Source organism: Pseudoxanthomonas fibrivorans (genome assembly GCF_041464125.1).
Classification (GTDB): domain Bacteria; phylum Pseudomonadota; class Gammaproteobacteria; order Xanthomonadales; family Xanthomonadaceae; genus Pseudoxanthomonas.
The window spans coordinates 2,123,509-2,232,824 of sequence record NZ_JBGNUG010000001.1; the positions used below are offsets into that span (position 1 = coordinate 2,123,509).

At 71.8% G+C, this 109,316-nt stretch carries 114 protein-coding genes (1 of these 114 running past the window's edge); 44 read left to right on the forward strand and 70 right to left on the reverse strand.

The features are described 5' to 3' along the window. The 6 genes from ACA089_RS09765 to ACA089_RS09790 form a co-directional block, all read left to right on the forward strand. On the forward strand, positions 1–120 hold the final stretch of the coding sequence (locus ACA089_RS09765) for an efflux transporter outer membrane subunit (protein ID WP_372016284.1). The gene continues 1,344 nt to the left of window position 1, outside the view; the window shows 120 of its 1,464 coding nt (coding positions 1,345–1,464); its start codon lies off the left edge, out of view; the stop codon is at positions 118–120. Between the two features lie 22 nt (positions 121–142). Next, the gene (locus ACA089_RS09770; protein ID WP_372016287.1) at positions 143–967 is read left to right on the forward strand and encodes a hypothetical protein; all 825 of its coding nucleotides are present in this window, start codon (positions 143–145) and stop codon (positions 965–967) included. A 284-nt stretch (positions 968–1,251) separates the two neighbouring features. Then, complete coding sequence (locus tag ACA089_RS09775; RefSeq protein WP_372016290.1) at positions 1,252–3,993, forward strand: hypothetical protein; 2,742 nt, start codon at positions 1,252–1,254, stop codon at positions 3,991–3,993. Positions 3,994–4,020: 27 nt separating this feature from the next. Continuing rightward, positions 4,021–5,721, forward strand: a complete 1,701-nt coding sequence (locus ACA089_RS09780; RefSeq protein ID WP_372016293.1) for an aspartate:alanine exchanger family transporter — start codon at positions 4,021–4,023, stop codon at positions 5,719–5,721. Between the two features lie 23 nt (positions 5,722–5,744). Beyond that, positions 5,745–7,148: an OprD family outer membrane porin gene (locus ACA089_RS09785; protein ID WP_372016295.1), complete on the forward strand. Its 1,404-nt coding sequence runs from the start codon at positions 5,745–5,747 to the stop codon at positions 7,146–7,148. 43 nt (positions 7,149–7,191) lie between these two features. Next, positions 7,192–8,871, forward strand: a complete 1,680-nt coding sequence (locus tag ACA089_RS09790; protein ID WP_372016298.1) for an aspartate-alanine antiporter-like transporter — start codon at positions 7,192–7,194, stop codon at positions 8,869–8,871. A gap of 37 nt (positions 8,872–8,908) precedes the next feature. On the opposite strand, the gene ACA089_RS09795 is transcribed toward ACA089_RS09790, so the two are convergent. From ACA089_RS09795 to ACA089_RS09845, 11 genes are all read right to left on the reverse strand, one after another. Further along, complete coding sequence (locus ACA089_RS09795) at positions 8,909–11,080, reverse strand: catalase (protein WP_372016301.1); 2,172 nt, start codon at positions 11,078–11,080, stop codon at positions 8,909–8,911. Between the two features lie 132 nt (positions 11,081–11,212). Continuing rightward, a complete protein-coding gene (locus ACA089_RS09800; protein WP_372016303.1) occupies positions 11,213–11,776 on the reverse strand; it encodes a hypothetical protein in 564 nt (187 codons plus the stop codon). Between the two features lie 143 nt (positions 11,777–11,919). After that, positions 11,920–12,378 carry a hypothetical protein gene (locus ACA089_RS09805; protein WP_372016306.1) on the reverse strand — a complete coding sequence of 153 codons (459 nt, stop codon included), beginning with the start codon at positions 12,376–12,378 and terminating at the stop codon, positions 11,920–11,922. A 109-nt stretch (positions 12,379–12,487) separates the two neighbouring features. After that, positions 12,488–13,216: an HAD family hydrolase gene (locus ACA089_RS09810; RefSeq protein WP_372016309.1), complete on the reverse strand. Its 729-nt coding sequence runs from the start codon at positions 13,214–13,216 to the stop codon at positions 12,488–12,490. 142 nt (positions 13,217–13,358) lie between these two features. After that, on the reverse strand, positions 13,359–13,706 hold the full coding sequence (locus ACA089_RS09815; RefSeq protein WP_372016312.1) for an EF-hand domain-containing protein: 348 nt from the start codon (positions 13,704–13,706) through the stop codon (positions 13,359–13,361). Between the two features lie 188 nt (positions 13,707–13,894). Next, complete coding sequence (locus ACA089_RS09820) at positions 13,895–14,308, reverse strand: hypothetical protein (protein ID WP_372016315.1); 414 nt, start codon at positions 14,306–14,308, stop codon at positions 13,895–13,897. A gap of 57 nt (positions 14,309–14,365) precedes the next feature. Further along, positions 14,366–14,557, reverse strand: coding sequence for a CPXCG motif-containing cysteine-rich protein (locus ACA089_RS09825; protein ID WP_372016318.1), 192 nt, complete (start codon positions 14,555–14,557; stop codon positions 14,366–14,368). Then, positions 14,557–15,246 (reverse strand): M15 family metallopeptidase, encoded by a 690-nt coding sequence (locus ACA089_RS09830; RefSeq protein WP_372017745.1) that lies wholly within the window; start codon positions 15,244–15,246, stop codon positions 14,557–14,559. Before ACA089_RS09830 ends, ACA089_RS09825 begins: the two co-directional genes overlap by 1 nt. Positions 15,247–15,304: 58 nt before the next feature. Continuing rightward, on the reverse strand, positions 15,305–16,879 hold the full coding sequence (locus ACA089_RS09835; protein ID WP_372016321.1) for a serine hydrolase domain-containing protein: 1,575 nt from the start codon (positions 16,877–16,879) through the stop codon (positions 15,305–15,307). A gap of 69 nt (positions 16,880–16,948) precedes the next feature. Then, positions 16,949–19,969, reverse strand: a complete 3,021-nt coding sequence (locus ACA089_RS09840; RefSeq protein WP_372016324.1) for a TonB-dependent receptor — start codon at positions 19,967–19,969, stop codon at positions 16,949–16,951. Then, positions 19,966–21,498 (reverse strand): transglutaminase-like domain-containing protein, encoded by a 1,533-nt coding sequence (locus ACA089_RS09845; protein ID WP_372016327.1) that lies wholly within the window; start codon positions 21,496–21,498, stop codon positions 19,966–19,968. Before ACA089_RS09845 ends, ACA089_RS09840 begins: the two co-directional genes overlap by 4 nt. 169 nt (positions 21,499–21,667) lie before the next feature. Here ACA089_RS09845 and ACA089_RS09850 point away from each other — a divergent pair, with 169 nt between their 5' ends. The 7 genes from ACA089_RS09850 (at position 21,668) to ACA089_RS09880 (ending at position 28,227) form a co-directional block, all read left to right on the forward strand. Next, entirely contained in the window at positions 21,668–23,122 is a 1,455-nt protein-coding gene (locus ACA089_RS09850; RefSeq protein WP_372016330.1) for a C40 family peptidase, read from the forward strand. Further along, complete coding sequence (locus ACA089_RS09855; RefSeq protein ID WP_372016333.1) at positions 23,119–24,216, forward strand: dipeptide epimerase; 1,098 nt, start codon at positions 23,119–23,121, stop codon at positions 24,214–24,216. The genes ACA089_RS09850 and ACA089_RS09855 overlap by 4 nt, the downstream gene beginning before the upstream one ends. Before the next feature lie 43 nt (positions 24,217–24,259). Continuing rightward, positions 24,260–25,108, forward strand: a complete 849-nt coding sequence (locus ACA089_RS09860; protein WP_372017747.1) for a MurR/RpiR family transcriptional regulator — start codon at positions 24,260–24,262, stop codon at positions 25,106–25,108. A gap of 21 nt (positions 25,109–25,129) precedes the next feature. After that, positions 25,130–25,981 (forward strand): L,D-transpeptidase family protein, encoded by an 852-nt coding sequence (locus tag ACA089_RS09865; RefSeq protein ID WP_372016335.1) that lies wholly within the window; start codon positions 25,130–25,132, stop codon positions 25,979–25,981. Continuing rightward, a complete protein-coding gene (locus ACA089_RS09870) occupies positions 25,978–27,240 on the forward strand; it encodes a dicarboxylate/amino acid:cation symporter (protein WP_372016336.1) in 1,263 nt (420 codons plus the stop codon). Before ACA089_RS09865 ends, ACA089_RS09870 begins: the two co-directional genes overlap by 4 nt. Before the next feature lie 79 nt (positions 27,241–27,319). Further along, on the forward strand, positions 27,320–27,820 hold the full coding sequence (locus ACA089_RS09875) for a hypothetical protein (RefSeq protein ID WP_372016338.1): 501 nt from the start codon (positions 27,320–27,322) through the stop codon (positions 27,818–27,820). A 95-nt stretch (positions 27,821–27,915) separates the two neighbouring features. Then, on the forward strand, positions 27,916–28,227 hold the full coding sequence (locus tag ACA089_RS09880) for a hypothetical protein (protein ID WP_372016340.1): 312 nt from the start codon (positions 27,916–27,918) through the stop codon (positions 28,225–28,227). A gap of 30 nt (positions 28,228–28,257) precedes the next feature. Here the strand turns inward: ACA089_RS09880 and bglX are convergent, their stop codons facing one another. Beyond that, the gene (bglX, locus tag ACA089_RS09885) at positions 28,258–30,447 is read right to left on the reverse strand and encodes a beta-glucosidase BglX (RefSeq protein WP_372016342.1); all 2,190 of its coding nucleotides are present in this window, start codon (positions 30,445–30,447) and stop codon (positions 28,258–28,260) included. A 228-nt stretch (positions 30,448–30,675) separates the two neighbouring features. Then, positions 30,676–31,026 carry a BON domain-containing protein gene (locus tag ACA089_RS09890; protein WP_372016343.1) on the reverse strand — a complete coding sequence of 117 codons (351 nt, stop codon included), beginning with the start codon at positions 31,024–31,026 and terminating at the stop codon, positions 30,676–30,678. A 199-nt stretch (positions 31,027–31,225) separates the two neighbouring features. On the opposite strand from ACA089_RS09890, the gene ACA089_RS09895 reads away from it, so the two are divergent. Next, positions 31,226–32,275: an oxidoreductase gene (locus ACA089_RS09895; protein ID WP_372016345.1), complete on the forward strand. Its 1,050-nt coding sequence runs from the start codon at positions 31,226–31,228 to the stop codon at positions 32,273–32,275. Here ACA089_RS09895 and ACA089_RS09900 read toward each other — a convergent pair. The 5 genes from ACA089_RS09900 to ACA089_RS09920 form a co-directional block, all read right to left on the reverse strand. Further along, positions 32,262–33,587 (reverse strand): hypothetical protein, encoded by a 1,326-nt coding sequence (locus ACA089_RS09900; protein WP_372016347.1) that lies wholly within the window; start codon positions 33,585–33,587, stop codon positions 32,262–32,264. The genes ACA089_RS09895 and ACA089_RS09900 overlap by 14 nt on opposite strands. 41 nt (positions 33,588–33,628) lie before the next feature. Continuing rightward, positions 33,629–34,537, reverse strand: a complete 909-nt coding sequence (gene gnd / locus ACA089_RS09905) for a phosphogluconate dehydrogenase (NAD(+)-dependent, decarboxylating) (RefSeq protein WP_372016348.1) — start codon at positions 34,535–34,537, stop codon at positions 33,629–33,631. Between the two features lie 64 nt (positions 34,538–34,601). Next, entirely contained in the window at positions 34,602–35,264 is a 663-nt protein-coding gene (locus ACA089_RS09910; RefSeq protein WP_372016349.1) for a hypothetical protein, read from the reverse strand. A gap of 58 nt (positions 35,265–35,322) precedes the next feature. Continuing rightward, positions 35,323–35,835: a DUF1993 domain-containing protein gene (locus tag ACA089_RS09915; protein WP_372016351.1), complete on the reverse strand. Its 513-nt coding sequence runs from the start codon at positions 35,833–35,835 to the stop codon at positions 35,323–35,325. 58 nt (positions 35,836–35,893) lie between these two features. Then, the gene (locus tag ACA089_RS09920) at positions 35,894–36,331 is read right to left on the reverse strand and encodes a hypothetical protein (RefSeq protein WP_372016353.1); all 438 of its coding nucleotides are present in this window, start codon (positions 36,329–36,331) and stop codon (positions 35,894–35,896) included. A gap of 163 nt (positions 36,332–36,494) precedes the next feature. Between ACA089_RS09920 and ACA089_RS09925 the strand changes: the two genes are divergently transcribed. Continuing rightward, positions 36,495–37,949, forward strand: coding sequence for a GGDEF domain-containing protein (locus ACA089_RS09925; protein ID WP_372016355.1), 1,455 nt, complete (start codon positions 36,495–36,497; stop codon positions 37,947–37,949). A gap of 9 nt (positions 37,950–37,958) precedes the next feature. Here ACA089_RS09925 and ACA089_RS09930 read toward each other — a convergent pair whose 3' ends face one another. Together ACA089_RS09930 and ACA089_RS09935 are read right to left on the reverse strand one after the other, a co-directional pair. Beyond that, positions 37,959–38,312, reverse strand: a complete 354-nt coding sequence (locus ACA089_RS09930) for a cupin domain-containing protein (protein ID WP_372016357.1) — start codon at positions 38,310–38,312, stop codon at positions 37,959–37,961. Between the two features lie 199 nt (positions 38,313–38,511). After that, a complete protein-coding gene (locus ACA089_RS09935; RefSeq protein WP_372016358.1) occupies positions 38,512–39,162 on the reverse strand; it encodes a DUF4136 domain-containing protein in 651 nt (216 codons plus the stop codon). Between the two features lie 170 nt (positions 39,163–39,332). On the opposite strand from ACA089_RS09935, the gene ACA089_RS09940 reads away from it, so the two are divergent. Continuing rightward, positions 39,333–39,767, forward strand: coding sequence for a VOC family protein (locus tag ACA089_RS09940; RefSeq protein ID WP_372016360.1), 435 nt, complete (start codon positions 39,333–39,335; stop codon positions 39,765–39,767). Between the two features lie 42 nt (positions 39,768–39,809). Beyond that, entirely contained in the window at positions 39,810–40,364 is a 555-nt protein-coding gene (locus tag ACA089_RS09945; RefSeq protein ID WP_372016362.1) for a phasin family protein, read from the forward strand. 37 nt (positions 40,365–40,401) lie between these two features. Here ACA089_RS09945 and ACA089_RS09950 read toward each other — a convergent pair whose 3' ends face one another. The 3 genes from ACA089_RS09950 to ACA089_RS09960 form a co-directional block, all read right to left on the reverse strand. Further along, the gene (locus tag ACA089_RS09950) at positions 40,402–41,298 is read right to left on the reverse strand and encodes a DUF2950 domain-containing protein (RefSeq protein WP_372016364.1); all 897 of its coding nucleotides are present in this window, start codon (positions 41,296–41,298) and stop codon (positions 40,402–40,404) included. 14 nt (positions 41,299–41,312) lie between these two features. After that, a complete protein-coding gene (locus ACA089_RS09955) occupies positions 41,313–42,680 on the reverse strand; it encodes a DUF3300 domain-containing protein (RefSeq protein WP_372016366.1) in 1,368 nt (455 codons plus the stop codon). Positions 42,681–42,751: 71 nt separating this feature from the next. Next, a complete protein-coding gene (locus ACA089_RS09960) occupies positions 42,752–43,519 on the reverse strand; it encodes an OmpA family protein (protein WP_372016367.1) in 768 nt (255 codons plus the stop codon). Between the two features lie 305 nt (positions 43,520–43,824). Between ACA089_RS09960 and ACA089_RS09965 the strand changes: the two genes are divergently transcribed. Beyond that, complete coding sequence (locus ACA089_RS09965) at positions 43,825–44,166, forward strand: VOC family protein (RefSeq protein ID WP_372016369.1); 342 nt, start codon at positions 43,825–43,827, stop codon at positions 44,164–44,166. A 9-nt stretch (positions 44,167–44,175) separates the two neighbouring features. On the opposite strand, the gene ACA089_RS09970 is transcribed toward ACA089_RS09965, so the two are convergent. Then, positions 44,176–45,009, reverse strand: coding sequence for a polysaccharide deacetylase family protein (locus ACA089_RS09970; protein WP_372016371.1), 834 nt, complete (start codon positions 45,007–45,009; stop codon positions 44,176–44,178). A gap of 95 nt (positions 45,010–45,104) precedes the next feature. Between ACA089_RS09970 and chrA the strand changes: the two genes are divergently transcribed. After that, complete coding sequence (chrA, locus tag ACA089_RS09975; RefSeq protein ID WP_372016373.1) at positions 45,105–46,322, forward strand: chromate efflux transporter; 1,218 nt, start codon at positions 45,105–45,107, stop codon at positions 46,320–46,322. 12 nt (positions 46,323–46,334) lie between these two features. On the opposite strand, the gene ACA089_RS09980 is transcribed toward chrA, so the two are convergent. Both ACA089_RS09980 and ACA089_RS09985 read right to left on the reverse strand, forming a co-directional pair. Then, on the reverse strand, positions 46,335–46,775 hold the full coding sequence (locus ACA089_RS09980) for a YqaA family protein (protein ID WP_372016375.1): 441 nt from the start codon (positions 46,773–46,775) through the stop codon (positions 46,335–46,337). Positions 46,776–46,782: 7 nt separating this feature from the next. Next, on the reverse strand, positions 46,783–48,039 hold the full coding sequence (locus ACA089_RS09985) for an FAD-dependent oxidoreductase (RefSeq protein ID WP_372016376.1): 1,257 nt from the start codon (positions 48,037–48,039) through the stop codon (positions 46,783–46,785). Positions 48,040–48,202: 163 nt separating this feature from the next. Between ACA089_RS09985 and ACA089_RS09990 the strand changes: the two genes are divergently transcribed. After that, positions 48,203–49,102, forward strand: coding sequence for an SMP-30/gluconolactonase/LRE family protein (locus ACA089_RS09990; protein WP_372016378.1), 900 nt, complete (start codon positions 48,203–48,205; stop codon positions 49,100–49,102). 28 nt (positions 49,103–49,130) lie between these two features. On the opposite strand, the gene ACA089_RS09995 is transcribed toward ACA089_RS09990, so the two are convergent. Further along, entirely contained in the window at positions 49,131–50,000 is an 870-nt protein-coding gene (locus ACA089_RS09995; RefSeq protein WP_372016380.1) for a DUF1349 domain-containing protein, read from the reverse strand. Between the two features lie 163 nt (positions 50,001–50,163). Here ACA089_RS09995 and ACA089_RS10000 point away from each other — a divergent pair, with 163 nt between their 5' ends. Continuing rightward, positions 50,164–51,468: an APC family permease gene (locus ACA089_RS10000; RefSeq protein WP_372016382.1), complete on the forward strand. Its 1,305-nt coding sequence runs from the start codon at positions 50,164–50,166 to the stop codon at positions 51,466–51,468. Between the two features lie 18 nt (positions 51,469–51,486). On the opposite strand, the gene ACA089_RS10005 is transcribed toward ACA089_RS10000, so the two are convergent. Together ACA089_RS10005 and cax are read right to left on the reverse strand one after the other, a co-directional pair. Beyond that, entirely contained in the window at positions 51,487–52,173 is a 687-nt protein-coding gene (locus tag ACA089_RS10005; protein WP_372016383.1) for a potassium channel family protein, read from the reverse strand. A gap of 7 nt (positions 52,174–52,180) precedes the next feature. After that, a complete protein-coding gene (gene cax, locus ACA089_RS10010) occupies positions 52,181–53,251 on the reverse strand; it encodes a calcium/proton exchanger (protein ID WP_372016385.1) in 1,071 nt (356 codons plus the stop codon). A 153-nt stretch (positions 53,252–53,404) separates the two neighbouring features. On the opposite strand from cax, the gene ACA089_RS10015 reads away from it, so the two are divergent. Beyond that, positions 53,405–53,794: an ArsR/SmtB family transcription factor gene (locus tag ACA089_RS10015; protein ID WP_372016387.1), complete on the forward strand. Its 390-nt coding sequence runs from the start codon at positions 53,405–53,407 to the stop codon at positions 53,792–53,794. Next, entirely contained in the window at positions 53,791–54,324 is a 534-nt protein-coding gene (locus ACA089_RS10020; protein ID WP_372016389.1) for an SRPBCC family protein, read from the forward strand. Before ACA089_RS10015 ends, ACA089_RS10020 begins: the two co-directional genes overlap by 4 nt. A 20-nt stretch (positions 54,325–54,344) precedes the next feature. On the opposite strand, the gene ACA089_RS10025 is transcribed toward ACA089_RS10020, so the two are convergent. From ACA089_RS10025 to ACA089_RS10035, 3 genes are all read right to left on the reverse strand, one after another. Continuing rightward, positions 54,345–54,767: a hypothetical protein gene (locus ACA089_RS10025; RefSeq protein WP_372016390.1), complete on the reverse strand. Its 423-nt coding sequence runs from the start codon at positions 54,765–54,767 to the stop codon at positions 54,345–54,347. 111 nt (positions 54,768–54,878) lie between these two features. After that, complete coding sequence (locus ACA089_RS10030) at positions 54,879–55,835, reverse strand: DUF1684 domain-containing protein (RefSeq protein WP_372016392.1); 957 nt, start codon at positions 55,833–55,835, stop codon at positions 54,879–54,881. Between the two features lie 135 nt (positions 55,836–55,970). Continuing rightward, complete coding sequence (locus tag ACA089_RS10035; protein WP_372016394.1) at positions 55,971–56,378, reverse strand: VOC family protein; 408 nt, start codon at positions 56,376–56,378, stop codon at positions 55,971–55,973. A 307-nt stretch (positions 56,379–56,685) separates the two neighbouring features. Here ACA089_RS10035 and ACA089_RS10040 point away from each other — a divergent pair, with 307 nt between their 5' ends. After that, a complete protein-coding gene (locus tag ACA089_RS10040; protein ID WP_372016395.1) occupies positions 56,686–56,856 on the forward strand; it encodes a hypothetical protein in 171 nt (56 codons plus the stop codon). Positions 56,857–56,959: 103 nt separating this feature from the next. Here ACA089_RS10040 and ACA089_RS10045 read toward each other — a convergent pair whose 3' ends face one another. The 3 genes from ACA089_RS10045 to ACA089_RS10055 all read right to left on the reverse strand — a co-directional run bounded on the left by ACA089_RS10045 (position 56,960) and on the right by ACA089_RS10055 (position 58,612). Continuing rightward, a complete protein-coding gene (locus ACA089_RS10045) occupies positions 56,960–57,742 on the reverse strand; it encodes a hypothetical protein (RefSeq protein WP_372016397.1) in 783 nt (260 codons plus the stop codon). Between the two features lie 188 nt (positions 57,743–57,930). Next, a complete protein-coding gene (locus ACA089_RS10050) occupies positions 57,931–58,383 on the reverse strand; it encodes a nuclear transport factor 2 family protein (protein WP_372016399.1) in 453 nt (150 codons plus the stop codon). A 43-nt stretch (positions 58,384–58,426) separates the two neighbouring features. Beyond that, the gene (locus tag ACA089_RS10055; RefSeq protein ID WP_372016401.1) at positions 58,427–58,612 is read right to left on the reverse strand and encodes a hypothetical protein; all 186 of its coding nucleotides are present in this window, start codon (positions 58,610–58,612) and stop codon (positions 58,427–58,429) included. Between the two features lie 127 nt (positions 58,613–58,739). Between ACA089_RS10055 and ACA089_RS10060 the strand changes: the two genes are divergently transcribed. Beyond that, positions 58,740–59,213, forward strand: coding sequence for a YehS family protein (locus ACA089_RS10060; RefSeq protein WP_372016403.1), 474 nt, complete (start codon positions 58,740–58,742; stop codon positions 59,211–59,213). A gap of 70 nt (positions 59,214–59,283) precedes the next feature. On the opposite strand, the gene ACA089_RS10065 is transcribed toward ACA089_RS10060, so the two are convergent. Next, the gene (locus ACA089_RS10065; RefSeq protein WP_372016404.1) at positions 59,284–60,006 is read right to left on the reverse strand and encodes a hypothetical protein; all 723 of its coding nucleotides are present in this window, start codon (positions 60,004–60,006) and stop codon (positions 59,284–59,286) included. Between the two features lie 245 nt (positions 60,007–60,251). Continuing rightward, positions 60,252–61,532, reverse strand: a complete 1,281-nt coding sequence (locus ACA089_RS10070) for an MFS transporter (protein WP_372016406.1) — start codon at positions 61,530–61,532, stop codon at positions 60,252–60,254. Between the two features lie 130 nt (positions 61,533–61,662). Here ACA089_RS10070 and ACA089_RS10075 point away from each other — a divergent pair, with 130 nt between their 5' ends. Then, a complete protein-coding gene (locus ACA089_RS10075) occupies positions 61,663–62,229 on the forward strand; it encodes a hypothetical protein (protein WP_372016408.1) in 567 nt (188 codons plus the stop codon). Between the two features lie 160 nt (positions 62,230–62,389). Here the strand turns inward: ACA089_RS10075 and ACA089_RS10080 are convergent, their stop codons facing one another. Both ACA089_RS10080 and ACA089_RS10085 read right to left on the reverse strand, forming a co-directional pair. Further along, the gene (locus tag ACA089_RS10080; protein ID WP_372016410.1) at positions 62,390–62,758 is read right to left on the reverse strand and encodes a polyhydroxyalkanoate granule-associated phasin; all 369 of its coding nucleotides are present in this window, start codon (positions 62,756–62,758) and stop codon (positions 62,390–62,392) included. Positions 62,759–62,883: 125 nt separating this feature from the next. Next, on the reverse strand, positions 62,884–63,171 hold the full coding sequence (locus ACA089_RS10085) for a hypothetical protein (protein ID WP_372016412.1): 288 nt from the start codon (positions 63,169–63,171) through the stop codon (positions 62,884–62,886). Between the two features lie 202 nt (positions 63,172–63,373). Between ACA089_RS10085 and ACA089_RS10090 the strand changes: the two genes are divergently transcribed. Further along, entirely contained in the window at positions 63,374–63,982 is a 609-nt protein-coding gene (locus tag ACA089_RS10090; protein WP_372016414.1) for a DNA-3-methyladenine glycosylase, read from the forward strand. A gap of 189 nt (positions 63,983–64,171) precedes the next feature. Here ACA089_RS10090 and ACA089_RS10095 read toward each other — a convergent pair whose 3' ends face one another. After that, positions 64,172–64,615, reverse strand: a complete 444-nt coding sequence (locus ACA089_RS10095) for a hypothetical protein (RefSeq protein ID WP_372016416.1) — start codon at positions 64,613–64,615, stop codon at positions 64,172–64,174. 118 nt (positions 64,616–64,733) lie between these two features. Beyond that, on the reverse strand, positions 64,734–65,285 hold the full coding sequence (locus ACA089_RS10100; RefSeq protein ID WP_372016417.1) for a DUF2058 domain-containing protein: 552 nt from the start codon (positions 65,283–65,285) through the stop codon (positions 64,734–64,736). 244 nt (positions 65,286–65,529) lie between these two features. Here ACA089_RS10100 and ACA089_RS10105 point away from each other — a divergent pair, with 244 nt between their 5' ends. Next, complete coding sequence (locus ACA089_RS10105; RefSeq protein ID WP_372016419.1) at positions 65,530–65,832, forward strand: hypothetical protein; 303 nt, start codon at positions 65,530–65,532, stop codon at positions 65,830–65,832. Between the two features lie 112 nt (positions 65,833–65,944). Here ACA089_RS10105 and ACA089_RS10110 read toward each other — a convergent pair whose 3' ends face one another. The 7 genes from ACA089_RS10110 to ACA089_RS10140 all read right to left on the reverse strand — a co-directional run bounded on the left by ACA089_RS10110 (position 65,945) and on the right by ACA089_RS10140 (position 70,741). Continuing rightward, entirely contained in the window at positions 65,945–67,264 is a 1,320-nt protein-coding gene (locus tag ACA089_RS10110; protein ID WP_372016421.1) for a glycoside hydrolase family 2 TIM barrel-domain containing protein, read from the reverse strand. Positions 67,265–67,368: 104 nt separating this feature from the next. Then, entirely contained in the window at positions 67,369–67,998 is a 630-nt protein-coding gene (locus ACA089_RS10115) for a hypothetical protein (RefSeq protein ID WP_372016423.1), read from the reverse strand. A gap of 183 nt (positions 67,999–68,181) precedes the next feature. Then, the gene (locus tag ACA089_RS10120; RefSeq protein WP_372016425.1) at positions 68,182–68,898 is read right to left on the reverse strand and encodes a hypothetical protein; all 717 of its coding nucleotides are present in this window, start codon (positions 68,896–68,898) and stop codon (positions 68,182–68,184) included. A 1-nt stretch (position 68,899) separates the two neighbouring features. Further along, the gene (locus tag ACA089_RS10125) at positions 68,900–69,157 is read right to left on the reverse strand and encodes a hypothetical protein (protein ID WP_372016427.1); all 258 of its coding nucleotides are present in this window, start codon (positions 69,155–69,157) and stop codon (positions 68,900–68,902) included. 73 nt (positions 69,158–69,230) lie between these two features. Further along, entirely contained in the window at positions 69,231–69,539 is a 309-nt protein-coding gene (locus tag ACA089_RS10130; RefSeq protein WP_372016429.1) for a hypothetical protein, read from the reverse strand. Between the two features lie 151 nt (positions 69,540–69,690). Further along, positions 69,691–70,257: a hypothetical protein gene (locus tag ACA089_RS10135; protein WP_372016431.1), complete on the reverse strand. Its 567-nt coding sequence runs from the start codon at positions 70,255–70,257 to the stop codon at positions 69,691–69,693. A 130-nt stretch (positions 70,258–70,387) separates the two neighbouring features. Continuing rightward, positions 70,388–70,741, reverse strand: coding sequence for an FKBP-type peptidyl-prolyl cis-trans isomerase (locus ACA089_RS10140; RefSeq protein ID WP_372016433.1), 354 nt, complete (start codon positions 70,739–70,741; stop codon positions 70,388–70,390). Positions 70,742–71,385: 644 nt separating this feature from the next. On the opposite strand from ACA089_RS10140, the gene ACA089_RS10145 reads away from it, so the two are divergent. Beyond that, on the forward strand, positions 71,386–72,969 hold the full coding sequence (locus ACA089_RS10145) for an arylsulfatase (protein ID WP_372016434.1): 1,584 nt from the start codon (positions 71,386–71,388) through the stop codon (positions 72,967–72,969). A 225-nt stretch (positions 72,970–73,194) separates the two neighbouring features. Here the strand turns inward: ACA089_RS10145 and ACA089_RS10150 are convergent, their stop codons facing one another. Continuing rightward, positions 73,195–73,974 (reverse strand): DUF3011 domain-containing protein, encoded by a 780-nt coding sequence (locus ACA089_RS10150; protein WP_372016436.1) that lies wholly within the window; start codon positions 73,972–73,974, stop codon positions 73,195–73,197. A gap of 349 nt (positions 73,975–74,323) precedes the next feature. Here ACA089_RS10150 and ACA089_RS10155 point away from each other — a divergent pair, with 349 nt between their 5' ends. Then, the gene (locus tag ACA089_RS10155; RefSeq protein WP_372016437.1) at positions 74,324–74,905 is read left to right on the forward strand and encodes an SCE4755 family polysaccharide monooxygenase-like protein; all 582 of its coding nucleotides are present in this window, start codon (positions 74,324–74,326) and stop codon (positions 74,903–74,905) included. Positions 74,906–75,697: 792 nt separating this feature from the next. Here the strand turns inward: ACA089_RS10155 and ACA089_RS10160 are convergent. From ACA089_RS10160 to ACA089_RS10220, 13 genes are all read right to left on the reverse strand, one after another. Continuing rightward, entirely contained in the window at positions 75,698–76,675 is a 978-nt protein-coding gene (locus ACA089_RS10160; RefSeq protein WP_372016439.1) for a hypothetical protein, read from the reverse strand. Positions 76,676–76,838: 163 nt separating this feature from the next. Beyond that, positions 76,839–77,177, reverse strand: coding sequence for a hypothetical protein (locus tag ACA089_RS10165; protein WP_372016441.1), 339 nt, complete (start codon positions 77,175–77,177; stop codon positions 76,839–76,841). Between the two features lie 770 nt (positions 77,178–77,947). Further along, a complete protein-coding gene (locus ACA089_RS10170) occupies positions 77,948–78,091 on the reverse strand; it encodes a hypothetical protein (protein WP_372016443.1) in 144 nt (47 codons plus the stop codon). Positions 78,092–78,208: 117 nt separating this feature from the next. Further along, positions 78,209–78,439 carry a hypothetical protein gene (locus ACA089_RS10175; protein WP_372016445.1) on the reverse strand — a complete coding sequence of 77 codons (231 nt, stop codon included), beginning with the start codon at positions 78,437–78,439 and terminating at the stop codon, positions 78,209–78,211. Next, on the reverse strand, positions 78,436–78,846 hold the full coding sequence (locus tag ACA089_RS10180; protein ID WP_372016447.1) for a VOC family protein: 411 nt from the start codon (positions 78,844–78,846) through the stop codon (positions 78,436–78,438). Before ACA089_RS10180 ends, ACA089_RS10175 begins: the two co-directional genes overlap by 4 nt. Beyond that, positions 78,846–79,325 (reverse strand): helix-turn-helix transcriptional regulator, encoded by a 480-nt coding sequence (locus ACA089_RS10185; RefSeq protein WP_372016449.1) that lies wholly within the window; start codon positions 79,323–79,325, stop codon positions 78,846–78,848. The genes ACA089_RS10180 and ACA089_RS10185 overlap by 1 nt, the downstream gene beginning before the upstream one ends. A gap of 112 nt (positions 79,326–79,437) precedes the next feature. Next, positions 79,438–80,148: an NYN domain-containing protein gene (locus tag ACA089_RS10190; protein WP_372016451.1), complete on the reverse strand. Its 711-nt coding sequence runs from the start codon at positions 80,146–80,148 to the stop codon at positions 79,438–79,440. Between the two features lie 49 nt (positions 80,149–80,197). Then, positions 80,198–80,626, reverse strand: a complete 429-nt coding sequence (locus ACA089_RS10195; RefSeq protein WP_372016452.1) for a hypothetical protein — start codon at positions 80,624–80,626, stop codon at positions 80,198–80,200. Positions 80,627–80,679: 53 nt separating this feature from the next. Continuing rightward, positions 80,680–81,621, reverse strand: coding sequence for a hypothetical protein (locus tag ACA089_RS10200; protein ID WP_372016454.1), 942 nt, complete (start codon positions 81,619–81,621; stop codon positions 80,680–80,682). A 209-nt stretch (positions 81,622–81,830) separates the two neighbouring features. Further along, on the reverse strand, positions 81,831–83,399 hold the full coding sequence (locus ACA089_RS10205) for a TIGR04141 family sporadically distributed protein (protein WP_372016456.1): 1,569 nt from the start codon (positions 83,397–83,399) through the stop codon (positions 81,831–81,833). A gap of 111 nt (positions 83,400–83,510) precedes the next feature. Further along, complete coding sequence (locus ACA089_RS10210) at positions 83,511–84,296, reverse strand: TSCPD domain-containing protein (protein WP_372016457.1); 786 nt, start codon at positions 84,294–84,296, stop codon at positions 83,511–83,513. Between the two features lie 90 nt (positions 84,297–84,386). Next, a complete protein-coding gene (locus ACA089_RS10215; protein WP_372016459.1) occupies positions 84,387–85,085 on the reverse strand; it encodes a hypothetical protein in 699 nt (232 codons plus the stop codon). Positions 85,086–85,225: 140 nt separating this feature from the next. Next, entirely contained in the window at positions 85,226–87,382 is a 2,157-nt protein-coding gene (locus ACA089_RS10220; RefSeq protein WP_372016461.1) for an adenosylcobalamin-dependent ribonucleoside-diphosphate reductase, read from the reverse strand. A gap of 503 nt (positions 87,383–87,885) precedes the next feature. Between ACA089_RS10220 and ACA089_RS10225 the strand changes: the two genes are divergently transcribed. From ACA089_RS10225 to ACA089_RS10255, 7 genes are all read left to right on the forward strand, one after another. Continuing rightward, complete coding sequence (locus ACA089_RS10225; RefSeq protein ID WP_372016463.1) at positions 87,886–89,343, forward strand: Do family serine endopeptidase; 1,458 nt, start codon at positions 87,886–87,888, stop codon at positions 89,341–89,343. Between the two features lie 127 nt (positions 89,344–89,470). Continuing rightward, complete coding sequence (locus ACA089_RS10230; protein WP_372016465.1) at positions 89,471–89,830, forward strand: hypothetical protein; 360 nt, start codon at positions 89,471–89,473, stop codon at positions 89,828–89,830. Between the two features lie 16 nt (positions 89,831–89,846). Beyond that, the gene (locus tag ACA089_RS10235) at positions 89,847–90,425 is read left to right on the forward strand and encodes a phage holin family protein (protein ID WP_372016467.1); all 579 of its coding nucleotides are present in this window, start codon (positions 89,847–89,849) and stop codon (positions 90,423–90,425) included. Continuing rightward, a complete protein-coding gene (locus ACA089_RS10240; protein ID WP_372016469.1) occupies positions 90,422–90,880 on the forward strand; it encodes a protein sip-5 in 459 nt (152 codons plus the stop codon). The genes ACA089_RS10235 and ACA089_RS10240 overlap by 4 nt, the downstream gene beginning before the upstream one ends. A 55-nt stretch (positions 90,881–90,935) precedes the next feature. Next, a complete protein-coding gene (locus ACA089_RS10245) occupies positions 90,936–92,048 on the forward strand; it encodes an AI-2E family transporter (protein ID WP_372016471.1) in 1,113 nt (370 codons plus the stop codon). 47 nt (positions 92,049–92,095) lie between these two features. Beyond that, a complete protein-coding gene (locus tag ACA089_RS10250; protein ID WP_372016473.1) occupies positions 92,096–92,836 on the forward strand; it encodes an HAD family hydrolase in 741 nt (246 codons plus the stop codon). Continuing rightward, positions 92,833–94,218 carry a leucyl aminopeptidase family protein gene (locus ACA089_RS10255; RefSeq protein WP_372016474.1) on the forward strand — a complete coding sequence of 462 codons (1,386 nt, stop codon included), beginning with the start codon at positions 92,833–92,835 and terminating at the stop codon, positions 94,216–94,218. The genes ACA089_RS10250 and ACA089_RS10255 overlap by 4 nt, the downstream gene beginning before the upstream one ends. A gap of 48 nt (positions 94,219–94,266) precedes the next feature. Here ACA089_RS10255 and ACA089_RS10260 read toward each other — a convergent pair whose 3' ends face one another. The 5 genes from ACA089_RS10260 to ACA089_RS10280 form a co-directional block, all read right to left on the reverse strand. Then, the gene (locus ACA089_RS10260) at positions 94,267–95,967 is read right to left on the reverse strand and encodes a diguanylate cyclase (RefSeq protein WP_372016476.1); all 1,701 of its coding nucleotides are present in this window, start codon (positions 95,965–95,967) and stop codon (positions 94,267–94,269) included. 156 nt (positions 95,968–96,123) lie between these two features. Beyond that, positions 96,124–96,726 carry a response regulator transcription factor gene (locus ACA089_RS10265; RefSeq protein ID WP_372016478.1) on the reverse strand — a complete coding sequence of 201 codons (603 nt, stop codon included), beginning with the start codon at positions 96,724–96,726 and terminating at the stop codon, positions 96,124–96,126. A gap of 126 nt (positions 96,727–96,852) precedes the next feature. Then, entirely contained in the window at positions 96,853–98,040 is a 1,188-nt protein-coding gene (locus tag ACA089_RS10270; protein WP_372016480.1) for a sensor histidine kinase, read from the reverse strand. Positions 98,041–98,070: 30 nt separating this feature from the next. After that, positions 98,071–98,835 carry an ABC transporter permease gene (locus ACA089_RS10275; RefSeq protein ID WP_372016482.1) on the reverse strand — a complete coding sequence of 255 codons (765 nt, stop codon included), beginning with the start codon at positions 98,833–98,835 and terminating at the stop codon, positions 98,071–98,073. Continuing rightward, entirely contained in the window at positions 98,835–99,776 is a 942-nt protein-coding gene (locus ACA089_RS10280; protein WP_372016483.1) for an ABC transporter ATP-binding protein, read from the reverse strand. Before ACA089_RS10280 ends, ACA089_RS10275 begins: the two co-directional genes overlap by 1 nt. Before the next feature lie 283 nt (positions 99,777–100,059). Here ACA089_RS10280 and ACA089_RS10285 point away from each other — a divergent pair, with 283 nt between their 5' ends. The 6 genes from ACA089_RS10285 to ACA089_RS10310 all read left to right on the forward strand — a co-directional run bounded on the left by ACA089_RS10285 (position 100,060) and on the right by ACA089_RS10310 (position 106,278). After that, positions 100,060–101,322 (forward strand): efflux RND transporter periplasmic adaptor subunit, encoded by a 1,263-nt coding sequence (locus ACA089_RS10285; RefSeq protein ID WP_372016485.1) that lies wholly within the window; start codon positions 100,060–100,062, stop codon positions 101,320–101,322. Between the two features lie 43 nt (positions 101,323–101,365). Next, a complete protein-coding gene (locus ACA089_RS10290; RefSeq protein ID WP_372016486.1) occupies positions 101,366–101,659 on the forward strand; it encodes a hypothetical protein in 294 nt (97 codons plus the stop codon). A 130-nt stretch (positions 101,660–101,789) separates the two neighbouring features. Beyond that, positions 101,790–102,479, forward strand: coding sequence for an ABC transporter ATP-binding protein (locus ACA089_RS10295; protein WP_372016488.1), 690 nt, complete (start codon positions 101,790–101,792; stop codon positions 102,477–102,479). Between the two features lie 15 nt (positions 102,480–102,494). Next, positions 102,495–103,652, forward strand: a complete 1,158-nt coding sequence (locus tag ACA089_RS10300; RefSeq protein WP_372016490.1) for an ABC transporter permease — start codon at positions 102,495–102,497, stop codon at positions 103,650–103,652. 12 nt (positions 103,653–103,664) lie between these two features. Then, positions 103,665–104,975, forward strand: a complete 1,311-nt coding sequence (locus ACA089_RS10305; RefSeq protein WP_372016492.1) for an ABC transporter permease — start codon at positions 103,665–103,667, stop codon at positions 104,973–104,975. Between the two features lie 127 nt (positions 104,976–105,102). Further along, entirely contained in the window at positions 105,103–106,278 is a 1,176-nt protein-coding gene (locus ACA089_RS10310; RefSeq protein ID WP_372016494.1) for an alpha/beta fold hydrolase, read from the forward strand. Between the two features lie 31 nt (positions 106,279–106,309). Here ACA089_RS10310 and rarD read toward each other — a convergent pair whose 3' ends face one another. Beyond that, positions 106,310–107,215, reverse strand: coding sequence for an EamA family transporter RarD (rarD, locus tag ACA089_RS10315; RefSeq protein ID WP_372016496.1), 906 nt, complete (start codon positions 107,213–107,215; stop codon positions 106,310–106,312). Continuing rightward, on the reverse strand, positions 107,212–108,111 hold the full coding sequence (gene yedA / locus ACA089_RS10320; protein WP_372016497.1) for a drug/metabolite exporter YedA: 900 nt from the start codon (positions 108,109–108,111) through the stop codon (positions 107,212–107,214). The genes rarD and yedA overlap by 4 nt, the downstream gene beginning before the upstream one ends. Before the next feature lie 183 nt (positions 108,112–108,294). Here yedA and ACA089_RS10325 point away from each other — a divergent pair, with 183 nt between their 5' ends. Beyond that, positions 108,295–108,867, forward strand: a complete 573-nt coding sequence (locus tag ACA089_RS10325; protein WP_372016499.1) for a DUF3016 domain-containing protein — start codon at positions 108,295–108,297, stop codon at positions 108,865–108,867. Position 108,868: 1 nt separating this feature from the next. Here ACA089_RS10325 and ACA089_RS10330 read toward each other — a convergent pair whose 3' ends face one another. Next, positions 108,869–109,273: a baeRF12 domain-containing protein gene (locus ACA089_RS10330; protein WP_372016501.1), complete on the reverse strand. Its 405-nt coding sequence runs from the start codon at positions 109,271–109,273 to the stop codon at positions 108,869–108,871. Positions 109,274–109,316: the final 43 nt, after the last annotated feature.

Consider the following 109,316-nt stretch of genomic DNA (forward strand, 5'->3'; position numbering starts at 1 on the left):
CGCGAGCGGCTGGTCCGGCGCATCGACCTGCACCTGGCGCTGGGCGGCAGCTTCGGCGAAGCCCCGCTCGCCGCCTCCGGCCCCGTCCTCTCCGATCCGCAAGCCTCCTCCAACCACTGACCCCGGACCCAAGGGAGCCGCCATGAAGCCCCGCATCCTCGCCCCGCTCGCCGCCGCCCTGCTCGCCGCCACCGCGTTCGACTGCGCCGCGCTCGAACCGCTCGACACCTTCAGCTTCCGGGTGGGCGGCTACATCACCGAATTCGACACCAAGGTGCGCGCCGACGGCCAGACCGGCGACGGCACCAACATCGACCTGGAACGCGACCTGGGCATGAACCAGAGCAACACCGTCGCCTTCGTCGGCGCGACCTGGCGGCCGTGGGAGAAGCACGAGTTCGGCCTGTCCTACTACCAGGACGACGCTTCGGCGACCAAGCAGATCGACCGCGACATCGAGTTCGACGGCGAAACCTACGAGACCTCCAGCACGCTGCGCGCCGAACTGGACCTGGACGCCTACGAGGCCTACTACGTCTACTGGGCCGCCGACCGCGACACCTGGACGATGGGCCCGCGCCTGGGCCTGGTGTGGTACCGGATCGGCCTGGGCCTGTCGCTGGAAGTGGACGCCAATGGCAATCCGGTCGGCAGCGGCGGCATCAGCGGCAAGGTCGACGCCGACCTGCCGGCGCCGTCGATCGGTGGCAGCTGGCGCTGGGTCCCCGGCGGCAGCGACTGGCGCCTGTCGGCCGACCTCGGCTATTTCGCCGCCGACATCGACAGCATCGACGCGGATGTGACCTTCGGCCGCTTCGGCGTGGAGTGGTTCCCCTGGGACAACTGGGGCGCCTCGCTGGACTACACCATGCGCCGGATCGAGGCCGACGCCGAGAAGACCAGCTTCGACGGCAATTTCCGCTTCATCGACAACGGCCTGCGGCTCGGCGTGGTCTACCGCTTCTGAGCAAGGCTGCGGGACGCGTTCGCTGACCGCGACAGTTAACTGAATACGCCTTGGGTGGCCGTGCCGGGGCCGTTCTCATGCCTGGCGCAATGCCGGCAGGCCTTGTGCCGCCGACACCCGGTGGTGGCCACGCGACCGCGGCAGGCGGTGTCCCGTCCCGCCTGCCGCGTAGTGCCAAGAGCCAATACAAGCGCTGGGGGTGTCGTCCTAGCTTTCTGCTGGATTCCCCCCTTCACGCCGCGTGCACGCCCCGCGGCGCGTCGCCCATCCCAAGGAGCAGAGCCATGAGCCAGGATCCCACCCTTTCCAACGTACTGGTCGCAGCGTCGCTGCGCACCGACCAGTGGCGGCAGCTCAACGCCGCCGCCCGCGCCTGGGCCACGGCGGGCGATGCCGCGCGCGGTGCCGCGCGCGCCGAGTGCGCGAAGCAGTTCGACGCCGCGACCCGCCTCGAGTACTGCTGGGCCTACCCCGGCGAGCGCCTGCTGGCCGCGCTGCGCGACGCGCTCGATGCGTCCGACGCCGGCCTGTTCGCGCGGCTGGTGCAGAAGGTCTCCGGCGCGCTGCTGTCGGGCGACTACCGGCGCGACGAGGCGGCCTGGGACACCTCGGATGCCGCCGACCGCGCGGTGCTCGACGCGCTGCCGCCGGACGTCACCGGCACCGCGGACAAGCCCTACTTCGAAGTGCTGGTGGTCACCCCCAGCGACCCGTCGCAGTGGCTGCGGGCGAAGGAAGAGATGCGCCGGATGCAGCGCGCCGACGACGCCTTCCGCTACGCGGCGGTGCACGTGGGCAGCCTGGAGGACGCGCTGCTGGCGGTGATGGTCAACTTCGACCTGCAGGCGGTGGTGCTGATCGACGGCTTCGGCTTCGCCTCGCGCCACGACGTGCCCGACCTCAGGGCCTTCCTGGCCCGCCATTTCGAGGCCCGCCAGGGCGACATCGCGCCGGGCGCGCTGGCGACCGCGCTGGCCGGGAAGATCAAGGACTACCGGCCGGAGCTGGACCTGTACCTGCTCTCGGACCGCGCGCCGGAGCAGCTGGCCGGCAGCGAGGACGCCGCGCCGATCCGGCGCATGTTCCACCACGTCGAAGAGCCGATGGAGATCCACCTGGCGATCCTGGACGGGCTCAAGGACCGCTACGAGACGCCGTACTTCGACAACCTGAAGAAGTACGCGCTGCGTCCGATCGGCACGTTCCACGCGCTGCCCATCGCGCGCGGCAAGTCGATCTTCGGATCCAACTGGATCCGCGACATGGGCGAGTTCTACGGCACCAACATCCTGTTCGCCGAGTCGTCGGCCACCACCGGCGGGCTGGACAGCCTGCTCGAGCCCACCGGCAACATCAAGCGCACGCAGGAGGCGGTCGCGCGCGCGTTCGGCGCCAAGCGCGCCTACCTGGGCACCAACGGCACCTCGACCTCCAACAAGATCATCGTGCAGGCGGTGTGCAAGCCGGGCGACATCGTCATCGTCGACCGCAACTGCCACAAGTCGCACCACTACGGCTTCGTGCTCAGCGGCGCGCAGCCGTACTACGTCGAAGCCTTCCCGCTGACCGAGTACTCGATGTACGGCGCGGTGCCGCTGCGCACGATCAAGCAGGCGCTGCTCGACTGCGCGGCCGCCGGGAAGCTGGACCGGGTCAAGGCGATCGACATGACCAACTGCACCTTCGACGGGCACATGTACAACCCGCGCAAGGTCATGGAGGAATGCCTGGCGATCAAGCCGGACCTGGTGTTCCTGTGGGACGAGGCCTGGTTCGGCTTCGCCCGCTTCAACCCGTTGCACCGGCGCCGCACCGCGATGGGCGCGGCCGCCGCGCTGACGCAGCGCTACCGCAGCGCGGCCTACCGCGCCGAGTACGAGGCCTGGGCCAAGGATGCGCCGGCGCTGGACCCGAAGGATCCGGGGGCGCTGGACGCGCGCCGGCTGCCCGACCCGGACAAGGTCCGCATCCGCGTCTACCAGACCAACTCGACCCACAAGTCGATGTCGGCCTTCCGCCAGGGCTCGATGATGCTGGTGTGGGACGACGACTTCCACAAGGTCCAGGGTCCGTTCCAGGAAGCGTTCCTGGCGCACACCTCGACCTCTCCGAACCTGCAGCTGATCGCCTCGCTGGACCTGGCGAGGCGGCAGATGGAGCTGGAGGGCTACGCGCTGACCCTGAAGATGACCGACCTGGCGCTGCGCCTGCGCCAGTCGATCAACACCCATCCGCTCATCTCGAAGTACTTCCGCGTGGCTACGCCCGAGGAAATGATCCCGGCCGAATTCCGTCCCTCCGGACTGAAGGACTACGGCCCGCCGAACGCGAGCTGGGCGCAGACGGCCGAGGCCTGGGACGAGGACGAGTTCGCGCTGGACCCGACCCGCCTGACCGTGGTCTGCGGCGCGGCCGGATTCGACGGCACCCAGTTCAAGGGCATGCTCGCCGAGCGCTTCGACATCCAGATCAACAAGACCTCGCGCAACAGCATCCTGGTCCAGACCAACATCAACAACACGCACAGTGATGCGGCTTTGCTGATCAAGGCGCTGGCCGACCTGTCGCGCGAGATAGACGCGCGCCTGTCGCAGGAGAGCCCGGCCGGCAAGCAGGTGTTCACGGACCGGGTCACCTCGCTGATGACCGACGTGCCCGACCTGCCCAACTTCAGCCGCTTCCACGACGCGTTCCGCGACGACCCGGCCGCCCCGAGCAACGAGGGCCACATGCGGCCGGCGTTCTTCATGGCCTACGACGAGGACAACTGCGAGTACGTCAAGCTGCATAGCGCCGACGTCGACGCGCGCCTTCGCGACGGACCGGAGATGGTGTCGGCCAATTTCGTCATCCCCTATCCGCCCGGCTTCCCGATCATGGTCCCCGGCCAGATCATCACCGCCGACACGATCACCTACATGCGCAAGCTCGACGTGAAGGAGATCCACGGCTACAACGCGGCGCAGGGCATCAAGCTGATCAAGCCGTCCGCACTCGCCGGACGCCGCGCCAATTCCCAGCAGTAACCACGCCTGACTTCCGGAGACGCTGTCATGCAGGCTTTCTTCCAGTTCCTGGCCGACAACCCGTACATCCTGCTGTTCTTCACGGTGGGCATGGCGGTGGTCGTCGGCAAGTTCGCGGTCAAGGGCTACGGCCTGGGCATGGTCGCCGCGGCGATCGTGGTCGGCGCCGGCCTGGCGACTTGGGCGTCGGTGTACGGCGTCAAGATGCAGCTCGACAACTTCGCCAAGTCGCTCTTCTACTACCTGTTCATGTACGGCGTCGGCCTGCGCGTGGGGCCGGCGTTCTTCAACGCGCTGAAGAAGGACGGCATCACCTTCACCATCCTCGCGGTGGTCTGTTCGTTCCTCGGCCTCGGCCTGGTGGTGCTGATGTCCGGCTGGCTGGACCTGCCCGCGGGCGCGGCCGGCGGCGTGCTGGCCGGTTCGCAGACCATGTCCGCCGCGATCGGCACGGCGGAAATGGCGGTTACCCAGGGCGCCTACAAGCTGCCCGAGGGCACCACCGCCGAACAAGTGTCGGGCATGATCGCGCTCGGCTACGGCGTGACGTACATCTGGGGCACGGTCGGCATCATCCTGGTATGCAAGTACCTGCCGCGCTGGTGGGGCGTGGATGCGCGCAAGGCGGCCAAGGAGTACGAGCTGGCCCACGGCGTCAAGAACGTCGACGACGCCGCACTGACCGGCTACCGCGGCGGCGGCCTGCGTGCCTACCGCCTGGAGAACCCGGCGACCGCCGGCCAGACGATCGGCCAGTTCCGCAGCAAGTATCCGCAGTACCGCATCGTCAACATCCGTCGCGGCGAGGAATCGCTGGGTGCCGACGCGGCGCTGCTGCTGCAGAGCGGCGACGTGATCGCGCTCGGCGGCCGCCTCGGTGACCTGACCGAGAACCTCGGCCTGATCGGTACCGAGGTGGACGATCCCAAGGCGCTGGCGGTGCCGCTGGACCAGGCCGAGATCGTGGTGACCGAGAAGAGCGCGGTCGGCAAGCCGCTGAGCGCCCTGGCCGCCGAAGGGTTCGCCGGCCAGCTGCAGGTCACCCGCATGGAGCGTTCCGGCGAGCCGTTCCCGGTCGGCCGCGACACCGAACTCAAGCGCTTCGACGTGCTGCACGTGACCGGCCTCAAGGGCGCGGTGGACAAGGCCGCCGGCCTGCTCGGCAAGATCGCGCGGCCGAGCACCTCCACCGACCTGCTGACCCTGTCCGGCGGCATGGTGCTGGGCCTGCTGATCGGCAAGATCAACGTGCCGGTGGGCGATTTCAGCGTGGGCCTGGGCAATGCCGGCGGCCTGCTGCTGTCGGGCATCTTCGTGTCCTCGCTGGTGTCGCGCCTGCGCTTCTTCGGCAGCACGCCGAACGCGGCGCGCAACATCCTCGAGGACCTGGGCCTGGTGACCTTCATCGCCATCGTCGGCATCAATGCCGGCGCCACCCTGCTGGAGCAGCTGACCGGCGCGATCGCGCTGAAGATCTTCCTGGCCGGGTTCGTCGCCAGCACGGTCCCGCCGTTCGTCACCTGGGCGGTCGGCTACCACATCTTCAAGATCAACCCCGCGGTGCTGATGGGCGGCGTGGCCGGTTCGCGCTCGCATTCCGGCCCGGCGCGCGAGGCGGCCAAGGAGATCGACAGCAGCGTGCCGTGGGTCGGGTTCCCGGTCGGCTATGCCATATCCGGGGTGCTGTACACGGTGTTCGGCTACTTCGCGATGGTGCTGTCGCAGTAGGCGACGGCCCGGAGGAGAACGACATGGACATCACGCTACCCCGTCACCGGCGCCGGAACGGAACGGCGCTCCTCGCCACGGCGGCCGGCTGCCTGCTCGCAGGCGGGCTGGCCCTGCCCCTGGCGGCGGCCGCGCAGGTCGCCACCCAGGCGCCCGAGCCCGAGGCGCTCGACGAACTGGAGGTCGACCTGGCCCCCAGTTCGGTCGAACAGGGCCAGACGCCGATGGACGAGAGCTTCGGCCCTTCCCGCCAGGAGTGGATCCGCGAGACCCGGCGCAAGGCGTTCGAGGACACCAAGTTCGACGTGCAGGCCCGCACCTTCTACCTGGACCGCGACAAGTACGACAACAGCGAGATGGAGGCCTGGGCGCTGGGCGGGTCGGCCGGCCTGAAGACCGGCTACTTCCGCGAGATCTTCGCCTTCGGCGCCACCGGCTACACCTCGCAGAAGCTGTACGGCCCGGACGACAAGGACGGCACCGGGCTGCTCGCACCCGGGCAGGAAGGCTACACCGTGCTCGGCGAGGTCTACGGCGAGTTCCTGCTCAACCAGGACACCCGCCTGACCCTGGGCCGGCGCGCGTTCGACACGCCGTACATCAACAAGAACGACGCGCGGATGACGCCCAACACCTTCCAGGCGGCGGTCGTGCAGGGCCTGTACGGCGACAGCAAGGACGGCGGCGAGTGGCGGGTCGGTGGCGGCTACTTCGACAAGATCAAGGAGCGCACCTCCGAGGACTTCGTGTCCATGGCCAAGGACGCGGGCGCACCGGCCGGCGTCGAGCGCGGGGTCTACACCCTCGGCGCCAACTATGCGCTGGGCGACCTGTCGGTCGGTGCGATCGGCTACTACAGCGACGACATCATCGGCATCTTCTACACCGAGGCCCGCTACGCGTTCGCCCTGTCCGACGACTGGAAGCTGCGCACCGCCCTGCAGTACAGCGACCAGTCGAGCAACGGCGACCAGCTGCTCAAGGGCACGCGCTTCGACTCCAACCAGTGGGGCGCCAAGGCCGAACTGGTGCACGGCGGCGCGCTGTTCACCGTGGCCTATACCGATGCCGGCGGCAACGCCAACATGCAGAACCCGTGGAGCGGCTACCCGGGCTATACCAGCGTGCAGGTGGAGGACTTCAACCGCGACGGCGAGTCGGCCTGGATGGCGCGCGCCGGCTACGACTTCAAGTCGGTGAAGGGCCTGGGCGTGTACGCGCTGTACGTGGACGGCAGCGATCCCAGCTCGCCGACCGACTACGCGCGCGAGGAAGCGGACTTCAACGTGCAGTGGAAGGCGGCCGAAGGCCCGCTCAAGGGACTGATGGTGCGCCTGCGCTACGCGCAGGTGTCCCAGGCCGACCCGGCCAGCGACGACCTGAAGGACCTGCGGATCATGGTCTTCTACGACCCGCCGTCGCTCTGACGACGGCCTGACGCCAGCAAGGGGAACCGCGCCCGTGGAGTGGATGAGCTCGCTGCTGTCCCGCTATCCGGAAATGGGCGTGTACCTGGCCCTGGCCATCGGCTACTGGGTCGGCACGCGCAAGGTGCGTGGCTTCACCCTCGGCGGCGTCACCGGCTCGCTGCTGGCCGGCATGCTGATCGGCGCGCTGTTCGAGGTGCCGGTCTCGGCCACGGCCAAGTCGGTGGTGTTCCTGCTGTTCCTGTTCGGCATCGGCTACGAGGTGGGGCCGCGCTTCGTCTCGGCGATGAAGGGCGACGGCTGGCGCCTGGCCGTGCTGGGCGCCTTCATGCCGGCGGTCGGCCTGCTGGTGGCCTGGGCGATCGCGGTCGCGCTCGACCTCAACCCCGGCATGGCCGCCGGGATGCTCTCCGGCGCGCTGACCGAGTCGCCCGCGATGGGCACCGCGGCCGAGGCGATCCGCGCCCTGCCGCTGGACGAGGCCACCCTGCGCATGTACGAGGCGCACATCGGCGTGGCCGACGCGGTGTGCTACGTGGCCGGGGCGCTGGGCGTGATCCTCACCTGCACCGTGATCGGCCCGGCCCTGCTGCGCGTGGACCTGGTGCAGGACTCGCTGGCCCTGGAGCGGCGCTACGGCATCATGCGCACGCGCAACGGCATCGCCTCGGCCTGGCAGCCGTTCGAGACGCGCGGCTACCGGGTCGCGGCGGCGGCGCCGATCGTCGGCCGCACCGTCGCCGAGGCCGAGCGCGTGGGCGACGGGATGCGGCTGTTCATCCATCGCATCCGTCGTGGCGACGACCTGCTCGAGCCCCTGCCCGGGATGCGGATCGAGCCCGGCGACCTGCTGGCGATCAGCGGACGCCGCGAGATCCTGGTCGGCTACATCGGCGAGCGGGCCGAGGAGGTCGACGACCGGGCCCTGCTCGACATTCCAACGGCCGCGCACGAGGTGTTCATCAGCAAGGGCGAATGGACGCGCCGGCCGCTGGAGGACATCGCGGGCCTGGACGAGGCCCGCGCGGTGTTCCTGCGCCGGGTCATGCGCCGCGGCCAGGAGATCCCGGTGGGCACGCGCACCGAGCTCGAGCGCGGCGACGTGGTCCTGCTGACCGGTCCGGAGGCGGCGGTGCTGCGCGCGACTTCGCGCCTGGGCGAACTGGTGCAACCCACCGACGCCACCGATTTCGTGGCGGTGGGGACCGCGATCTTCGCCGGCGCGGTGTTCGGCGCCGTGGTCGCCGTGCCGGTGGGCGGCATCACCATCACCATCGGCACCAGCGTCGGCGCGCTGCTGGCCGGCATCGTCACCGGCCACCTGCGCGTCCACCGCCCGCTGTTCGGCCGGGTGCCCGACAGCGCGGTCAAGTTCATGCAGTCCTTCGGCCTGGCCGGCTTCGTGGCGATGGTCGGGCTGGGCGCCGGACCCCACTTCCTGCCGGCGGTGCGCGAATCGGGACTGGGCCTGCTGCTGGGCGGCATGGTGGTGACCATGGTCCCGCTCATGAGCGGGCTGTGGTTCGGCCGCTACGTGCTGAAGATCGATCCGATCCTGCTGCTGGGCGCGATCTCCGGCGCGCAGACCTTCACGGCCGGCCTGGCCGCGCTGCAGGAAAAGAGCGGCAGCGCGATCGCGGTGATCGGCTATTCCGGATCGGTCGCGGTGGCCCACGTGTTCCTGACCACGTGGGGCAGCGTGATCGTGCTGCTGGTGAGCTGAGCGGCGCCGGGGTCCCCGGCGCACGTGCATCCGCCCGTCAGGCGAGCTGCCGCAGCTTCGGCTCGCGGTCCCACTGGCGCACCGCGGCGGCGGCCAGGAAACCACGCACGTCACCGGCATCCACGATTGCCGCGTCGGGTTCGACATTGGCCCTGGCCAGCAGGGGAGCGGCGCCCTCGTCGTGCGCGATCGCCTTGAGGTGGGCGAACGCGAAGGCGACGAAGTCCACCGCCGCGCTGTCCCTGGCCAGACGTGCGCCCGCCGCGGGCGACAGCACCACCGCGACCGCGTCGAACACCACCGATGGCGTCCCGGCGAGCTGGCCATCGGCCGGCTGCCGGCGGCCATCGGACAGCACCGCACCGCCGAGTTTCGGCGCGACCAGTTTCACCGTCGCACCGGCATCCCTGGCGGCGGCGGCGATCGCGCGGAGCGTGCGCGCGTCGGAACCTTCATCGAACAGGATGCCGATGCTGCGCCCTTCCAGCGTGGCGGTCGTGCGGCCTATGACGCGGACCTCCGGCGCGGGCGGCATCGGCTGCGCGGGCACCGCGCTCTGTGGCGCCGGCGGCAGGGTATCCAGGCCCAGGCCGTCCGCGACGCGACGCGCGAGGTCGGCATCGATGTGGCGCAGGTGGCCGACCATGCGCTCGCGCACCTTCGGCGTCTCGACCTTGGACAGCTCGAACACCAGCGCCGAGGCCAGGTGCGCCTGCTCGGGCGCTTCCAGGCTGGTGAAGAACATCCGCGCCTGGCTGTAGTGGTCGGCGAAACTCTCCGGGCGCACGCGGCCCTTGGCGCCGTCGTCCGGCGCGGTGGCGTGGTGGCGGAAGCCGCTGCGGCGGTCGGCGCGCGGGCTGTCTTCCTGGAGCGAACTGGGTTCGTAGTTGACCCGGCCCCGATGCACCTGCATCTGCATGTGGCCGTCGCGCTGGTGGTTGGCGAACGGGCAACGCGGCTGGTTGATCGGGATCTGCTGGAAGTTGGGGCCGCCCAGGCGGATCAGCTGGGTGTCCAGGTAGGAGAACAGCCTCCCCTGCAGCAGCGGGTCGTTGGAGAAGTCGATGCCGGGCACCAGGTTGGCGGGGCAGAACGCCACCTGCTCGGTCTCGGCGAAGAAGTTGTCCGGGCAGCGGTCCAGGACCATGCGGCCGATGATCTGCACCGGCACCAGCGCCTCGGGGACGATCTTGGTCGGGTCGAGGTGGTCGAACGGAAACTCCGCGGCCTGTTCCTCGGTGAACAGCTGCACGCCCAGCTCCCACTCCGGGTAGGCGCCGGCCTGGATCGCCTCGAACAGGTCGCGCCGGTGGTAGTCGTTGTCGGCGGCCTGCAGCTTCATCGCCTCGTCCCACACCGTCGACTGGAGGCCCAGCTTCGGCCGCCAGTGGAACTTCACGAAGGTGCTGTTGCCGGCCTTGTCCAGGAAGCGGAAGCTGTGCACGCCGAAGCCTTCCATCATCCTCAGCGAGCGCGGGATGGTGCGGTCGCTCATCGCCCACATGACCATGTGCATCGACTCGGGCGTCAGCGAGATGAAGTCCCAAAACGTGTCGTGGGCGGCGGTCGCCTGCGGGAAGCCGCGGTCGGGCTCCATCTTCACCGAGTGGACCAGGTCCGGGAACTTCATCGCGTCCTGGATGAAGAACACCGGCACGTTGTTGCCGACCAGGTCGTAGTTGCCCTGGTCGGTGTAGAACTTCACGGCGAAGCCGCGCACGTCGCGCGGGGTGTCGACCGAGCCGGCGCCGCCGGCCACGGTGGAGAAGCGCGCGAACACCGGGGTGCGCACGCCGACCTCGGTGAACAGCCGCGCGGTGGTGTAGCGCTTCAGCGAGCGGGTTAGCTCGAAGTAGCCGTGCGCGGCGCTGCCGCGGGCATGGACGATGCGCTCGGGAATGCGCTCGTGGTCGAAGTGGGTGATCTTCTCGCGGAGGATGAAATCCTCCAGCAGGGTCGGGCCGCGCGGCGTGGCGGTCAGCGAGTTCTGGTTGTCGGCGACCACCACGCCCTGGTTGGTGGTCAGTGGCGGATGGCTGCCGCCGGCCTGCTGCTGGAGCTCGTCGCCGGCGCCACGCGGACCGCCCGCATCCGGGTCGGCCGCGGCGCGCCGACCGGTGGTGCCGGGCGCCTTGGGCTTAGCGTCCGTGGGCGTGCGATCGGGCTGGCGCCCCGGAGCGGTGGCGGTGGGCGTCTTGCGGCTGGCCATTGGCGGAGTCCTTGCTGTAACGGATCAGGTCGATGATCCGTTCGGCCATGTCGTCCACGCGTGTGGCGTGCGTATGGCCAGCGTGAAACCGGTCGCCAACGCGCCCACGTGCGCGAACGTGGGCGCGGAACGTCAGCGCGCCGGATCCGCCTCGGCCCTGGACCGCTCGCGGCGCTCCAGTGCCCGCGACATCGCCGCGTCCGGTTGCAGCGGGATGGCCCAGCGACGGTAGCTGTCGGCCAGTGCCAGGCGCACGCGCGCATGGAGAGCGGATGCAGGATCCTCCTCCTGGAAGCCGGCGGCGACCTGCTCCCAGGTCGCGTCCGGGCCGGCGAGCGTGCGTGCGCGCACGACGCTGCGGCAGGTCGCCATCGCGGCCCGTGCCATGAAGCAGGCGAACCAGGCGTCTCCCCCTCCCCATCCGGGCTGCTCCAGCAGGCCCAGGACGTATGCGCGCGGCACGCCGGCGTAGCGCTCGAGTTCGTCGGCGAACGCGTCCGGGTGGCGGGTCGCATAGGCGTCGATGTCGGCGAGCCGGCGGTCAAGCCAGGCGTCGCCGGTCGCATGCGGACGGGGCGTGTCGCCCTCCGCGGCGGCTGGCGTCGTCTGGGCGAACGCGGTGGCACCCGCCAGCGCGAGGGCGAGCCCGAGCATGCCGCCAAAACCGTGCCGGAGCAGGGAGGATGCAGGGCGCATGCGGCGATTCTGCCGCAGCCCGCCGGCGCTGTCAGGCACGGGCGGTGGCCGGCGGGTCGGCCGCAGGCGTGCGGATGCGAGAACGCCGACCCCGGGCGGGGGTCGGCGTTCTCGCGGGGACACCTTGTCCGTCGATGCGCGGGTCAGTCGTCCCAGCCGCGGCCGCGATGGTGCTTGTCGTGGCCCTTGCCCTTCTTGCCGTGATGGCGGTGGCCGTCGTGCCGGTCGTAGCGGTCATACCGGTCGTCGTAGCTGACGCGATAGTGCGGCCGCGGCGCGGGGTGGTAGTGGCGCGGCGGCGCGTAGTAGCGCGGGGCCGGCCGGTAGACCACCACCGGACGCGGCTCGTAGCGGTAGTACACCGGGCGGCGCCAGCGGTCGTACTCGACCACCACCGGCTGGTAGTAGCCGTCGTCGTAGTAGTAGGGACGGCCGCTGCGGAAGATCAGGTCGGCGACATCGACCAGCACGCGGACCTGGACATCGGCGGCCTGGGCCTTCGGGGCGGGCAACAGGGCGGCGGCGCCGGCCAGCGCGGCAGCGAGCAGCGCACCGCGGGCCCAGCCGGTGCGTTCGGAGCGAAGGGAGGTGGTGACATTCATGGCAGCGCTCCGGTGTGGACGTTGCGATGACGTTGCGATTTTCGGAGTGAACCGCAATTTAACCCGGCCGCATGTAACCGTTACCGGATTCGCCGCACCGTGGAGACATTCAGCGAGCGTTTCGAACGCCGGTCACGATTTCACGGACCGCCGCCGGCAGCTGGCGGGGCGACTCGACCGAGCGCACGCGCGGATGCGCTTCGGCCAGTCCATGCTCGGCCTCGTGCGCCCAGGTGATCGCATAGGGGATGTGCACGCCCCAGCCACCGAGCCTGACGACCGGCTCGATGTCCGAGCGCAACGAGTTGCCGACCATCACGAACTGCGCCGCCTCGATCCCTAACTCGCCGAGCACCCGCGCGTAGGTCTGCGGATCCTTCTCCGACACGATCTCGATGCGGGGAAACAGGTCGGCCAGGCCCGAGCGGGCGATCTTCGCCTCCTGGTGGAACAGGTCGCCCTTGGTGATCAGCACGACCGGGAGCTCGGCGGCGATGTCCGCGACCGCGTCGCGGATGCCGTCCAGCAGTTCCACCGGGTGCTGCAGCGTGGCGCGGCCGATCTCCACCACCTGCTGCAGGTCGCGCGCACCGATCCGTCCCCCGGTCAGCTCGATGGCCGCCTCGATCATCGACAGGGTCATGCCCTTGACGCCGTAGCCGAACACCTTGAGGTTGCGGCGTTCGACTTCGAGCAGGTGGCGCAACGTGCCGGCGTCATGCAGGTCGATGTAGCGGCCGACGATGTCTTCGTACTGCTTCTCGGCGGTGCGGTAGTAGTCCTCGCTGCGCCACAGGGTGTCGTCGCCATCGAAGCCGACCAGGCGGATCTCGTGCATGGGAAAACCTGCTGCCGGGGGAGCGGCAGGATACCAGCGCACCACCGGCGCCCGTACGGCCCGCGGCCCGGTGGTGGGCGGTGGCCGGACAGCGCACGGGCGGGCCAGGGCCCGCCCGTGCGCCACGCGGCCGTGCGCGGGTTTACGGCGTGGTCGGCGTGGTGGCCTGGCGCTTCTGCACGAAGCCGCGGTACTCGTCGGCGGTCAGTTCGCCGTTGGCGTCGGCATCGGCATCGGCATAGACGTTGCTCAGGCCCGCATGCCGCTGGGCTTCCTGCTTGCTGAGGGTGCCGTTGCCGTCGGCGTCCAGGTCGGCCCAGCTCAGGCCCTGGCCGCCGGCCGTGGATTGCGCCGGTTGCTGCTCGGCGGCGCCGGTGGCCTGCGGGGACTCGGCCCGGGTCGCCGAGGTGTCCTGCTGGGCGAACGCCAGCGGCGCGGTGGCCATGCCAAGGATGAGAAGACCGGTGGTGAGTCGCTTCTGGGTATTCATGGCTTGCTCCTGCATCGGATGGGGGTACTCGTGAGATGCGCTCGGCAGTCACGATTACGACCCTGCTCCGCCCGCCATGAACCGCGCTTGCGCGGCGATCCGCGCATGCACGCGGCGTTAACCACGTCCACTCCGGCAGGCGCTACCGCGCTGGTTAGCCTGCCGTCTGCGGCAGGTGAGCGGACGGTTCAATCGACCGGTGTATCCGGTTTCGGCGGCTCCGGATGGCGCGCCGCCGCGTGCGCGCCGGCCAAGCGGTGGCTGAACAGCCACCAGCCCGCCACCGTGCCGGTCATCGCGCCGATGATCTGCAGCAGCACGCGCGTACCCAGGAAATCCGGATCGTGGATGCCGGCGAGCGCGAGCCGGGCGTACAGCGGCGACTCCAGGCGAGAGATGCCCAGGTAGAACAGGTTCCAGCTGTCCACGCCCGCCGCGACGGCGACCGCGATCGCCGCACCCCAGCCCACTGCATGGGCCACGGTGAGGCCGCTGCGGCGGCAGATCCATGCCCACAGCGCATAGACGGCCACGCCGATGAGGAACGCGATCAGTGCGGCTTCGAGGGCGCCGGGCAGGCCGGTGTGCAGCGGAAGGTTCATCGGGCGATGCGGCGTGGATGGACGGCCAGTCTAAACGGCGCCGGCGGCGTCGATGGCTCAGGCCTCGTCCTCGCGCCGCACGCGTGCGCGCACGCCGCCCGTGGCCTCGTCGACCCGGACGGCCACCGCGATGGGCCGGCAGCACACCTGGCAGTCCTCGATGTAGTCCTGGTCGCCGGCGCTGTCGTCCACCGCCAGCTCGATGGGCTCGCCGCAATAGGGGCAGTGCAGGTCCAGCCAGCGGGGCATCAGCGCACCGGGAAGTCGTAGGCCGTGTCCGGGTCGGGCTCCGGCCTGAGGGTGAAGTGCCACCATTCCATCGGATAGTTGGCCAGTCCCTGCGCGGCCATCGCCCCGCGCAGCCGGTCGCGGTTGGCGCGCTGGACCGCGGACACCCGGGGATCGTCGGTGTGGGCGAGCGGATCGAAGAAGTCGAAGCGCGTGCCCATGTCCAGCGGCGCGCAGCGTCCGTCCTGGCAGCGCACCAGGGTCAGGTCCACCGTCGCGCCGCGGCTGTGGCCCGAGGTCTCGGCGATGTAGCCGTCGGTCAGCCGGGCCTTGTCCACGTTCGGGTACCAGCGCGCCTTGAGCGCCGGGTCGTCCGGCACTCCGACCCAGCGCATGAAGCTGCGCACCGCGTGCGCCGGCCGGTAGCAGTCGTAGATGCGCAGGCCCAGGCCTTCGGCGCGCAGCGATGCCTGGACCCGGGCGACGGCGTCGGCGACCGGCGCGAGCAGGTAGCAGCGGTTGGCTTCGTACCCGGGCACCGGCGCGCCCGTGAAGTTGTCGCTGCCGGCATAGCGCAGGTCCACCTCGACGTCCGGGGCGAGCGTGCGGATGTCGACCATGCCGGCCGCCGCGGCGTCGGCCGCGGGAGAGAGGCGCGGTGGTCCTGCGGCATGCGCCGCCGCGGCCAGCAGCGCAAGCGCCGGCAGCAGCCACGTTGCCGCGGCGTGGCCGTTGCGCCGCTGGCGCCGGCCGTGCCGCGCCAGCGGCTCAGGGACAGTCACGCAGGCGGTGGAAGGCCAGGTCGGCATAGTCGTAGCTGAAGTCCGCCTCGGGATCGACGTGCGAGACCGTCAGGGTAGCGCCGTCGCCGGAACCGGGGGAAGGCGGGTGCAGCCAGGCCTCGGCATCGACGCTGTCTTCGTCCCAGTCGACCAGCCAGCGCCCGCCGACGCGCATCAGCCGCCCGCGCATCGAGGGCGAGCGCGCGGAGGCGAAGGAGACGCCGCGTCCGCGCGGGCAGATCGCGACCTCGCCGAACCACGGGTCGCGCCACACGCCGAGCAGCGCGGCGGCTTCTGCGGCGCCGGCGGCCCGGCGCGCCGAGGTGTCGGGCAGCGGCTCGGCGGCCTTGCGCAACGCGCGTTCCCGGTCGAGCAGCGCGGCGTAATGGGCCACGTCGTGGCCGGCGGCCGGATCGGTGTAATGCTCCAGCAGCACCTGGCCCAGCGCGGTGCGCGCGGCTTCGCCTTCGCCGTTGGCCAGGATGACGATGCCGGCGCGCCGGTCGGGCAACAGGATGACCGAGGAATACATCCCCGTCAGGGTGCCGGTATGGGCGACCTTCCATTCGCCATCCACGTCGGACAGGCGCCACCCGTAGCCATAGGCGGAAAAATGGCTGTTGTCCCACTGGCGCATGCGCTCGCTCACCGGCATCGGCATGTGCGCGGTCCACACCGCGCGGCGCTGGGCCGGCGACAGCCACGGATGGGCGGGATCCAGCCACATGCCGACCCACGTCAGCATGTCGTCCATGCCGCAGCGGATGCCGCCGGCGGCCATGGAGGTGATGTCGGGCACGACGCCGGCGGCGTCGACGCGCTCGCCGACCGGCAGGTTGCGGCCGTCCACGCGGCGGTGCGGCCTGGCGACGCTGCCGGCCTCGTCCAGGCGCCAGGCGCCTACCCGGCAGCCGTCCATGCCCAGCGGCCCGAACAGTTCGCGCCGCACCAGCTCGTCGTAGGGAATCCCGGCCGCCGCCGCGGCGACCTCGCCGGCGACCACGTACAGCAGGTTGTCGTAGGCGTACTCCGAGCGGAAGCTGCCGACCGGCTCGAGGTGCGCCAGGCCGGCGATGATGTCGTCGCGGGTGAACGTGTTCGGCTCCGGCCACAGCATCAGGTCGCCGGCGCCCAGGCCCAGCCCGCTGTTGTGGATCAGCAGGTCGCGCACCTGCATCTGGGCGGTCACCCACGGGTCATGCATGCGGAACCGCGGCAGGTGCCTGGTCACCGGATCGTCCCAGCGCAGCTTGCCCTGGTCGACCAGCCGCGCGAGCACCCCGGCGGTCATCGCCTTGCTGTTGGAGGCGATCTTGAACAGCGTGTCCGGCGTGATCGCCTGGCCACTGCCGGCGGACAGTTCGCCGCGTGTTTCCACCGCGACGATCCGGCCGTCCTCGACCACGCCGACCGCGATCCCCGGCAGGCCGTAGCGCTGGACGGTGTCGTCGACCGCGCGGGCGATCCGGGCGCGGTCGCCGTCCGACGCGCGCGCGGGCGTGCCGGCGCCGAAAAGAAATGCGGCCGACAGTGCGGCCGCCAAGAGGAGGGAACAACGCATGTCAGGCTCCGCGGTTGGCTGCCGGGCGCGCGCCGGGCCGAAGCCCGGCGCGCGTACGGCGCCAGCCGGTCAGAAGTTCCAGCTCACCACCAGCTGCGCGTAGCGCGGCGACTGCCAGCGGGTGCCGGTGCCGAAGTACGGGCGCGGCACGCCCGGGTTGGCCTCGTAGCGGCCGCGCACGTTGATCACCTCCTGCTCGTTGAGCAGGTTGTAGATCGAGAACCGCGCCTTCAGGTCGATGCCCTCCACCGGGAAGGTCCAGGTCACGCTGGTGCCGAGGTTGTAGGTCCACGGCATGCGGCCGAAGTCGCCGCGCGGGGTGTAGTCGTACACCCGGCCCTGCCAGGGCCCGGAGCAGTTCTGCACGCACAGCCAGCCGCTGCCGCCGCCGCTGCCCTCGCTGGTGAAGCTGGCGACGGCGAAGTTCTCGTCCGGCCAGGTCACGCCGAAGGCGGTGATCGGGCCGCCCGACAGCGCGGTGAAGGTGCCGCCGAAGGTCCACATCTCGTTGAGCTTGTAGCTGCCGCGGAGCTTGATCTGGTGCTCGTGGTCGTTGAACAGCACGCCGTAGCGTTCGTTGTTGGCCGGGTGGTCCCAGTGCTGGACCATGCCGGTGTCGCCGTAGTTGGTGTCGGAATTGACCGGGCCTTCGTGGTTGCCCTCGGACTTGGACCACAGGTAGGACGCGTTGAACGCCCACTTGTCGTCCCAGGCGCGGTCGATCTGCAGTTCGATCGCCTTGTAGGTCCGCTCCGGCTGCGAGTAACCGATGATGCGGTTGCTGCCGACGGTGATGTAACCCTCCTTGGCGGTGTCGATCGTCACCCAGCCGTCCTGGGCGCACCCCATCGCGGTGGTGCCCCACAGGGTCATCTCGTCGCCCGGGTTTGCGATCGGGAACAGGGTGCCGTGGCGCACGCCGCAGAGCGCGTTGATGCGGACGTCGTCCAGCGCGTTGTCCATCTTGCGGTAGGTGCCGTTGACGCCCCAGGACCAGGCCTGGTTGATCATCGCCTGGAAGCCGAGGATGAACTCGTCCTGGAACACCGCGTCCAGGTCGCGGTCCACGCTCTGGCGCAGGTCGCCGACGCTGATGTTCATGTCGTCGTCGACGGGGCCGATCTGGGCGCCCAGCACCGGCGCCATGTAGGACGACCCGGTGACCGGGTTGGTCGCCGGGCTCCAGCCGCTGAGCGCGTAGTAGGTGTACTCGTCGATCAGGCCGCCGGCGAAGGTGTAGTTGATGTTGTTGGTGACCGGCAGGTAGTAGCGGCCGGCGTTGCCGAACAGCTTCATGCGGCCGTCGCCCTGCACGTCCCAGGAGAAGCCCAGGCGCGGCGACACCAGGTCGTCCATCTTGATGAAGGCGTCGCCGGTGGCGGTCTTGTTCTCGAACGCGTCCACGCGCACGCCCAGGTTCAGCATCAGGCCGGGGGTGACGCTCCACACGTCCTCGATGTACCAGGCATTGGCGGTGGTCTCGAACACGCCGCCGTCGATGCGCCGGCGGCCCATCACGAAGGAGTTGACGCCGGGCGGCAGGACCGCGTCGTTGCCCAGCACCTGGTTGGCGCTGGTGCGGCCGTAGACGGTGTAGCGCTGCTGGGTCGGGCCGGGATAGAAGGTGCTGCGGTCGGTGGTCATGACCTCGCGGTCCAGGCCGAAGCGCAGCAGGTGGTCGCCCAGCGCCCACTCGAAGTCCAGGCGCCCCACTTCACGCTCGTCCTCGTGGTCGACCACCGAGGCGCTGGTGCTGGGATGGCAGCTCACCGGCGGCCGCCCCATGGCGGCGTAGGCCGCACCGTAGCTGGCGTTGTCGATGATCACCTGCGAGCAGGGGCCGTCGGACGCGGAGAAGACCTGGCTCTGGCTCTGGTTGATGCCGTACATGGCCTTGGCGGTGAAGTTCTCGCCGAACTGGCCGGTGTAGGTGATCGAGCCGCTGTTGCCGCCGGTCTGGTTGGTGTTGCTGCCGGTGTAGGAGGTGGCGACCGCGTTGGCCCAGTCGTAGGCGTAGGCGTCGCCCAGGGTTTCGGTGTCGTCGGAGAAGGCCAGCAGTTCCAGCCGGTGGTCGTCGGTGATCACCCAGTCCAGCTTGGCGCCCCAGAAGCCGTCGCTGTTCTCGGTGGTGGTCCAGGTGTTGCCCAAGGCGTTGGTGAAGCCGGCGTTGCCCTCGCGCTGTTCGTACATCGCGAACATGAACAGGCGGTCCCGGATGACCGGGCCGGATGCCCAGACATTGGCCTTCATGAAGCTGTCGCGATCATGGCTGGAACGCACGTTGATCACGCCGTCGTCGTAATAGTGGTCGTCGGCGCTGGCCTGCCAGGCGCTGGGCTCGAAGGTGAAGGTCACGCCGCCGTCGAACTCGTTGCTGCCCGAACGGGTCACCGCGTTGATCACGCCACCGGTGCTGCGGCCGAATTCCACCGAATAGCCGCCGGTCTTGACCTGGAACTCCTGGAAGAAGTCGAACGGCGCGGTGGAGAAGCTCTGCCGGCGGTAGAAATCGGTGACGTTGAGGCCGTTGATGAACACCGAGTTCTCGGCCACCGACGAACCGCCGAACGAGATGCCGCCGAAGGAGGAGTTGCCGCCGACCACGCCCGGCGCAAGCAGCGCCACCGAGGTCAGGCTCTGCTCGACCGGCAGCCGCTGCAGCTCCTCGCGGTTGATGTTGGTGGCGACCTCGGTGGAGAACACGTCCACCCGGTTGACCACGCGCGAACCCACCACCTCCACCGCGTCCAGGTTGACCAGGTTGCCCTCGGCGCCCAGGTTGACCGACGTGGTGCCGCCGACGGCGACGTTGACGGTCACCCCCTCGCCCACCGGCTGCCCGCCGCGCACGACCTGCAACCGGTAGTCGCCGATCGGCAGCTGGGTCAGGCGGTAGCCGCCGTCGCTGCCGACGGTGACCGTGCGGCTGGCGCCGGTGGCGTTGTTGGTGACGACGATCTGGTCACCGGCGCTGGCGCGGCCGGCGACCGCGCCGGTCGCGCTCTGGGCCATGGCCAGCGGCGCCATCGCGCCGATGCACGCACCCAGCGCCACGCAGAGCGCGGCCTTCCTGAAAGTCCTGCTGTTCATCCCCGTGTCTCTCCCACAGTGGTGTTGAAGTTGTCCGCGCCCGTGCTGGTGGCGTCATTGCCTGTTGGCAGCATCTGCCATTCGAACCGGTAGTCCCATTGGTCGAAATAGAGGTTCCCGCCGCGCCACTCCGCCTCGCCGCGCTGCGAATCCACGGTCTCGGAACGGAAGTGGCGCTTGGCTGGAACGAAGTCCCGCGAAAAATCGTCGTTGAACGCGATCCGGTAGGCGTCCAGCCCGCCGAGGTAGAACCAGCGCAGCGCCGGGTCGTCGCTGGCGAGCTGGCCGGTGGTCACGTCCATCGGCACCCAGCCGTACGGGGCCAGGTACAGCCAGCCCCAGTCGTGCATGTTGTCGTAGGCGATCGCGTCGTCGGAGAAGACCCAGCCGGACTGCCACCGCGCCGGGATGCCGTTGAGCCGCAGCAGCGCCATCAGCAGCAGGGTCTGCTGCCCGCAATCGGCGTGGCCGGCGCGCAGGGCGTAGTGGCTGATGTTGGAGATCGTCGAGTACTCGCGCGCGCCGGCCCACGGGATCCGGTCCACCGCCTCGAACAGCCGGCGCGCGACCTGGTACGGATGGGTCTCGCCGGCGACGACCTTGTCCGAGAACGCGCGCAGCTCCGGGGTGAACACGATGTGCGGCGGCTGCTCGCGCAGGTACGGCGCCAGCGCCGGGTCGTCCGGGGTCGCGGTGACCCGCTGCGGATCGATCGCGAAGTGGCGGGCGTGGACGGTGACGTCGTAACTGACCGAGAACTCGGTCGGCCGGCCCGCGACCGCGGTGCGCTCCATGTAGGCGGTGCGCTGCAGGGTGCCTTCCGGCGCCACCGTGCCGCCGGCGGGCACGGTCCCGAGCAGGCGGATGTCCTCCTGCTGGCCCTCGATCGCGCGCGGATACGGGATCCAGGCGCGCACGGTCTCGCCGGCGGGCACCGCATCGGCATCCACCACCAGCGACTGGGTCACCCGCAGGCGCCGCGGCGCCACGCTGGTGGCGCCCGCGCGCGCGGCGGCGACCACCTCGGCGTGGTGCGGGTTGAGGCGTTCGTTCGGGCCCTCGCTGAAGGGCTTCACCGGCGGCGCGCGACGCGCGGCCGCCTCCGGGCTGAGCCGGTACAGGTTGGAGACGGCGCGCTTGAAGTAGCGCGGCTCGCCATCGATGTCCATGCGCTCGACCAGGCCCGCCCGGTCCCACGCGTCGAATTCGGACTCCGCCAGGTCGGGGATCGACCGGCGCGCCTGCGCCAGTGCCGCGGCGCGGTCCAGGGTGAAGTCCAGGCGGATGCGGCGCATGCGCTCGCGTTCGAACAGGAACGCCTCGCGCTGCGCGTCGCGCAGGCCGGGCTCGGCCAGCGCGGCGGCGATCATGGTTTCGGCGCCGCGGAAGTTGCCGCTGTCGATCGCCGCGACGGTCTCCTCGATCGTCGGCGGCGGCAGGCTGGCCTGCGCGGCCGCCATCGACATCGCCAGCAGGCACAGCGCCGGCCACGCCACGCGCCGGCCGGGACGCGCGGGGCGCGGCGGCATGCGGCTGGCGGAAGGCTGGCAACGGCGGACATCCACGACGACACTTCCCGGGTGCGGTGGTGATGGCTGGTGTAACACGGGTCTGGTAGTGGGTCAATAATTTATTCTTGACTGCGCGGATATTCGGAATAACTATTCTTCGGCACGCCCACGGGGAGGACCGGCCGTCATGAGTGCCGTGAATGGATCACCGAGCGCAGGACGCCGGACATGCCGCCGCCTGCGCGCGCGCTGGTGCGCCGCGCCGCTGCTGGCGCTGCTGCTGCCGGCCGCGCTGGCGTGGGCGGGCCAGGCCGACGCCCCCACCGCGGTCGTCGACGTCCGCCAGGCGGACCTGGACCCGGACCACTGGATCGCCCTGCTGCCCGATCGCGACCGGGTGATCCTCGACCGCGCCGGCATCGCCGCGCAGAACGCGCGCATGCGCGGGCAGGACAAGGCGATCCACGACCTCGCCGCGCTGCCCGACCCGCTGCCCCGCGCGTTCGTGCGCGAGCAGGTCCAGGCGTTGTCCGCGCCGCCAGGGCGCGCCCTGTTCGACGTGCGCGGCGTGCCGGTGCCGCAGCGCGAGCTTGACGCGCTGCAGCGCGCGATCGCGCTGGATGCGATCCCGGACGGCCAGCCGCTGCGCTACGGGCTGGTCGTGCACCGCGCCGCGCTGCGCACCTTCCCGACGGCCCTGCGGGTGTTCAGCAGCGCCGGCGAGACCGACATCGACCGCTTCCAGGAATCGGCGCTGTTCCCGGGCGACGCCGTGGCGGTCCTGCACCGCAGCCAGGACGGGAAGTGGCTGTTCGTGGCGAGCGAGCGCTACGCCGCGTGGATCGAAGCGGCGCACGTGGCCGTCGGCCCGCGCGAGACCGTGCTCGGCTACGGCCGGCGCGCGCCATACGTGGTCGTCACCGGCGCCACCGTGCGGACCACCTACACGCCGGAAGAGCCGCGCGTGTCGGCGCTGCAGCTGGACATGGGCGTGCGCCTGCCGCTGCGCGCGGACTGGCCGCCGACGCAGGCGGTCAACGGCCAGCATCCCTATGCCTCGCACGTGGTCGACCTGCCGGTGCGCAACGCCGACGGCGGGCTGGCGCTGGTGCCGGCGCTGGTTCCGCGCGCGGCCGACGTCTCCACCGACTACCTGCCGCTGACCCCCGCCAACCTCGTGCGCCAGTCGTTCAAGTTCCTCGGCGAACGCTACGGCTGGGGCCACAGCTACGACGCCCGCGACTGCAGCGGCTTCGTCTCCGAGGTCTACCGCAGCTTCGGCATCCTGGTCCCGCGCAACACCCGCGACCAGGCGGTCAGCCCGGCGCTGGACCGGATCGCGTTCCAGCCCGGCGACAGCCGCGAACGGCGCATGGCGGCGGTGCGCGCGCTGCAGACCGGCGACCTGGTCTACATCCCCGGCCACGTGATGATGGCGCTCGGCCACCAGCGCGGCCTGGCCTTCATGATCCACGACACCAACGGCGGCAGCTGGCGCGGCGCGGACGGAAGCCGCGTGCGCGCCGGGCTCAACGGCGTGTCGGTCACGCCGCTGGAGCCGATGCTGTTCGGCGACACCGAGACCTACGTCGACCGCATCACGAACATCCAGAGGATCCGGCCGCGGGCCACGACCCCATGAAGATCACGGACATCGAACTGGGCATGCTGCGCGTGCCGCTGAAGACGCCGTTCAAGACCGCGCTGCGCACCGTCGACACCGTCGAGGACATCGTCGTGCTGGTGCGCACCGACACCGGCCACACCGGCTACGGCGAGGCGCCGGCCACCGCGGTGATCACCGGCGACACCCACGGCTCGATCATCGAGGCCATCGACCGCTTCATCAAGCCGCGCCTGATCGGCCAGGAGATCGCCAACCTCAACCGCATCTGCGGGCTGGTGCAGGGCGCGATGGAGCGCAACACCAGCGCCAAGGCCGCGGTGGAGATCGCCGTCTACGACCTGTGGGCCCAGCTCTACGGCGCGCCGCTGTACAAGATGCTCGGCGGTGGCGACCCGGTGATCACCACCGACATCACGATCTCGGTGGACCACATCGACAAGATGGTGGCCGACTCGATCGCCGCGGTCGAACGCGGCTTCGACTCGCTGAAGATCAAGGTCGGCAAGGACATCGGCCTGGACATCGAGCGGGTGAAGGCGATCCACGCCGCGGTCGAGGGCCGCGCGCTGCTGCGCCTGGACGCCAACCAGGGCTGGACCGCCAAGCAGGCGGTGTACGCCATGCATGCGCTGGAGGATGCCGGGGTCCTGCTGGAACTGCTCGAGCAGCCGGTCAAGGCCGCCGACATCGAGGGCCTGAAGTACGTCACCGAGCGCGTGCACACCCCGGTGATGGCCGACGAGAGCGTGTTCGGCCCCAGCCAGGTGTTCGACCTGATCGAGCGCCGCGCCGCGGACATCATCAACATCAAGCTGATGAAGACCGGCGGCCTGTCCAACGCGATCCGGATCGCCGACATCGCCTCGCTGTACGGCGTGCAGTGCATGATCGGCTGCATGATCGAGTCGGCGATCTCGGTGGCCGCGGCCGTGCACCTGGCGGTGGCCAAGGCCGACACCATCACCAAGGTCGACCTGGACGGCCCCTCGCTGGGCCAGTTCAACCCGGTCGAGGGCGGGGTGATCTTCGACGAGTCGGAGATCACCATCACCGACGCGCCCGGACTGGGCATCCGCGAGATCCGCGGGCTGGAACCGTTGCCGCGCTGACCACGGTTGCCAGGTGCGCCCGACCCGGATGAAGATCAGCCCCATGCCGCCGCTGGTGAAGATCCGCTCGGAACGCGACCACATGTCGGCGATCGAACGCCGCATCGCCGATTTCATCCTCGACAACGCCCACCTGCTGCGCGACTACTCCTCGCAGCAGCTGGCCAGCGCCCTGGGGATCAGCCAGTCGTCGGTGGTCAAGTTCAGCCAGAAGTTCGGCTTCCGCGGCTATCCGGACCTGAAGTACAGCATCGGCCAGGCGGTGGCGCGCAATGGCGCCGACGCGCCGGCGCTGGCCGCGCCGGTGGCCGAGGGCGACGAATACACGCGGCTGGAGGACAGCCTGCGCCGCAGCAAGGCGGCGGCCGAGGAGGAAACGCGGCTGCTCAACCCGCGCGAGGGCATCGAGCGGATCGTCGGGCTGGTCGATGGCGCCGGCAAGGTGTTCGTCTGCGGGCTGGGCGACGACGGGCTGTTCGCCCGCGAGTTCGGCATGCGCCTGTCGCTGCTGGGCGTGCTCACCGTGCACCACAACGATCCGATCCTGATGATGGCCAACCTGTCGGCGGCGCGGCCCGGCGACGTGCTGCTGCTGTTTTCCGAGTTCGGCCAGCTGCCGCAGCTGTCGCAGATCAGCCGCCAGTTCCACGCCTGCGAGGGCCAGGTGGTGTCGATCACCCGGCATACCGCCAACCCGCTGCGCGCGCATGCCGACGCCTCGCTGGTGGTGTCGGCGCACGATCCGTCGCCGCACGTGGAGGCGCTGCTGTACCGTTCCTCGCTGCAGTACCTGCTCGACTTCCTGTTCGTGCTGCTGTGCCAGGCCAACCCGGACCGGCACCGCCAGCTCGGCACCAACCTCGAACGCATCCGGCACCTGCTGGATACCTGACCGAAGGCGCCCGCCCCCCGCATGACCGCCCGCCCCTCCGCGCCACGCCGCGCCACCCGCTTCGCCTGGCCGCTGCTGGCAGCGCTGGGCCTGGCGTGCGCGGTCGCCGCCCTCGCCGGCCCCTCGACCGGCGCCACCCGCGCCACCCGCGCCGATCCGCTGCACGGTGCGCGTCAGCTGGTCCTGGTGACGGTCGCCGGCTGGGACGCGGGCCAGGGACGGCTGCGACGCTACGAGCGCGCCGGCGATGGGGCCGCCTGGCGCGAGCTGGCCGCGTTCCCGGTGAGCATCGGCCGGCATGGCAGCGCCTGGGGCACCGGCCTGCTCGCCCCCGCCGACCAGGGCGAGGGCCCCCGCAAGCGCGAGGGCGACGGACGCAGCCCGGCCGGCGTTTTCGCGCTGGGCCCGGCATTCGGATACGCGGAGGGCGTGGCCAGCGGACTGCCGTACCAGGCGATGGACGCGGGCGACTGGTGCATGGACGTGCCGGCTTCGCCGCATTACAACCGCATCGTCGACGCGCGTGAGGTCGGCCAGGCCGCGGTGAAGGGCTCCACCGAGCCGATGCGCCTGGACCTGCACCGTGACGGGGATCCGCGCTACCGGCTCGGCTTCGTCGTCGCGCACAATCCCGGCAACGAGCCCGGCGGCGGCAGCTGCATCTTCGCCCACCTCTGGCGCACGCCGGGCGAGCCGACCGCCGGCTGCACGGCGATGGCCGACGCGGACATGGAAGCACTGCTGGCCTGGCTCGACGCGGACCTGCAGCCGCGGTTCGTGCTGCTGCCGGAAGACGAATACGCCCGCCTGGCGGGGCGCTGGGGCTGGCCCGCGCCGTCGCCGCGCGCTCCCGGCGACGGAGCATCGCGATGAGATGGCCGGGCGCGACCACGCGCGTGCTGCTGGCCCTGGCCGCCGGCGCGGTCGCCGGCCTGGCGCTCGCGCACTGGGCGCCCGACGCGGCGGCCAGCGCCGCCGGCATCGCCCAGCCGATCGGCCGGCTCTGGCTCAGCGCGCTGCAGATGACGGTGGTGCCGCTGGTGCTGGCGCTGGTGATCCTCGGCGTGGCGACCGCGTCCGACGCGGCAGCCTCCGGCCGGGTCGCGCGCCGGGCCATGGTGGTGTTCATCGCGATGCTGTCGTTCTTCGCCGGATACGCGGCACTGGTGGCGCCCGCCCTGCTCTCGCTGGTGCCGCGCAGCCCCGCGCTGGCGGCGACGCTGCAGGCCTCGGCCACCCACGTCGATGCGGCTGCCGCCGCGCCGTCGCTGGCGCAATGGATCGGCAACGTCATCCCGTCCAACGCGATCATGGCCGCCGCGCAGGGCGCGATGCTGCCGCTGGTGGTGTTCGCGCTGTTCTTCGGCTTCGCCCTCACCCGGATCGACGCCGAGCGCCGCGTCCAGGTGATCGGCCTGTGCCATGGCATCGCCGACACCATGATCGTGATCGTGCGCTGGGTGCTGCTGGCCGCCCCTATCGGCGTGTTCGCGCTGATGCTGGCGGTCTGCGCCCAGGCCGGGCTCGGGGTGGTCGGCGCGCTGGCCGGCTACATCGTCCTGCAGTGCGCGATGTACCTCGGCGCCATCGCCATGTGCTACGCGCTGGTGATGGTGTTCGCGGGCCGCTCGCCGGCCGCGTTCGCCGGCGGCATCCTGCCCGCGCAGGTCGTGGCCGCCAGCACCCAGTCCTCGCTGGCCTCGCTGCCGGCGATGCTGGAGAGCGCACGCGACCGGCTGGGCCTGCCGCGCGCAGTGGCCGCACTGGTGCTGCCGATGGCGGTGACCCTGTTCCGCATCACCAGTCCCATCCAGTACGTGGTGGCCGCCGCGTTCGTGGCCTGGGCCTACGGCATCGACCTGACCGCGGTGCAGCTGGCCGCCGGCGCCGCGCTGGCGGTGGTGATCAGCCTCGGCTCGGTCGGCCTGCCCGGCCAGGTCAGCTTCATGGCGACGGTCATGCCGGTGACCCAGTCGATGGGCCTGCCGGTGGAACCGCTCGGCCTGCTGCTGGCCGTGGACACGATTCCCGACGTGTTCGCCACCACCGGCAACGTGACCGGCGACCTCACCGCCACCGCCATCGTCGCGCGGCGCAGCCCCGAGGCCGCCGAGCCGCCGGCCGCGGGCTGAATCGACGCGCGCGGCGATCACGTCCGGCTCACCGCACGCGGTCGACAGTGGCGGCCCCACCCGAGTCGCGGAGCGCGCCATGAAGACCCGACGCATCTACGCCACGCCCAACCTGGCGGCCGCGCAGGCCGCCCTCGCCGCCGCGCGCGATACCGGCATCGACCTGCACTCGCTGTCGCTGATCGCGCGCTCGGACATCGAGATGGAAGCGGTGCCCGACGAACTGCGCGAAGCGCACACCGACACGGTCCCGGCCGCGTTGCGCGGCGCGGCGGGCGGCGGCGCGGTGGGCCTGGTCGCCGGGCTGATCGCGGTCGCGGTGCCGCCGCTGGGCATCACCCTCGCCGGCGCCGGGCTGATGGCCGCGGTCGGCGCCCTCGTCGGCAGCTGGTCCTCGGCGCTGGTCGGGGCGAGCATCCCGGACCCCGTGCGCCGCCGCTTCGAGGAAACCATCGAAGCCGGGCAGATCCTGCTGGTGGTGGACGCGGAGGACGAGGCGGAGGCCACGCGTGCGGAAGCGGCGATCCTGCGCGCGGGCGGCACCGCGCTGCCGTACGAGTCCGCCACCGCGGTCAGCTGAGCGCGGCGCGGATAACCTCGCGCTCACGGCGCCGACCACGTGGATTAACCGGCGCACCGCTAGGTTCGGGGTTCACCCATGAACGAGGAACCGACATGAGCCCGCAGCCCGGCTACCAGATCCCCGGACGCGCACCGGTCGAACCGTTTCCGGATTCCAGCTACTGGAACCAGCAATTCAGCAGCGAGCCGTATTTCCTGGAAGGCGACAGCTACGACGACTACGACCCCGCCTACCGCCTCGGCTACGGCGCGCGGCGCCGCCATCCCGACCGCGATTTCGCCAGCCTCGAAGCCGACCTGCAGCGCGAATGGGACGCCAGCAAGGGCGCCTCGCGCCTGGACTGGGAACGGGCGCGCCGTGCCGTCCAGCGCGCGTGGGAGCGCGGCGAGCCCCACGGCATGTGACCCCCGGCGCCCCTCGGCGACGGCCCGTCGTCAGGCCAGGGTGAACCCGGCCGGCGTACCGGCCGTCGCCGAAGGCGCCACCCAGGCATCGAACCGTCCCGGCTCCACGCCGAAGCGCCCATCGGCGCGGGTAAAGGCCAGCTGGGCCGCCTGCAGATGGAAGCGGACTTCGCGCGATTCGCCGGGCTGCATCACGATCTTGCGGAAATCCTTCAGTTCGCGCACCGGCCGCACCCGGCTGCCGACGCGGTCGTGCACGTACAACTGGACGACTTCCTCCACCGCGCGGGTGCCACGGTTGCTCACCGTGGCCCACGCTTCCAGCACGCCGTCCGGCGCGATCACGGGCGCACTGACGACCGTGGGCCCGTATTCGACCGGGGCATAGCCCAGGCCGTGGCCGAACGGGTACAGCGCGGTGTTGGGGTATTCCCGCCACCGCGCCTTGAACTCGGACATGTCCGGTGTCTCCGGACGCCCGGTGCGCGGATGGTTGTAGAAGAACGGCTGCTGTCCCGAATCGTGCGGAAAGCTCACCGGCAGGCGCCCCGACGGGCTGTAGTCGCCGAACAGCACGTCGGCGACCGCATGTCCGGTCTGGCTGCCGAGGAACCAGGTCACGAGGATCGCCGCGGCGTCGCGGACCGCGCCTTCCAGCGCCAGCGCGCGGCCGTTGCGGAGCAGGACCACCAGCGGCGTGCCGGTGGCGGCCACCGCCTCGGCCAGTGCCTGCTGCACCGGCGGCAGGGTGATCCGCGTGCGCGACTGCGCCTCGCCGCTGTAGCGCTGCGGTTCGCCCAGCGCGAGCACGACCACCTCGGCCCGCCGCGCCGCCGCCACCGCCGCCTCGATCCCGCCGTCGATGGCCTCTTCCATCGAGCAGCCATCCACCACCTCGAGCGACGCCGTCGCGCCGGCCGGAAGCGCGGCGCGCAGCCCCGCTTCCAGGGCGACGTAGCGCGAGCGGTCGCCGAACAGGGTCCAGCAGCCCTCGATGTTGTCGGTGTCGCGCGCGAACGGACCGACCAGCGCGATGCGCGCGTCGCGGCGCAGCGGCAGCACGCCGCCTTCATTGCGCAGCAAGACGATCGAGCGGCGCGCCGCGTCGCGCGCCAGTGCCTCGTGCGCGGCCAGGTGCGAGGTATCGGATTCCCGCGCCGGATCGAGCGAGCGGTACGGGTCGTCGAACAGGCCGATCGCGGCCTTCACCGACAGCACCCGGCGCACCGCCTCGTCGAGCGCGGCCATCGGCACCTCGCCCGATTCGACCAACGCCGGCAGGTGGGCGGCATAGAAACCGCTCTGCATGCTCATGTCCATGCCCGCGCCGAAGGCGCGCCGCGTGGCGTCGCGGTCGTCCTCGGCATAGCCGTGCGCGACCAGTTCCATGTCCGCGGTGTAGTCGGACACCACCAGCCCGGGGAACTGCCACTGCTCGCGCAGCAGCCCGGTCAGCAGCGCGTGGTTGGCGCTGGCCGGCACGCCGTTGATGTCGTTGAACGCGGTCATCACCGCCAGCGCGCCGGCATCGAGCGCGGCCTTGAACGGCGGCAGGTGCACGTCGTGGAGCGTGCCTTCGGAGATCTCGACGTAGTTGTAGTCCATGCCGGCGGCGACCGCGCCGTAGGCGACGAAATGCTTGGGCGTGGCCAGCAGTGAATCGGCGGCGCGCAGGTCGCCGCCCTGGAAGCCGCGCACGCGCGCGGCGGCGAACGCGCTGCCGAGGACGGTGTCCTCGCCGGCGCCCTCCGCGCCGCGGCCCCAGCGCTGGTCGCGGGCGATGTCCACGGCGGGCGCGAAGGTCCAGTGCAGGCCGGCGGCGGTGGCCTCGACCGCGGTGGCGCGGGCGGTGCGCTCGGCCAGTGCCGGCTCGAAGCTGGCGGCCTCGCCCAGCGGGATCGGGAACACCGTGCGCATGCCGTGGATCACGTCGGCGGCCAGCAGCACCGGGATGCCGAGCCGGCTCTCTTCCACCGCCACGCGCTGGATCTCGCGGCCCTGCACCGCGCCCACGCCGTTGAACAGCGCACCCACGCGCCCGGCGCGCACCTGCTCCAGGACTTCGCCGGCGTTGCGCACGTTCGCTTCCGGGTTCACGTCCGGGGCGAACGGGCGCACCATGTCGGCGAACATGCCCAGCTGGCCGACCTTTTCTTCGACGGTCATGCGCGCGAGCAGGGTTTCGACTCGCGGGTCGGCGGGCTTCACGTCGTTCGGCATCGTGCGGGGGGCTTGCGGGGGGACGGGCCGATTCTAGCGGAGGCCTCCGCCCGTGCGGTCACCGCGCCGTGGTCCGGCCGCCGCGTCGCGTCGATGCCGCATGTAATGCCGGCTGTAACGGATCGCGCAGCCGGCGCACAAGAAAGCGGCGCGGAGCCCTGCTGGCCTCCGCGCCGCCGTGGCGCCCCGTCGTCACTCCGGGACGCCAGCAAACAGCCGCATGACCGGTCAGCCGCCGGCCGCGGGCGTGACCTTCAGCTTCGAGGTGTCGACCTTGCTCACGCCCTGGATGCCGGCGGCGACCTTCTTGGCCGCATCGACCTGGGCCTGGGTGGTGGCGGTGCCGGTCAGGTAGACCACGCCGTTGACGGTGTCCACATCGATCTTGGTACCGGCGACGGCGGTGTCGGCGAGCAGGCTGGACTTGACCTTGGTGGTGATCCAGGTGTCGTCGGCCGGCTGCGAGGACGGCGCCTCGGCGGCGGCCTTCTTGGCCGGCTTCTCTTCGTTGGCGACGGCGACGCCCGACGCGAAGATCGCGGCGAGGGCAGCGGCGAGGATCGTGGTGCTCTTGCGCATGGGTGACCTCCTTGGGCGGGGGATACCGCGGTGTGGGCGCAGTGTGTTTCCGCATGCGTACAGCGGCGGTGAAGCGCGGCGTGAAGGTTGTGCACGATTCAGCGCGGTGATCGCGGCTTGCACGCGCCGCTGGCATCCGCGTTAATGCGTGCGAACGCCGCCGCGCCGCCGGAGCAGGCGCCGCCACCCGGAGCGACCGATGGCCAACGATCTCAATGTCGCCCTGCTGGGCTACGGCCTGGCGGGGAGCGTCTTCCACGCGCCGCTGGTCGCGGCCACCCCGGGCCTGCGGCTGCACACGGTGGTCTCGCGCAATGCGGCCAAGGTCGCCCCGCGCCATCCGCATGCGCGGGTCGTGCCCGATCCGGCAGCGGCCTTCGCCGACCCGGCGGTGGACGTGGTCGTGGTGGCCACGCCGAACGACACCCACGCGCCGCTGGCGCTGGACGCCCTGGCCGCGGGCAAGCACGTGGTGGTCGACAAGCCGTTCGCGCTCGACATCGCCGAAGCCCGGGCCATGATCGCCGCCGCCGGCGCGGCCGGGCGCGTGCTCAGCGTGTTCCACAACCGGCGCTGGGATGCGGACTTCCTCGCGCTGCGCGCGCTGCTCGGACGCGGCGCGCTGGGCGAGGTCGCCGAGCTGCACTCGCATTTCGACCGCTTCCGGCCGCAGGTCCCCGACCGCTGGCGCGACCGCGAAGGCCCCGGCAGCGGGCTGTGGTACGACCTGGGCCCGCACCTGGTCGACCAGGTGCTGCAGCTGTTCGGTCCGCCACTGGCGGTGCAGGCCGACCTGGCGCTCCAGCGCGAAGGCGCGCAGGCGGTGGACTACTTCCACGTGCAACTGCGCTATCCGCGGCTGCGCGCGATCCTGCATGCCGGCGCGCTGGTACCGGGCCACGGGCTGCGCTTCGCCGTGCACGGCAGCGGCGGCAGCTGGCTCAAGCACGGGCTGGATCCGCAGGAGGACGCCCTGCGCGACGGCGCCGTGCCCGGCGGCGCGGGCTGGGGCCACGATCCGCGGCCCGGCACGCTGCTGCAGGTGCAGGCGTCCGGCGGCGTGGCCGAGGCCGGTTCGCCGGCGGTGGCCGGCGACTACCCGGCCTTCTACGCGCGCCTGCGCGATGCGGTCGCCACCGGCGCGCCGCCGCCGGTGGCGGCCACGGAAGCGCTGCAGGTGATGGAGGTCATCGAGGCCGGCCTCGCCAGTTCGCGGCAGCGACGCGAAATCCCGTTCAGCCCGGGCTAGCGGGAGAAGCCGGCGGCGCATGGGCGGTCCGCGCGCCGGCCTCGTCCCCGCACGCACGCAGGCGCTGCCCGATCCAGCGGCGATAGAGCGTGGTGTGCAGGTTGTGCAGGCCCAGCTCGATCGCGTACGGCGTGCGCGGGTTGCGGTCGAGCAGGCGCACGACGTGCCAGCCCACCGGGCGCACGCCCTTGTGGTGCACGTAGACCTCGAAGCCGCGGTAGAACGGATCGTCGAGCAGGGCTTCCATGCGCGCCAGCCCGGCGCGCTGCTGCGGATCCAGCGCCGCGCGCAGCTGCGGGTCCCGCTCCACCAGCAGGCGCTGGAAGTGGCGCACGCCACCGGCACGCAGCCCCCTCGCCAGTTCCCACAGCTGGCGGTTGACCCCGTCGTAGTGGCCCAGCCCGCCGTGGCGGGCGAGCGCCGCGGCGGCCGCCTCGTCGACATCGGCCACGACGAAGTTCTCGGCCTGGTTGTTGATGTCGTCGAGGTAGGACCGGTCGAACACGTGGAACACGAAACCGGGCACGCCCATGAACGCCTGGCGGCCCAGCCGCGAGGTACGCACCGCGTGCCCGTCGGCGAAGAACTCGCCGGCGTGCGCGCCGAGCAGGATGCTGTCGGTGCGATGCAGGGTCAGGAAGGTGCCGATCGACAGTTCGCCCGGGGCGAATTCGGCGTCGAAGGCCGCGTCACCGTAGAGCTCGCGCTGCGTGGCCAGCTGCGCCACCTGGCGGCCGACGCCGCATTCGGACCGGACCCGGCCGCGGTAGAACGCGTCCAGTGCGGTCGAGTTGCCGCCTGATGGCTGGTAGCCGCGGCCGAAGCTGCGGAAGCGCTCCCAGCCCTGCGCCCGTGCCCCGCCCGCACCGAAGCCGATCCAGCCGAGTTGCAGCGCGCTGAAGCGGTAGCCCGGGTTCCCGGCCAGCGCCGCGGTGGCGCGGCGGGTCGCGTCGCCGAGCACGAACATGTAGGCGCAGCGCGTGGCCTGGGTGTCGACCAGGCCGCGCAGCGCGGCCTCGCGCGCGCCGGCGTCCCAATGCGCGGGCAGCGTGACCCGCAGGTCGCCCGCGGCCCGGGCATCGGCCAGGTCCGCGCGCGTGCACGGCAGGCCCGGGTGCACCGCCATCTCCGCCACCGCCGCCGAACGGACCGTCCAGCCGAGTTCCGCCAGCAGGCGCTCGGGGCAGGACGCCGGCGGCGCCGACGCCGCGGCGAGGCCGGACAGGGGCGCGGCGAGCAGCGCGAGCGACGCCAGCCGGCGGCGCAGCGGCGGCGGTGTGGATCTCGGCGGAGGTCCCGGCGGATGGCGCATCGCGCGCACACTGCCGGGCCTGGCATCGTCGCGGCGTGAGCTCAGCCGCGCCTGACCCCGTGGCCGCCGAAGCGGTCGCGCAGTGCGGCCAGCATCTTGTCGGCGAACGAATCCCGGTCGCGCGAGCGCAGCCGCTCCAGCAGCGAAAGGGTGATCACCGGCGCGGCCACGTCCAGTTCGATCGCCTCGGCCACGGTCCAGCGGCCCTCGCCCGAATCGGCCACGTAGGGGGCGATGCCTTCCATCGACGGATTGTCCCGCAGCGCGTCGGCGGCCAGGTCCAGCAGCCACGAACGCACCACGCTGCCGTGCCGCCAGATCTCGGCCAGCTGCGGCAGGTCCAGGGCCAGCGATTCCTTGCGCTGCATGATCGCGAAGCCTTCGGCGTAGGCCTGCATCATTCCGTACTCGATGCCGTTGTGGACCATCTTGCTGAAATGGCCGGCGCCGCTCGGCCCGACCCGGCCCCAGCCGCGGTCGGGCGCCGGCGCCAGGGTTTCGAACAGTGGCCGCAGGCGCTCGCAGGCGCCGGCATCGCCGCCGACCATCAGGCTGTAGCCCTCGGCCAGGCCCCACACGCCGCCGCTGGTGCCGCAGTCGACGAAATGCACGCCGGCCTCGCGGCACTGCGCGGCGCGGCGCTGGCTGTCGGCGTAGTTGGAATTGCCGCCATCGACGACGATGTCGCCCGCCTCCAGCAACGGCCGCAGCGCCTCCAGCGTGGCATCGACCGGCGCGCCGGCCGGCACCATCAGCCACAGCGCGCGCGGCGCCGGCAGCGCCGCGACCAGTGCGGCCAGCGAATCGAAGGTCTCCAGTCCATGCGCCTGCTGCGCGGCCTGGCGCGCCGGCGCGCCCGGGTCGAAGCCGGCGACGCGGTGGCCGCCGCGCTTCAGGCGCGCGGCCATGTTCGCGCCCATCCTGCCCAGTCCGACCATGCCGATGTCCATTGCGGGTTCCTTGCGTGCGGGGCCCACAGCCTCGCACGGCCCCCGGCCGGCGGCCAGCGGCCGATCAGGTGAGCAGCAGGGCGAAGACCAGCACCACCAGCGCCGTGGTGAGCGCGAACGAGGCCAGGACCAGCGCGAGTGCGCGTCCCCAGCCGACCGGGTGCAGGGCACGGAAGGCGATGGTGCGCGCGGCGATGTACCAGGCCACCGCGGCGGCCATCAGCGGCACGCCGGCCGCGTGCAGGCCCGGCAGCTGGGCGAACTGCTCGCCCAGGGAGAACAGGACCACGAACGGGCAGGCCAGGAAGGCCTGGATCGAGAACGGCTCGCGCAGGGTCTCGCGGGTGATCTTCCGCCGCTGCTGGCGCAGGATGCCCACCGCCGCGCCCAGGGCGTACATCGAGAACACCGCCGAGCGGGTCAGCAGCAGCCACTGCTCGCTGCCGAACAGCAGCTGCGCCACCGGCGAGGCCAGCGCCGGCATCTTCACCTTCAGCGCCATCTCCACCACGTGGACCACCACCACCGACAGGATCAGCATCAGCACCGGGCTGATGGTTTCCTCGAACTGGCGCTCGGGCGGCTGCGCCAGTTCCTGGTGGGTGTAGCGGGCGATCGCGCCCGGATGCAGCAGCACCCGCCAGAGCGTGCGTGGATAGAAGACCAGCCAGCCGACGAGCTCGTAGAGGAACTCTTCCAGCGAGCGCAGCAGCCGCATCAGGTCCATGGGGTTCCCGGGGTCGAGGCCGGCGTGCAGGCTGCCCTGCGGCAGGCGCGTGGTGGGGTCAGCCGCGGCCGAGGTAATCCAGCTTCCCCAGCGCCACGCCGTTGTGGCGCAGGATCGCGTAGGCGATGCTGACGTGGAAGTAGAGGTTCGGCAGGGCGAAGCCGGTGAGGTAGCCGAGGCCTTCGAAATGGTGCTCGCCGCGCGGCGTCCTCAGCACGACCGGCCGGGCCTCGCTGCCGTCCACCTGCGCCGGGGTGATGGTGTCCAGGTAGGCGATGGCGCGGTCCAGCCGGGCGTACAGGCCGGCGAAGTCGGTTTCCTCGTCCGGGAACACCGGCGCCTCGACCCCGGCAAGCCGCGCGGCGCCGTTCTTGGCGGTGTCGGTCGCCATCTGCACCTGGTTCAACAGCGGGCGCATGTCCGGCGCGAGCCGGGCCTGCAGCAGCACGCCCGGCTCGAAGCCGCGCGCGAGCGCGTGGGCTTCGCCGAGTTCGAGCACGTGGCGCAGGTTGCGCAGGGCGCGCATGAAGGCCGGCAGGGAGGCGCCGTACATCGAGATCGTCGGGGTCATCGTCCGTTCCTGGGGAAAGGGATCCGCGCGCCGGCCCGGTCCGGCCGGCGCGCGGGTTTCAGCGCAGCCAGCCGCGCGCGCGGCAGCGCCCGGCGTAGATCCACAGGGCCGCGGCGATCACCAGCACCAGCACCGGCATCGCCAGCCCGGCGGGCCCGTAGGCCTGCCAGGCCGGGGTCAGCGCGTAGGAGCCGGCGAACTGCACCACCACCGCCAGCAGCGAGACCGCGAACATCGGCACCGCCCAGCGCCGGCGCGCCAGCAGGCCCACCGCGCCAAGCACCCCGCCGATGACGCCGGCCCCGAACAGCACCAGCAGCCACGGCGGCGTGGCCAGGTAGATCTGCCGGTCGGCTTCGGACAGCGTTGCCAGCCGCGCCTCGTCCATCGTCGCCTGGATCACGAACATCGCCAGCCCCAGCAGGTTCCAGACCAGCGCCAGCGCCGCCACCCACCCGTATGCCCAGGGCCGGATGGCCCCCGTCCGCATCTGCATGCTGCCTCCCCGGCGGCGCCCGTGCCGCGCGGTCGAGCGTACCCCTTCGCCCCCCGGCCCGGCAGTGCCGCGGCCCTAAACCCGCGGCGCGGCCGGCCGCTATTTCCTCGACCCCCACGACCTCGCCCGGCCGCCCGTGCGTGCCGATTCCCCCGGAGCTTCCATGTCCCTCGATCGCGCCTTCCCCGCTTCCGCCGGCGAACCGGCGTCCCCCGCCATCCCCACCGGGCCGCATGCGGTGCTGCCCGCGTTCGCCGACGGGATGGCGGCGCTGCCCGGCGAGCTGGGCGGGCTGGGGAAACGCCTGCAGTCCGCCGCCCGCGGCGAGGACTGGCGCAGCTTCCAGCGGCTGCTCCAGCAGTTCCTGGACAAGTACCTGCAGGACTTCGCCCGCAGCCTGGACGGCGGCGCGATGGCCGAATCGGACCAGCTGCGCGAACTGCTGCGGCAGGCCGTGGGCGTGGCCCTGGCCTCGCTGCTGCAGCCATTGCCCGCGCTGGCCGACGAGTCCAGCGCACTGGGATCCGAACTGAAGGCGTGGCGGCCGGGCAGCGAACTGGCACCGCTGGCGCGCCGGGTCCGCGAACTCTGCCACCAGGTCGGCGTGCACGCCGGCGAGACCGCCGAACAGCAGGCCCTGCTGCTGGGCCTGTTCGACCTGCTGCTGGAGAACCTGGTCGAACTGCTCGAGGACGGCAGCTGGCTGCACGGGCAGGTGGCCGTGGTCCGCGAGCTGCTCGCCGGCCATCCGGACCGGGAGACGCTGGAGGCCACCCGCCAGGGCCTGCGCGAGCTGGTCTACCAGCAGGGCCTGCTCAAGCAGGGCATCGCCGAGTCCAAGGAGGCGATGCGCACGATGATGGTCACCTTCGTCGAGCGGCTGGACGGCATGGCCGCCAGCACCGGCCAGTTCCAGAGCCGGATCGAGAACCACCTGGAGGCGATCCGCGGCTCGCGCAGCATCGTCGAACTGGGCAAGCGCCTGGACGACGTGCTCGAGGACACCGTCGGCCTGCAGCAGCAGGCCATGCGCGCCCGCGAACAGATGCTCGCCGCCCGCGCCGAGGTCGATGCCGCGGAAGCGCGCATCCGCGACCTGGAGTCGCAGCTGCGCGACGCCGGCGACATGATGCGCAGCGACCCGCTCACCGGTGCGCTCAACCGCCGCGGGTTCGAGGACGCCTACGAACGCGAAGCCGGGCGCGCCGAGCGCGAAGGGCGGCCGCTGTCGCTGGCGATGCTGGACCTGGACGGCTTCGGCCGCCTCAACGCCCGCCACGGCCACGCCGGCGGCGATGCGGTGCTGCGCCACCTGGTGGAGCTGGCGCGGGCGGGGCTGCGCACCGCCGACGTGATCTGCCGCCATGGCGGCGAGGAATTCGTGCTGCTGATGCCCGGCACGCCGCTGGCCGAAGCGCAGGCGGTGCTGCAGCGGCTGCAGCGCCAGCTGGCGGCGCAGCCGGCCATGCACGAGGGCCAGCGGATCGTGGCGACCTTCAGCGGCGGGGTGGCGGTGCGCCAGCTGGGCGAGGACCGCGAGCACCTGCTGCGGCGCGCCGACCGCGCGCTGTACCAGGCCAAGCAGGACGGTCGCAACCGGGTCGCCGTCGCCCACTGAGCCCACGGCTCAGCGGCGACGCGGCGCCCTTCCCGCCGGGCGTTCTTCGCCCTCCGCGGTGTACGCCGGCGGCGCGTAGAAGTTCAGCGTCTTCAGCGGCGTGCGGCCGGTGTTGCGGATCTCGTGGCCCTCGCCGCGCTCCACCAGCAGCAGGCTGCCCGCGGCCAGGCGCATGCGCCGGCCTTCCACCACCGCCACGCCGGTGCCCGACACCACGTACAGCCACTGCTCGGCGCCCCGGTGGCGGTTGTCGGGGCCTCCTTCGCTTCCGCCGGGCGCGATCACCATCTGCGCGGCCTGCACGCCGCGGCAGTCCAGCAGCACGCGGAAGCCGCGGCCGAAACGAAGTCGTCGATGCTGCATGCGTTCCCTCCCGGCGGTCGCCCGGACGATCGCCCCACCGGCGTGAACGCGTCGTATCAGCGCGTCGCGCGCGACGTGCGGACCTACTTGCATGCGCTGGCGGACCACCCCGCCCGCGCGCGGGCGCGGTACCGCGGCTCCATGCGACGACGCCCGGCATGGGCCGGGCGTCGCGTGCCGCGGGTGCCGCGTGCGGGATTCAGCGCGGGGCCGGCAGCTGCGCGAGGGTCTGCGTCGCCACCGCGTCCAGCCGCTCCTGCTGTCCGCCGCCCGGAACCACCGTGCCGGTGTTGAGCGCGCGCCAGATCACGCGGATCGAGCGCGGCTCGACCACTTCCACCAGCAGGCCGCCCTCGGTCCGCTCGCGACCGCTGAAGCGGACCACCGGGGCGCCGTCCTCGCTGCGCATGACCAGCTGCGAACAGCCGTCGCCGGTGCACTTCACGCCCGCCATGCGGGTGGTGCCGGGCGGCTCGATCTCCGTCGCCTGGATCTCGCGGAGGTCGCGCACGCCCACGCGCCAGGCGACCAGGAAATCGGCCTCGCCCATCGGCGCCGGACGGAAGCCCTTCGCCTGCAACGCGCCGTCCAGCGCCTGCTGCAACCGGGCGCGGAACTGCGCGTCCTGGACGCGTGCGTCCTGTTCCGGCGCGGTGGTCGCCGGCACCGGCACGAAGGCATAGCGGGACCCGGGCATCACCGAGGCGGGCATGAGCACCGTCACGTGCCCCGGCGCAGGGGTGCTGCGCGCGGCGGCCGGCGAGTACGAGCAGCCGGCGGCGGCGAGCAGGCCGCACAGCAGCAGCGGCGTGGCGAGGACGCGGGCGATGCGGAAGCGGGAAGTGCTCACGGGACGGATCCTTCGTTTCGTAAGGTCGTGCCAAGCATAGCCAATCGGCCGCGCCGCCATCAGCCGCGGCCGCGACGCGGCGCCTGCGTCGCCGATCCGCGCGTCCGCCCCGCTCACGCGCGCTTTACCTGCCGGGGGCAGACTGGCCCTCCGCCCCCAGGAGCCGACGCATGGAAACCCAGCAGCTGCACCGCGGACGCCTGATCGATCACATCCAGCTGGTGGTGCGCGACCTGCCGGCCAGCAAGGCCTTCTACAGCGCGGTGTTCGACGTGCTCGGGATCCCGATGGGCGGCACCGCCGACGACTATTTCTGGGCCGACGAGCTGTTCGTGTCCAGCGCCGACAGCGAGGCCGCGGCCGGTGCCCTCACCGGCCGCCACCACCTCGCCTTCCAGGCACGCGACCGGGCCACGGTCGAGGCCTTCCACACCGTGGCGCTGGCCACCGGCGGGCACGACAACGGCGCGCCGGGCGAACGCCCCTACCACCCCGGCTACTACGCCGCGTTCGTGCTGGACCCCGACGGCAACAACATCGAGGCCGTCTACCACGGCCAGGCCGAGCGCAGCGCCGACTCGGTGACGGTCACCTTCGAGGAATGACCCACGCGCCGCTGCCGGCGCGCCTTCCCCCGGGAGAGCCCCATGACCCCTTCCGCCGCATTGCCCCTCGCCCTGTACAGGGCCAACGTCGACCTGCAGGTCCGCATCGGCGAACTGGTCCAGGCCGGCAGCCGGCACTGGCTCGAGTTCGGCCAGCGCCTGGTCAGCGACGGCCTGGTCGAGAACGGCACCGGGCTGCAGGAGATCTTCCAGGCGCAGGACTGGCGCCGGCTGCTGGCGTTGCCCGCCGACGCGTTCTGGCGGCAGATGCAGCAGCGCTTCGGCGACCAGCAGGCGGCCGCGCAGCTGGCGGTCGCCACCCAGGCCGCCTTCGCCCGCGACCTGCAGGACGCGCTGGCGCGATGGCAGCGCGAAACGATCGAGGCGATGGACCAGGCCGGCCTCGGCCAGGCCGTGCCGGCCTTCGATGCCGACTGGATGGCGCTGTTCGGACAGGGCGCATCGGCCACGAGCCGGGCGGGCGCGGAGCGCCGGCCGGCGGACGCCGCTGCGACCGACGGGACCGGCGCCGCTGGCGGGCAGGCCACGCCAACGGCGGCCTCGCCCGGCAGCACCCGCCGCACGCGCAAGCGCTGAAGGCGCGGCGCCGCCGTGCGGCGCCCGCGCCTGGCGATCAGTCCGCGGCCGCGGTGCTGGTGTCCTTCACTTCCTGCCAGCTGCTGTCCGGGTCGAACGCCGGCATGGCCCGCGCCTCGGCGGCGCCATCGGGACCGAGGTCCTTCTCGAACACCTGCCCGTCGTGGCTGACGATGAAGGTCATCACCCCGCTGTCGCCGTAGCGCGCCGGCCAGGCGACCAAGCCGAAGCCGCGGCTCATGTTGTCGCCAAGCAGGTAGGGGTAGGCGCCGCGCGGCGCCGAGGCACCCTGCGCGTTGAGGATCCGGTAGTGGTAGCCGTGCCATGCGCCATCCGGGGTGTCGTCGCCGAACAGCGGACCCAGCGGACTCTCCCCGCCACCGTCGTCCTCCCAGTAGAGCCCGTCGTGGGCGCCATCGGTGGAGACGAAGCGCTGCGCGTACTCGAGCACGCCGTCGCCGTCGCGGTCCTCGCGCGCGTAGTCCTCCTGCGCGTCGAGGTAGGCGAGCGAGGCCTGGACCGCATCCAGCTCGTTGCGCCCGATCCGGCGCGCGCGCAGTTCGGGCTCGCCGGCCTTGAGGTCGAACGCCCAGCCCGCCGGCCCCTTCACCAGCGGCACCGGCAGGGTCCAGCCTTCCTTGCCGACCGACAGCACGGCATGGCTGGCGTCGGACTTCTCCAGCACGTGGCGTTCGCGATAGCGCGCGAGGAAGGCCTCGGTGTCCTCGCGATCGACATTGTCCAGCGGGATGTAGCGCGACCAGTCCTGGCCGAACAGCGCGGCCAGGCGCGCGGTGTCGGCGCGCTCGGTGCCCAGCGCGGCGACCAGCGCCTCGGCGGCGGCCTCCGGCGTCGGGTAGGCCTGCTGGGCCGCGACCGGGGCGGCGAGCAGGGACAGGCACAGGACCGGGAGCAGGCGCAGGGAAGTCTTCATGTCGGGTCTCCTGGTCAACGGCGGCGACCGCCGCCGCCGCCGCGGGGCGGGGCCGAGCGATGCACGGGGGCTCCACCGCTGCGCGCGCCGGCCGGCCGCTGCGAGGCGGAGTAGCTGTTGTGGCCGCGGCTGGAGGCCGCGCGCGAATGGGAGGGATTGCCGGCGCCGGAGAACGCGCTGCTGTTCTGCGTGGCCTGGCGCCCGGCGCTGGAGGTCGAACGCTGGCGCGCTTCCTGCTGGGCACGCGTATTGGAGGTGGATGGCCGCTGCGCGCCCTGGCCCTGCGACCGCGCGCGCTGTTCCGGCCCCATGTCGCGCGAGGCCTGGCTGGCGCGCTGGCGCGCTTCCTGGTTGCTGGCCGCCGGCGGCTGGATGCCGCTGCGCTCCATCGACTGCCGGGCACGCTCGCGGTCGGCGGTACGCGCCTGCGACGGGTCGCGGCCGCGGTAGGCATCGCGCTGGGCGGCGCCTTCGGTCTGGCGGCCGTAACGTTCGCGGCTGGCATTGTCGCGGTAGGGCACGCCGTCGCGGTTGGCGGCGTTGTGGTTCCACTTGTTGCTGCTGCGGTCGATCTGCCGGTTGCTGTTGATCTCGTTGTAGCGGTTGATGTCGATGTCGATGTCGCCGTGGCCCCAGTCCAGGTCGCCCCACAGCGCGCCGCCGACGGCCACGCCGATGCCGAAGCTCAGCAGCGCCCCGCCGGGGTAGTAGTACGGCGGCGGCGGGTAGTAGTACGGCGGATACGACGGATAGGCCCAGCTGCCGTAGACCACGCTCGGGTTGTAGCTGGGCACGTACACCACTTCCGGGTCCGCCGACTCGATGACGATGGTCTGCGTGGCGGGCTGGGCGCCCTGGGTGGACGCGGCCTGCGTGCTCACCTTCTGCTGCTCGTTCGACTTCAGGTTGCCGGCCTCCTCCGCCTGCCGGCGCAGGCGCTGCACCGACGCCATCACCGCGTCGGGCTGGGCGAGGAACGCATCGCCCATCTTCTGCACCCAGGCCGGATCCTGGCCGAGCACCGCGAGCAGCTGCGGGAAGGCGACCAGCGACTGCACGCTGGGATCCCAGGGCTGGTCGGCGACCTGCTTGACCGCCGCTTCGCCCTTGGCGTCCTTGTGCGCGGCCGACCACTTCACCGCGTCGGCGACATCGCCCGGATAGGTGGAGGCCATCAGCACCTGGGCCAGCAGCGAATCCGGATACAGCGCGATCGGCGCCATCATCTGGTCGAGCTGTTCGGTGCTGAACGTCGACGACGACGCCGGCTTGGCGGACGACGAGGCCGACTGCGGCGCGGCCCGGACCGTGCCGGGGATGGAGCCGCCAGCCACCGCGAGCACCACGGCGGCGGCGAGCAGTTGGGGCGCGGGAATGCGCATGGAGTCCTCCGGTCACGCGGCGGCGGGTCCGCGTGGGCCCGCCGGTTCGGATGCGGCCGAGGCCGCGGGTTCTACTTCGCCTTGCCGGCCTGCACGCCCTTGTCGACGACCAGCTTGACCACGACCTTGCGCGCGCCGGCATTGCTGCCGTCGCCCGCGTCCGGCGCCACGCCCATGCCGTCGCCCGCGCGCACGCGGCCGGGACCGAGGCCGGCCTGCTGCTGCAGGTAGTTGGCGACCGCGTTGGCGCGGCGCTCGCTCAGGCGCTGGTTGGCGGCGGCGTCGCCGGTGGAATCGGTGAAGCCCTGCAGCACGACCTGGTAGTCGGCGGTCTCCCTGGCCTTGGCCGCCAGCGCGTCCAGGTCCGCCTTGCCGGCCGCGGAGATCGCCGCGCTGCCGCTGTCGAACAGCACCTCGGCCGTGGCCAGCGCCTCGTACTTGCCGAAGTCGTCCATGCGCGCCGCGGTCGGCGCCAGACCGGCCTGGACCTGCTGGGCGACGCGGAAGTCCTCGGACTTGAAGCTCACCTCGGAGGCGGCGAAGCCGCTGCCGGCGGGCACGGCTTCGACCGTGACCGGCAGGCCGGGGATCAGCGCGCCCTGCCCGACCTTCTCGTGGATCGCGCCGGTCAGGCCCTTGGTCTTCTTGAAGACGGTGTCGGCCGAGACGGTGACGGTCTGTTCGACGTTGTCGCCATCCTTCACCGTGATCGTGTCGCCATTCACCGCGGTGACCAGGCCCTTGATCCTGGTCTTGTCGCCATCGGCCGCGGCGGCAGGCAGGGCCAGCAGCGCGAGCGCCAGCAGGGCGGCGCGCAGCAGGCCCCGGGAATGCGGCATCGTGTCCATCGGGCGTCCCTCCAGCAGGGTGGGCGGGGCCGTGTCCGTCGCGCCCGCGGAAGGCGTGGGGATCGGCCGGATTCCGGCGGGTGCGACAGGCGCACGGCAGGCGTCACCGGATCGGCCAGACGCTACGCGCCGCGCCGGAAACGGCTCAATTGGCCTTTGGCCCCACGCAAACGGCGGTCGTGCGTGACCCTGAATAGCGGACGGGCGGCTGGCGTGCGCGCGATCCGCGCGTGCACCACGTGCCGGCCTTGCGCTGCGCGTGGTTCAATCGGCCATCGGCCCCCGGAGCCCCTGCCATGCGCTGCATCGGACTGTTCGCCGTCGCCCCCGTCCAGGACCTGGCGGCCGCCCTCGACTGGTACGCGACGCTGTTCGGCCGCGCGGCGGACGACCGGCCGATCCCCGACCTGGCGCAGTGGTACCTGGACGGCTTCGGCTTCCAGGTGATGCGCGAGCCCGCGCGCGCGGGCAAGGGCATGGCCACGCTGGTGGTGTCCGACATCGAGGCCGAACGCGAACGGCTGGGCGCCGCCGGGATCCGCTTCGAGGAGACCCAGCGCGGCGACTTCGGCGCGATCGCGCGGCTCGACGACCCGGAAGGCAACCGCCTGATCCTGGCCGAACCGCCGAAGCGCTGAGCGGCCGCGTCAGCGCCCGCCGGGCGTGCCGGCACTGGCCTGCTGCGCGCGGACCCAGCGCATCTGTTCGAGGAAGGTCGCGGTCCAGTAGGTGTCGCGATGCGCGTCGAGGAAGGCGAGCAGCGCCTCGTGCGCGGCGGTCGACACGCTCAGGTGGTCGCCGCCGATGCCGTGGAAGGTGAAGTTGACCATGGTGCCGCGGCGGCCGGCCTCCTCGACCAGCGCGACCAACTCGGCGCCGCTGGCCCCGACCGGCACGTGCACCGGCACCGCCAGCGGGTCCAGCGCGAGCATGTCCGGCACGACCGTGCCGCCGACCAGCTTGATCCCCACGAACTGGTCGGCGACCGCGGCGATGTAGTTGTCGTCGCGCGCCTGCTGGTCGCCGCAGGGGGCGGTGTAGGTGCGCCCGTCGCTGCGCCCGTCGAGCGCCTGCAGGAAGGTGTTGGCGAGCGCGACCTGCTCGCGCACCTGGGCCACGCTGAGCGCGTCGAGGTCGCGTTCCGGCGCCACCCATTCGCGCCCGGCGCCGCGCGCCGAGCAGGGATGGAACAGGCTGTGGTTGCCCAGTTCGTGGCCATTGCGCGCGGCGGCGCGCCAGTCGTCCATGCGCGCGCGCACCGGCGCGTTGGCCGGCACGATGTAGAAGCTGCCCTTGAGCCGGTGCCGGTCCAGCGCGGGAATCGCATGGTCCAGCTGCGAGTCGAGCGCGTCGTCGTAGGCCAGGCTCACCGCGGCCCTGCGGCCGTCGGGCCAGGCGAACCGCGTCGCCGGCTCCGCCGCCGTGGCGACCGGGGCCAGGCAGGCGGCGCCCACGAGGCACCAGCCGATCATGCGCTTCATCGCATCGTTCCTTCGCAAGGGCGGGCGGCGCAGGGTACGCCGGCCGCGCGCACGGTGTCATCGCCGGGTCGCCGCGCGGCGCTATCCTGCCGCGCATGCGCCGCGCACGCCCCCCGCAGCGGACACCGCGGCCCGGCAGCGCCGGCGAGGTGTTCGCCGCCTTCCTCGCCCTCGGCACCCGCGCGTTCGGCGGACCCATCGCCCATGTCGGCCACATGCGGGAGGCCTTCGTCGTGCGCCGGCGCTGGCTGGACGAGGCCCGCTTCGCGCAGCTGGTCGTGGTGTGCCAGCTCCTGCCCGGGCCCGCCAGCAGCCAGCTCGGCTTCGCGATCGGGCTGCTGCGCGGCGGCTGGCGCGGCGCGCTGCTCGCCTTCCTCGGTTTCACCCTGCCGTCTGCGCTGCTGATGGTCGCCATCGCGCTGCTGTCGCCGCGCCTGGACACGGCCACCGCACGGGCCGCGTTGCACGGCCTGGCACTGGTCGCGGTGGCGGTGGTCGCGCACGGCGTGGGCGGCATGGCACGGCGGCTGGCCAACGACGTCCCGCGCGCCCTGGTCGCCGGCGCGGCCGCGGCGCTGGTGCTGGCCGGCGACGGCGCGTGGACGCAGCTGGCCGCGATCGCGGCCGGCGCGGTGCTCGGTGTCCTGGCGTGCCGCGACGAAGCCCCGCCGGCGGCCGCGGCGCTGGCCCTGCCCTACGGACGGCGCATCGCGCTGCCGTGCCTGGCGCTGTTCGGCTGCCTGCTCGGCCTGTCCATGCTGGCGTCCTCCGCGGCGGCTCCCTCGCCCGCGGGCCTGGCGGCCGCGTTCTACCGCAGCGGCGCGCTGGTGTTCGGCGGCGGCCACGTGGTCCTGCCGCTGCTGCAGGAAGCGGTGGTCGAACCGGGCTGGGTGGGACAGGACGCGTTCCTGGCGGGCTACGGCGCCGCCCAGGCCATGCCCGGGCCGATGTTCACCCTCGCCGCCTACCTCGGCGCGGTGGTGCCGCTGGGAACGCCAGCGTGGATCGGTGCGACAGTGGCCCTGCTGGCGATCTTCCTGCCGGGATTCCTCCTGCTGCTGGCGACGCTGCCGGCCTGGGGGCGCATCGCCGCGCACCGCGGTGCGCGACGCGCGCTGGCCGGGATCAACGCGTCGGTCGTCGGCCTGCTCGTGGCCGCGCTCTACGATCCGGTGTGGACCCACGCCATCCACGACGTCACGGACGTGGCCATCGCCCTGGCCGGACTGCTGATGCTGGCCAGCGGCCGGGTGCCGACGCTGGCGGTGGTCGCCGCCTGCGTCGCCGCGGCGATCGCGGTGGCCACGCCCTGAGCGCCTGACCGCTCAGTGCGCGTAATGGAGGGTGGCGACCGCCAGCACGACGTAACGGCCTGCCTTGGCCAGCGTCACCAGCGGCAGGAACACCCGCAGCGGTTCGCGCATCACCCCGGCGGCCAGGGTCAGCGGGTCGCCGACCACCGGCAGCCAGCTCAGCAGCAGCGACCAGCGGCCCCAGCGCCGGTAGCCGCGCTGCGCGCGCGCCAGCGCCGCCGGCGGCACCGGGAACCAGCGCCGGTCCTGGAAATGCAGCAGGCCGCGGCCGAGCCACCAGTTCAGCAGCGAGCCGAGCACGTTGCCGACGCTCGCCACGACCACCAGCGGCACCGGCGGCCATCCGCCCAGCAGCAACGCGACCAGCGCCGCTTCCGATTGCGCCGGCAGCAGGGTGGCGGCGAGGAACGCGGCCAGGAACAACCCGGCGTAGGCCGCCAGTTCGATGCCCATGCCGGGTTCAGTCCGCCGCGACCGGGACGCCGGCGGGCAGCGGCGGCCCCATCGCGTCGAGGAACGCCGGTTCCAGCCCCAGCGTGCCGAACAGGCCGCGCCGGGTGCCGGTGAGCACCCGCAGCATCTGCCCGCGGCCGCCGGGCATGCGTCCCAGCGGCAGCATCGCCACGTCGCGCAGCCGCGCCACCGCGTCGCGCTCGGACTGGAACAGCGGCGTCAGCCAGCGGCTCCAGCGCTGGTAGATCCACACGTGCGCGCGCCGCTCGCGCTCGTAGGCGGCCAGCGCCGGCGCCAGCGCGGGCGACGCGCGCAGCGACCGCGCCAGCGCCTCGGCATCGAGCAGGGCCATGTTCACGCCCTGCCCCAGCTGCGGGCTCATCGCATGCGCGGCGTCGCCGGCCATCACCACCCGGCCGTGGTGCCAGCGCCGCACGATCGTGTCGCGGTAGCGCGCCCGCGCCAGCTGCGCGGCGTCGGTGATGCCGGCGAACACCTCGCCGGCCTCGGGCCACAGCGCGCGCAGCTCGCGGTGCCAGTCGCGCAATCCGCGCGCATGCCAGTCGTCGAAGCCGTCGGTGCGCAGGCTCCAGAAAAAACTCAGCCGGCGCACGGGGTCGCCCGGGCAGCCGCCGACCGGCAGCAGGCCGACCATCCGTCGCGCAGCGAGGTAGCGCTGGCGCAACTCGGCGGTCCACGGCCAGTCGCCGGCCGGCAGCAGGCACCACAGCGCGCCCCACGGATAGGGACGGTCGATGCGCGCCGGTGCCACCCCGCCGCGCAGGCCGGACGCGGCACCGTCGGCCACCACCACCAGGTCGAACGCTCCATGCTCCCCGCCCTGCGCGTCGCGCAGGACGCCGCGTGCGGCATCCACCGCGACGATCTCGCAGCCGGCATGCAGCGCCCGCGCGCGCTCCGGCCAGGCGGCATCGAGGATCGAGTACAGCGCGCCGCGCTGCAGGCCGACGCCATGCAGGCGCGATTCCAGCCCGGCGTAGCGCATGTCCATCACCGCACGCCCGCACGGCGTGTCCCCGAACAGGCGGTCCACCCGCGCGCCATGGCGCAGCACCGGCTCCAGCAGGCCCATCCGCCACAGCACCTGCAGCCCGCTGGGCTGCAGCAGGAACCCGGCGCCGACCGGTCCCGGCCGGGGCACGCGCTCGAACACGCGGACCTCGTGGCCGTCGCGGGCGAGCAGCACGGCACACGCCTGTCCGGCGGTGCCGTAGCCGACGATGGCGATGCGAAGGGGCGTCATGCGATCCGGGGCCTGTTCCAGTCCGCATCTTCGGCGACCCGGCGACCCACGGGAAGGACGAGCGGCTCCCGCTGGCTGACGGGGGAGATGATGCGATGTCGTCGACCGGCACGACGGCACGGCACGGCTATCCTGTACCCGTCCATCCGCAGAGGATCACGCCATGCATCCGTCCCGCGTCGCCGCCCTGCTCGCCCCGCTGGCCCTGGCGGCCGGCATCGCGCCCGCCCGCGCCGCGCAGGCCGCGCCGGAACTGCTGTGGACGGTCGGCGGCTTCTCGGCCCCCGAATCGGTCGTGTACGACCGCGCACGCGACCGCTACTACGTCTCCAACATGGCCACGCGCGGCGATGGCGCCACCCCGCGCGACGGCTTCATCAGCCGGCTCGACGGCCACGGCAACATCATCGAACTGAAATGGATCACCGGGCTGGAGAACCCCAAGGGCCTGGCGCTCGCCAACGGCCGGCTCTACGCCGGCGACGACGACGCACTGGTGGAGATGGACCTGGAGCAGGCCGCCATCGTCGCCCGGCACGCGCCGGCCGACGGCGGCCCGGCGCAGTTCAACGATGCCACCGCCGACGGCGCCGGCAACGTGTACGTCTTCAGCCGGCGCCTGGACACGGTCTTCCGGCTCGGCAAGGACGGTTTCCAGCCCTGGGTGAAGGTCGACCCGGACACCACCGGCAAGTTCAACGGCGTGCGCGCCGACGGCGACCGCCTGCTGCTCGGCAGCTGGCAGGTGCCCGGTCCGCAGGGCGAGCAGCTCGGCCACCTCACCACGATCGACCTCGCCACCGGCGCGATCGGGCGCATCGGCAACGCGCCGATCGGCCATATCGACGGCATCGAGCCCGACGGCCGCGGCGGCTGGGTGGTCACCGACTTCACCCCGGGGCGGCTGCTGCGGATCGGCCCCGACGGCAGCGTCGAACCGCTGCTGACCCTGTCGATCGGCACCGCCGACCTGCACTACCTGCCTGACCGGCAGCTGCTGCTGTTGCCGATGCTGCGCGACGACCACCTGCGCGCGTACCGCTGGGCGCCGGCGGCGGACTAGCCGGCGCGCGGGGGCGACCGCGTCCGGCTCAGTCGCCCAGCATCGCCAGCACCTGCGCATCGGACAGGCCGGTATCGGCCAGCGGGTTGGCGCTGACCTGCGCGTACCAGTCGGGCACCGCGGCCAGGCGCGGGCGGGCGAAGCGGATCCAGTCGACCTCCATCACCATGTCGGTGCGCGCACCGGGCTCGCGGCTGCGGTTGATCACCTCCGGATCCTCGGGGATGTCGTGGGGGACGTCGTCGCTGTGGGTGTAGGCGACCAGCCCGACCTGCATCGCCGGGTTGTGCTCCATCCGGTACCAGCGGTCGCGCACCTGCCATTGCGCCTGCCCGTCCGCGCGCGCCAGCGCGACCAGCGCCATGCCCACGCGCACCAGCCGCAGTTCCACCCAGCCGGCCGGGAACGGCCGCAGCTTGAGCGAGGAATAGCTGTTGTAGGTGCCCTTGGTCTCGGTCATCTGCCGGCCGGGCAGGTGGCCGACCCCGGTGGTGATGAAGTGCCAGTTCTCGCGGCGCGGCTGCCACTGCGCGGCGCTGCTGCGGTTGGGCACGCGCGCCAGCAGCCCGCCCAGCGACCAGCTGCCGCCGGCGATGTCGCCGGCCTCGCCGCGCACGCGCACGCGGGCGCGCACGTCGAAGTCGCCCTGCACGTCCCGGAACAGGAACGGCGCATTGAGGTCGCGCACCCACGCCGAATGCTGCGGCTGCAGGTTCAGCACGCCGGGCGTGGTCCGGCCGATGTCGAGGTGCTTGATCTTGTCCGGCCAGCCGTAGGCCTGGTGGAACAGCGTCCACGGCGCGACGCCGTCGCGTGCGTCGAACTCGTCGCCCAGCGGCGACAGGTCGTCGGCCGATGCCACCGGCGAAAGCAATGCAAGCCACAGCAGACTGCGCATGTCGTACTCCAGCGATGGGGCGAGCGCGCAGCGTGTGCGCGCGCCGCGCCGGCCACATGTGCCGGTTTGCCTATGTCCGCGGTGCGTCCGCGCGGACGTCCGCGGACACTTCGCGCACGGCCGTGCAGCGGCTACCCTGAGCCGGTCTGCCGAAGGGACGGGGATGAGCGCGACGCCGCCGGGTCCACATTCGCCGCAGGGCCTGCTGCGCGCCGTCGGTCGCTGGCAGATCCTGGGCCTGTCGATCAACAGCGTGGTCGGCAGCGGCGTGTACCTGCTGCCGGCGACCGCGTTCGCCCTGCTCGGACCCTGCAGCGTGTGGGGCGTGCTGCTGGCCGGGCTGACGGTAAGCCTGCTGGTGCTGTGCTACGCCAAGGCCGGCAGCTACTTCGAGGTGCAGGGCGGCAGCGCGCTGTACGCGCGCGAGGCGTTCGGCCCGTTCGCCGGCTTCCAGGTGGCGTGGACGATCTGGCTCACCCGCATCGCCACCGCCGCCTCGCTGGCCAATGGACTCGCCGATGCGATGGCGCGCTTCTGGCCGGCGGTGGGCAGCGGCCCCGGGCGGGTCGCCGTCATCGGCGGCTCGCTGGGCCTGCTGGCGGCGATCAACATCGTCGGCGTGCGCCACGCGGCGCAACTGTCGCTGGCGCTGGTCGTCGGCAAGCTGCTGCCGCTGGTGGCCTTCGTGGGCCTCGGCGCGTGGCACGTGGACTGGACGCTGGCGACCGCCGCCTCGTCGGCACCCACCATGGACGCGCGATGGGGCGAAGCGGCGCTGCTGCTGCTGTTCGCCTATGCCGGCTTCGAGAACCTGTCGGTGGCCGCCGGCGAGTACCGGCAACCGCGGCGCAACGTGCCGTTCGCGCTGGTGGCGATGATCGTGCTGGTGACCGCGCTCTACGCCGGCGTGCAGTGGGTGGCGCAGGGGACGCTGCCCGGGCTGGCCGCCTCGGCCACGCCGCTGGCCGACGCCGCCGCGCGCTTCGGGGGCGAAGGCCTGGCGTTGCTGGTGACCGCCGGCGCGGCGCTGTCGATCCTCGGCACCAGCAACGCGACCATGCTGCTCGGCCCGCGCTTCCTGCACACGCTGGCGTCGGACGGCTACGGACCGCGCGTGCTGGCCCGTGTGCATCCGCGCTTCCACACGCCGGCGGTGGCGATCGCCTTCCAGGCGGTGCTGGCGCTGGCGCTCGCGCTGAGCGGCTCGTTCGCGCAGCTGGCGCTGCTGTCGATGGTCACCCGGCTGCTGGCCTACCTGGGCACCGCGGCCAGCGTGCTGGTGCTGCGGCGGCGGCTCGGCGACCCGCCCGGAAGCTGGCACCTGCCCGGCGGCGCGATGGTGCCGGTGGCCGCCCTGGTGCTCTCGCTGGCGATGCTGCTCAGCGCCCGCCCGGCGCACCTGGCGGCGGTCGGGCTGGCGATGGCGGCGGGCAGCGTGTTCTACCTGTTCCCGCGGCGCCCGGCGTGAGCGGATCCGCGACCGGACTCACGGAAGCACGTCGGGGTCCCGGTCGTGCGCGGCCGCCCTCAGGCTGACCAGCCGCGCGACCATGATCGCCAGGTAGAGCTGGCCGATGATCGCCTCGAACACCGACAGGCCGCGCATCACCGGCGTGGCCGGGGTGTAGTCGCCATAGCCGAGCGTGGCCAGGGTGACGAAGCTGAAGTAGATCGCATCGCCCATGCCCAGGCCCGCCGGCAGCGGCGCGCCGCCATGCATCAGCGCCAGCGGGTCGAGCCGGACCACCGCCACGTAGACCACGCCCCAGCCCACGCCGATCAGCAGGTAGGCGCTCAACGCCGCGTACAGGTGCTCGGCGTCCACCCGCGCGCTGGACATCGCGTAGCGGATCGCGCCGGCGACCGCGACGACCGCCACGGTGCCCCACAGCAGCGCGCCGGCCACCGACAGGATCGCCGACTCCAGCTGCGACGCGATCGCGCGCATCAGCAGCGCGCCGGCGACGATGGCGAACATGCTCCGCCGCTTGGCGGTGACCCCCATCGGCAGCACGGCCGCCAGCAGGCTGAAGGTCAGCAGCGCCTCCATCGCCAGCCGGCCGAAGTCCAGCGCCTCGAGCAGCGGGCCGACGGCGATCGTGGCCAGCAGCATGCAGAACAGGATCGCGTAGCGGTGGCGCGTGATCCGTCCGGGTTCCGGCCACCGCGTCATGGCTGCCTCAGCGCGCGACGTCGGGCACGAAGAAGAACACCGAGGCCAGGATCACGTACACCGCCAGCAGCTGGATCCCGCGCAGCCAGTCGCTGCGCCCGTCGCTGGCGACCTGGCCGGCGATGATCACCGAGAACAGGATGATCAGCACCAGTCCGGGGCCGAACACCAGCGCCATCGGGTGCGGGCCGACGAAGTAGCTCAGCAGCACCAGCAATGGCGCCACCAGCAGGGCCAGCTGCACGCTCGCACCCATGGTGATGGACATCGACAGGTCCATGCGGTTCTGCCGCGCCGCGACGATCGCGGTGGCCTGCTCGGCCGCGCCGCCGATCACCGCCAGCACGAACACGCCGGTGAAGGCATCCGAGAACCCCATGGCCTCGCTCGCCGCCTCGACCGTGCCCACCAGGATCTCGCTCAGCCAGACGATGCCGACGGTCACCGCGCACAGCACCAGCAACGCCTTGCCGGGGCTCCACTGCGGCCCGTGGTGGAGGTCGCCGTGCCCCGCATCCGCGCTGCCGGCCTTCGCGTCGGCGCGGCTGCGCACCAGGGTGAAGGCGACGTTGGCCACGTAGACCGCCAGCATGATGCAGGCGATGAGCGCGCTGATCGAACCCATCTGCGGGCCAGCGCTGGGCACGATGCCCAGGTAGGCCGCCGGCAGGATCAGCGCGATCACCGCCAGCGTCAGCATGATGGCCTGCGTGCGCGCGGCGCGCGCATCGTAGGCCTGGTCGCCGTGGCGGACTCCGCCGACCACCATCGCCACGCCGAGCACGAACAGGATGTTGCCGATGATGGTGCCGGCCAGCGAGGCCTTGACCATGTCGTGCAGGCCGGCGCGCAACGCCGCCAGGGCGATGATCAGCTCGGCCGCGTTGCCGAAGGTGGCATTGAGCAGGCCGCCCAGGCCGGCGCCCAGGCGCGTGGCGAGCGACCCGGTGGCCTGGGCCATGATCGCCGCCAGCGGCACGATGCCCAGCGCGGCGACCGCGAAGATGAGCAGCGCGTTGCCCGGCATCGCGTGCTCGAGCACGATCGCCAGCGGAACCAGCACCAGAAGCCACTTCATCGTCCATCCCCGGGCACGCCTCGATCGGCGCCGGTACCGTCGCGCCGCGCGCCTGCGACCGGCAATTGGCCCTTGGCCCTACCCCTTTCGCGGCGGCCGACGATATTCAACCGGATGGTTGACATCCGCCGAGGGCGGGGTATATTCAACCTTATGGTTGATAAAGACTCCCAGCGGCTCGACGCGGTGTTCCGCGCCCTTTCCGATCCGACACGGCGGGCGATGCTGCGCGACCTGGCCGGTGGACCGCGCACGGTCGGCGAACTGGCCGCGCCGTTCGAGATCTCCCTGGCCGGCGCCTCCAAGCACGTGCAGGCGCTCGAGCGCGCCGGCCTGATCGAGCGCGAGATCCAGGGGCGCATGCACGTGTGCCGGCTCGATGCCCGGCCGCTGCATGCCGGCGCCGAATGGATCCGCCACTACGAACGTTTCTGGACCGGCCGCCTCGACGCCCTCGAAGCCCTGCTCAGGGCCGAGGATGCGCGCAAGGCCGCCGGCAAGCCCGCGCCCGCGAAGGGCGCACCACGGAGGAAGAAGCCATGAACCTCGCCGCATCCCCATCCGCCTACGCCACCGCCACCGCGGCCAATGCCGTGCGCCTCGAGCGCCTGCTGCCCGGGCCGGTGGAGCGGGTCTGGTCCTACCTCACCGACGGCGACCTGCGCCGGCAGTGGCTGGCCTCGGGCGACATGGAACTGGAGGCGGGCGCGCCGTTCGAGCTGGTCTGGCGCAACGACGAACTGACCGACCCGCCGGGCCACCGCCCGGACGGTTTCGGCGGCGAACACCGCATGCAGAGCCGGATCATCGCGGTGGATCCGCCGCACCGGCTGTCCTTCGCCTGGGCCAACGGCGAGGTCGACTTCGTGCTCGAACCGCGCGGCGACCAGGTGCTGCTGACCGTCTCCCACCGCGGCATCTCCGACCACGCCAACCTGCTCATGATCGGTGCCGGCTGGCACAGCCACCTGGACGTCCTCGCCGCGCGGCTGCGCGGGTCCGCGCCCGAACCGTTCTGGGACCAGTGGAGCCGGCTGCACCGGGAATATGCGGCGCGACTGGGCGCGGCCTGAGGCGCGGCGCCGCGGGAGCGCTAGCGCGGCCCGCGGTACGGCCGGTGGCGCATGTCCGGGCCGTCGTAGCGGTCGACGTGCATCTGCAGGTTGAGGGTGCGTTCGTCGCCGTCGGCGTCGCGCCAGCTGTTGCAGTAGCCCAGGCCCGCGCCGTTGTACGTGCTGCTGCCCAGCTGCGAGGAATAGCCCACGCCGGTGGTGAAGCTGCCGGTGACCGCGCGCTCCTGGCCATCGGGTCCGGTGGGACAGGCCGGCCGGGCCACCCGCGCCGGGGCGGCGGGCGCGGGGGCCGGCACCCCGGAGCGGTCGCCGTACCAGGTGCCGGGCGGGTCGTTCCGATACGGCGAGGCGGCCTGCGGCAGGGCCAGGTCGAGTTCGGCCAGCTCGTCGGCGACGGCCGGCGCGGCGCAGAGGCAGGCGAACAGGGCCGCGATCAGGCGCATCGGTGGACCTCCGGCCGCCAGTGCGGCATCGCAGCCACGCTAGCAACCGCGCGTTGAACGCGGGCTGGCTCGCCGCGCCCGCGGGATCGACGGGGCCGTTACGCCGCAGGCCTAAGGGTGCTTCGGATAGGTCTTCTCGCCTGCGGCCACCGCCACGTCGAGCCGGTTCTCCGGGGGCGCGGTCGGGCAGACCACGTGCCCGTTGAGCGCGCAGGGCGGGTTGACCGCCTGGTTGAAGTCCAGCACGACCCGGCCGTCCCGTGCCGGCGGCGCGTACAGGAAGCGGCCACCGCCATAGGTCTGCTTGCCGCTGGTGCGGTCGGCGATGATGAAGAACAGGTCCTCGCCGTCCTTCTCCTGCACCGGCAGCAGCACATGGTGGCGACCGTCGCGCTCGAACGCGGCCTGTCCGGGCACGCGCGCCTGCTCGATGGTGCCGTTGCTGGTGACCAGGTCCAGCGTGCGCGGCGTATCGAACGTCTGCCAGCGCGCCTCGATGCGCCACGACGGATCGACCGGGAAGTGCGGCACGCCGGCGAAGGCCTGCAAAGCCGGCGCCTGCGGATCGCGGTAGCGCCAGCCGTGCACGTCGCCGGTGCGCACCACGTAGAAGCGCTGGTCACCGGCGTGGATGCTGGTCGGCCCACCCTCTTCGAGCTGGGTCAGCAGCCGCGTGGCGCGCAGCGGCTTGCCGTCCACGGCAAGCGCGGCGCCCGGGGCGGCCTCGAAGGACAGCGCGCCACCGGGCTCCAGGCGCAGCACGCCCCAGTGCTCCGGCCCGCCGGGCACGACGATGGCGTTGTCCGCCGCGTGGCCGACCCGGTGCACACCCGGGGCGACCTGCCCGGAGCCGGTGAAGCTGAGCCAGCCATCCGGCTCGCGCAGGCGCCGCTCGCGGTCCTCGCGCCACCGTTCGATCCCGGCCACGTAGGCCGGGTCCGCGACCACGCGCGGGGCCGCGGCCTGCACCGGCGGCGGGCCGGCGGCGGGCGGCGGGTCTGCGGGCGAACACGCGGCCAGCGAAGCCGCGGCGGCGAGGACAAGGCACGGCGGGCGGTGTCGGCTCATGCGGACGGCTGCGTGGAAAGGCCTCCCCACCTTAGCCGCCGGCCGCGCGGCCGGCCAATCACCTGGCGATGCCCGCGGGCCGCGGCGCGTTATCAGCCGGCCTGTCCCCTGCACGGCATCCTGTTCCGCGGGCGGCTACGGCCAGTGGCTGCGCTCGCCGTTGATTTCCCATGGCACGCCGAAGCGGTCGACCAGCATGCCGAAACCCGGCGACCAGAAGGTCTTCTCGAACGGAAGGCGGATGCTGCCTCCGGTCGCCAGCGCCATGAACACGCGCGCGGCTTCGGCGACCGGTGCGGTGATCGTGACCGAGAAGCCCTGCAGCTTCACGTAGCTGCCGGGGAAGGCGTCGGAACCGAACAGGACCTGGTCTTCCAGGGTCAGCGTGGCGTGCAGGATGCGCGCCTGCCAGGCATGCGGCACCTGCCGGGCCAGCGGCGACTCGCCGTAGGTGAGCTGGGTGTCGAATTCGCCACCGAGGATGCGCTGGTACTGGCGGAACGCGTTCGCGCAGTCGCCATCGAACGACAGGTGGCAGCTCACGCCCATCTCGCCTCCGGGGCCACCGCCGACCGGTGCCTAGACTCCTGATCACGCAATCCGGGGCGTGCAGCGGCCGCTGCGCCGGCGACGGTTTTTGCCACCGCACGCAGGCCGTGCTGCACGCCGTCGTGACGGCGGGGCGAGGCAGTATCGCCGCATGAACCGTCCCGCACGCCCCCGGCTGTCGCTGCTGCGGATGCCCTCGCGCAGGCCACCGGCCAATGCCGTGGGGGCCGCCAATCCGTTCAGGCGGCGGCTGACCCACCCCCGCGCCCTCACCCGCCTGCACCCCATCCTCGGAGGTTCCATGCAGAACGAAGACGACACCCGACTCGGTGCGCCTCCGGAGGCGCGCCATCCCACCGGCGAGAAGCCGCCGCGCATGGGCCTGGGCCTGATGGTCGGGCTCATCGCGGGCTGCGCGGTGATCGTGGCGATCGTGCTGTGGTTCGTCGGCGAGGTTCCGGGCAGTCGCTGAACGCGTCATCCTCCGCGTTCATGGCACCGCCGGCCGGGCGCCGGAAAAAAGGAGGCGCCGTTGCCGGCGCCTCCATCGTGCGTGTCGGGCTCGCGCCCGGCGCTCAGCGGCCGTCGCCGTCGGCATCGCCCGGCAGCACGCGCTCCACGCCGTGCCACGCATCGCGGGTCGCCGCCTTGGCCTTGTCCCAGCCCAGCCGCGAGCTGCCCTTGACCTTGTCCCAGCCCTGGCCGAGCTCGCTTTCCAGGCGGTCGTCCCACTGGCGGTCGCCGTACTGGCCGCGGGCCTGGGTGCCGTAGCGGTAGGCCGGACGGTAGTCGTCATAGGCGACGTCGCGGTCGCGGTAGTCGGCCCGGTCGAACTCGCCCGCGTAGTAGCGGTCGGTCGCGTCGTAGGCGCGATAGGTGCGGTCGCTGCGGTCCCAGGCGTCGCGCACGGCGTCGCGCGCGTGGTCCCACTCCAGCTTCGACTCGCCGCGCACCTGGCCCCAGCCGGCGCCCAGTTCCTGTTCCAGCGCCTCGTCCCAGGTGCGCTCCGGCATGCGGGTGCGCGCGTCCACGCCATAGCCGTAGGCCGGGGCGTAGTCGTTCTCGTAGTCGAAGCGCGCGTCGTGGTACGGGCGGCTGGTGTAGGTCTCGCGCCAGAACGCTTCCTCGCCGGTCGGGTCGATGCGCTCGGCCACGCCCTTGCCGGCGGCCGCGCCGACCAGCGTGCCGATGCCGCCGCCGATCAGCATGCCCAGCGGCCCGCCGAGCGCGCCGATGACCATGCCGGCCGCCGCCCCGCCCACGCCGCCCACGCCCACGCCCACCGGGTGCGAACCCGGCGTGCCGCTGATCGGGTCGCGGTTGAGGTCACGGGTTTCGTTCCTGTCGATCTTGTCCACGGTGCATTCCTCGTTCTTGTCGTTGTCGTCGGATGAACCCGTCCCTCGTACGGGCGCCTGCGGTGCAGGTGCGGCCACGGTGGAGCGCGCGCCGTGAATCGCGCGTCGCACGGAGCGGGCGGGTTGCAGGCGGAGGAATGCGGTTCAGCGTGGCGTGGGCTTCGCCGACGCCGCGTGCAGGCCGGGGCTCAGTCCGGCTTCTGGTACCAGAGCGCGTTGACGATGATCCAGCGGCCGTCGAAGCGGCCCATGTGGAAGAAGTCGACGAACCACGGCGTCTCCACGCGGACCGCGGCGATGTCGCCGGCCACGTCGAGCACGGTGCAGCGCCGGTCCCACTGCGCCGGCGGCGTCTTCAGCGCGCCCTCGCGGGTCAGCGCGACCAGTTCCTCCTTGCCCATGCGCCGCAGGCCCAGGCGTTCGTCCGGCGTGTTCCCGAGCACGCGGCGCTTGGCCAGGTCCGGGTGCAGCGCGCGGGCCACCCGCGCGGGGTCGCCCTGCAGCTGGCCGTCGACGTAGTCGAAGCAGGTCGCCTCGATCGCCGCGCGCGTGGCCGGGTCGAGGGCCGCCGTCGAAGCGGCAGGTGCATGCACGGGCGTGGTGGCCGCAGCGGCGGCAAGGAGGAGGCTCACGGGCGACATGGCGGCTCCTGGCGATGGTGGCGGCGACGCATGATCGCGCGGGTCAGTGCTGCGACAGCCGGCGCTGCGTGCCGTATCCGTCCACGAAGCCGGCGACCATCCCGCCGAGCGCCGCCGACAGGAACAGCACCACCGCGCCGGCCAGCAGCAGGTGGCGGCGGTTGCGCCGGTAGCCGATGGCCAGCAGGACCAGGCCGGCCACGAACACCCCGATCTCGATCCAGTACATGGCACCCCCAAGGATCCGCGCCGGCCGATTCTGCCGCAACGGCCGCACCGCCACACGCCTGCCGGGCCGGCGGCAGGCACGGCGCTAGACTGCGCGCCATGTTCCGGAACCGACAGGCACGCCCCCGATGATCAACAACGACGTGCTGCGCAGCATCCGCTACATGCTCGACCTCGGCGATGTCCACGTCGTCGAGCTCGTGCACCTGGTGGACCCGGATTTCCAGCTCGACCGCGCCGACATCCCCGCCCTGCTGAAGAAGGATGGCGAGCCGGGGATGGTGCCCTGCGGCGATCCGCTGCTGGCCCGCTTCCTCGATGGCCTGGTGGTCCATTTCCGCGGCCGCGACGAGCGCCAGCCGCCGCGCCCGGTGGACGCGCGCATCACCAACAACCTGGTGCTGAAGAAACTGCGCGTGGCATTCCAGCTGCGCGACGTGGACCTGCATGCGATCTTCGACAGCGCCGGGTTCCCGTTGGCGCGGCCCGAACTGAGCGCGCTGTTCCGGCAGCCCGGCCATCCGAACTACCGGCCCTGCGGCGACCAGATCCTGCGCCATTTCCTCAAGGGCCTGACCCTGCGGCTGCGGGCCGCCGGGTAGCGTCGGCGCGCGACCCGCCTGTTCCCGCCGGGGTGCGCAGGCACGCACGGCCCGGCGGGCATCCCGGCCTTCAGGCCTTGGCGTTGCAGCTGAGCTGGCGCGGCGTGGTCGGGAAGCTGATGTTGACCGCGCGGCTGGTCAGCGCCGACTCGCCCAGCAGCCGCGCCACCGTCACCGCCGCGAGCGCCGGGTCGGGACACTCGGTGGGCACGTAGCTGACCGAGAACGCGTCCTCGAACACCGTGACCGGCGCGGCCGCGCTGTCGGTACGGTCGTGCCGGTAGAAGCGGATCTTCACCGCGATCGCCGGGCGGGTGCCGGAGCCGTCCTTCTTCCCGAGCGGGTTCGGCGCGTTCGCCGCTTCCGTGCACTGCAGCTTCTTGTCGACCAGCATGCAGGTCGATCCCTGCGCGGCCATGATCGTCTTCTCCGCGGTGCCTTCGGTGCCCGCCACCGTCGAGACCCCGACCTCGGCGACGAACGGCGGCGGCGGCGCGTCGCCCCATGCCGAGGCCAGCGTCGCCGACGGCAGCACCTTGCGCAGCCCCTCCACGTAGGCGGCGGCCACCCGCTGCCCGGCGTGGTCGGGAGTGTCGGCCACCACCGACACCGACACGCCGGCCGCTGGCCCGTCGCCGGCCAGGCGCTCGAACTCCGCGCGCTTGCCGACGGCGCGTTCGTAGGCGACGGTGGCCGCGCCGCGGTTGGACACCAGGCCGTCCAGCGGACTGGCGGCCTGCGCCGCGGCGATCCCCAACAGCGATACCCCTGCAAGAACGAACATCGACTTCATGGTGTCCCTCCCACGATGAAGCGCTGGCGTGGATCCACGCCGGGAATCGCGTGCGTGCCCGGCGCCGGCAGGGCCGGAGCGGATGCTGCCGCGACGTCTTCCGGTCCTGCCTTGCATGGACAGCGGGGCCTGCGTCCGGACCACGAACCGGCATGGTCCGGCGCCCCGGCGCGATCATGGTCCACTTCCGTGCGCCGCGCATCCCGTGGGCCGTCCTGCCGGATCGCCGGATCCGGCCGCGCGTCTCAGCCCGGCGCGGCGCGAACACCGGCGGCGCCCGGGATGCCGGCGTCGGCCTCGTCCTTGCCCGGGCTGTGCCCGGGACCGTGCCCGCCGGCGCGCGGGAAGCACAGGACGATGCCCGCCGCCGCCAGCCCCAGCATCAGCGAACCCAGGTACATCCAGGCGTAGCTGCCGTAGCGGTCGAACAGCCAGCCGCCGAGCAGCGGGCCGAGGGCCATGCCGATCCCCGACAGCAGGGTCATCGCGCCGATCACGCCGCCGAGGATCCGCGGCGGGAAGGCTTCCCGCGCCAGCGAGGCGTACAGCGGCATGGTGCCGCCGTAGGCGAGGCCGAACACCACGGCCACCGCGTAGAAGCCGCCGAGCCGGTCCACCGCCAGGTAGGCGGCGGCGGCCGCCGCCTGCACCGCCAGTCCCGCCACCAGCACCGGCCGGGCGCCGAAGCGGTCGCCGAGCACGCCGAACAGCAGGCGCCCGCCGAGCCCGGCCGCGCCTTCCATGCTGTAGATCGTCACCGCGGTGGTCACCGGCAGGCCGCAGCCGACCGCGTAGCTGACGGTGTGGAAGATCGGCCCGGAATGCGCCGCGCAGCAGGCGAAGAACGCCAGCGCCAGCACGATGAAGGGCCTGGAGCGCAGCGCCTGGCCCATGCCCATCGACGCGGCGGGGCCGGCACCGGAGGCGCTGCCGGCCGGGACCGGCGAGGCCCGCACGAACCACGCCGCCGGCAGGGTCAGGGCCCACGACAGCAGCGCCAGCACCAGCAGCGTTTCCCGCCAGCCCACCGTGGTCAGCAGCCAGGCCACCAGCGGCGACATCGTCAGCGGCGCCACCCCGACCCCGGCCGACACCAGCGCCACCGCCAGGTTGCGGCGCCGCTCGAACGCGGCCACGGTCGCGGCGATCACCGGGGCGAAGAAGCTGGCCACCGCCACGCCCAGCAGCCCGCCGAAGGCCAGCTGGAACTGCAGCAGCGTGGTCGCCCGGCTGGCCAGCAGCAACGCCAGCCCGAGCAGCACCGAGCCGGCCAGCACCACCGGCCGCGGCCCGGTCCGGTCGCTCAGCGCACCCCAGCCGAAGCCGGCCACGCCGCTGGCCAGGAACGCCAGGGTCATCGCCCCGGACAGGCCGGTGCGCGACCAGCCCGTGTCGCTGCCCATCGGCTGCAGCAGCACCGCCAGCGAGAACAGCACGCCGACGCCGACGCACCCCAGCAGCGCACCGGCGGCCACCAGCGGCCAGTTGCGGTCGGGCATCGCGGGGGCAGTGGCATGCGGCGTCATCGTCCGGCTCCGGTGGGTCTTCACCCTTGCGACGCGGCAGCATGGCCGGATTCGACACCGGAAGCCCGCCGGCGCCGATGCTATCCTCGCCGCACGCCGCGCAGCACGAGCGGCCACAGGGGGAATACCGATGCGCAACAAGACGATCCGGGCGGCGCTGGCCGTCCTGGCGATGGCCTGCGCGGTGCAGGCGCTGGCCGTGGAAGGCACCTTCGTGCTGGCAGACGGCAGCTACTCGATCACCGTCGAGGAAGAGAACGGCAACCTGGTCGTGGTCGAGCCGAACAAGCGTTCGGTCTACACGCCCGACGGCAGCGGCGCCTACACCTTCCACAACGCCAATACCGGTTCGGACTTCTACATGCGCGTGCTCGACGACAACACGCTCGAGGCCGGCCGCCTCCCGCAGACCGGCACGCCGTCGATCCTGAAGAAGGTCGATGTCGCCGGGGCGATGGCCGCGCTCGAGAGCAACGACCAGTACACCGCCATCGCCGAGCGCTACGCGTCGCTGGCCGAGACCGACCCGGACAACACCCAGGCCTGGAGCATGTGCGCGGCCGCCGCGTTCAAGCGCGCGATGTCCGACGAGGCCGACTTCGCCGCGTACGCGACCCAGACCGCGGCGGTGCTGCAGCAGATCCTGGTCGGCACCGCCAATCCCTGTCCGGACGCGATCCCGGCCCAGTACTGGTGACCGGACCGCGGCGCGGCGCCCGTGGCGGCGCCGCCGGCGCCGCCACGGGCGCACGCCGGGAGGGGGCGCTGGCGTTGCAGGCCGTGACCGCGCGGGACGGAGCGGCACGGGCGCGGCGGGATCGCCGTCGAACGGGACACGCCGCCTGCGCCTGTCGCGTTCAGCGGCGGGGCGACAGGCGCCGCGCGTTGGCCACCGCACGACGCCGCACCGGCGCGATGCCGCGCGCGGCCACCTGCTCCCAGGCCGCGTGCAAGCGGTCGGCCTGCCACGCGGCCGCAGGCATGCCCCCCAGCCATGACACCCACCATTGCTGCTGCACCCGCCAGCCCTCGACCCACATCGCCATCCATGCCTGGGCGAACGCGGCCTGTTTCTCCACCACCATGCCGGTGAACTCGCGGCGGTCGCGCGCGGACAGCCGCGGACCGGCGGCGGCCATGCGCGCGAGCCGGTGGGCGACGACCTGCGGCGCGGCGATGCCCAGCTCGAGCAGCTGCGTCGATGCGGTCCTGCGTTGCCTGGCCATGCATGTCTCCTCGTGGGTAGGGGGTCCAGCCCGGCGGCACGTGCCGACCGCCGCAAGCGGGCGGACACCGGATGGCCCGCGGCTGCCGCCGCGGCCCGATGATCCGCCTCCGTGCGCACGCACGATCAGCGCAGCGCAGGCCTCGATCCGCGCCGCGCTTCACCCTGGCGCCACCGCAGCCAGCCCAGCGCGCCCGGCATCATGCCCTTGAACTTCGGCCCGTCCGCCAACGGCGCCACCAGCAGCCGGGATGGATGACGGAGCCACTTCACTGCGTGGTACAGCTCGGATCGCGTCCGCGTGGACGCGACCAGGTACAGGCCGGGTGCCAGCTGCGCGAGATTCCGCTCGTCGAGGTCATCCAGCGCCGCGCCGGCATCGAGGTAGACCAGGTAGAGCGTGTCGCCATCCATGCGCGGACCCTCGCACCGGTGCGGACAATGCGGTGTGAACCCGCGCACGGGGCGCGCGCCCTGGACCGCGCGGTTCGACGGCGTCGTTACGGGCCGCCGGGCAGCATCGGCCGCATGACGCCCCGCGCCACCCGCCCGTCCGCCACCGCAACCGCAACCGCGTGCCTGCATCGAACCCGGACCGCTGCGCATGCGTGCCGTGATGGCTGACGCCTGGCAGCGCCTGCCGCGCGATTTCTACCGCCGCCACCCCACCGTGGTGGCGCCCGAGCTGCTGAACAAGCTGCTGGTGCGCGACGACGGCCGCGTGGCGCGCATCGTCGAGGTCGAGGCCTACGCCGGCAGCGAGGATCCGGCCGCGCACTCCTACCGCGGCAGGACGCCGCGCACGGCGACCATGTTCGGCGAGGCCGGGCACCTGTATGTCTACTTCACCTACGGCATGCACTGGGGCAGCAACGCGGTCTGCGGCGAGGTCGGCGAAGGCTTCGGCGTGCTGCTGCGCGCGGCCGAACCGCTGCAGGGCATGGAGGCGATGCGCCTGGCGCGGCCGCGCGCGCGCCGCGACCGCGACCTGGCCAGCGGGCCGGGCAAGCTGTCGCAGGCCTTCGGCATCACCGGCACGATGGACGGCGCCGACCTGGTCAGCGCCGACCGCGGCCTGTGCATCGCCTGCGACGGCACGCCGCCGCCGCGGCGCCCGGTCGCCGGGCCGCGCATCGGCATCAGCCGCGCGGTCGAGTTCCCGTGGCGCTGGCACGTGCCCGACCATCCGCACGTATCGGTGCGCCATCGCGGTCCTGCCGGCTGACCGCACCGACGCACGCCCGATCCATGCCGCCGCGCCGTCGGCGTCCCGGCATCGCACGACATGCGCCAGGATGCTCCGCATTGCGCACCGGCCCCGCTGCACGCCCGATTCCTTCGCCTCGCGCAGCGGGCGGGATGCCGGGCGCGCGCGGTGATCGCGCACGGCCGGCCATCGCAGGCCGGTGGACGATCAGCCGCCGGCCGGCGGCGCGGTGGATGCCGCGCCCTGCACCTTGCCCTGCTCGTCCGACAGGCACGACCACGGCGCCTGCATGCCCGGCACCTGCACGGTCACGCCGACGCCGGCCTGCGCCCACAGCACTTCGGTGATGGCGAGCTGCTCCTTCGGCACGGCGGTCTGCCGCGCGACCTCGGCCAGGCAGGCCTCGCGCGCGGCCGGATAGGAGGTGCCGGTATCCACCGCCGTGGGCGGCGGCGCGGCCGGGTCGCCCACCGGCGGGCTGGTCGCGGTCGTCACCGGCGCAGGCGCGGGCGCGGCGGCCGGATCCGTGGTGGCCGCCGCGGCCGCCTGCGGCGACGGGGTGGCGGTGGGCGTGTCGTACTTGCGGTCGCACGCGGCGACCAGCGCGACGGACAGGCAGGACGCAAGCAACAGCGGCGTGGCGCGGGCCATGGCGGACTCCGGCAGTGGGGACGCCATGCTGGCACCGCCTGCGTTCGGCGGCGGTGAACCACGGGAGTGCTGCGGGAGTGCTGCGGGCGCACGTCGAACGCGGCACCGCAGGGCACGCTCACCAGACCAGGTCGTCGGGCACCTTGAACTGGGCGTAGTACGCGTCGTCCTCGGACGTGGGTGCGGCCGCCTCGGCGCTGTCCTGCCCGTGGTCGAGCACGATCAGCGCCGGATCGCGCTCGCGCACCTTGTCGGCGGTCACGCGCGGCAGCAGTTCGAAGCGCTCGTCGAGGCGGGCGATGACCAGCGTCCCGGAGGACAGCTTGCGGCGCAGGTCGTCGTCCACCTGCAGCGTGCGGATCGCGCCATCGACGGTGAAGCGGTACTCGCCCTCGCCGGTGCGCGGCACCTTGCGGTCCTGGATGATCTGCCGCGCCTGCGCGCGCAGTTCGGCGGTGCGGGCCTGCGCCTTGCGCCCGGCTTCCAGCGCGCGGTCGCGCTCGGCCTTGTCGGCGCGCGCGCGTTCGGCATCGCGCTGGATCTCGCTGGACGCCGGCGCGCCCTTGCCATGGCGGGCCTTGACCTGTTCGCGCGCGACCTCGGCGACCTTGGACTTCTTGACCAGGCCGGCCTTGAGCAGTTGTTCCTGGAGCGGGTTGGGCTTGGCCATGGCGGGGTTTCGCGCGGGTTTATGGCGGTCATCATACGCCCGGCGGCCGGCCTCCCCGGTTCGCCCCGTGCTCGCCCGGCAGGTGCGGCAGGCCGCTGCGCACCTCGCGCACCGCCTGCGGGCCGCGGGCATGGGCGCCCACGACCGCCCCTCCGCGTGCCCACGATTGACGCACCGCCAGGGCCTTCCACACACTCGGGACAGCGGCCCGTCGGCGCCGCCCCATCACGCGCAAGGGGGAGTCGTGAGCGATCCGTACCAGGGCCCATCCATCGTCGCCGGCGCATCGAATCACGCCGCGCCTGCCGTTCCCTACCTGAAGAGCTGGCTGCTGTTCTTCCTGATCGCCACGGTGGGTGGCGGGCTCATCGGCATGGTGATGGGCGCCATCGGCGGCATCGTGATGGGATCGATGGGCATGCCGGTCGTCCAGATCGGCCTGGTCACCGGCGCGCTGGGATTCATCATCGGCATCCCGATCTCGTTCTTCTCGTTCCGGTGGTCCGTCGCCCGGTTCATCGTCGCGCCCCTGCAGCAGCGCACCTGACGCGGCCGGCGCCTGCCCGACCCGGCCGTTTGCCGGCCGGGGTCGCGTTTCGCCGGGAGGCGTCCTCCCGCCGGCCGGGCCAGGCAGCCCGGGCGCGTGCGCTTCCGACCGCCTACTTCGCCTGGCGCGGTGCCACGCGGAACGGGATGTTCGCGTACGCCGCATGTCCGTGGCCGTCGCGCACCTCCGCGAACAGCCGGTAGTGCCCGGGCCTGGCAGGCGCGGTGAAATGCAGGCGGCCATCGGCGTCGATGCGCGCCTGCAGGTCCACCTGCGCGGGCACCGCCTCGGGGTCGCCGCCGATGGAGGTGGCGGTGCTCTCCTCCAGCGCATACCAGCGCCACTGCAACCGGTCGCCTTCGGCATCGCGCGCGGGCGCCGTTGCCTGGTGCGCGCCGCCCGGCGCCAGCACCACGCTGTCGATGGCCAGGCGGCCATCGATGCGCGCCGGCTCGATCGACGGCACGCGGTTGGCCGGCCACCGGCCGGTCCACAGCTGCTGCATCGCGTCCACCGCCGGCGTGGATTCGCCGGTCGGCAGGAACAGGCCGTACCAGGTCGGCGTGCGCTCCTGCTTGTGGCCCCACAGGAACACGTACGAACCCAGGCCCTGGCACGTGTCCGCGGCGATCACCCCGCGGTAGCGCTGCTGGAACAGCGCCGCCTTGCGCGAGGCATCGTCCTCCACCGGCGCGCCCCACGCGGTGAGCGGGCTCTCCCAGTGCCCGGTCGGGCCCCACTCGGTGACGATGTACGGGCCGGTCCAGTCGGCGGCGCGCAGCTTGGCCGGCAGTTCGCCGAGGTCGCCGTACAGCTGCACGCCGATCAGGTCCAGCGACGGCGCGCGCGCCTTGATCCGGTCGATCAGCGTGCGGTCGAAGCCGGCCAGCGGCGTCATCACCGGATGGTGCGGATCCTCGGCGTGGATCATGTCGGCGATCTGCCCGACCGCGTCCCACACCTTCGGGTTGCGGTACTCCAGGTTCAGCTCGTTGCCGACCAGCCACATGAGCACCGCCGGATGGTCCTTGTACAGCCGCACTTCCTGGCGCAGGGCCGCCAGCTGCGCGGCGACCGCCTGCGGATCGTCGTAGTCGAAGCCGTGGCGCTCCTTGCCCACCGCCAGGCCCATCGCCACGGTCAGGCCGTTGCGCTGCGCGCGGTCGAGCATCGCCCGCACCTTCGCCACGTCGGTGCCGGTGCTCCAGGTGCGGAACGAGTTGCCGCCGCGCGCGGCCAGCTGTTCGAGGTCGCCGCTGGCCGAGCCGGCGCCGTGCACGTAGTAGGGCTGCCCGCCGCGGGTCATCCGGTAGCCGTCGCCGTCGCGCTCGATGCGCACCGGCACCGGGCCGTCGGCCGGGGCCTGGTGCACCGGCGCGGCGGACGCCAGGCCCGTCGCCAGGGCCAGCAGGCACGTCATCACTGCACGCATGTGTCCTCCGGGTGGAAAGCGAGCCCGGATGGTAACGGCGTGGCGCCGCCTTTCGTGGGCCGGGCGCGCGCCGGCCGGCCGCCGCGGCCGCGGCGGGACGCACCTCATTCGGCCGCCCGCACCGCCACGGCGTGTTCCAGCGCCTGCCACAGCCGGGCCGTCTCGGCGGCGTCGAGCCGGCCGTCGCCATCCTCGTCCACGTCGACCAGGCCCTGCGGATAGCGCGCGTCGGCGTTTTCCAGGTAGAACACGATCGCCTCGCCCATGCCGGCGGCATCGGCCACGCGCGCCAGGCGCGCGACATGCCAGTAGCGCGGCGGCCGCAGGCCCGCGGCGGCGAGCGCCGCCCGCGTGCGATCGGCCTCCAGGCCGGGCGCGCGCGCGGCCGCGGCGACGTCGTCGTACGCATAGGCGCCGGCGCGGTAGACGTGCGGACCGAGCCGGCGCGGCGGCACCGCCGGGAACACGAAGCGGAAACCGGAACCGGGCTGCACCTGCTCGAACTGCAGCACCAGCATGCGCCGGACCACGCCATCGGCCGCCTCGACGAACAGGTGCCGCTCCGCGTCGGTGCTGTCGGCGATCGGGAACCGCATCACCGGGAGCGCGCGCAGGCGGGCGTCGACCTCGAAGGTGGCACCGGGCACCACCGGCGTGGCGAGCCGGTGCGGCTGGGCGTGCAGCATCCCCGGCGCGCACAGGAACAGCAGCAGGAACAGGCGGAGGGGGTTCACGGCAAGGCCAGTGGATGATGCGTTCCCGGCAGGGTGCGCGGCGGGCGCGGCGGTACACGCGTGCCGGAAGTACCGCCACCGGGCCGCAGCCCGCGGAGCTTCGCCAGCGGCGCCGTGCGCGGCCTCGGCCGGTCCCTCGACGTGGCGTTCCGTCCCCCCCGCGCGCCGGCGCGCCACCGCGGCTCAGCAGCCCATCGGCGGCACGAAGGTCACGGTCGTGGCCTCGACCCAGCGGCCGTCGCGCTTCACCTCCACCCGCACCCGCACGGCGGAGATCGCCACGAACGGCGTCACCGGGGTCGTCGACATCCCGGTGGACGGCGCGCGCAGGCCCTGCAGCCAGCCGTCGGCCTGGGACGCGTCGCCCATCCGCGCGGCGTGGTCGCGCACGGCCTGTTCGAGTTCCCCGGCCGTGTACGCTGGAAAGCAGGCCTGCTGTTCCGGCGAGGGCGCCGGCAGGACGAACGACAGCGGCCCGCTGGATTCGGCCGGCACCCAGGCCGAGACGCAGTGCTTCCAGTCGGTGAGGTCCAGGTGCGGGCCTTCGGCGCCCAGGCCCAGGCTGGTCTCGTACTGCACGCGCACGCGCCAGGGTCCGGCGGACGCGGCCGGCTGCAGCTGCAGGGTGGCGCCATGGACCTCGTCGCCCAGCTCCAGCGGCACGTCCAGCGCGGCCGCCACCTCGCCTTCGCTCTGCCAGCCGGCGAAGGAACGTCCGCCTTCAAGCTGCGGGAGCACGCGCAGTCCGCGCAGTTCCGGTGCCTGCGCGAGCAGCGGGCCGGCCCACAGCCATCCGCACGCCAGCGCCGCCACCAGCAGGCGGGTCCGCGTTCCGGGTGCGCCGCCCGGCAGCCGCGCAAGCCACGGCAGGCGGGGCAGGAAGCGACGGGTACCCGCCACGTCAGTCCATCCAGCGCAGGACGAAGGACGCGATCACCAGGACCACGCCCACCGCCGACAGCCCGCGGGCCAGGCGCTGGCCGGGCCGGGCAGGACCGGGCAGCGCCACCGGCTCGCGCCAGGTGCCGTACGCCATCAGGCCGAAGCCGAGCGAGGCGAGCGCGCTCTGCAGCTTCTGCCCGTAGGCGATGAAGTCGATCGCGTGGACCACGCAGAACACCACCATCAGCACGAGCAGGACGCGGGAGAACGCTTTCATCGGTGCATGGCCCTTGTGAAAATTGGCAGATCGGAGGGCCGCGCCGGCGGCCGCTTGAACGGCATCGCCCGCGTCAGGCCGACGGGCGAAGCGCGTCAGGCCCGGCCGGCCTGCCAGGGCCCTTGCGGCGCCACCCCAGCCCGGTCGCCGTGGCCGCGAGGACAAGGGCGAGGATGCCGACGCCGCAGGACGCCAGGAGCAGCTTCGTGCCCATGCGGCAGTGGGGCTCCACGTGGTCCAGGGTCGTCGGCCCGCAATACCCGTCGCGCAGGGAGGCGGTCGCGATCGCCGAAAGAAACAGCCAGGCGGCCCCCGCCGCACTGGCGACGGCGCCGCAGGCCAGGGCCGGGACGGCCAGCGATGTCGTTGCCATGGGCTTCAATGCGTATCCCCGTGCGGCGGTTCGCCGGCGCGCACCCCGCGGCCGGCCCACGCAGGGTACCGCGTCGCCGCGCGGGTGGTTCGCCCGCCGCACGACGGCGGCCGCCGGCGCCGTTGGCGGACAGCGCCGGCGTCGCCCGGGCCCCGCGCCGCTATCGCGTGCGCCAGCCGTCGCCGGCGTCTTCCTCGCGGCCGGGCCGCGCGGCATGGGTCACCGTGCCCTCGTGGTAGACCTCGACCAGCCAGTCCGCGTCGGCGGCGTACACCCACATGTCCGAGCCGTGCCGCATCAGCGCCAGCCCGTGCGTGGACACGTCGGCCGCGGCCAGCGCCAGGCGCGGGCTGTCGGCGATGCCCCAGTCCACGATCACCGTCGACGCCGGCGCGACCGCCAGCGCGTGCAGTGCCGCATCCAGCAACGCCTTCAGCAGCGCGTCGCTGCCGCCCTGCACGGATACCGCATCCGGGACCCGGTCCCAGCGCACGCTGGCGAAACCGATCGGATAGCGCGCCAGCGGACCGGGGCGGACGCCGCGGTCCCACAGCGCCTCGTGGGCCACGCCGGCCCGCGCCAGTTCCGCGCCGAGGTACCGCTCGAAGCGCGCGACGTTGCCGGCATGGCGCTGCTGCGCCATCCGCTCGGCCTGTTGCGCATGCAGCTGCCCGCGCTTGGCGAGCAGTGCCTGGCGGCGGTCGGCGGGCGTGTCGCCGGAGTTCATCACATCCCTCCCCGGCCATGTGCCGCGCACGGGCCCGCCAGGCCCTGCGACGATGCGCCGCCGCGCACGTGGAGGAGCGATGGAAGCGGCGCGCCGCTGCCGTGCGTGGAGGCGTGCATCGGCAGCGGGCTCAGGTGCCCAGCAGCTCGACTTCGAACTTCAGCGTCGCGTTGGGCGGGATCACGCCGCCGGCGCCGCGGGCGCCGTAGCCGAGGGTGGGCGGGATCACCAGCACGCGGGTGCCGCCGACCTTCATGCCCTGCACGCCCTCGTCCCAGCCCTTGATCACCATGCCGGCGCCGAGCGGGAAGATGAAGGGCTCGTCGCGGTCCTTGCTCGAGTCGAACTTCGCGCCCTGCTGGCCGTCCTGGTAGAGCCAGCCGGTGTAGTGCACGGTGACGTTGTTGCCGCGAACGGCCTCCGCGCCGGTGCCGACGACGGTGTCCTCGAACTGCAGGCCGGATGCGGTGGTGGTGAATGCCATGGGGAATCCTTGTCGGTGCGTGGCGCGCCACGCGGGCCGCCTAGTCTAGTCGCTGGCCCTGCGCTCCGGCCTTGGCCGGCTCACCGTCATCGACCGCGTCGGCGCTCCGCCGCTCTCCGGTTGGACATGCGAAGGCTGTCCGCGCCGCTCGCGCATGCGGGAGGATGCACGGAACCGCGCCGTGCCTGTCGTGCCGCATCGACGGCGTGCGAAGCGGTGCACGTGCACGATGGGCGCTGCAGGCGCCGGCTCTAGGGCCACGCCCGCCTCCGCGGTGGAGATCGTTGTCCCGACACCGGGCAGGCCCACGCGACGCCACACGCCGGATACGCCGGGCCGGCGCCATGTCGCGCCTGCGGGGCTTCGCGCGCGGCGTCTGCAAGCCAAGCGAACAACGTCGCGTCCGCGTGCGCGGCGCGCGCGCTTGCCCGTTTCTTTCGGGACCTAGGCGCATTCAGATTCAACCGGAATTCCGGGCGGCGCACGTTGACCGTCCGGTAACAAACGCGTGACTAGGGTGGCGCCGGGGCTTCACGCCCCCTTCACCGGCTCGACGTCGCATCGGACGCGCAGTACGGCCTGGCTGGTCCCCTGTCTTCGACGCGCTGGCACTTCCTGCTGATCACGCTGACCAGGAGCTTCCCATGGCAACGAAGTCTGTGAAATCCGCCAGCAAGACCACCCCCGCGCCGAAGGCCGCGTCCGCCAAGGCCGCCCCCGCCCGATCCGGCACCCGGAAACCCAACGTCCTGGTGATGTGGGGCGACGACATCGGCCAGTCGAACCTGAGCTGCTACACCCGCGGCGTGATGGGCTACCGCACGCCCAACATCGACCGCATCGCCAGGGAGGGCATGCTCTTCACCGATGCCTACGCCGAGCAGAGCTGCACCGCCGGGCGCGCGTCGTTCATCACCGGCCAGTGCGGCCTGCGCACCGGCCTGACCAAGGTCGGCCTGCCCGGCGCGGAGCTGGGGCTGAAGGACGAGGACATCACCATCGCCGAGGCGCTCAAGCCGCTGGGCTACCGCACCGGCCAGTTCGGCAAGAACCACCTCGGCGACCGTGACGAACACCTGCCGACGATGCACGGGTTCGACGAGTTCTTCGGCAACCTCTACCACCTCAACGCCGAGGAGGAACCGGAGGAAGTCGACTACCCGAGCGAGCAGGACTACCCGCAGTTCCGCAAGAAGTACGGCCCGCGCGGCGTGCTGCACTGCTGGGCCGACGGCAAGGGCGGGCAGAAGATCGAGAACACCGGGCCGCTGACCCGCAAGCGGATGCAGGACTGCGACGAGGAGTTCCTGGCCGCGGCCAAGAAGTTCATCAAGGCCGCCCACGACGCCGGCGAACCGTTCTTCGTCTGGTTCAACACCACGCACATGCATGCCTGGACCCACGTGCACCCGGACTGGAAGGGCAGGTCCGGGCGCTGGCAGTCCGAGTACCACGACACGATGATGTACCACGACTGGTGCATCGGGCAGCTGCTGGACTACCTCGACGAGCTGGGCATCAGCGACGACACCTTCGTCCAGTACAGCACCGACAACGGCCCGCACATGAACACCTGGCCGGACGCGGGCATGACCCCGTTCCGCTCGGAGAAGAACACCAGCTGGGAAGGCGCCTACCGGGTGCCGTGCATGGTGCGCTACCCGGGCCGGATCGAAGCGGGCTCGGAATCCAACGCCATCGTCAGCCACCTGGACTGGTTCCCGACCATCCTGGCGCTGGCCGGCGACGCCGACATCGGCGCGCGGCTGAAGCAGGGCGCCACGGTCGGCGCGAAAAAGTTCAAGGTTCACCTGGACGGCCACAACCTGCTGCCGTACCTGACCGGCGAGGTGGACCAGTGCCCGCGCAAGGGCTTCATCTACTTCACCGACGAGGGCGACGTGGCCGCGCTGCGCTACGACAACTGGAAGATGCTGTTCCTGGAGCAGCGCGTGGAGAAGACCCTGAAGATCTGGCAGGAGCCGTTCGTGGTCCTGCGCACGCCCTACATCTTCAACCTGCGGCTGGACCCGTACGAGCGCGGCCAGCAGACCTCCAACACGTTCTACGACTGGATGTTCCGCCGCATCTTCCTGCTGGTGCCGGCGCAGGCCGGGGTGGCCGAGTTCCTGGGCACGTTCAAGGAATTCCCGCCGCGGCAGAAGGCGGCCAGCTTCAGCCTGGACCAGGTGCTGGCGAAGATGACCGAAGCCTCCTCCGGCACCTAGCGTCGCGGCGGCGGCGGGCGTGACCGGCGGGCCCGCTTCACGGCGGGCCTGTCGTTTCCGGCGGCGGGAGATGGCGGGATCGGCGGACCCGCCCGCGGATGCGCGCGGAACGCGATGCCTGCCGGGTGCGCGGCGGCGATCGCGCCGGCCATGCGCCGCAGGCGCGCGGCGCACGACCTCCGGTTGCGCGCGACGGAACGATTGGCCGGCGCCGGCCGGCGCGCCTCAGCGGGCGCGGATGCGGGTCAGCGAGGTCACGAAGCCGTCGTTGCGGACCATGCAGACGTAGCGGCCGTCGGGATAGTCGACGATCAGCTCGGCCGCGTCGCTGCCCACCGGCACCCGGGTGACCAGCCGGCCCGCCGCGCCGGCGCGCACGTTGCACGCGCCCAGCAGGTCGCCTTCGGCGGCGGCCACCGGCGCAGGCGCATCGCCGCCACGCGCCGATGCGTTGCGGAACGTGGCGCGGCAGCCATCGCTCACCCAGACCGAATTGCGCGCCAGGCCCCAGCTCTGGCCCTCGACGCAGGCGCCGTGGCTGAGCTGCCGCACCATCCGCACCTCGCCGCGCGTGTCCATCGCGCACTCGGCCTTCTGCTGGCCCTGCGACTCGCAGGTCACCTCGGTGGCGGTGGATGCGGCCGATGGATGCGACGTCGACGCAGGCGACGGTGCCGGGCCGACGCCCGCGGCGTCCGCGGCACCGGCGACCTGGCACACGCCGTTGGCCGTGCCAGGCCCGGTGTAGGACAGCTGCACGCCGTCGGCGGTGCGGCCGATGGACAGCGTCACCCCGCGCGTCGCGTCGCGCGCCTCGTAGGCGTCGTCGTTGAACCGCTGCAGCTGCGCCTGGCGGCCATCGACGTACACCGGCCCGCCGGCATCGGCATGCACCTCGATGCCGCCCGGGCACGTGGCGTTGAACTGCGGCAGCGCCGCGCGCGCGGGCGATGCGGCCAGGCCGACGCCCAGCAGGACGAGGGACGATGCAAAGATCCGGACCATGCGCATGCTCCACGTGGATGACAGGACGACCCTAGCAGCCGTGGACGCCGCCGGGATGAACCGCGCGGTCAACCGGCCTGGCGCCACCGTGTCGTCCGCCGGAAGCGGCAGCCGCTGCATCGGCGACGCCGGCCGCCGTGCTGCGCCGCCCGGTCGCGCCGCAAGCCGGAGGCGCGGTGGTCGCCGGGCATCGCATCCGGCACGATCCGGATCGACGCGGCCCGCGCCACGTACGCCACGGCATGGCCGGACCGTCGGGCCGACCAAGCCCGCGCATGCCGGATCGCCCCATTCCCCGCGGGTTTTCCGGCGTGTAATGTCCGGATCGCACCCATCCGAGGAGCCGTCGATGCCCCTGCGCCTTTCCGCCTGCCTGCTGCTCGCGCTCGGCCTGTGCGCGGGCAGCGCCCACGCCCACTTCGCCGTGGACATGGGCGACACCCACGTCTCCCGCCATGGCCCGGGCGAGATCAAGGACGCGCCCTGCGGGCGCCCGGACAGCGAGCGCGGCGAGACGGTGCACACCTACGCGCCGGGGCAGACGATCGACGTGTCGTGGATCGAGTACGTCGGCCATCCCGGCTACTACCGCATCGCCTTCGACCGCGACGGGCACGACGACTTCCGCAATCCGGCGAGCATCGCCCCCGCCGGCCGCACCTGCGCCGCCGGCGAACCGAACTGCGGCGACGGCGACTTCTACAACAACGACACCGTGCTGCTCGACGACTTCGGCCGGCACGACGACACCCCGAGCGGCAAGCGCTACTCGACCCGGGTCACCCTGCCGGACGTGGAGTGCGAGAACTGCACCCTGCAGATCATCCAGGTGATGACCGAAGCGGCCAAGGCGCCGTACGACCCGTCCGCCGAGGACGCCGACGACCTGTACTACCAGTGTGTCGACGTGAGGCTGCAGGCGACGCGCTGATCCCGGCCTTGCCGCCAGCGGAATCCGGCGCGGCACGCCGCGCCAGGCAATCGGCAACAGGTGGATGCGCGGGACGGCGCCAGGGCGAGCGACCTGCTTCTGCCCGGTCCCGTTCCCCGGGCGTAGCGCCGCAATGTCGTGGAACGTCGAAGCCCCCGCATGCCCGTGGAACCGTCCGCACGCCGGACTTATCCACAGAACCGGGCTTTTTGCCTCACGCGCCGAGCAAAAAGCTCCGACGTCGGACAAATTTTCACCATCGACGGAGCTCCGGACTCGGCGATCGGAGCTCAAAGCTCGGGCGTCGGACAAAATTTCACCATCGTCCGAATTCCGGACTCGGCGGTCGGAGCAAAAAGCTCCGACGTCGGACAAATTTTCATCGACGCCCGAGCTCTGGGCTCGGCGGTCGGAGCTGAAAGCTCCGACGTCGGACAAACATTCACCATCGCCCGAGCTCCGGGCTCGGCGCGCCGAGCTGAAAGCTCCGGCATCGGACAAATTTTCTTCGACGTCCGAGCTCCGGGCCCGGCGCGCCGGGCAGAAGGCGGCGGCGTCCGAGAACAGCTGCGGCAGTCCAGAGCGCCGCCGCGGACCATGGGCCGCGCCCTGGAGCGGCCGGGTCGGCACGGCATCCGGCCTGGCACAGGCGTCGGCCCCACCCCCGGCGCGGGAACCGGGCGCGAACCATCGCCACGAGGACGCCGGCGCACGCCATGGCGCGCTGCAGCGGGTCCCGTCGCCGCACCGCTGGCGGACCGTGGCGGGGCGTGTCGCCCCGCCACCGGCGGCTCAGCGCACCTGGTCCTTGAGCGCTTCGACGTTGGCGTCGAACTTGGCCAGGGTCGAGGCCTGGATGGCCTGCTGCCGGGCGACGTGGCCGTTGATCGCCTGGATGAACTCGTTGAACGCGACCATGTCCGCGTCGGCGTGGAACATCACCTGCCCGCCCTCGGCCTCCCATTCGCTGCGGCCCAGCAGCTCGACGATGTTGCGGAACTCCTGCACCGCGGCCCGCTCCAGGCGGAAACTTTCCTGGACATCGGGCTGGCCCCGCGCCACCGCGTCCTGCACGCCCGCCCACATCGCGGCCTTGTCGCGTTCCGACAGGTCCAGCGCATCGATCCTGCCCTTGAGCCGGCCCACCACGGCGGTGTATTCCACCTCCTGCGCGGTGATGGCCGCTTCGGCCTTGGCCAGCATCGCCAGGCTTTCCTGCATGCCCGCGTCCGCCTTGAGGCGGTCGGCATCGAGGATCCGCTCCCAGCCCATCGCCGACAGCGTGTTGAGGTAGGTGTTCCGGCTTTCCATCAGCTCGGCCAGCATCGTCCGGTGCAGGGCCTGCGCCTGCCCCATCACGCCACCGGCGGTGGGACCGGTGTCCGTCGGCACGGCCACCGGCACTGGCACGCCGTTGGCATCGGTCGAGGCCTTCGCGAAGTCGTGCAGGTCGGCCTGCATGGCCGACAGCGCCTGTTCGGCCTCGTCGCCGTGGCCCCGGGCCGCCACCAGCGCGCCCACGAAGAGCGACATCCACAGCGCGAACAGCGCCACCAGCGCCCGACGCGCGCCGCCCCGGCGCAGGAACACCAGGTAGAACACCGCGAAGACGAGCAGGCCGTGGACCAGCGACTGCCCCAGCAGGTACGACGGATCCAGGCTCGCGGTCCCGACCAGCGACCGGACCACCGCCAGGCCCGCGCAGGCCAGGACCAGGGCGACGATCCATCCGCTGCCCCGTTCGACCTTCTTGATGCCACCAGATGCCATGAACCTTCCCCTGTGTCGACGTTGATGTGGTGGGCGTGGTGCCCGGTGAATGATGCGGCGCCGGCGCGCGCCACCGGCGGGACGCGACTCCCCTCGCTCCCGCGGCGATGCACCGGCGATCGCGCTACTGCATTGTTTCCGCCTGCCTCCCTGCCCTGTGCCGTCACCCAGGAAGTGGACCTGACTCGCCTTCCTGGTCCGGATCCGGCACCTGTCCCGATTCACAGCTGCGCTGGTACGCCTCCACTTTCGCCCATATCGCTTCCGCCACGCGCACATGCGCGATCTCGTGGGCGACTCGCCACACCGTAAAGAACGCGAGCCCGAGGAAAGCGATACCCACGGCCGCATCCTCCGATGCCAGCATCCCGTACAGCCCGAAACCGATCATCGGCACCAGCGGCCCTGCGTAGAAGCCGACCAGGCTGCGCCGCCTGACCCGCGCCAGTGCGACGCGCGCGAGGTAGGACCGCTCCTCTTCGGTCAGTCCGAGTTTCGACATCACCCTTCCCCCTTGGCAATCGCAACATTCAACCCGCTCGACTTGATCCCGCAGCCGCACGGGTTCCCGCTCGCGGCCCGGCCGAAGCAGCTCGCTCGGTGCCTCATGACGCTCGTGCCCGCGTCGACCTTAAGAGAATTTCCACTCGGACTCCCATGTCCGATCGGCGGGAAGTGAACCTGACCCCGTTCTTACGGTCGGCGCATGATATGGCCCCGCAGCAGGAAATGAAGCGGCCCCGTTACCCGCCGCCCCAAGGTGGTGTGGAACCTGCCGGGCACGCGACAAGGTTCCACAGGAGCCTGTGGCGCGCGATTTATCCACAGAACCGGGCTTTTTGCCTCACACGCCGAGCTAAAAGCTCGGGCAGCCGAGTTCTGGACTCGGCGATCCGAGTTCGGAACTCGGCGGGTGGAGCCCGGAACCCGGCGCGCCGAGCCTGGAGCTCGGCTGATGGAGTGCGGAACTCGGCGGTCCGAGTTCGGAACTCGGTTGGTGGAGCCCGGAACTCGGGTGACGGAGCCCGGATCTCGACGGGCCGAGCTCGGAGCTCGGGTGATGGAGTCCGGCGCTCGGCGGGCCGGGCTCCGGAGCCCGCCCGCAACGGGGTCTGCAGCTCGTTCAGCGCCGCTGCCGCCGCTGAAGTGGACCACCTGCCGGAGGGATAGCGAAGCGACGGGCAGGACGCGATCCCGTTGCCACCCGCTCAAGCGGAGTGATCAGCGAAAGTGCACTCCGACCGGTGTTTGCCCTGGTTGTCCTCGTGGGCGTCAGAGGCCGCCCTGGCGCTTCTCGGCCTGGTCGCGCGCATCGGGATTGGACAGCTTTCCCGGCTCGGCGTCTTCGCGCTTGGGCGGCGGCGCCTTCTCCTGCTGCGACTTCTTCATGCTGTCGGGGGTCTGGGGGGTTCCCATCCTCGTGCTCCTGCGATGGACCGCAGGAGAGGCTGCGCCGGATGCAGTCATGCGCGCGTGTACGCCTCGACGCGCCGCGCGGACACGGCGGCGAAGGCCGTGTCGCGCGCACCCGGGCTACGCTTCCCCTTCGCGGGCGGACGATTCCGCCACGCGCCTGCCCCGGTACGGCAACGCGAACAGGTACAGGCCGCTGGGCACCAGCAGGGCCAGCGGCGGCAGCGGCGAGTAGGTGATCCACGGCGGCGTCGGCCCGAACGCCATCGCCACGAAGTTGGCGACCACCGCCAGCACGAACAGGATCGAGACCCAGCGGTGCACCTGCCGGATGGCGCGCGCGATGTTCATGCCGCACCCCGCGGCTGGATCATCTTCCAGCCGTTGCCGGACGGGTCGCGGAAACCCGCGTCCACCGTGCCGTAGCGGTCGATCGGCTCCTGGGTGAACTCCACCCCGGCCGCGCTCATGCGCGCGTAGGCGGCGCGGCAGTCGTCCACGGTCAGCACCAGCGGCGGCATCGCGCCCTTGGCCACCAGCGCCTGCGCCGCCTGCGCGGTGGCGGCATCGAGGACCGGCGGGCCGGGCAGGAACAGGCCGAGCTGGAACGACGGCTGCTGCGGATGCTGCACCGTCAACCAGCGGTAGCCGCCATTGCCCACGTCCGTGTGCACGCGGAAGCCGAGCTTGTCCACGTAGAACGACAGCGCCTCGTCCTGGTCCCGCACGTACAGCCCCACCACGCCCACGCCTTCCATCACGCCACCTCGTCGGATTTGATGGCCGATGTTGTACCGCCCACGCGCCGCCGGCGCTTCTCCGAAACTGCGGACTCGAGGTCCGGCCGCTGTGCGGCGCCCAGCACGCAGCCCGGCACCCGCCCGGGGGCCTGCACCGCCGCGCGCTCGTCCAGGCGCAGTTGTCCCGGGTGCGCCCCGGTGACCTCGCGGAACACCCGCCCGAACGTGCCCAGGCTGCTCCAGCCGGTGCGGAAGGCGATGTCGGACACCGGCAGCCCGGTCTCGCGCAGGAGCGCGCAGGCGCGCTCGATCCGGCGCGTCAGCAGGTAGCGGTGCGGCGGCAGCCCGAAGGCCTGCTTGAACGCGCGCGCGAAGTGCGCCGGCGACAACGCGCTCACCTCGGCCAGGCGGCGCACCGGCCAGTCCTCGTGCGACGCGGCATCCATGCGGTCCTTGGCCCGCAGCAGGCGGCGCAGTAGTTTGGGGTCCTGGGGCATGCGGTTGTCGGCGCATCCTGCCGAAGGGGGTCGGGCGCGAGCATACGGCACCGGCGGTTGCGCCTTGCGACCAGGGAACGTCCGCTCTGCACCCGTTTCGCGTGCTCGCTCTCTACGGCCCGCGTAGTCGCACATAAATGTGGACGTTCGCAGAACCGTCCCCCAGCGGAACTTCCTTGACCTCCAGATATCGCTGACCTTTGACGAGCTCTCCAAGTTTTTGGTAGCCGTAGTTGCGTGGATCGAAAGACGGATTGGTCTTGTTGACCTGGCTCCCGACCGCTGCCAAGGTCGCCCAACCACTTTCACGGGCTGCGGCGGAGATTGCGCTGGCCAGCATTGGCTGCAAGGGCTCTGGCGCATCGGGTCCCGGCGCAACCAGTGCAGGTGTCGGCCTCAGGATCTCCGTGAAAATGAACTTGTCGCAAGCAGCGACAAACGCTGCGGGAGTCTTCTTCTCGCCCAAGCCATACACCATCAGCCCGGCTTCGCGAATTCGCGTCGCCAAGCGGGTGTAATCACTGTCGGAAGAGACGATGCAGAACCCGGTGACGCCTCCGCCATGAAGAAGGTCCATCGCATCGATGATAAGTGCAGAGTCGGTCGCGTTCTTACCGGTCGTGTTTGCAAACTGCTGGATCGGCTGGATGGCCAAACTCTGCAGGACCTCTTTCCACCCGCGCAGATTGGGCGTGGTCCAGTCACCATACGCACGCTTGATCGTCGCGGTTCCGTACCGGGAGATCTCGGTCAAAAGCTCTGCAGCGATCGTCGCTTGCGCGTTGTCTGCATCGACCAGGACCGCAAGCTTGTCAGATGGCATCAGCTTGCCCTCAGGCGCATGACGTGAATCCTATGCGGATGCTGGCTGCTCACCTCAGCACCACCCAACAAACAATCGCTGCACCTGCAATTATCGCAGCCCGTAAAAACCAAACGGAATGTAAGTACTCGCGACCCTTGGCCTCCGCCGACCATGCCGCGATGAACGCAGGACTGAGTGATTCTCGGGCGGCCCCCAAACGCGCTTGCCGCACTTCAATTGATCTCTGAAGCTTGGACAGAACAATGACCCCAGCCGTAGCAACGGATAGCGCGAGGAACACGATAAGGGCGCGCTCTGGACGGGTGACGGAAGGGCCAATTAGCTGATCAACGCCGACCAAGCCAGCCAGCAACAGGAAGACGTAGTTAGTAAGCGACCATTGCTGAGTCTTGAAATACGTAAGGTCGCTGACCGTGATCTGGTACAGCAACATCATCTCCTCACGACTGGATAGTTGATGCGGCGATTCATTCATAAGAAACATAGCTCCAAATCAAGCCAGCTCCCGGCACGCCAAGTTTCAGTCACTCATCGTCCGGCTACGAAGTCACCTGCGGTCGCCGGCGCCTCCGGGCGCTGCAGCGTGAAAATGCAATCGAAGTACGGGGCGACGACTTCCCATTCCAGCTTCTGCACGCGGGCGCGCACCAGCAGACGCCCGACGTCGACCACGTTCCCCTCTTCCTGGAAGCCGCGCATGAATGCGGCACGCGAATCCGCATCGGCGTGCAGGCTGTGGTCCTGGCCGTTGTAGGAATGGAACTCGAGGACGTTGCCAGGCGCCGAGACGCTTGACCCAGCCAGGGTGCACTCGCGCATCCCGCTGGCCTCCTCCCGATGCACGTGACCACCAGCGAAGCTGTCCTGCACGGCGTGCAGCAGCGAACCGAAGGCGACGTCGTCAACATCTCGCCGCAGGCCACCACTGGCACCCAGCGTATAGAGATCCATCAGGCGCCACTCGGACCGGCCAAAGGCGGCCTGGATGGTCGGATTCCCGATGTCCTTGAGCCGGGTTTCCAGCGTGTATTCGCCTAGGGCTGCGCGCCAGGCGAACTCGAACCAGCCCATCAGATTGGCTTTGGTCTGCGAAGCAAGCTCGCCATCGGCAGCGGCCATCGCGTGCAGGTACTGCAGGTCGCCGAAGTGCGAGCGATACAGCATCGCGTCGCCCTGGCCGTACTGCTTGCCGGCGGCCGCACCTGCCTTCGCATCCAGGAACAGGTTGACCCAGCAACGCGGCTGGGTCTCGAACCGCACCGTCTCGCGCGTATTGCAGCTGGAACTCTTGGACTGGCCGGACAGCAACCGGAAGGGTGGATCGTCGTTCCAGCGGACACCCGCCAGCACGGTCGCGGGGGCGGTCGTGGCCTCGCTGCCGGCGCACGCATCACCGTTGCAGCCGTAGAGCCGGTTGGTGATCTCTTCGTGCACTGGCTCGGTAAACGCCTCCAGGGACCACTGCGCCATCAGGCGCTCGGCCGACGCCCAGGTCCCGGACGTGATGCCAGCCAGTCGGCGCTCGTCAGGCGTGGATTGAGTTGCGAGCTTGTGCGCCGAAGCGTCGCAAGCAACAAGAAGAAGGCAGAGAGATACCCAAGTCCGCATGATGACGCCCCTGTTCTCACACTTTCAGAAGTGAACCTGCCCCGCTCCTTCCACTCTGACCCCTGCTTCGCTTAGGTCACCATCAGATATGAGGGCTGAAATCGCATGCGGGCAAGAGCCGTAACGCACATCGAAAGCGAAAGGCGAGCAAAGAATGGCAACTTCGTCGGATGAGGTGACCTCAAGACTGCAAGAACAACTGAAGCGCCGCCGGTGTTTGCGCTCGCTTTGGCCCATACCGAGCGATGAGAAGCCGGCAACTTAGCCAAGACCTTGGCATTAAATCCGCCATCTTCACTGATCAGTCTGCAAGCCACCTGAGCCTGCTGGAAGAGATGACTGAGCGAAGCTGACCCACCACCCCAAGGCTTAACGCACACAAGCTCGCCAGAATCAGTGAGAAGGTCGCAAACCTCAATACGGCTCCTTCCCCCGCCGTGCTGAATGTTCTTCTTATCCAAAAGAACAATCTTTCCATTCGACGCCCCAGCTACCCGAGCGTTGTAGACACCCTCCGTTTCCGTAAGGGATTGTAGCGGAGGAAGCACGAGCTTCGATATTGTTAGCGCAGCAACTTTTGCATCAATCTCTGCAACAAAGCTCTGCTCAATCTGAAACCACCTACCCCCATGCGCGAGATAGGTTCGTTTCTTATAACTCACAGATCCATGCAGACACTGAAGTACAGACCACTTTTTCTTAAGATCTTTGCTTGCCTGCTGATACGCATAGACAGAGCTATTCCGCAGGGCATCCGCATCGATGATCTTGCCCTCTGAAATCGCAAATGCACGCCAGGCACTTGTCGACAGCTCGTAAGCGACTGGCGAATGACCACCCCTTTTCGTCTTATAGCTGAAGAGGTCGTAGTCGTCCCAAGAAAGAAGGTCGGGGATACATAAGCTTATATCGGCGCTGTTTGCGGCAACCAATGCAGCTAGTTGAAGCTCAAGCTGCCCAATCAATGAATCATCCCGAACTGGAACAACATTGTCGACCCACCGGAAATTCTTCTGATACGAAGTCTTCTTATGCAGCGCACCGCATCTGGTCAGATATCCGCCAATTGTCTCTTTCGATAAATCGATCGACCCTTTGAATGAATCAGAACCAGAGACTTGTAGACCAAAGTCCTCTGACTCCTTGACGCGCGCCTTGACTCCAGTCAGCAAATCTTTGTCCGTATCAATATCAAATCTGTAAATGTCATCCGCGTCCGGTATCTGCTCAATCGCCTGAATAAAGTCATCTGCGATACGGTCGCGCTTTATACTTTTTAGCTTGTTGCGCTCCGCAAGGTTGAGAACGCAACGGACGCCGAAGTTCGGCTCGACCATCGCACGATCGACCCGCTGCCAAGCATGACCGAAGGTCACGATGAAGTGGCTCTTTCCAAGGGGGATGATTACAACCCCTGACAGCGAACTTGTTTCAGGTTTCTTGCTCACACCTCCAACCGCTTGTGCGGCGAGAGCTGTGAACCAATCAGGCGTCCCTTTACTGAGGCCGTAATGGAGCTTTGCGGTCTGCCCGTCAGTGACGGGCAGATCCATCGACTTACTAAGACCCTTTGCGTTCACGGCCGCCTGAGCCTTGAGTCCCGGCTTGACCAGAAATACGTTCAGATACAAGCGATCCATGCCTCACCTCCATCGAAGGTTTGACTGCATTCTTGACCCGCCATGAAAAGCAAAATGGGCCAGATCCGTTTCTAGATCTGGCCCATTTTTTTCAGATTTATTCGCCTGGCCTCACCCGCACTTGCTATACCCACAATTCAAGCAAGTCGCGCACCCGTCCATGATCACCAGCGCCTTGGTGCTGCACTTGTGGCACATGGTGGCGCTGGGCGGGAAGCTGGTGCCGTCGCCGGTGACGGCGATGTCTTCGGTGCCGGCGCTCGCGGCGGCCGGCGCCGCGATCACGTCACTGTTTTTTTTTGAGCGCTCTTCGAACTGCTTGCGCTTCTCGGCGATCAGGGCCTTCTGGTGGGCGCTCATCTCCGGGTCGTGGATCAGGCCGATGGACTTCATGTGCTCCTCGACCACGGCGCCGATCTCGGCCACCAGCGAGGGCATGTACACGCCGCCGGCCTTGAAGTAGCCGCCGCGCGGGTCGAACACGGCCTTCATCTCCTCCACCAGGAAGGTGACGTCGCCGCCCTTGCGGAACACGGCCGACATGATGCGGGTCAGGCCGACGATCCACTGGAAGTGGTCCATCGACTTGGAGTTGATGAACACCTCGAACGGGCGGCGCAGCTCGTGCTCGGTGCCGGCGTTGAGGACGATGTCGTTGATGGTCACGTACATGGCGTGCTCGACCATCGGCGACTTGATCTTGTAGGTGCTGCCGATCAGCACTTCCGGGCGCTCGATGCGCTCGTGCATGTGGATGATGTTGTCCTTGGCCGCCTCGGCCTGGACGGTGGCGCGATCGACCGGCGCGGCGACCACCGGCGGCGCGGCTTCGCGCGCCTTCTCCTCGGCGGTGACGACGGCGTAACCCTTGATTTTCTTGTCGATCTTGACGGCCATCTTGCGTGTCCTGTTGTGCGTGCGTGGGAGCGGCGGAGACGCCGCCGCCGTCCCTCCCCGAGGCGGGGAGGGACGTGTTGCGTTGGATGCTTACTTCTTCGCGGCCTTCTTGGCCGGGGCTTTCCTGGCCGGAGCGCGCTTGGTGGCGGCCTTCTTCGGGGCGGCCTTCTTCATCGCCTTCTTGGCCGGGACCTTGGCCCCCTTTTGCGGGGTCTTGGCGGCCGCCTTCCTGGCTGGCGCCTTCTTCACGGCCTTCTTGGTCGCGGCCTTCTTCGCCGGTGCCTTCTTCACTGCCTTCTTGGCGGCGGCCTTCTTCGCCGGTGCCTTCTTGGCCACCTTCTTCGGAGCCGCCTTGGCCCCCTTTTGCGGGGTCTTTGCGGTCTTCTTGGCAGCGGTCTTCTTGGCAGCGGTCTTCTTGGCAGCCGCCTTCTTCGCCGGCTTCTTCTTGCCCAGCTTCTTGCGCAGGGCGTCGGCCTCGGCGGTGGCGGCGTCCTTGGCGGCGGTCAGCTTCTTCTTCGCCTTGGACATGGTCTTGGTCACGGCCTTCTTCACCTTGGCCGTTTCCTTCTTGACCGCCTTGCTGACCTTGGCGGTTTCCTTCTTCACCGCCTTGGTCGCCTTGGCCACGCGCTTGGTCGCGGCCTTGCGGGCCTGCTTCACCGCGGTGCCGGCGCTGGCGACCGCGCCGGTGGCGCCGGTGCTGATCGCCTGGCCGACTTCGGCCACTTTCTCTTTCACGGTCTCGGCGGCCTCGGAAAGGGTCGCCGTCACACCATTGCCATTGCTCATGGGGAGCCCTCCTGGGGGCGCTCTGCTCTTATGTGGTATGCGTGGGTGCGGGACAACTTCAGCTGGTTTCCGGGCGCCATACCGCGGTGGAGCAGTCGCGGCGGGCGCCCGGAACAGCGCGCGCCGCGACCTGGCAAGCGTCAGAACTTGCCGTAGTAGCCTTCCTTGAGCGCGTCGAAGAGGTTGGCGGCGGTGTGGGTCTCGCCGTCGTACTCGATCTCCTCGTTGCCCTTCACCTCCAGGATCGAGCCGTCCTCCAGCTCGAAGCGGTAGGTGGTGTTCTCCAGGTCCTTCTCCTTGACCAGCACGCCCTGGAAGGCGGCCGGGTTGAAGCGGAACGTGGTGCAGCCCTTGAGGCCCTGCTCGTAGGCGTAGCGGTAGATGTCCTTGAACTCCTCGTACGGGTAGTCCGTCGGGACGTTCGCGGTCTTGGAGATCGAGCTGTCCACCCACTTCTGCGCGGCGGCCTGGACGTCGACGTGCTCCTTGGGGGAGATGTCGTCGGCGGCGATGAAGTACTCCGGCAGCTGCGCCTCGGCGTTGTCGGCGAACGGCATCGCCTTGGCGTTGACCAGGTGGCGGTAGGCCAGCAGTTCGTAGCTGTAGACGTCCACCTTCTCCTTGGACTTCTTGCCCTCGCGGATCACATTGCGGCTGTAGTGGTGCGCGAACGAGGGCTCGATGCCGTTGGAGGCGTTGTTGGCCAGCGACAGCGAGATGGTGCCGGTCGGGGCGATCGAGCTGTGGTGGGTGAAGCGCGAACCGACCTCGGCCAGCTCGTCCACCAGCTCAGGCGCCACCGAGGCGATGCGCTGCATGTAGCGGCTGTAGCGCGCGTGCAGCACCTTGCCCTCGATCTCCTGGCCCACGCGCCAGCCGTCCTTCGCCATTTCCGGGCGCTGGCGCAGCATCTGCGCGGTGACGGTGAAGCGCTCCTCCATGATCGGCGCCGGGCCCTTCTCCAGCGCCAGCGACAGGCCCACTTCCCAGCCGGCCACCGCCATGTCGCGCGCGACCTGCTCGGTGAACACCAGGCTCTCGGGCGAGCCGTACTTCATCTTCAGCATGGTCAGGGTGCTGCCCAGGCCGAGGAAGCCCATGCCGTGGCGGCGCTTGCGCATGATCTCGTCGCGCTGCTGCTGCAACGGCAGGCCGTTGACCTCGACCACGTTGTCGAGCATGCGGGTGAACACGCGCACGACTTCCTTGTATTCCTCCCAGTCGAAGCGCGCCTTGTCGGTGAAGGCGTCGCGCACGAACGTGGTCAGGTTGACCGAGCCGAGCAGGCAGGCGCCGTACGGCGGCAGCGGCTGCTCGCCGCACGGGTTGGTGGCGCGGATGTTCTCGCACCACCAGTTGTTGTTCATCTCGTTGACCTTGTCGATCAGGATGAAGCCCGGCTCGGCGTAGTCGTAGGTGGAGACCATGATCATGTCCCACAGGTGGCGGGCGCGGATGTGCCCGTACACCTTGCAGGCCACCAGGCCGTCGTCGCGGGTGATGTAGTTCTCGTGGGTCGGCCAGTCGCGCCAGACCACGGCGCTGGCGTCGGCCAGGTCGACGTCGCCTTCTTCCTTGCGGCTGACCGGGAACACCAGCGGCCAGTCGGCGTCGTCGGCCACGGCCTTCATGAAGCCGTCGGTGATCAGCAGCGAGAGGTTGAACTGGCGCAGGCGCCCGTCCTCGCGCTTGGCGCGGATGAAGTCCTTCACGTCCGGGTGCGACACGTCGAAGGTGCCCATCTGCGCGCCACGGCGGCCGCCGGCGCTGGAGACGGTGAAGCACATCTTGTCGTAGATATCCATGAAGGACATCGGGCCGGAGGTGTAGGCGCCGGCGCCGGCGACGAACGCGCCGCGCGGGCGCAGCGTGCTGAACTCGTAGCCGATGCCGCAGCCGGCCTTCAGGGTCAGGCCGGCCTCGTGGACCTTCTCCAGGATGCCGTCCATCGAGTCGGTGATGGTGCCGGACACGGTGCAGTTGATCGTGCTGGTGGCCGGCTTGTGTTCCTGCGCGCCGGCGTTGGAGGTGATGCGGCCGGCCGGGATCGCGCCGCGGCGAAGCGCCCAGACGAAGCGCTCGTACCAGTAGGCGCGCTTCTCGTCGGAATCCTCGGCGTCGGCCAGGGCGCGGGCCACGCGCTGGTAGGTGCCGTCGATGTCCGCATCCAGCGGCGCGCCCTGCTTGGTCTTCAGGCGGTACTTCTTGTCCCAGATGTCCTGGGAGGCGGGTTGCAGCGGGATTTCGCCGCTCGTCTTGGTGTTGTCCTGGACCACTTCGAGGCGCACCGTGCTCATGCTGTTGGTTTCTCCTTTACCGCAGCTGGATCTCATTGCCCGGGGGGACGGACGGAACGGGGACGGCACAGCCGGCGGGTCGCGTGGGTGCGCGCCGCTCGCCGGATCAGACGTTGGTGTCGTGGCGGGCCCGAAGCCCGTTTTCGACCGTGTTTTGCTGCCGCATCCGCTCGCCACCCCCCGGCGATTGGGCTAGGCGAGGCGTGTTCATCGAACCACCATCGCTTGGGCCTGGATTCCGTCGCACCGCAACATCTTGTGGCGCAACAGGCGGTCAAGCTACCCCCCGTCCCGGGCACTGTCAACCACTTGCGTGACGCGGCGCACGCTGTCCTCGCGCCACCGCCGGCCGGCCTCGGCATGACCGCGCGCACGGCCGCTGGCGCGACTTCACCGGCCGTTAAATTCCGCCCCAGCAGACTCGTTCAGGTTCATGATCAGGGCCCGCGCGGACACCGCCGGGCGCCCGATCCGTCCCTACTCCCTGCGAGGAATCCGGTCCGATGCGTCGCGTCCCGCTGCTGATCACCCTGACCGCCGCCGCCGCGTTCGGCGGCTTCGCCGCCACGGCGATGAACGAGCTGCTCGACAACCGCGCCCAGGCCGCGCCGGCGGCCCCTGCCCCGGCCCCGGTCCCGGCGGTGCTGCCGGCCGCCGCCGCGGCCAGCCTGCCCTCGGCGGTCGACGGCCAGGCCATGCCCTCGCTGGCGCCGATGCTGCAGCGGGTGATGCCGGCGGTGGTCAGCGTCCACACCAAGCAGCGGGTGGCGGTGCGCAACCCGTTCTTCGACGACCCGTTCTTCCGCCGCCTGTTCCCGCAGGTGCCGCAGGAGCGGATCAACGAGTCGCTGGGTTCGGGCGTGATCATCGACGCCCAGCGCGGCTACGTGCTGACCAACCACCACGTGATCGAGGGCGCCGACGACGTCTCGGTGACCCTGGCCGACGGGCGCACGCTCAAGGCCGAGTTCCTCGGTTCGGACGCCGACACCGACGTGGCCCTGATCCGGATCCCGGCCGAGAACCTGTCCGGCCTGCCGCTGGGCGACAGCGGCCGGCTGCAGGTGGGCGACTACGTGGTGGCGATCGGCAACCCGTTCGGGCTCAACCAGACCGTGACCTCCGGCATCGTCTCGGCGGTGGGCCGCAGCGGCATCCGCGGGCTGGGCTACCAGAACTTCATCCAGACCGACGCCTCGATCAACCCGGGCAACTCCGGCGGCGCGCTGGTCAACCTGCGCGGCGAGCTGGTGGGCATCAACACCGCCAGCCTCAACCCGCGCGGCAGCATGGCCGGCAACATCGGCCTGGGCCTGGCGATCCCGTCCAACCTGGCGCGCGACGTGGTCCACCAGCTGGTGACCACCGGCGAGGTGCGGCGCGGCACCCTGGGCGTGGACGCGCAGCCGCTGGACGCGCGGCTGGCGCGCAGCCTGGGCCTGGCCGAGGACCAGCAGGGCGCGCTGGTGACCCAGGTCTACGCCGGCTCGGGCGCGGCCGCGGCGGGGGTCAGGCCGGGCGACGTGATCACCAGCGCCGGCGGCCAGCGCATCGCCGACCCGCTGGCGCTGCACAACTTCGAGGGCCTGCAGCCGGTCGGGGCGAAGGTGCCGCTGCAGGTGCTGCGCGACGGCCGCACGCTGTCGCTGGAGGCGACCCTGCGCGAGCAGCCGCGCGCGCTGGACGGCGCCTCGGTCGATCCGCGCCTGGCCGGCGCGCGCCTGGCCGAGCTGCCCGAGGCGCAGCGCCAGGCGCGCGGCCGCGGCGTGCTGGTCGAGGAGGTGCAGTCCGGCAGCCGCGCCGCGCAGAACGGCCTGCGCCGCGGCGACGTGATCAGCGCCACCAGCGCCGGGCCGGTGGACGACCTGGCCGCGCTGCGCTCGAGCCTGGCGCAGTCGCCGCCGCAGTTGGTCCTGCTGGTCACCCGCGGTAACGTGCAGGGCAGGCTGCCGATGCGCTGAACCGGTGCATCGGCGCGCGGCTCCGTAACAGGGCCTACACCGGGCCCGTGCTTCCATGGCCCACGTCGCGCCGCCTGCGGCGTCGTCCCCTCCACAAGCAGCCCCACAGGCAAACAGGAGATCCACGATGAGCCCGACCTCCACCGAGAACATGAAGGACAACCTGGCCGAAGCCGGTTCGCACCTGAAGGCCGCCGCCGGCGCCGCCGGCGAGGCGCTGCGCGGCGCGACCAGCGCCGCCGGCGACGAGCTGCGCCTGGGCCGGGCCAACGTCAAGGCCGAACTGGCCGACAGCGCGCTGTCGGGCCTGGCCGCGGCCGAGCTCGGCGGCGACGCCGCGCGCGAGCAGATGGACGCGCTGATGGACAAGGGCCGCGACCTGATCGACAGCGCCGCCGAGCTGATCCGCGAGCGCCCGCTGGCCTCGTTCGGCGTCGCCTTCGCCGCCGGCTGGCTGGTCGCCGCGCTCGCCCGCCGCGACCGCTGAGCGGGTCGCCGCGGCGATGAGCGAAGGGGAGCGCTCCGGCGACGCACGCCCGGGTGACGTGCCGGGCCCCGGCGGACACGCGGGCGCACCGCCGCCGCTGGACGAGAGCCTGCGTGCGGTCGTCGAGTCGGGCAAGGCCTCGCTCGGCGCCACCCGCGATGCGCTGCGCTCGCTGCGCGCGCTGGTGTCCGCCGACCTGGCCCTCGCGCGCAGCGCGCTCGGCCGGGGGATCGCATGGGCCGGGGTGGCGATCGTGTTCGGCGCCTCGGCCTGGCTGCTGGCCACCGCCGCGGGCGTCGCGCTGATGCAGCGCTTCGGCCTGTCGTGGCTGTCCTCGCTGAGCATCGCCGCGCTGTTCAACCTGGCCATCACCGCGGTGGCCGCATGGCGCACCTCGCGCTTCTTCGACTACATGGGCCTGCACGCCACCCGGCGGCAGCTCAGCCGCATGGGCCTGTTCGACGAGGATGGCGAGGACGACGGCAGTCCCGACGACGGGCCCGGCACCGGCAACGCGCCGGGCGCCCCGCGCGCCGACGCGGTGGCCGCTTCGGTCACCAATGCCGCCACGCCTTCGCAGGGCCCGCAGCCATGAGGTTCGAGCTGCTGCGGCAGCGGGTCGAGCGCGCCGAGCGGCGGGTGGAATCGTGCATGGACCGCGCCCAGTCGCACCGCTACCGGTTCGCCGACGCCTGGCGGCGCGGCTGGTCGCCGGGACGGATCGTGGTGGCCGGGCTGCTGGCGGGGTTCCTGGTCGGCCGCGCCGAGCCGCTGTCCAAGGTCGGCGGCACCCGCTGGCTGCAGATGCTGGGCACGGTCTCCAGCCTGCTCGCCTCGCTGCGCGCGGCCGCGGCCTCCGAGGACGCGACCGCCTCGGCCGACGTCGCCGCGCAGGAAGCGGCCGCGGCCAACCAGAACGTGGCCGACGCCACCGGCCAGCCGACCGTGGCCGCGGCCGACGTGGTGCCGCCCTCGCAGGCGGCCGACCGCGCAGCGCGCGTGCACGCGCCGGCGCCGGCCGAAGCGGCCACCGACCTTTCCGAACGCTGACCTCCCCTCCCTCCTTGCGTCGCCGGGCCTGGCCGCGGTGATGCGGCCGACCCGCATGTCCGCCCTGCCCCCGACCGACGCCGATCCCCACGCCACCGCGCCCGCGCCGGCCGACGCGCTGCCGCCGCACCGGCCGCGCGCCTCCGCCGCGGTCGTGGTGCTGGCCACCCTGGCGGTCGGCTACACCCTGTGGGCCGCCCAGGAAGTGGTGCTGCCGGTGCTGCTGGCGGCGTTCTTCGCCCTGATCGGCAACCCGCTGATCCGCGGCCTGCGGCGGCTGTACGTGCCGCGCTTCCTGGCCGCGCTGCTGGTGCTGGTGGCCGGCCTGGCCGGCGCCGGCGCGCTGGGCGTGCAGCTGGCCGCCCCGGCCACCGAGTGGGCCGAGCAGGCCCCGCGCGAGGCGCGCAAGCTCGGCCGCCAGCTGCAGGACCTGACCCGCCCGGTGCACGAGGCCAACCGCATCGCCGAGGACATGGCCCGCGCCGCCGCCGGCGAGACCAACCGCAAGGTCGAGGTGGTCCGCACCCGGGTCGACGACCCCTACGCGGTGCTAACCCGCACCCCGCGCCTGGCGGCCTCGGTGCTGGCGGTGGTGCTGCTGACGTTCTTCTTCATGGTCTATGGCGAGAACCTGCAGCGCAACGCGATCGCGCTGCTGCCCGGGCGCCAGCAGAAGAAGTTCACGGTGGAGATCCTGCACGGGATCGAGCGCGAGGTCTCGCGCTACGTGCTGACCATCAGCGTGATCAACGCGGTGGTCGGCCTGGCCTTCGCCGGGATCCTGTACCTGCTGAAATTCCCGGCGCAGGAGGCGCTGCTGTGGGGCACGATGGTGATGCTGCTCAACTACGCGCCCTACGTCGGCCCGCTGATCGGCATGTGCATGATGCTGCTGGTCGGCTTCATCGCCTTCGACGACACCTGGCACTCGCTGCTGCCGGCGGCGCTGTACCTGCTGCTGCACACGCTCGAGGGGCAGATCATCACCCCCATCGTCCTGGGGCGGCGGATGGCGCTGTCGCCGCTGGTGCTGATCCTGGCGCTGATGCTGTTCGGCTGGCTGTGGGGCCTGGTCGGCCTGCTGCTGGCGGTGCCGCTGCTGGTCTGCGTGAAGCTGGTGCTGGCCCAGATCGAGGGCATGGGCGGCTGGGCGCGGTTGCTGGAGTGAGTCCCCGCCGCGGGGCCGGCGGCCCGCCGCCGCGCTAGAATGCGCCGGTGAGCTTCAGCGTCCGCGCCATCACCCTCGACCTCGACGACACCCTGTGGCCGTTCGCGCCGATCGGCGCGCGCATCGACCAGGTGCTGCACGACTGGATGCTCGAGCACAGCCCGGCCACCGCCGCCATGTACCCGGTGGCGGCGATGCGCGAACTGCGCGAGCGTTCGTTCCGCGACAACCCCCACCTGCACCACGACCTGTCGGCGCTGCGCCGGCTGACCCTGCGCGAGGCGCTGGAGGCCAGCGGCGCGTCGCTGGACCTGCTCGAGCCGGCGTACGAGGCGTTCTACGCCGCCCGCAACCAGGTCGAGTACTACCCCGACGCGCTCGATGCACTGGCGCGGATCGCCGCGCGGGTGCCGGTGGCGGCGCTGAGCAACGGCAACGCCGACCTGCAGCGGGTCGGCATCGCCCACCTGTTCGCGTTCCAGCTCGGCGCGCGCGAACACGGCGCGGCCAAGCCGGAGGCCAGCATCTTCCACGCCGCCTGCGCGCGGCTGGGCTGCGGCCACGGCGAGGTCCTGCACGTGGGCGACCACATCGAGATGGACGTGGCCGGGGCCGCGCGCGCCGGCCTGCGCAGCTGCTGGATCAACCGCGAAGACCGCACCTGGGAGCACGCCGAGATCGTGCCCGACCTGCAGTTCACCACCCTCACCGCGCTGGCCGACTGGCTGGACGCGAACGCCGGCGGACACGACGCCGCGCGCACACCGATGCGAGGCCACGCCGCATGAACCACCTGTCCCACTACGCCGACGCGACCGGCACCGCCCTGGCGCTGCACCTGCTCGAACGCGACGGATACGCCGGCTGGCGCGCCGCCCAGCCGGCGGCGGTGACCGGCTGGCTCGACGCCCAGGGTTTCCAGCCGGTGCCCGGCGCGATGGCGCTGCTGCCCGGCCAGGACGGCGTGCTCGGCGCGGTGGTCGGGATCGGCGACCCGCTCGATCCCTGCAGCTACGCGCATGCGCCGGGCCTGCTGCCGCCCGGGGCCTGGGCGCCGGCGACGGACCTGCCGCCCGCGCAGCAGGCCGCGCTGCAGCTGGGCTGGGGCCTGGGCAGCTACCGCTTCGACCGCTACAAGACCCCGCCGCGCGCGCCGGCGCGGCTGCGCCTGGCGCAGCTCGACGAGGAAGCGCTGGACCTGCTGCTGGCGACCGTGCGCGTGCGCGACTGGGTCAACACGCCGACCCAGGACATGGGGCCGCAGCACCTGGAGGACATCGCCCGCGAACTGGCCGCCGAACACGGGGCGAAGGTCGAAGTGACCACCGGCGATGCGCTGCTGGCGCAGAACTTCCCGGCGATCCATGCGGTCGGCCGCGCCTCGCACCGCGCGCCGCGGCTGGTGGAACTGCGCTGGGGCTTCGACGGCCCGGACAGCGGCGCCCGCCCGCACGTGGTGCTGGTCGGCAAGGGCGTGTGCTTCGACACCGGCGGCCTGGACATCAAGCCGGCCGACGGCATGCGCAACATGAAGAAGGACATGGGCGGCGCCGCGCACGCGCTGGCGCTGGCCGCGCTGGTGATGGCGCGCCGGTTGCCGGTGCGGATGACCCTGCTGGTGCCGGCGGTGGAGAACGCGATCGGCCCGGACGCGTTCCGCCCGGGCGAGGTCATCGCCACCCGTGCCGGGGTCAGCGTCGAGATCGACAACACCGACGCCGAGGGCCGGGTGATCCTGTGCGACGCGCTGGCCTACGCCGGCGAGCAGAAGCCGGACGTGGTGCTGGACTTCGCCACGCTCACCGGCGCGGCGCGCATCGCGCTGGGCCCGGACCTGCCGGCGCTGTTCGCCAACGACGACGCGCTGGCCGCGGCGTGGATCGCAGGCGGCGAGCAGGCCCGCGACCCGGTCTGGCGCATGCCGCTGTGGCGCCCGTACCTGCGCTACCTGACCAGCAATATCGCCGACCTGGCCAACGCCGGTTCGCGCATGGCCGGCGCGGTCACCGCCGCGCTGTACCTGGAACGCTTCGTGCCCGCCGGCACCGCGTGGGCGCACCTGGACACCTACGCCTGGAACGACAGCAGCCGCCCCGGCCGTCCCGCCGGCGGCGAGGCGCTGGGCCTGCGCGCGGCCTGGGCGATGCTCAAGGCGCGCTACGGCGGCTGAGCCGCGGCCCCGCGCAGGCGTGCGCGCGCGGCGCCGGGACGGGCCGCGTCAGCCTTCGACCAGGGTGCCCGCCGCGAGCTCGAAGCGGTCACGGCCGCGGCGCTTGGCCTGGTACAGCGCGCGGTCGGCGCGCCGCATCAGCAGCTCGGCGGTATCCCCGGTTCCCTCGAACGCGGCGATGCCGATCGACACCGTGACCCCGGGCAGTTCGCTGCCCAGGTGCTCCACCCGCATCGCCCGCACCGCCGCGCCGATCTCCGCCGCGCGGCGGCCGGCCTGCTCGAGCGTGGTCTCGGGCAGGATCAGGGTGAACTCCTCGCCGCCGTAGCGGCAGGCGATGTCCTCGCCGCGCGCGCTGGCCCTGACCAGCTGGCCGAAGCCGGCCAGCAGCGCGTCGCCGCCGGGGTGGCCGTGCAGGTCGTTGAACGCCTTGAAGTGGTCCAGGTCCAGCATCATCAGGCTCAGCGGCAGCGCGCGGCGTTCGCAGCGCGCCAGTTCCCGGGCCAGCGACTCCTCCAGGTAGCGGCGGTTGAACAGGCCGGTGAGCGGGTCGCGGATCGACTGGATCCGCAGGCGCTCCTGCAGCGCTAGGTTGTGCAGGGCCATCGACAGCTGCTCGGTCGCGGCCTGCACCAGGTCCATCCGCGCCAGCATCGCCGGCGAGTCCGCCGACAGGTACAGGAAACCGAGCTGCTGGCCCTGCGCGACCAGCGGGATGCAGGCGGTGTTGAGCTCGACTTCGATCGCCGGCGGCTCGACGTGGGCGCAACGCAGGGTCTCGCCATGCGCGCGCAGCAGGTGCGGCTGGCCGCGGCGCAGCGCCCAGCAGTGCTCCGGCGGCAGCAGCGCGGCGCTGGCGGCGACATGCTCGCCCCAGTGCGCCAGCTCCTCGGCGTAGTCCTGCGAGGCGCGGATCCGGTACAGGGTGCCGCCGGTGCCGGGCAGCAGCCGCGACAGCAGCTGGGTGGTCAGCGCGACCGCTTCCTCGGCCGTGAGGCAGTTCTGCAGCAGGCCGCCATAGCGGTTGAGCTCGGCCAGGTCGGCGGTGTGCCGCTCCAGCTGCGCCACCGATTCGCTCAGGCGCAGGTTGGCCTCGGCGCCGGCGCGCTCGGCCCGCCCGCGGCGGCGGATCTCCCGCACCAGCATCCCGTAGACCACGCCGACCACCGCCAGCCCGAACGGGATGCCCAGCAACGCCAGCGCGCGCAGCACGTCGGCGCTGCGCCGGCTGGAGCGGTCGCGCTCGGCCAGCAGCTCGTACTCGCGCTCCAGCAGCTGCTGGGCCTGGCTGCGGATGGCCGAGGACACCTCGAGCACGTCGCGGTCGATCCCGCCCTGCGCGGCGGCCAGCCCGCCGGTCCGGTAACGCTCGAGGTTGGCCTCGATCTGGTCGATGCGGCGGTCGCTGAGCGCGCGCAGGGTCCGGACCCGGGCCCGCTGCTGCGGGTTGTCGCCGACCAGGCCGGCGAGCCGCTCCAGCAGCGGGCCGGCCTGCTCGCGGTTGACCCGGTAGATGGCCAGGTAGTCGACGTCGCCGGTGAGCAGATAGCCGCGCTGCGCCGCCTCGGCATCGCGCAGGCGCGCCTCCACCGCATCGACGCTGGCGATCACTTCGTTGGTGTGCGCCACCTGCTCGGCATCGGCGATGAAGCGCTGCGCGCCCATCAGCACGCCGACGCCGATGGCCGCGAAGATCAGCGCGGCGACGGGCAGTCCGATCCGGTTGGCGAGGCGCAGGCGGCGGGGCATGGCGACAGTGTGCGCGAACGGGCGCGGAAGGAAAGCCCCATGCAAGCGCCGTACCCCGGCGGTGGCAGGGGCCGGCCCGGGGGCCGCGTGGTCCCGCCCGCACCCGGCGTCGATGGGCCGGCGGCATCGCGCGGGCGACGCGGCGCACCGGCGCCGCTAGAGCCAGCCCTTCTGCCGGGCCATCCGCGCCGCCTCGATACGGTTGCCGGCGCCGAGCTTGCCGATCGCCTCGGACAGGTAGTTGCGCACGGTGCCCTGGGACAGGTTGAGGCGGGCGGCGATCTCGGCCGAGGTGCTGCCCTCGCCGGCCAGGCGCAGCACCTGGCGCTCGCGTTCGTTGAGCGGATCGGCTTCGCCCCAGGCCTCCAGCGCCAGTTCCGGGTCGATCGCGCGGCCGCCGTGGCGGACCTTGCGCAGCGCCTCGGCCAGCCGTTCGGCCGGCGCGTCCTTGAGCAGGTAGCCGACCACGCCGGCGTCCAGCGCGCGGCGCAGGAAGCCGGCGCGGGCGAAGGTGGTGACGATCACGACCTTCACCGCCAGCCCGTGGCGCTGGATGCGCTGGGCCAGCTCCAGGCCGGTGAGGCCGGGCATCTCGATGTCGGTGACCAGCACGTCCGGCTGCAGCCGCTGCACCTCGCGCCAGGCGCTCTCGCCGTCGGCCACGGCGCCGGCGACCTCGATGTCCGGTTCCATCCCGAGCAGCGCGGCCAGCGCGCCGCGGACCATCGCCTGGTCTTCGGCCAGGAGCACGCGGATCATCGGCGGGGGCGCAGTACGGGCATGGCGCGACGTTAGCAAAAGCGCGGCACCGGCCACAGCGGCCACCGCGGCAATGGCGACGCGCGCGGGGCGCGCATCGCCGGCGGGCATCGCCGCGAAGGCGGGCTAGGGCGTGTCGGTGCCGGCATCCCCGGCGGGGACCGCGCGCGCCTCCGCGCCGGCACGCCAGTGCGGCAGCTCGGCGACCAGGCGCGTGCCACGCACCGGCGCCGGCTCGATGCGCAGGCTGCCGCCGAGCACCTGCAGCCGCTCGCGCATGCCGTCCAGGCCGTTGCCCGGACGGATCGCACCGCCACGGCCGTCGTCCTCCACGGACAGCCGCCACTGCCGCGCATCCCCGGCCAGCGCGACCCGGACCCGGCTGGCGCGGGCATGGCGGTGCACGTTGGTCACCGCCTCGCGCAGGCAAAGCGCCAGCACGGTTTCCTGCTCCGGCGGCAGCGCCGCCTCGGGCACCTGCACGTCGAGCGCGATGCCCTCGCCTTCCAGCAGCACCCGCGCGGCGGCGAGCTCGGCCGCCAGCGCCGCGGCGCGGATCCCGGTGACCGCGCGCCGCACCTGGCCCAGCGCATCGCGCGCGACCTGGCCCAGCTCCTCGATCTCGCGCTGGGCCGCGGCCGGGTCGCGCGGCAGCAGGCGGCCGGCGAGGTCGGCCTTCAGCGCCACCAGCGACAGGGTGTGGCCGAGCAGGTCGTGCAGGTCGCGGCCGATGCGCTCGCGCTCGGCGGTGGCGGCCAGGCGCCGGACCTCGTCCTGCGACAGCCGCAGCGCGGCGTCCTTGAGGTGGCGCATGCGCTCGAAGTGGACCAGCACCGCCACCACCAGCGTGGTCACCGGCATCCAGGCCATCGACGCCCACGGATAGCCCAGCGTCCGCGCCCAGCCCAGCAGCACCACGTTGGCCACCGCCAGCACCGCCACGTAATGCCAGAGCCGGCGCCAGCGGTGCGCGCCGAGCATCACGCAGCCGAAGACGAAGTAGCTCATCCCCGACGGGTACCAGGGCAGCAGGGCCAGGCACAGCACCAGCATGGCCGCCGCGCAGGCGGGGACCCAGCGCGCCGGCAGCATCAGCGTGCCGACGTAGAGCGCGGCGAACAGCGGATAGGACAGCGCGGTCAGCACCCACCAGCGTGCGTCGTAGCCCTGCGGGGTGAACATCGGCACCACGAACACCCAGATCGTCCACAGCAGGTGGATGAGTTCGGCCCAGTACGGCTGGCCGCGGCGCACGCTGTGCGCCATCACCGAGTCGGGGGCGGGGCGGATCCAGGCGGGCATCGCTGCGGACATCGCGGGATTCTCCTTCATCGGGCCGCACGCTCAGGCACGCGCCAGCCGCCGCCGCGCGAGCAGGAAGAACACCGCCGCCACCGCCAGCAGCACGCCCACGTGCCGCCACGGCACGACCCCGGCGGCGGCGCCGGCCTGCAGGTGCGCGAGCCGGGCCAGATGGTACGCCGGCCACAGCGGCGCGATCGACGCCAGCGGCGCGGGCAGCATCGACAGCGGGATGAACAGCCCCGACAGGAACGCCATCGGCAGGTACACCAGGTTGACCAGCGCCGGCGCGCCGCGGCCGCCGACCAGGGTGCCCAGCCACAGGCCGATCGCGCTGAACGGCAGCACGCCCAGCAGGCAGGTCGCGGCCAGCGCGAGCCAGTGCGCCGGCGCCATCCGCACGCCGGCGACGGTCGCGCCGAGCACCGCCAGCAGCAGCACCACGATCGCCGAGAACAGCATCGCCATGGCGACCTTGGCCAGCAGGTAGGCGCCGGGCGGCATCGGCTGGGCGCGCTTGAGCACCAGCAGGCCCTGCTCGCGGTCCAGGGCCACGGTCACGCCGAAGCCGAACAGGGCCACGCCCATGATCCCGAACACGCTGTAGCCGGCGAGCAGGAAGCGGGCCGCCTCGGGCGAGCGGTTGCCACCGAAGACCTCGCCGAACAGCAGGTAGAAGACCGGCGGGAACAGCAGCACCGGCAGCGAGAACGAGGGCGAGCGCCACAGGCGCACGAACTCGTAGCGCGCTTCCTGCAGGTAGGCGTTCCAGGACGGGGTGGCCGCGGCGGGGCTGGTGGCGTCCATCAGGCGGCCTCCTGTTCGGCCAGGGGGGTGTGGGAGGGGGCGGCGGACGGGCCGGTCAGCGCCAGGAAGGCGTCGGCCAGGCCGGCGCGGCGCACCTCCAGTCCCGACAGCGCGGGATCCTCGTCGAGCAGGCGGCGCACCACCGGCTCGGCCTGCGCGGCGACGATCTCCAGGCGCCCGTCGGCCGACACGCGCGCTTCCTGCACGCCCGGCCAGCCGGCGACCCGCTCGGGCGTGAGCGAGGATGCGCAGCCGATGCGACGCTGCGCCACGCGCGCGCGCATCTCCTCGACGCTGCCCTGCGCGAGCAGCCGGCCGTGGTCGATCACCATCACCCGGTCGGCCAGCGCCTCGGCCTCCTCCAGGTAGTGGGTGGTGAGCAGCACCGCGCAGCCTTGGGCGGACAGCGCCCGGATCGCCCGCCACAGCGCCTGCCGCGCCTCGATGTCCAGGCCGGTGGTCGGTTCGTCGAGGAACAGCAGCTGCGGCCGCCCGCACAGCGCCATCGCGAACTGCACGCGCCGCTGCTGGCCGCCGGACAGCTGGCCGTAGCGGCGCCGCCCCACGTCCTGCAGCCCGGCCACGGCGAGGCATTCGTCCAGCGGGCGCGGGTGCGGGTAGTAGCTGCGGGCCAGGTCCACCAGCTCGCGCACCGCGAGCGTGTCGGGGATGCCGGCGGTCTGCAGGATCACCCCGGTGCGGCGGCGCGCGGCCAGCGACGAGGGCGGCAGGCCGAACAGTTCGGCACGCCCGGCATCGGGCGCATGCAGGCCCAGCAGCAGGCCGATCGCGGTGGTCTTGCCGGCCCCGTTGGGCCCGAGCAGCGCCAGCACCTGGCCGGCGCGCAGCTCAAGGTCCAGCGCGTCCAGGGCGCGGGTGCGGCCGTACTGCTTGCTGGCCTGGTGCAGGCGCGCCAGCGGCGGGTGGGAGGCGGTGTCCATCGCGGTGCCGGTCTGTGGAGTCGCGGCCAGTGTCCGCCGCCGCCGCGCGTCGCGGCAGTCACGCCGCGCACGCCAGGCGCATGACAGCTGTCACTACGCCCGCAGGCGCCGGGCCGCCACCATGCGTGGCGTGGCGGCCTGTCGATCCGCGGCCGCCCTGTCCGTCATGGCATGGACGTATTCCATCGCATGCGCCGGGCCGTCCGCCAGAAAGTGACTTCCGGCAACTGGCCGCCGTGTACCCTTGCCGCGGACACTGGAACGGGATCCCTCAGAGAACGCAATGAACGCTTCCGCTGAACTGCTCAAGGAACTGAAGCTCGAGCGCGGCCGCGCGCCGTCCACGCCGCCGCCGTCGCGGCGCGGGCTGTGGATCGGCCTGGGCGTGGCCGCCGCCGTGGTGATCGCGGCGGGTGCCGCCTGGATGGTGTTCGGCGGCGACAAGGCCGTGGAGGTGCGCACCGCGCCGGTGGTGGCGATCTCCGCCGGCGGCGGCGCGAGCGCCTCGGTGCTCGACGCCAGCGGCTATGTCGTGGCGCGGCGCATGGCCACGGTCTCGGCCAAGGTCACCGGCCGGGTCAAGGAAGTGCTGATCGAGGAAGGCATGCGCGTGGAGGAAGGCCAGGTGCTGGCGCGGCTGGACCCGATCGACGCCGATGCGCAGCGCACGCTGGCCGCCTCGCAGGTCGCGGCCTCGAAGAGCCAGGCCGACAGCGTGCGCGCGCAGCTGGTGGACGCCGAGTCCAATGCGCGCCGCCTCTCCCAGCTGGTCGGCGAGCAGCTGGTCTCGCGCGCGCAGTACGACCAGGCCATCGCCCAGCGCGACGCCCTGCGCGCGCAGCTGGCCACCGCCCAGCGCAACGCCCAGGTCGCCGGCGACCAGCTGCGCATCGCCGACCAGGGCGTGGACAACACCATCGTCCGCGCGCCGTTCGCCGGGATCGTGACCGCCAAGGCGGCGCAGCCGGGCGAGATCGTCTCGCCGCTGGCCACCGGCGGCTTCACCCGCACCGGCATCGGCACCATCGTCGACATGGAGTCGCTGGAGGTGGAGGTCGAGGTGGGCGAGTCCTACATCGGCCGGGTGCAGCCGAAGATGCCGCTGGAAGTGGTGCTCACCGCCTATCCGGACTGGCGCATCCCCGGCGAGGTGATCGCGATCATCCCCGCCGCCGACCGCGGCAAGGCCACGGTCAAGGTGCGCGTGGCGCTCAAGGAGAAGGACCCGCGCATCGTCCCGGACATGGGCGTGCGGGTCAGCTTCCTCGATCGTGCCCCTGGACAGGAGGCGCCGCAGCAGGGCGAACAGAAGCCGCAGGGCGTGCGCGTGCCGGCGGCGGCGATCGTGCAGCGCGATGGCGCCGACGTGGCCTTCGTGGTCGGCGACGAGGACGCGGTCGAGCAGCGCGCGGTCAAGCCCGGCATCGCCATGGGCAGCGACCGCCAGGTCCTGTCCGGCCTGACCGCGGGCGAGACCGTGGTCGTCGATGCGCCCGACACCCTGGCCGATGGCGACCGCATCCGCGTCGCCGGCGCCCAGCCCTGATCTTCCCCGGACACCACCGACCCACCGCCCGGACCCGCGCGCCATGGAACGGATTCCCAACCTGCTGGTACTCGCCCTGGTCGGCCTGGCGCTGGCCGCGGTGGCCTCGTGGTACCTGCGGCTGCCGTTCCCGGTGGCGCTGGTCATGATCCTGGCCGGGGTGATGGCGCGCGGCTTCGTCGTCGCCGCCGCGACCGAGCCGGAACCGGCGCCGGCCAGCGGCCTGGCGGCGCGCACGCGCAGCGGCATCGCCCTGGCCCTGCGCCTGCTGATCGGCACGGGGGTGCTGGCGCTGATGCTGCTCAGCGCGTTGTGGATGCTGGCGCCCGCCGGTTGATCCGGCCGTCCCGCCCCCGCTTCGAAGCAGGCCCGTCGAACCGATCCGCCCGAACAGATCCCGTCGAAACCGCCCCATCCAATCGCAACACGCCACGCGGCCGCACGGCCGACCACCCGAGGAATTGCGCATGTCCACCCTGGTCACCCTCCGCAACATCACCAAGACCTACCAGCGCGGCCCCGAGAAGGTGCAGGTGCTGCATGGCATCGACCTCGACATCCCGCGCGGCGACTTCGTCGCGCTGATGGGCCCGTCGGGTTCGGGCAAGACCACCCTGCTGAACCTGATCGGCGGGCTGGACACGCCCAGCGGCGGCGAGATCGAGATCGAAGGCGAGCGCATCGACCGGCTCTCGGCCGGGCAGCTGTCGACCTGGCGCAGCCACCACGTCGGCTTCGTGTTCCAGTTCTACAACCTGATGCCGATGCTGACCGCGCAGAAGAACGTCGAGCTGCCGCTGCTGCTGACCAAGCTCGGCGCGGCCGACCGCGCGCGCCGGGCGCAGATCGCGCTGACCCTGGTCGGCCTGGCCGACCGCCGCAGCCATCGCCCCAACGAGCTGTCCGGCGGCCAGCAGCAGCGCGTGGCGATCGCCCGCGCGATCGTCTCCGACCCGACCTTCCTGATCTGCGACGAGCCCACGGGCGACCTGGACCGGCATTCGGCCGAGGAGATCCTGGACCTGCTGCGCATGCTCAACCGGGAGCACGGCAAGACCATCATCATGGTCACCCACGACCCGAAGGCCGCCGAGTACGCGACCCACACCATCCACCTGGACAAGGGCGAGCTGGCCGACGCGCCTGCCGCGCACTGACCGGAGGACACCGCGATGAAATACCTCTCGCTCGTCTGGGCGCAGCTGTTCCGCAGCAAGACGCGGACGCTGCTGACCCTGCTGTCGGTGGTCACCGCCTTCCTGCTGTTCGGCATGCTCGACTCGGTCCGCGTGGCGTTCAATTCCGGCGGCAGCGTCGACGGCGCCAACCGCCTGGTCACCACCTCGCGCCTGTCGATCACCCAGAGCCTGCCGGTACGCCTGCAGGAGCAGATCCGCACCGTGCCCGGGGTCAAGGACGTGACCTACGCGATGTGGTTCGGCGGCATCTACCAGGACCCGAAGAACTTCTTCGCCAACTTCTCGGTGGCGCCGAACTTCTTCGACGTCTACAGCAACTACGAACTGCCGCCGGAGCAGCTCAAGGCGTTCCAGGAGACCCGCACCGGCGCGGTGGTCGGCGAGACCCTGGCCAAGGAGTTCGGCTGGAAGATCGGCGACACCATCCCGCTGCAGGCCACGATCTTCCCGCGCGGCGGCAGCAACGACTGGCCGCTGACCCTGGTCGGCATCTTCCGCTCCAAGGACCGCTCGGCGGCCGCGGGCGAGGAGCGCCAGCTGGTGATGAACTGGAAGTACTTCGACGAGTCCAACGACTACATCAAGGGCCAGGTCAGCTGGTACACGGTCACCCTGGAGAACCCCGACCACGCCTCGCGCGTGGCCCAGGCCATCGACGCACTGTCGATGAACTCCGACCGCGAGACCAAGAGCCAGACCGAATCGGCTTTCCAGCAGTCCTTCGCCAAGCAGTTCGCCGACATCGGCCTGATCGTCACCTCGATCATGGGCGCGGTGTTCTTCACCCTGCTGCTGCTGACCGGCAACACCATGGCCCAGGCGGTGCGCGAGCGCATCCCCGAGCTGGCGATCCTCAAGACGCTGGGCTTCAAGGACGGCACCGTGCTGTGGCTGGTGCTGGTGGAGTCGGTGCTGCTGGTGGGACTGGGCGGGCTGATCGGCATGGGCCTGGCGCGGGTGGTGCTGCCGGGCCTGGCGAGCAAGGCGCAGGGCATGCTGCCGCCGACCATCCCGCTGCAGACCTGGATCGTGGGGCTGGTGCTGATCGTGCTGATCGGCCTGGTGGTGGGCGTGCTGCCGGCGCTGCGCGCCAAGCGCCTGAAGATCGTCGATGCGCTGGCCGGCCGCTGAGGAGATACGAGCATGAACAAGCAATGGTTGTGGAACCTGCTCACGATCGCGGCGCTGGTCGTGGGCCTGGCGGGGTGGATCATGCTGCCGTGGCAGGGCGTGCTCGCCGTCGCGGTGGCGCTGGCGCTGTGGCTGTTCCTGACCCGCAGCGGCCGGCTCGCGCTGGCCGCCACCGGCATCGGCATCGCCAGCCTGCCGCAGCGCTGGGGCGCGTCCTCGGTGATCGTCGTGGGCATCGCCGGCGTGGTCGCGGTGCTGGTGGCGATGCTGTCGATGGGTCGCGGCTTCCAGAGCACCATGAACAGCACCGGCGACGAGAGCACGGCGATCGTGCTGCGCGGCGGCTCGCAGGCGGAAACCAACTCGGTGATCATGCGCGAGCAGATCCCGCTGATTTCCAGCCTGCCCGGCGTGGCCCGCGACGGCGAGGGCCGGCCGGTCGTCTCGCCGGAACTGTCGCAGGTGGTCAACCTGGTCTCGCGCGAGGACGGCACCGACGTCAACGCCCAGTTCCGCGGCGTCGGCGAGCAGGGCTGGGCGGTGCACGAGAAGGTCAGGATCGTCGAGGGCCGCACCTTCGGCAACGGCCTGCGCGAGATCGTGGTCGGCCAGGGCGCGCAGAAGCAGTTCCGCGACCTGGACGTCGGCAGCACGCTCAACCTCGGCAACCAGCAGTGGACCGTGGTCGGCGTGTTCGCCTCCGGCGACGTGCACGATTCGGAGATCTGGACCGACGCGCAGACCCTGGCCACCACCTACAACCGTGGCGCCTGGCAGTCGGTCAGCGTGCGCACCGAGGGCAAGGCCGGGTTCGAGCAGTTCAAGGCGGCGATGGCGGCCGACCCGCGGCTCAAGCTCGACGTCGAGACCACCAAGGCGTATTTCGCCAAGCAGAGTGGCCAGCTCAACCAGCTGCTGACCATCCTCGGCACGGTGATCGGCGCGATCATGGCGGTGGGCGCGGTGTTCGGCGCGCTCAACACCATGTACGCGGCGGTCGCCGGGCGCGCGCGCGAGATCGCGACCATGCGCGCGATCGGCTTCCGCGGCCTGCCGGTGGTGGTGGCGGTGATGCTGGAGACGATGCTGCTGGCGCTGGTCGGCGGCCTGCTCGGCGGGCTGCTGGCCTGGCTGATCTTCAACGGCTACAGCGCCTCGACCATGGGCAGCAACTTCAGCGCGGTGGTGTTCCAGTTCAAGGTCACGCCCGAACTGCTGTGGTCGGGGCTGAAGTGGGCGCTGGGGATCGGCCTGGTCGGCGGGTTGTTCCCGGCGCTGCGCGCCGCGCGCCTGCCGATCACCACCGCCCTGCGCGCGCTCTGAGGTCCACGCGCACCGGCGCCGGCTCCGCTGAACGGAGCCGGCGCTGTCATCGCACTGTCACCGGGATGCGGTAGAACGCGCGGCCGGCGGCGCGCTACGGTGGGCCGCCGTCGTCGTTGCGACCGCCATGTCCGCCGTTCCCCTGCCCACCCTCGCCCGGCCCCGCGGCCTCGCCACGCGCCTGCTGCTGCTGGCCTGCGCCTGCCTGCTGCTGGCCGGCTTCACCCATTCGCGCACCCGCGCCCTGGCCGACCCGGCCGGCGCGCTCGGCGAGCGCCTGGTCGCGCCCGGCGGGGTGTCGCCGCTGCTGCCGGAGGCGAGGATCGACGCCCTGCTGGCGACCATCCCCACCCGCAGCGGGCACCTGCCCACCCCCGATGGCGTGTCCGTGTTCTGGCACGCCCTCGACCCGGGCGACTACCGCATGCGCTACGCGTGGCAGGGCGCGCACGGCGGCCAGCGCCAGCGGATGGACTACGCGCTCTCGCTGCAGGCCCCCGCCTATCCGGTCGCGCCGCGCGGCACCGTGGTCCTGCTGCACGGCTGGATGATGGACGGCGGCTCGTTGCTGCCATGGTCGGTCGAACTGGCCGAGCGCGGCTACCGGACCATCACCGTGGACCTGCGCAACCACGGCCGCTCCGGCAGCGGGCCGTCCGGCTACGGCACGCGCGAGGCCGGCGACGTCGTCGCGGTGCTGCGCCAGCTGCGCGCGCAGGGCGAAGTCACCGGCCCGTTGCACGTGATGGGCGTGTCGTATGGCGCGGCGACCGCGATCTTCACCGCGCGCGAGCTCGGCACGCAGGTCGGCGGCCAGCCGGTCGACGATCTGCAACTGGGCGGGGTGGTGGCGATGGAATCCTTCGACAACGCCGGCCGTGCGATCCGCGACATGGTCCCGCACATGCTGCAGCGCGCGCCCGACAGCCTCGGCGAGCGCCTCTCGCAGCAGTGGCTGCGCTGGCGCGTCGACACGCATACCCTCGATGCCGCCATCGCCGAAGCCGATCGGCGGCTGGGGCTCGACCTGGACCAGGTCGACGTCGGCGCCGCGCTCGCACAGGCACCGGCCTGCGTGCTGCTGGTCCACGGCCGCGACGATGCGCACGTGCCGGTGGCGCACGGCCGCGCCCTGGCCGCCGCCGCGCCGCGCGCGCGCTACCTGGAACTGGCCGGCGAAGACCACCTGAGCCTGCCGATGCGGCTGGACCGGCTGGCACCGGTGGTGGAGGACTGGTTCGCGCGCACGCCGGGCAGCGACGGCGGCGCCTGCCCGCAACCGCTGGCGCCGCTGCAGGCGTGACCGGGCGGCCGCGGCCGCGACGGATCGGCGCTCAGCGCGCGCGCCGGCTCCGCCACAGGCCTTCGCCGGCGTACAGCGCCAGCCCCAGCCAGATCGCCCCGAAGCCCAGCGCGCGCGCGGTATCGAACGGTTCGTGGAAGAACCACACGCCCAGCAGCAGCTGCAGCGTCGGTGCGATGTACTGGAGCAGCCCGACCACGCTCAGCGGGATGCGCCGCACGCCGTAGGCGAAACCGATCAGCGGCACCGCGGTGACCACGCCGCCGAACACCAGCAGCAGGTCGATGCCCAGGCCCCAGCCGCCGGCGAACCCGCCGCCGTGGCCCGCCTCGGCCCACAGCACCCAGGCCAGCGACGGCAGGAACAGGTACAGGCTCTCCAGGCCGAGGCCGGCGACCGGGTCGACCGACACCAGCTTGCGCACCAGTCCGTACAGCCCGAACGAGGCGGCCAGGCCCAGCGCGATCCATGGCGGCGAGCCGGCGCTGGCCGTCAGCCACGCCACGCCGGCCGCCGCGCAGCCGACCGCGATCCACTGCAGCCGGCGCAGGCGTTCGTGCAGCACCAGTACGCCCAGCACCACGTTGACCAGCGGGTTGATGAAGTAGCCCAGGCTGGTCTCGACCACGTGGCCGGCGTTGACCGCCCAGATGTACAGGCCCCAGTTGAACGCGATCAGCACCGCGCTCAGCGCCAGCGCCGGCAGCGCGCGCGGTTGCGCGGCGAGCGCGCGCAACCAGCCCCAGCCGCTGCGCAGCAGCAGCCAGCCGACCACCAGCAGTGCGCTCCACACCACCCGGTGCGCCATGATCTGCAGCGCCGGCACCGCCTTGAGCAGGTGCCAGTAGACCGGGACCACGCCCCAGATGACGAAGGTGCCGGCGGTGACCGCCAGGCCGCGCCGGTCGATGCCGGCGCCGGCGCCCGCCGGGCTCATCGGCGCAGGACCTTGGCCAGGGTGATGATCACCACGCCCGCCAGGATCACCGCCATCGCGCCGAAGTCGTGCGCGGTGAAGCGCTCGCCGGCCAGCCACGCGCCCAGTGCGACCGCGATCGCCGGGTTGACGTAGGCATAGCTGCTCACCAGCGCCGGGCGCACGTGGTGCAGCAGCCAGACATAGGTGCTGAAGGCGATGATCGAGCCGAACACGGCCAGGTAGGCCAGCGCCAGGGTGCCGTGCAGGGTCGGCACGGCGTCGAAGCGCTCGCCGCGCAGCGCGCCGGCGACCACGATCATCACGCCGCCGCACAGCATCTGCCCGGCCGCGGCCATGAACGGCGACGGCAGGTCGCGTCCGCGCGACCACACCGAGCCGAACGCCCAGCCCAGCGGCGCCACCAGCAGCATGACCAGGCCGGTCGGGCTGGCGTTGAGGCTGCTGCCGGCATTGAGCCAGACCACGCCGGCGAAGCCGATCGCGATGCCCGCCCACTCGGCACGGCTGGGCCGCTGCCCGAACATCATCCCGAACACGCCCATCCACAACGGCACGGAGGCCACCGCGACCGCGGCCAGCCCGGAGGAGACGTGCTGCTCGGCCAGCACCACCAGGCCGTTGCCCAGCAGCAGCAGCATCAGGCCCATGGCCACCAGGTTGCGCCACTGCGCGGGGGTCGGCGCCGGCACCCCGCGCCAGCGCAGGAAGGCGTACATCGCGCCGCCGGCGAGCACGAAGCGTGATCCGGAGACCGCCAGCAGGGGCGGCCAGCCGCCTTCCAGCGCGAAGCGGATCGCTAGGTAGGTGGAGCCCCAGACCACGTAGACGATGGCCAAGGCGACGACGACGGCCAGGCCGGCGGCGCGTGCCGGGGCCTGTGCGGAGACGGACATGGGGGCCAAACCGCGGGGGAACGGCTGCAGATTCTAATCCAGCGTCGCGCGCGGGACCGGGCGGCCGTTGGTGTTTCAGCGTTGCAGCGGCGCGCCTGAAGCACCGGCAACGGCGGGCGCATCCGGCTTCACGCCCGCCGGCTGCCGGGCGCAGAATCGATGCAGTTCCCGAGGAGCACCGCCATGCGCCCGCTCGTCCTTACCGCCCTGCTCGCCGGTTTCGCGCTGGCCATGCCCGCCGAGGCCGCGCGCCGGGTCACCGATCCGGAGCTGCCGCGCAGCCTTCCGGCCGAAGGCAGCGTCAGCGTCGACTGGACCGACCCGGCCCGGTTCTCCGACCTGCGCTTCAGCAACAACCGCTGGGAAGCCCAGCAGGGCGACTGGGTCACCACCCTCGCCCGCCACCTGCAGGACAGTGCGGCCCGGCGCCTGCCGGCCGGCCAGCAGATGGCCGTGACCATCACCGACATCCAGCGCGCCGGCCGCTACGAACCATGGGCCGGGATCAACTACAGCCACGTGCGGGTGATGCGCGACGTGTATCCGCCGCGGATGACCCTGAACGTGCGCATCACCGGCGCCGACGGGCAGGTCCTGGCCGAGGGCGAGCGCAAGCTCGCGGACATGAGCTACCTGCAGAGCACGATGCCCACCGACACCGACAACCTGCGTTTCGAGAAGCGGATGATCGACGACTGGCTGCGTCGCGAACTTCCGGCGTCGCCGCCGGCCGTGGCCAGCGGCGACGCGCCCTGAGTCAGAACTCCGGGGCCAGCGCCCGCTCGATCTGCTCGCGCGGCACGTTGGTGTAGTTCTTGGGGAGTTCGGCGACCACGCGGTTGCGCGCTTCGCCATGGAGCAGCGGGCGGATCTGGCCCAGGGTCTGCGGGTCGGCCGCCAGCACCAGGTGCTCGTAGCGGCCGCCCAGCGCGGCCTGGTTGAGGTGCTGGGCCAGCTGCCGGGCGAACGAGGCCTCCTCGGCTTCGCGCGCCGGGACGTCCGCCGGCATCACCGAGGGCATCACGCCTTCGGCCGGGTCGAGCACCAGCGCCTCCTCCTGGTGCAGCAGCACCGCGCCGTTCTCGCCGCCGACGTTGCGGAACAGGCGCGCCGAGGCGCCGTCGGCCACCAGCACCCAGGTTTCACGGGGGATCCTGCGCATGGGCTCTCCTCTTGTGGGGGTCGGGCCCGAAGGTAGGAAGGCC

Bases quoted from the DNA above. Each gene is read 5' to 3' on its own strand.
- ACA089_RS09920 (WP_372016353.1), bottom strand. From the start codon at position 36,331: ATGCAGATGCGGACGGGGGCCATCCGGCCCTGGGCATACGGGTGGGTG.
- ACA089_RS10050 (WP_372016399.1), bottom strand. From the start codon at position 58,383: ATGTCGCCCGTGAGCCTCCTCCTTGCCGCCGCTGCGGCCACCACGCCC.
- ACA089_RS09990 (WP_372016378.1), top strand. From the start codon at position 48,203: ATGCATCCGTCCCGCGTCGCCGCCCTGCTCGCCCCGCTGGCCCTGGCG.
- ACA089_RS09840 (WP_372016324.1), bottom strand. From the start codon at position 19,969: ATGAACAGCAGGACTTTCAGGAAGGCCGCGCTCTGCGTGGCGCTGGGT.
- ACA089_RS10305 (WP_372016492.1), top strand. From the start codon at position 103,665: ATGAACAAGCAATGGTTGTGGAACCTGCTCACGATCGCGGCGCTGGTC.
- ACA089_RS10285 (WP_372016485.1), top strand. From the start codon at position 100,060: ATGAACGCTTCCGCTGAACTGCTCAAGGAACTGAAGCTCGAGCGCGGC.
- ACA089_RS10085 (WP_372016412.1), bottom strand. From the start codon at position 63,171: ATGGATGGCGACACGCTCTACCTGGTCTACCTCGATGCCGGCGCGGCG.
- ACA089_RS09960 (WP_372016367.1), bottom strand. From the start codon at position 43,519: ATGCCGCATTCCCGGGGCCTGCTGCGCGCCGCCCTGCTGGCGCTCGCG.
- ACA089_RS09805 (WP_372016306.1), bottom strand. From the start codon at position 12,378: ATGAATGTCACCACCTCCCTTCGCTCCGAACGCACCGGCTGGGCCCGC.
- ACA089_RS09865 (WP_372016335.1), top strand. From the start codon at position 25,130: ATGACCGCCCGCCCCTCCGCGCCACGCCGCGCCACCCGCTTCGCCTGG.
- ACA089_RS09785 (WP_372016295.1), top strand. From the start codon at position 5,745: ATGGACATCACGCTACCCCGTCACCGGCGCCGGAACGGAACGGCGCTC.
- ACA089_RS10235 (WP_372016467.1), top strand. From the start codon at position 89,847: ATGAGCGAAGGGGAGCGCTCCGGCGACGCACGCCCGGGTGACGTGCCG.
- ACA089_RS10245 (WP_372016471.1), top strand. From the start codon at position 90,936: ATGTCCGCCCTGCCCCCGACCGACGCCGATCCCCACGCCACCGCGCCC.
- ACA089_RS10135 (WP_372016431.1), bottom strand. From the start codon at position 70,257: ATGAACTCCGGCGACACGCCCGCCGACCGCCGCCAGGCACTGCTCGCC.
- ACA089_RS10070 (WP_372016406.1), bottom strand. From the start codon at position 61,532: ATGACGCCGCATGCCACTGCCCCCGCGATGCCCGACCGCAACTGGCCG.
- ACA089_RS10150 (WP_372016436.1), bottom strand. From the start codon at position 73,974: ATGGTCCGGATCTTTGCATCGTCCCTCGTCCTGCTGGGCGTCGGCCTG.
- ACA089_RS10040 (WP_372016395.1), top strand. From the start codon at position 56,686: ATGCAGAACGAAGACGACACCCGACTCGGTGCGCCTCCGGAGGCGCGC.
- ACA089_RS10200 (WP_372016454.1), bottom strand. From the start codon at position 81,621: ATGGCGCAGTGGTCCCTGGAGGCGTTTACCGAGCCAGTGCACGAAGAG.
- ACA089_RS10005 (WP_372016383.1), bottom strand. From the start codon at position 52,173: ATGACGCGGTGGCCGGAACCCGGACGGATCACGCGCCACCGCTACGCG.
- ACA089_RS09790 (WP_372016298.1), top strand. From the start codon at position 7,192: ATGAGCTCGCTGCTGTCCCGCTATCCGGAAATGGGCGTGTACCTGGCC.
- ACA089_RS10110 (WP_372016421.1), bottom strand. From the start codon at position 67,264: ATGCGTGCAGTGATGACGTGCCTGCTGGCCCTGGCGACGGGCCTGGCG.
- ACA089_RS09860 (WP_372017747.1), top strand. From the start codon at position 24,260: ATGCCGCCGCTGGTGAAGATCCGCTCGGAACGCGACCACATGTCGGCG.
- ACA089_RS09810 (WP_372016309.1), bottom strand. From the start codon at position 13,216: ATGCACGAGATCCGCCTGGTCGGCTTCGATGGCGACGACACCCTGTGG.
- ACA089_RS10015 (WP_372016387.1), top strand. From the start codon at position 53,405: ATGGTTGATAAAGACTCCCAGCGGCTCGACGCGGTGTTCCGCGCCCTT.
- ACA089_RS09835 (WP_372016321.1), bottom strand. From the start codon at position 16,879: ATGCGTTGTTCCCTCCTCTTGGCGGCCGCACTGTCGGCCGCATTTCTT.
- ACA089_RS09870 (WP_372016336.1), top strand. From the start codon at position 25,978: ATGAGATGGCCGGGCGCGACCACGCGCGTGCTGCTGGCCCTGGCCGCC.
- ACA089_RS10240 (WP_372016469.1), top strand. From the start codon at position 90,422: ATGAGGTTCGAGCTGCTGCGGCAGCGGGTCGAGCGCGCCGAGCGGCGG.
- ACA089_RS10160 (WP_372016439.1), bottom strand. From the start codon at position 76,675: ATGGCATCTGGTGGCATCAAGAAGGTCGAACGGGGCAGCGGATGGATC.
- ACA089_RS10310 (WP_372016494.1), top strand. From the start codon at position 105,103: ATGTCCGCCGTTCCCCTGCCCACCCTCGCCCGGCCCCGCGGCCTCGCC.
- ACA089_RS10275 (WP_372016482.1), bottom strand. From the start codon at position 98,835: ATGGACGCCACCAGCCCCGCCGCGGCCACCCCGTCCTGGAACGCCTAC.
- ACA089_RS10255 (WP_372016474.1), top strand. From the start codon at position 92,833: ATGAACCACCTGTCCCACTACGCCGACGCGACCGGCACCGCCCTGGCG.
- ACA089_RS10075 (WP_372016408.1), top strand. From the start codon at position 61,663: ATGCGCAACAAGACGATCCGGGCGGCGCTGGCCGTCCTGGCGATGGCC.
- ACA089_RS10100 (WP_372016417.1), bottom strand. From the start codon at position 65,285: ATGGCCAAGCCCAACCCGCTCCAGGAACAACTGCTCAAGGCCGGCCTG.
- ACA089_RS09925 (WP_372016355.1), top strand. From the start codon at position 36,495: ATGTCCCTCGATCGCGCCTTCCCCGCTTCCGCCGGCGAACCGGCGTCC.
- ACA089_RS10280 (WP_372016483.1), bottom strand. From the start codon at position 99,776: ATGGACACCGCCTCCCACCCGCCGCTGGCGCGCCTGCACCAGGCCAGC.
- chrA (WP_372016373.1), top strand. From the start codon at position 45,105: ATGCGCCGCGCACGCCCCCCGCAGCGGACACCGCGGCCCGGCAGCGCC.
- ACA089_RS10090 (WP_372016414.1), top strand. From the start codon at position 63,374: ATGGCTGACGCCTGGCAGCGCCTGCCGCGCGATTTCTACCGCCGCCAC.
- ACA089_RS10195 (WP_372016452.1), bottom strand. From the start codon at position 80,626: ATGAATGAATCGCCGCATCAACTATCCAGTCGTGAGGAGATGATGTTG.
- ACA089_RS09900 (WP_372016347.1), bottom strand. From the start codon at position 33,587: ATGCGCCATCCGCCGGGACCTCCGCCGAGATCCACACCGCCGCCGCTG.
- ACA089_RS10290 (WP_372016486.1), top strand. From the start codon at position 101,366: ATGGAACGGATTCCCAACCTGCTGGTACTCGCCCTGGTCGGCCTGGCG.
- ACA089_RS10225 (WP_372016463.1), top strand. From the start codon at position 87,886: ATGCGTCGCGTCCCGCTGCTGATCACCCTGACCGCCGCCGCCGCGTTC.
- ACA089_RS09985 (WP_372016376.1), bottom strand. From the start codon at position 48,039: ATGACGCCCCTTCGCATCGCCATCGTCGGCTACGGCACCGCCGGACAG.
- ACA089_RS10030 (WP_372016392.1), bottom strand. From the start codon at position 55,835: ATGAGCCGACACCGCCCGCCGTGCCTTGTCCTCGCCGCCGCGGCTTCG.
- ACA089_RS10095 (WP_372016416.1), bottom strand. From the start codon at position 64,615: ATGGCCCGCGCCACGCCGCTGTTGCTTGCGTCCTGCCTGTCCGTCGCG.
- ACA089_RS10295 (WP_372016488.1), top strand. From the start codon at position 101,790: ATGTCCACCCTGGTCACCCTCCGCAACATCACCAAGACCTACCAGCGC.
- ACA089_RS10180 (WP_372016447.1), bottom strand. From the start codon at position 78,846: ATGGAAGGCGTGGGCGTGGTGGGGCTGTACGTGCGGGACCAGGACGAG.
- ACA089_RS09875 (WP_372016338.1), top strand. From the start codon at position 27,320: ATGAAGACCCGACGCATCTACGCCACGCCCAACCTGGCGGCCGCGCAG.
- ACA089_RS10020 (WP_372016389.1), top strand. From the start codon at position 53,791: ATGAACCTCGCCGCATCCCCATCCGCCTACGCCACCGCCACCGCGGCC.
- ACA089_RS10270 (WP_372016480.1), bottom strand. From the start codon at position 98,040: ATGTCCGCAGCGATGCCCGCCTGGATCCGCCCCGCCCCCGACTCGGTG.
- ACA089_RS09910 (WP_372016349.1), bottom strand. From the start codon at position 35,264: ATGGACCTGATGCGGCTGCTGCGCTCGCTGGAAGAGTTCCTCTACGAG.
- ACA089_RS10155 (WP_372016437.1), top strand. From the start codon at position 74,324: ATGCCCCTGCGCCTTTCCGCCTGCCTGCTGCTCGCGCTCGGCCTGTGC.
- ACA089_RS10260 (WP_372016476.1), bottom strand. From the start codon at position 95,967: ATGCCCCGCCGCCTGCGCCTCGCCAACCGGATCGGACTGCCCGTCGCC.
- ACA089_RS10210 (WP_372016457.1), bottom strand. From the start codon at position 84,296: ATGGCCGTCAAGATCGACAAGAAAATCAAGGGTTACGCCGTCGTCACC.
- ACA089_RS10190 (WP_372016451.1), bottom strand. From the start codon at position 80,148: ATGCCATCTGACAAGCTTGCGGTCCTGGTCGATGCAGACAACGCGCAA.
- bglX (WP_372016342.1), bottom strand. From the start codon at position 30,447: ATGCCGAACGACGTGAAGCCCGCCGACCCGCGAGTCGAAACCCTGCTC.
- ACA089_RS10220 (WP_372016461.1), bottom strand. From the start codon at position 87,382: ATGAGCACGGTGCGCCTCGAAGTGGTCCAGGACAACACCAAGACGAGC.
- ACA089_RS10300 (WP_372016490.1), top strand. From the start codon at position 102,495: ATGAAATACCTCTCGCTCGTCTGGGCGCAGCTGTTCCGCAGCAAGACG.
- rarD (WP_372016496.1), bottom strand. From the start codon at position 107,215: ATGAGCCCGGCGGGCGCCGGCGCCGGCATCGACCGGCGCGGCCTGGCG.
- cax (WP_372016385.1), bottom strand. From the start codon at position 53,251: ATGAAGTGGCTTCTGGTGCTGGTTCCGCTGGCGATCGTGCTCGAGCAC.
- ACA089_RS09980 (WP_372016375.1), bottom strand. From the start codon at position 46,775: ATGGGCATCGAACTGGCGGCCTACGCCGGGTTGTTCCTGGCCGCGTTC.
- ACA089_RS09850 (WP_372016330.1), top strand. From the start codon at position 21,668: ATGAGTGCCGTGAATGGATCACCGAGCGCAGGACGCCGGACATGCCGC.
- ACA089_RS10230 (WP_372016465.1), top strand. From the start codon at position 89,471: ATGAGCCCGACCTCCACCGAGAACATGAAGGACAACCTGGCCGAAGCC.
- ACA089_RS10185 (WP_372016449.1), bottom strand. From the start codon at position 79,325: ATGCCCCAGGACCCCAAACTACTGCGCCGCCTGCTGCGGGCCAAGGAC.
- ACA089_RS09880 (WP_372016340.1), top strand. From the start codon at position 27,916: ATGAGCCCGCAGCCCGGCTACCAGATCCCCGGACGCGCACCGGTCGAA.
- ACA089_RS10265 (WP_372016478.1), bottom strand. From the start codon at position 96,726: ATGATCCGCGTGCTCCTGGCCGAAGACCAGGCGATGGTCCGCGGCGCG.
- gnd (WP_372016348.1), bottom strand. From the start codon at position 34,537: ATGGACATCGGCATGGTCGGACTGGGCAGGATGGGCGCGAACATGGCC.
- ACA089_RS09950 (WP_372016364.1), bottom strand. From the start codon at position 41,298: ATGAAGACTTCCCTGCGCCTGCTCCCGGTCCTGTGCCTGTCCCTGCTC.
- ACA089_RS10165 (WP_372016441.1), bottom strand. From the start codon at position 77,177: ATGTCGAAACTCGGACTGACCGAAGAGGAGCGGTCCTACCTCGCGCGC.
- ACA089_RS09825 (WP_372016318.1), bottom strand. From the start codon at position 14,557: ATGCCCCGCTGGCTGGACCTGCACTGCCCCTATTGCGGCGAGCCCATC.
- ACA089_RS09800 (WP_372016303.1), bottom strand. From the start codon at position 11,776: ATGCGCCCTGCATCCTCCCTGCTCCGGCACGGTTTTGGCGGCATGCTC.
- ACA089_RS10330 (WP_372016501.1), bottom strand. From the start codon at position 109,273: ATGCGCAGGATCCCCCGTGAAACCTGGGTGCTGGTGGCCGACGGCGCC.
- ACA089_RS09915 (WP_372016351.1), bottom strand. From the start codon at position 35,835: ATGACCCCGACGATCTCGATGTACGGCGCCTCCCTGCCGGCCTTCATG.
- ACA089_RS09955 (WP_372016366.1), bottom strand. From the start codon at position 42,680: ATGCGCATTCCCGCGCCCCAACTGCTCGCCGCCGCCGTGGTGCTCGCG.
- ACA089_RS09770 (WP_372016287.1), top strand. From the start codon at position 143: ATGAAGCCCCGCATCCTCGCCCCGCTCGCCGCCGCCCTGCTCGCCGCC.
- ACA089_RS09795 (WP_372016301.1), bottom strand. From the start codon at position 11,080: ATGGCCAGCCGCAAGACGCCCACCGCCACCGCTCCGGGGCGCCAGCCC.
- ACA089_RS09895 (WP_372016345.1), top strand. From the start codon at position 31,226: ATGGCCAACGATCTCAATGTCGCCCTGCTGGGCTACGGCCTGGCGGGG.
- ACA089_RS09890 (WP_372016343.1), bottom strand. From the start codon at position 31,026: ATGCGCAAGAGCACCACGATCCTCGCCGCTGCCCTCGCCGCGATCTTC.
- ACA089_RS09995 (WP_372016380.1), bottom strand. From the start codon at position 50,000: ATGCGCAGTCTGCTGTGGCTTGCATTGCTTTCGCCGGTGGCATCGGCC.
- ACA089_RS10205 (WP_372016456.1), bottom strand. From the start codon at position 83,399: ATGGATCGCTTGTATCTGAACGTATTTCTGGTCAAGCCGGGACTCAAG.
- ACA089_RS09930 (WP_372016357.1), bottom strand. From the start codon at position 38,312: ATGCAGCATCGACGACTTCGTTTCGGCCGCGGCTTCCGCGTGCTGCTG.
- ACA089_RS09965 (WP_372016369.1), top strand. From the start codon at position 43,825: ATGCGCTGCATCGGACTGTTCGCCGTCGCCCCCGTCCAGGACCTGGCG.
- ACA089_RS10145 (WP_372016434.1), top strand. From the start codon at position 71,386: ATGGCAACGAAGTCTGTGAAATCCGCCAGCAAGACCACCCCCGCGCCG.
- ACA089_RS09780 (WP_372016293.1), top strand. From the start codon at position 4,021: ATGCAGGCTTTCTTCCAGTTCCTGGCCGACAACCCGTACATCCTGCTG.
- ACA089_RS10140 (WP_372016433.1), bottom strand. From the start codon at position 70,741: ATGGCATTCACCACCACCGCATCCGGCCTGCAGTTCGAGGACACCGTC.
- ACA089_RS09945 (WP_372016362.1), top strand. From the start codon at position 39,810: ATGACCCCTTCCGCCGCATTGCCCCTCGCCCTGTACAGGGCCAACGTC.
- ACA089_RS10080 (WP_372016410.1), bottom strand. From the start codon at position 62,758: ATGGCCAGGCAACGCAGGACCGCATCGACGCAGCTGCTCGAGCTGGGC.
- ACA089_RS09970 (WP_372016371.1), bottom strand. From the start codon at position 45,009: ATGAAGCGCATGATCGGCTGGTGCCTCGTGGGCGCCGCCTGCCTGGCC.
- ACA089_RS09845 (WP_372016327.1), bottom strand. From the start codon at position 21,498: ATGCCGCCGCGCCCCGCGCGTCCCGGCCGGCGCGTGGCGTGGCCGGCG.
- ACA089_RS09820 (WP_372016315.1), bottom strand. From the start codon at position 14,308: ATGAACCTTCCGCTGCACACCGGCCTGCCCGGCGCCCTCGAAGCCGCA.
- ACA089_RS09815 (WP_372016312.1), bottom strand. From the start codon at position 13,706: ATGAATACCCAGAAGCGACTCACCACCGGTCTTCTCATCCTTGGCATG.
- ACA089_RS10000 (WP_372016382.1), top strand. From the start codon at position 50,164: ATGAGCGCGACGCCGCCGGGTCCACATTCGCCGCAGGGCCTGCTGCGC.
- ACA089_RS10170 (WP_372016443.1), bottom strand. From the start codon at position 78,091: ATGGGAACCCCCCAGACCCCCGACAGCATGAAGAAGTCGCAGCAGGAG.
- ACA089_RS10025 (WP_372016390.1), bottom strand. From the start codon at position 54,767: ATGCGCCTGATCGCGGCCCTGTTCGCCTGCCTCTGCGCCGCGCCGGCC.
- ACA089_RS09940 (WP_372016360.1), top strand. From the start codon at position 39,333: ATGGAAACCCAGCAGCTGCACCGCGGACGCCTGATCGATCACATCCAG.
- ACA089_RS09855 (WP_372016333.1), top strand. From the start codon at position 23,119: ATGAAGATCACGGACATCGAACTGGGCATGCTGCGCGTGCCGCTGAAG.
- ACA089_RS09775 (WP_372016290.1), top strand. From the start codon at position 1,252: ATGAGCCAGGATCCCACCCTTTCCAACGTACTGGTCGCAGCGTCGCTG.
- yedA (WP_372016497.1), bottom strand. From the start codon at position 108,111: ATGTCCGTCTCCGCACAGGCCCCGGCACGCGCCGCCGGCCTGGCCGTC.
- ACA089_RS10325 (WP_372016499.1), top strand. From the start codon at position 108,295: ATGCGCCCGCTCGTCCTTACCGCCCTGCTCGCCGGTTTCGCGCTGGCC.
- ACA089_RS10055 (WP_372016401.1), bottom strand. From the start codon at position 58,612: ATGTACTGGATCGAGATCGGGGTGTTCGTGGCCGGCCTGGTCCTGCTG.
- ACA089_RS10175 (WP_372016445.1), bottom strand. From the start codon at position 78,439: ATGAACATCGCGCGCGCCATCCGGCAGGTGCACCGCTGGGTCTCGATC.
- ACA089_RS10060 (WP_372016403.1), top strand. From the start codon at position 58,740: ATGATCAACAACGACGTGCTGCGCAGCATCCGCTACATGCTCGACCTC.
- ACA089_RS10215 (WP_372016459.1), bottom strand. From the start codon at position 85,085: ATGAGCAATGGCAATGGTGTGACGGCGACCCTTTCCGAGGCCGCCGAG.
- ACA089_RS10065 (WP_372016404.1), bottom strand. From the start codon at position 60,006: ATGAAGTCGATGTTCGTTCTTGCAGGGGTATCGCTGTTGGGGATCGCC.
- ACA089_RS10125 (WP_372016427.1), bottom strand. From the start codon at position 69,157: ATGAAAGCGTTCTCCCGCGTCCTGCTCGTGCTGATGGTGGTGTTCTGC.